101 protein-coding genes, 5 riboswitches and 1 other annotated feature (1 of these 107 only partly in view) are annotated in these 115,343 nt (G+C 55.4%); of the genes, 19 read left to right on the top strand and 82 right to left on the bottom strand.

Features of this window, described 5'->3' with window-relative positions; genetic code table 11:
• Window positions 1-43: 43 nt before the first annotated feature.
• A complete protein-coding gene (locus tag L6439_RS11075) occupies window positions 44-1,087 on the bottom strand; it encodes a glycoside hydrolase family 18 protein (RefSeq protein WP_168181263.1) in 1,044 nt (347 codons plus the stop codon).
• A gap of 150 nt (window positions 1,088-1,237) precedes the next feature.
• Window positions 1,238-2,614, bottom strand: a complete 1,377-nt coding sequence (gene fumC / locus L6439_RS11070; RefSeq protein ID WP_213469728.1) for a class II fumarate hydratase — start codon at window positions 2,612-2,614, stop codon at window positions 1,238-1,240.
• Window positions 2,615-2,776: 162 nt separating this feature from the next.
• Between fumC and L6439_RS11065 the strand changes: the two genes are divergently transcribed.
• The gene (locus L6439_RS11065; protein ID WP_213469727.1) at window positions 2,777-3,694 is read left to right on the top strand and encodes a DMT family transporter; all 918 of its coding nucleotides are present in this window, start codon (window positions 2,777-2,779) and stop codon (window positions 3,692-3,694) included.
• Between the two features lie 988 nt (window positions 3,695-4,682).
• Window positions 4,683-5,324: a peptidylprolyl isomerase gene (locus L6439_RS11060; RefSeq protein WP_213469726.1), complete on the top strand. Its 642-nt coding sequence runs from the start codon at window positions 4,683-4,685 to the stop codon at window positions 5,322-5,324.
• 67 nt (window positions 5,325-5,391) lie between these two features.
• On the opposite strand, the gene L6439_RS11055 is transcribed toward L6439_RS11060, so the two are convergent.
• From L6439_RS11055 to L6439_RS11010, 10 genes are all read right to left on the bottom strand, one after another.
• Complete coding sequence (locus L6439_RS11055) at window positions 5,392-6,471, bottom strand: lactonase family protein (RefSeq protein WP_213469725.1); 1,080 nt, start codon at window positions 6,469-6,471, stop codon at window positions 5,392-5,394.
• Window positions 6,472-6,697: 226 nt separating this feature from the next.
• Window positions 6,698-8,497 carry an oligoendopeptidase F gene (pepF, locus tag L6439_RS11050; RefSeq protein WP_213469724.1) on the bottom strand — a complete coding sequence of 600 codons (1,800 nt, stop codon included), beginning with the start codon at window positions 8,495-8,497 and terminating at the stop codon, window positions 6,698-6,700.
• Between the two features lie 172 nt (window positions 8,498-8,669).
• Complete coding sequence (locus tag L6439_RS11045) at window positions 8,670-9,380, bottom strand: PIG-L deacetylase family protein (RefSeq protein WP_172878910.1); 711 nt, start codon at window positions 9,378-9,380, stop codon at window positions 8,670-8,672.
• A gap of 31 nt (window positions 9,381-9,411) precedes the next feature.
• On the bottom strand, window positions 9,412-9,981 hold the full coding sequence (locus tag L6439_RS11040) for a hypothetical protein (RefSeq protein ID WP_213469723.1): 570 nt from the start codon (window positions 9,979-9,981) through the stop codon (window positions 9,412-9,414).
• Between the two features lie 32 nt (window positions 9,982-10,013).
• Entirely contained in the window at window positions 10,014-11,258 is a 1,245-nt protein-coding gene (locus L6439_RS11035; RefSeq protein WP_213469722.1) for a glycosyltransferase family 4 protein, read from the bottom strand.
• 374 nt (window positions 11,259-11,632) lie between these two features.
• On the bottom strand, window positions 11,633-12,865 hold the full coding sequence (locus L6439_RS11030; RefSeq protein ID WP_213469721.1) for a GTP-binding protein: 1,233 nt from the start codon (window positions 12,863-12,865) through the stop codon (window positions 11,633-11,635).
• Window positions 12,866-12,903: 38 nt separating this feature from the next.
• Entirely contained in the window at window positions 12,904-13,191 is a 288-nt protein-coding gene (locus L6439_RS11025) for a hypothetical protein (RefSeq protein WP_213469720.1), read from the bottom strand.
• Between the two features lie 48 nt (window positions 13,192-13,239).
• A complete protein-coding gene (locus L6439_RS11020; protein ID WP_168180267.1) occupies window positions 13,240-14,373 on the bottom strand; it encodes an FtsW/RodA/SpoVE family cell cycle protein in 1,134 nt (377 codons plus the stop codon).
• Between the two features lie 223 nt (window positions 14,374-14,596).
• The gene (locus L6439_RS11015) at window positions 14,597-15,316 is read right to left on the bottom strand and encodes a DsbA family protein (protein WP_213469719.1); all 720 of its coding nucleotides are present in this window, start codon (window positions 15,314-15,316) and stop codon (window positions 14,597-14,599) included.
• Between the two features lie 184 nt (window positions 15,317-15,500).
• Window positions 15,501-16,301 (bottom strand): GNAT family N-acetyltransferase, encoded by an 801-nt coding sequence (locus L6439_RS11010; RefSeq protein WP_168180265.1) that lies wholly within the window; start codon window positions 16,299-16,301, stop codon window positions 15,501-15,503.
• Window positions 16,302-16,684: 383 nt separating this feature from the next.
• Between L6439_RS11010 and L6439_RS11005 the strand changes: the two genes are divergently transcribed.
• The 3 genes from L6439_RS11005 to L6439_RS10995 are packed head-to-tail and all read left to right on the top strand — an operon-like array spanning window position 16,685 to window position 19,054.
• Window positions 16,685-16,939, top strand: coding sequence for a FeoA family protein (locus L6439_RS11005; protein ID WP_133380805.1), 255 nt, complete (start codon window positions 16,685-16,687; stop codon window positions 16,937-16,939).
• Window positions 16,936-17,667, top strand: coding sequence for a FeoB small GTPase domain-containing protein (locus L6439_RS11000; RefSeq protein WP_213469718.1), 732 nt, complete (start codon window positions 16,936-16,938; stop codon window positions 17,665-17,667). Before L6439_RS11005 ends, L6439_RS11000 begins: the two co-directional genes overlap by 4 nt.
• Window positions 17,645-19,054, top strand: a complete 1,410-nt coding sequence (locus L6439_RS10995; RefSeq protein ID WP_213469717.1) for a nucleoside recognition domain-containing protein — start codon at window positions 17,645-17,647, stop codon at window positions 19,052-19,054. The genes L6439_RS11000 and L6439_RS10995 overlap by 23 nt, the downstream gene beginning before the upstream one ends.
• 87 nt (window positions 19,055-19,141) lie before the next feature.
• Here the strand turns inward: L6439_RS10995 and L6439_RS10990 are convergent, their stop codons facing one another.
• Complete coding sequence (locus L6439_RS10990) at window positions 19,142-19,855, bottom strand: DUF1232 domain-containing protein (RefSeq protein WP_213469716.1); 714 nt, start codon at window positions 19,853-19,855, stop codon at window positions 19,142-19,144.
• A 580-nt stretch (window positions 19,856-20,435) separates the two neighbouring features.
• On the opposite strand from L6439_RS10990, the gene L6439_RS10985 reads away from it, so the two are divergent.
• On the top strand, window positions 20,436-21,407 hold the full coding sequence (locus L6439_RS10985) for an aldo/keto reductase (protein ID WP_213469715.1): 972 nt from the start codon (window positions 20,436-20,438) through the stop codon (window positions 21,405-21,407).
• A 72-nt stretch (window positions 21,408-21,479) separates the two neighbouring features.
• On the opposite strand, the gene L6439_RS10980 is transcribed toward L6439_RS10985, so the two are convergent.
• Window positions 21,480-22,298: an MBL fold metallo-hydrolase gene (locus L6439_RS10980; protein ID WP_213469714.1), complete on the bottom strand. Its 819-nt coding sequence runs from the start codon at window positions 22,296-22,298 to the stop codon at window positions 21,480-21,482.
• Between the two features lie 404 nt (window positions 22,299-22,702).
• On the opposite strand from L6439_RS10980, the gene L6439_RS29290 reads away from it, so the two are divergent.
• Window positions 22,703-27,235: a S8 family serine peptidase gene (locus L6439_RS29290; protein ID WP_213469713.1), complete on the top strand. Its 4,533-nt coding sequence runs from the start codon at window positions 22,703-22,705 to the stop codon at window positions 27,233-27,235.
• A 164-nt stretch (window positions 27,236-27,399) separates the two neighbouring features.
• Window positions 27,400-28,224, top strand: coding sequence for a DUF2935 domain-containing protein (locus tag L6439_RS10960; protein ID WP_168180258.1), 825 nt, complete (start codon window positions 27,400-27,402; stop codon window positions 28,222-28,224).
• A gap of 53 nt (window positions 28,225-28,277) precedes the next feature.
• Here the strand turns inward: L6439_RS10960 and L6439_RS10955 are convergent, their stop codons facing one another.
• Window positions 28,278-28,448 carry a hypothetical protein gene (locus L6439_RS10955; protein WP_165643534.1) on the bottom strand — a complete coding sequence of 57 codons (171 nt, stop codon included), beginning with the start codon at window positions 28,446-28,448 and terminating at the stop codon, window positions 28,278-28,280.
• 136 nt (window positions 28,449-28,584) lie between these two features.
• Window positions 28,585-28,974, bottom strand: a complete 390-nt coding sequence (gcvH, locus tag L6439_RS10950; protein WP_168180257.1) for a glycine cleavage system protein GcvH — start codon at window positions 28,972-28,974, stop codon at window positions 28,585-28,587.
• Window positions 28,975-29,055: 81 nt separating this feature from the next.
• Window positions 29,056-29,139: riboswitch (glycine riboswitch) on the bottom strand.
• A gap of 4 nt (window positions 29,140-29,143) precedes the next feature.
• Window positions 29,144-29,250: riboswitch (glycine riboswitch) on the bottom strand.
• Between the two features lie 160 nt (window positions 29,251-29,410).
• Window positions 29,411-29,506, top strand: a riboswitch (glycine riboswitch).
• A gap of 3 nt (window positions 29,507-29,509) precedes the next feature.
• Window positions 29,510-29,621, top strand: a riboswitch (glycine riboswitch).
• 87 nt (window positions 29,622-29,708) lie between these two features.
• Between gcvH and gcvT the strand changes: the two genes are divergently transcribed.
• Genes gcvT through gcvPB form a run of 3 tightly spaced genes read left to right on the top strand, consistent with a single transcriptional unit; the run spans window position 29,709 to window position 33,642 of the window.
• On the top strand, window positions 29,709-30,833 hold the full coding sequence (gene gcvT, locus L6439_RS10945; RefSeq protein WP_168180256.1) for a glycine cleavage system aminomethyltransferase GcvT: 1,125 nt from the start codon (window positions 29,709-29,711) through the stop codon (window positions 30,831-30,833).
• On the top strand, window positions 30,830-32,188 hold the full coding sequence (gene gcvPA / locus L6439_RS10940; protein ID WP_213469712.1) for an aminomethyl-transferring glycine dehydrogenase subunit GcvPA: 1,359 nt from the start codon (window positions 30,830-30,832) through the stop codon (window positions 32,186-32,188). The genes gcvT and gcvPA overlap by 4 nt, the downstream gene beginning before the upstream one ends.
• Window positions 32,185-33,642, top strand: coding sequence for an aminomethyl-transferring glycine dehydrogenase subunit GcvPB (gene gcvPB / locus L6439_RS10935; protein ID WP_213469711.1), 1,458 nt, complete (start codon window positions 32,185-32,187; stop codon window positions 33,640-33,642). Before gcvPA ends, gcvPB begins: the two co-directional genes overlap by 4 nt.
• A gap of 121 nt (window positions 33,643-33,763) precedes the next feature.
• Here gcvPB and L6439_RS10930 read toward each other — a convergent pair whose 3' ends face one another.
• From L6439_RS10930 to L6439_RS10905, 6 genes are all read right to left on the bottom strand, one after another.
• The gene (locus L6439_RS10930) at window positions 33,764-35,380 is read right to left on the bottom strand and encodes a PASTA domain-containing protein (RefSeq protein WP_213469710.1); all 1,617 of its coding nucleotides are present in this window, start codon (window positions 35,378-35,380) and stop codon (window positions 33,764-33,766) included.
• 331 nt (window positions 35,381-35,711) lie between these two features.
• A complete protein-coding gene (locus L6439_RS10925) occupies window positions 35,712-35,873 on the bottom strand; it encodes a hypothetical protein (protein ID WP_168180211.1) in 162 nt (53 codons plus the stop codon).
• A gap of 57 nt (window positions 35,874-35,930) precedes the next feature.
• Window positions 35,931-36,902, bottom strand: a complete 972-nt coding sequence (gene arcC, locus L6439_RS10920; RefSeq protein ID WP_213469709.1) for a carbamate kinase — start codon at window positions 36,900-36,902, stop codon at window positions 35,931-35,933.
• A gap of 124 nt (window positions 36,903-37,026) precedes the next feature.
• On the bottom strand, window positions 37,027-37,350 hold the full coding sequence (locus tag L6439_RS10915) for a DMT family transporter (protein ID WP_213469708.1): 324 nt from the start codon (window positions 37,348-37,350) through the stop codon (window positions 37,027-37,029).
• 32 nt (window positions 37,351-37,382) lie between these two features.
• On the bottom strand, window positions 37,383-37,997 hold the full coding sequence (locus L6439_RS10910) for a DMT family transporter (protein WP_213469707.1): 615 nt from the start codon (window positions 37,995-37,997) through the stop codon (window positions 37,383-37,385).
• Window positions 37,998-38,134: 137 nt separating this feature from the next.
• Window positions 38,135-39,910: an ABC transporter substrate-binding protein gene (locus L6439_RS10905; protein ID WP_213469706.1), complete on the bottom strand. Its 1,776-nt coding sequence runs from the start codon at window positions 39,908-39,910 to the stop codon at window positions 38,135-38,137.
• A gap of 641 nt (window positions 39,911-40,551) precedes the next feature.
• Between L6439_RS10905 and L6439_RS10900 the strand changes: the two genes are divergently transcribed.
• Entirely contained in the window at window positions 40,552-40,962 is a 411-nt protein-coding gene (locus tag L6439_RS10900; protein WP_213469705.1) for a hypothetical protein, read from the top strand.
• Between the two features lie 502 nt (window positions 40,963-41,464).
• Here the strand turns inward: L6439_RS10900 and L6439_RS10895 are convergent.
• The 8 genes from L6439_RS10895 to L6439_RS10860 form a co-directional block, all read right to left on the bottom strand.
• Window positions 41,465-43,240: an ABC transporter substrate-binding protein gene (locus tag L6439_RS10895; RefSeq protein WP_213469704.1), complete on the bottom strand. Its 1,776-nt coding sequence runs from the start codon at window positions 43,238-43,240 to the stop codon at window positions 41,465-41,467.
• Between the two features lie 327 nt (window positions 43,241-43,567).
• A complete protein-coding gene (locus L6439_RS10890) occupies window positions 43,568-44,197 on the bottom strand; it encodes a 3-hydroxyacyl-ACP dehydratase FabZ family protein (RefSeq protein ID WP_306434358.1) in 630 nt (209 codons plus the stop codon).
• A gap of 172 nt (window positions 44,198-44,369) precedes the next feature.
• On the bottom strand, window positions 44,370-45,233 hold the full coding sequence (locus tag L6439_RS10885; protein ID WP_213469703.1) for an alpha/beta fold hydrolase: 864 nt from the start codon (window positions 45,231-45,233) through the stop codon (window positions 44,370-44,372).
• Window positions 45,234-45,303: 70 nt separating this feature from the next.
• On the bottom strand, window positions 45,304-46,206 hold the full coding sequence (locus tag L6439_RS10880) for a TetR/AcrR family transcriptional regulator (protein ID WP_213469702.1): 903 nt from the start codon (window positions 46,204-46,206) through the stop codon (window positions 45,304-45,306).
• Window positions 46,207-46,294: 88 nt separating this feature from the next.
• Window positions 46,295-47,515, bottom strand: a complete 1,221-nt coding sequence (locus tag L6439_RS10875) for an MFS transporter (protein ID WP_213469701.1) — start codon at window positions 47,513-47,515, stop codon at window positions 46,295-46,297.
• A gap of 245 nt (window positions 47,516-47,760) precedes the next feature.
• Window positions 47,761-48,804, bottom strand: coding sequence for an FUSC family protein (locus L6439_RS10870; protein WP_213469700.1), 1,044 nt, complete (start codon window positions 48,802-48,804; stop codon window positions 47,761-47,763).
• Window positions 48,805-49,007: 203 nt separating this feature from the next.
• Window positions 49,008-49,886: a BsuPI-related putative proteinase inhibitor gene (locus L6439_RS10865; protein ID WP_213469699.1), complete on the bottom strand. Its 879-nt coding sequence runs from the start codon at window positions 49,884-49,886 to the stop codon at window positions 49,008-49,010.
• A 194-nt stretch (window positions 49,887-50,080) separates the two neighbouring features.
• A complete protein-coding gene (locus tag L6439_RS10860; RefSeq protein WP_168180245.1) occupies window positions 50,081-50,833 on the bottom strand; it encodes a CAP domain-containing protein in 753 nt (250 codons plus the stop codon).
• A gap of 5 nt (window positions 50,834-50,838) precedes the next feature.
• A riboswitch (cyclic di-AMP (ydaO/yuaA leader) is annotated at window positions 50,839-50,970 on the bottom strand.
• 291 nt (window positions 50,971-51,261) lie between these two features.
• Here L6439_RS10860 and L6439_RS10855 point away from each other — a divergent pair.
• Window positions 51,262-51,537 (top strand): hypothetical protein, encoded by a 276-nt coding sequence (locus tag L6439_RS10855; RefSeq protein WP_213469698.1) that lies wholly within the window; start codon window positions 51,262-51,264, stop codon window positions 51,535-51,537.
• 32 nt (window positions 51,538-51,569) lie between these two features.
• Here the strand turns inward: L6439_RS10855 and L6439_RS10850 are convergent, their stop codons facing one another.
• The 4 genes from L6439_RS10850 to L6439_RS10835 form a co-directional block, all read right to left on the bottom strand.
• Complete coding sequence (locus L6439_RS10850; protein WP_168180243.1) at window positions 51,570-52,208, bottom strand: histidine phosphatase family protein; 639 nt, start codon at window positions 52,206-52,208, stop codon at window positions 51,570-51,572.
• 123 nt (window positions 52,209-52,331) lie between these two features.
• Window positions 52,332-52,754, bottom strand: a complete 423-nt coding sequence (fosB, locus tag L6439_RS10845) for a metallothiol transferase FosB (protein ID WP_213469697.1) — start codon at window positions 52,752-52,754, stop codon at window positions 52,332-52,334.
• A gap of 86 nt (window positions 52,755-52,840) precedes the next feature.
• Window positions 52,841-53,614 (bottom strand): class I SAM-dependent methyltransferase, encoded by a 774-nt coding sequence (locus tag L6439_RS10840; RefSeq protein ID WP_213469696.1) that lies wholly within the window; start codon window positions 53,612-53,614, stop codon window positions 52,841-52,843.
• 66 nt (window positions 53,615-53,680) lie between these two features.
• Window positions 53,681-54,493 carry an inositol monophosphatase family protein gene (locus L6439_RS10835; protein WP_213469695.1) on the bottom strand — a complete coding sequence of 271 codons (813 nt, stop codon included), beginning with the start codon at window positions 54,491-54,493 and terminating at the stop codon, window positions 53,681-53,683.
• Window positions 54,494-54,627: 134 nt separating this feature from the next.
• Between L6439_RS10835 and L6439_RS10830 the strand changes: the two genes are divergently transcribed.
• Entirely contained in the window at window positions 54,628-55,308 is a 681-nt protein-coding gene (locus L6439_RS10830; protein ID WP_213469694.1) for a copper amine oxidase N-terminal domain-containing protein, read from the top strand.
• Between the two features lie 291 nt (window positions 55,309-55,599).
• Here L6439_RS10830 and L6439_RS10825 read toward each other — a convergent pair whose 3' ends face one another.
• The 16 genes from L6439_RS10825 to L6439_RS10750 all read right to left on the bottom strand — a co-directional run bounded on the left by L6439_RS10825 (window position 55,600) and on the right by L6439_RS10750 (window position 69,486).
• Entirely contained in the window at window positions 55,600-56,544 is a 945-nt protein-coding gene (locus tag L6439_RS10825; protein WP_237096815.1) for a hypothetical protein, read from the bottom strand.
• 296 nt (window positions 56,545-56,840) lie between these two features.
• Window positions 56,841-57,269 (bottom strand): GNAT family N-acetyltransferase, encoded by a 429-nt coding sequence (locus L6439_RS10820; RefSeq protein WP_213469693.1) that lies wholly within the window; start codon window positions 57,267-57,269, stop codon window positions 56,841-56,843.
• A 25-nt stretch (window positions 57,270-57,294) separates the two neighbouring features.
• Window positions 57,295-58,164, bottom strand: coding sequence for an NAD-dependent epimerase/dehydratase family protein (locus tag L6439_RS10815; protein ID WP_237096814.1), 870 nt, complete (start codon window positions 58,162-58,164; stop codon window positions 57,295-57,297).
• A 229-nt stretch (window positions 58,165-58,393) separates the two neighbouring features.
• Window positions 58,394-59,320 (bottom strand): ChbG/HpnK family deacetylase, encoded by a 927-nt coding sequence (locus tag L6439_RS10810; RefSeq protein ID WP_213469692.1) that lies wholly within the window; start codon window positions 59,318-59,320, stop codon window positions 58,394-58,396.
• Window positions 59,321-59,454: 134 nt separating this feature from the next.
• Window positions 59,455-60,252 (bottom strand): lipid II flippase Amj family protein, encoded by a 798-nt coding sequence (locus tag L6439_RS10805; RefSeq protein WP_168180236.1) that lies wholly within the window; start codon window positions 60,250-60,252, stop codon window positions 59,455-59,457.
• Between the two features lie 37 nt (window positions 60,253-60,289).
• A complete protein-coding gene (locus L6439_RS10800) occupies window positions 60,290-60,586 on the bottom strand; it encodes a hypothetical protein (protein ID WP_213469691.1) in 297 nt (98 codons plus the stop codon).
• Window positions 60,587-60,628: 42 nt separating this feature from the next.
• Complete coding sequence (gene tsaA, locus L6439_RS10795) at window positions 60,629-61,078, bottom strand: tRNA (N6-threonylcarbamoyladenosine(37)-N6)-methyltransferase TrmO (protein ID WP_213469690.1); 450 nt, start codon at window positions 61,076-61,078, stop codon at window positions 60,629-60,631.
• Window positions 61,079-61,262: 184 nt separating this feature from the next.
• The gene (locus L6439_RS10790) at window positions 61,263-62,957 is read right to left on the bottom strand and encodes a M3 family oligoendopeptidase (protein WP_168180233.1); all 1,695 of its coding nucleotides are present in this window, start codon (window positions 62,955-62,957) and stop codon (window positions 61,263-61,265) included.
• A 152-nt stretch (window positions 62,958-63,109) separates the two neighbouring features.
• Window positions 63,110-63,406, bottom strand: coding sequence for an antibiotic biosynthesis monooxygenase family protein (locus L6439_RS10785; protein ID WP_213469689.1), 297 nt, complete (start codon window positions 63,404-63,406; stop codon window positions 63,110-63,112).
• 743 nt (window positions 63,407-64,149) lie between these two features.
• Window positions 64,150-64,974, bottom strand: coding sequence for an urease accessory protein UreD (locus L6439_RS10780; RefSeq protein ID WP_168180231.1), 825 nt, complete (start codon window positions 64,972-64,974; stop codon window positions 64,150-64,152).
• A gap of 1 nt (window position 64,975) precedes the next feature.
• Window positions 64,976-65,587: an urease accessory protein UreG gene (ureG, locus tag L6439_RS10775; RefSeq protein WP_168180230.1), complete on the bottom strand. Its 612-nt coding sequence runs from the start codon at window positions 65,585-65,587 to the stop codon at window positions 64,976-64,978.
• Between the two features lie 46 nt (window positions 65,588-65,633).
• Window positions 65,634-66,332 (bottom strand): urease accessory protein UreF, encoded by a 699-nt coding sequence (locus L6439_RS10770; RefSeq protein ID WP_168180229.1) that lies wholly within the window; start codon window positions 66,330-66,332, stop codon window positions 65,634-65,636.
• Window positions 66,313-66,765, bottom strand: a complete 453-nt coding sequence (gene ureE, locus L6439_RS10765; RefSeq protein ID WP_168180228.1) for an urease accessory protein UreE — start codon at window positions 66,763-66,765, stop codon at window positions 66,313-66,315. Before ureE ends, L6439_RS10770 begins: the two co-directional genes overlap by 20 nt.
• A gap of 25 nt (window positions 66,766-66,790) precedes the next feature.
• Entirely contained in the window at window positions 66,791-68,506 is a 1,716-nt protein-coding gene (gene ureC / locus L6439_RS10760) for an urease subunit alpha (RefSeq protein WP_213469688.1), read from the bottom strand.
• On the bottom strand, window positions 68,503-68,889 hold the full coding sequence (locus L6439_RS10755; RefSeq protein WP_168180226.1) for an urease subunit beta: 387 nt from the start codon (window positions 68,887-68,889) through the stop codon (window positions 68,503-68,505). The genes ureC and L6439_RS10755 overlap by 4 nt, the downstream gene beginning before the upstream one ends.
• 294 nt (window positions 68,890-69,183) lie before the next feature.
• Entirely contained in the window at window positions 69,184-69,486 is a 303-nt protein-coding gene (locus L6439_RS10750) for an urease subunit gamma (protein ID WP_213469687.1), read from the bottom strand.
• A 1,428-nt stretch (window positions 69,487-70,914) separates the two neighbouring features.
• Between L6439_RS10750 and L6439_RS10745 the strand changes: the two genes are divergently transcribed.
• Window positions 70,915-71,832, top strand: a complete 918-nt coding sequence (locus tag L6439_RS10745) for a transposase (RefSeq protein ID WP_213469686.1) — start codon at window positions 70,915-70,917, stop codon at window positions 71,830-71,832.
• A 348-nt stretch (window positions 71,833-72,180) separates the two neighbouring features.
• On the opposite strand, the gene L6439_RS10740 is transcribed toward L6439_RS10745, so the two are convergent.
• Complete coding sequence (locus tag L6439_RS10740; RefSeq protein WP_213469685.1) at window positions 72,181-75,000, bottom strand: endo-beta-N-acetylglucosaminidase; 2,820 nt, start codon at window positions 74,998-75,000, stop codon at window positions 72,181-72,183.
• Between the two features lie 382 nt (window positions 75,001-75,382).
• On the opposite strand from L6439_RS10740, the gene L6439_RS10735 reads away from it, so the two are divergent.
• Window positions 75,383-75,547 (top strand): hypothetical protein, encoded by a 165-nt coding sequence (locus tag L6439_RS10735; RefSeq protein ID WP_237096813.1) that lies wholly within the window; start codon window positions 75,383-75,385, stop codon window positions 75,545-75,547.
• A gap of 61 nt (window positions 75,548-75,608) precedes the next feature.
• Here the strand turns inward: L6439_RS10735 and L6439_RS10730 are convergent, their stop codons facing one another.
• The 18 genes from L6439_RS10730 to L6439_RS10650 form a co-directional block, all read right to left on the bottom strand.
• A complete protein-coding gene (locus L6439_RS10730; protein ID WP_213469683.1) occupies window positions 75,609-78,716 on the bottom strand; it encodes a hybrid sensor histidine kinase/response regulator in 3,108 nt (1,035 codons plus the stop codon).
• 22 nt (window positions 78,717-78,738) lie between these two features.
• Entirely contained in the window at window positions 78,739-79,410 is a 672-nt protein-coding gene (locus L6439_RS10725; RefSeq protein ID WP_213469682.1) for a GGDEF domain-containing protein, read from the bottom strand.
• Between the two features lie 163 nt (window positions 79,411-79,573).
• Window positions 79,574-80,710: a response regulator gene (locus L6439_RS10720; protein WP_168180219.1), complete on the bottom strand. Its 1,137-nt coding sequence runs from the start codon at window positions 80,708-80,710 to the stop codon at window positions 79,574-79,576.
• A 505-nt stretch (window positions 80,711-81,215) separates the two neighbouring features.
• Complete coding sequence (locus L6439_RS10715; protein WP_213469681.1) at window positions 81,216-81,728, bottom strand: GrpB family protein; 513 nt, start codon at window positions 81,726-81,728, stop codon at window positions 81,216-81,218.
• A gap of 177 nt (window positions 81,729-81,905) precedes the next feature.
• Entirely contained in the window at window positions 81,906-82,991 is a 1,086-nt protein-coding gene (locus L6439_RS10710; RefSeq protein ID WP_168180217.1) for a mechanosensitive ion channel family protein, read from the bottom strand.
• A 90-nt stretch (window positions 82,992-83,081) separates the two neighbouring features.
• Window positions 83,082-84,227 (bottom strand): sensor histidine kinase, encoded by a 1,146-nt coding sequence (locus L6439_RS10705; protein WP_213469680.1) that lies wholly within the window; start codon window positions 84,225-84,227, stop codon window positions 83,082-83,084.
• A gap of 375 nt (window positions 84,228-84,602) precedes the next feature.
• Window positions 84,603-85,532 carry a dihydrodipicolinate synthase family protein gene (locus L6439_RS10700; protein WP_213469679.1) on the bottom strand — a complete coding sequence of 310 codons (930 nt, stop codon included), beginning with the start codon at window positions 85,530-85,532 and terminating at the stop codon, window positions 84,603-84,605.
• A gap of 364 nt (window positions 85,533-85,896) precedes the next feature.
• Window positions 85,897-86,805, bottom strand: a complete 909-nt coding sequence (locus L6439_RS10695) for an SMP-30/gluconolactonase/LRE family protein (protein ID WP_213469678.1) — start codon at window positions 86,803-86,805, stop codon at window positions 85,897-85,899.
• Window positions 86,806-86,955: 150 nt separating this feature from the next.
• On the bottom strand, window positions 86,956-88,635 hold the full coding sequence (locus tag L6439_RS10690; RefSeq protein ID WP_213469677.1) for a CoA-disulfide reductase: 1,680 nt from the start codon (window positions 88,633-88,635) through the stop codon (window positions 86,956-86,958).
• Window positions 88,636-88,690: 55 nt separating this feature from the next.
• Window positions 88,691-89,023 carry a rhodanese-like domain-containing protein gene (locus L6439_RS10685; RefSeq protein ID WP_213469676.1) on the bottom strand — a complete coding sequence of 111 codons (333 nt, stop codon included), beginning with the start codon at window positions 89,021-89,023 and terminating at the stop codon, window positions 88,691-88,693.
• Window positions 89,024-89,200: 177 nt separating this feature from the next.
• Window positions 89,201-89,947 carry a TIGR03943 family putative permease subunit gene (locus tag L6439_RS10680; protein ID WP_331253381.1) on the bottom strand — a complete coding sequence of 249 codons (747 nt, stop codon included), beginning with the start codon at window positions 89,945-89,947 and terminating at the stop codon, window positions 89,201-89,203.
• Between the two features lie 183 nt (window positions 89,948-90,130).
• Window positions 90,131-90,487, bottom strand: coding sequence for a permease (locus tag L6439_RS29465; protein WP_306434357.1), 357 nt, complete (start codon window positions 90,485-90,487; stop codon window positions 90,131-90,133).
• 97 nt (window positions 90,488-90,584) lie between these two features.
• Window positions 90,585-91,127, bottom strand: coding sequence for a permease (locus L6439_RS29460; RefSeq protein ID WP_306434356.1), 543 nt, complete (start codon window positions 91,125-91,127; stop codon window positions 90,585-90,587).
• A 291-nt stretch (window positions 91,128-91,418) separates the two neighbouring features.
• The gene (locus L6439_RS10670) at window positions 91,419-91,586 is read right to left on the bottom strand and encodes a hypothetical protein (protein ID WP_168180281.1); all 168 of its coding nucleotides are present in this window, start codon (window positions 91,584-91,586) and stop codon (window positions 91,419-91,421) included.
• Between the two features lie 267 nt (window positions 91,587-91,853).
• Complete coding sequence (locus L6439_RS10665) at window positions 91,854-92,531, bottom strand: hypothetical protein (protein WP_237096812.1); 678 nt, start codon at window positions 92,529-92,531, stop codon at window positions 91,854-91,856.
• An 854-nt stretch (window positions 92,532-93,385) separates the two neighbouring features.
• On the bottom strand, window positions 93,386-93,700 hold the full coding sequence (locus tag L6439_RS10660) for a DMT family transporter (protein WP_168180283.1): 315 nt from the start codon (window positions 93,698-93,700) through the stop codon (window positions 93,386-93,388).
• Window positions 93,700-94,041 carry a DMT family transporter gene (locus L6439_RS10655; RefSeq protein WP_210429466.1) on the bottom strand — a complete coding sequence of 114 codons (342 nt, stop codon included), beginning with the start codon at window positions 94,039-94,041 and terminating at the stop codon, window positions 93,700-93,702. Before L6439_RS10655 ends, L6439_RS10660 begins: the two co-directional genes overlap by 1 nt.
• 65 nt (window positions 94,042-94,106) lie before the next feature.
• Window positions 94,107-94,685, bottom strand: coding sequence for a TetR/AcrR family transcriptional regulator (locus L6439_RS10650; RefSeq protein WP_168180284.1), 579 nt, complete (start codon window positions 94,683-94,685; stop codon window positions 94,107-94,109).
• 169 nt (window positions 94,686-94,854) lie between these two features.
• Between L6439_RS10650 and L6439_RS10645 the strand changes: the two genes are divergently transcribed.
• Both L6439_RS10645 and L6439_RS10640 read left to right on the top strand, forming a co-directional pair.
• Complete coding sequence (locus L6439_RS10645; protein ID WP_168180285.1) at window positions 94,855-96,303, top strand: hypothetical protein; 1,449 nt, start codon at window positions 94,855-94,857, stop codon at window positions 96,301-96,303.
• A gap of 358 nt (window positions 96,304-96,661) precedes the next feature.
• On the top strand, window positions 96,662-96,994 hold the full coding sequence (locus L6439_RS10640) for a hypothetical protein (protein ID WP_168180286.1): 333 nt from the start codon (window positions 96,662-96,664) through the stop codon (window positions 96,992-96,994).
• Between the two features lie 71 nt (window positions 96,995-97,065).
• Here the strand turns inward: L6439_RS10640 and argS are convergent, their stop codons facing one another.
• The 13 genes from argS to L6439_RS10575 all read right to left on the bottom strand — a co-directional run bounded on the left by argS (window position 97,066) and on the right by L6439_RS10575 (window position 114,054).
• Entirely contained in the window at window positions 97,066-98,787 is a 1,722-nt protein-coding gene (gene argS, locus L6439_RS10635; protein ID WP_213469674.1) for an arginine--tRNA ligase, read from the bottom strand.
• Between the two features lie 51 nt (window positions 98,788-98,838).
• Window positions 98,839-99,094 (bottom strand) — a binding site (T-box leader).
• 45 nt (window positions 99,095-99,139) lie between these two features.
• Window positions 99,140-99,913 carry a glycerophosphodiester phosphodiesterase gene (locus L6439_RS10630; protein ID WP_168180288.1) on the bottom strand — a complete coding sequence of 258 codons (774 nt, stop codon included), beginning with the start codon at window positions 99,911-99,913 and terminating at the stop codon, window positions 99,140-99,142.
• Window positions 99,914-99,929: 16 nt separating this feature from the next.
• On the bottom strand, window positions 99,930-100,592 hold the full coding sequence (locus L6439_RS10625) for an HAD family hydrolase (protein WP_213469673.1): 663 nt from the start codon (window positions 100,590-100,592) through the stop codon (window positions 99,930-99,932).
• A gap of 115 nt (window positions 100,593-100,707) precedes the next feature.
• Window positions 100,708-102,099: a leucyl aminopeptidase family protein gene (locus L6439_RS10620; protein ID WP_237096811.1), complete on the bottom strand. Its 1,392-nt coding sequence runs from the start codon at window positions 102,097-102,099 to the stop codon at window positions 100,708-100,710.
• A 35-nt stretch (window positions 102,100-102,134) separates the two neighbouring features.
• On the bottom strand, window positions 102,135-103,037 hold the full coding sequence (locus tag L6439_RS10615; protein WP_168180291.1) for a metallophosphoesterase family protein: 903 nt from the start codon (window positions 103,035-103,037) through the stop codon (window positions 102,135-102,137).
• Window positions 103,038-103,041: 4 nt separating this feature from the next.
• Window positions 103,042-105,894 carry an alpha-mannosidase gene (locus tag L6439_RS10610; protein WP_213469672.1) on the bottom strand — a complete coding sequence of 951 codons (2,853 nt, stop codon included), beginning with the start codon at window positions 105,892-105,894 and terminating at the stop codon, window positions 103,042-103,044.
• The gene (locus L6439_RS10605; protein WP_168180293.1) at window positions 105,891-107,261 is read right to left on the bottom strand and encodes a family 4 glycosyl hydrolase; all 1,371 of its coding nucleotides are present in this window, start codon (window positions 107,259-107,261) and stop codon (window positions 105,891-105,893) included. The genes L6439_RS10610 and L6439_RS10605 overlap by 4 nt, the downstream gene beginning before the upstream one ends.
• A gap of 24 nt (window positions 107,262-107,285) precedes the next feature.
• A complete protein-coding gene (locus L6439_RS10600; RefSeq protein WP_213469671.1) occupies window positions 107,286-108,218 on the bottom strand; it encodes a carbohydrate kinase family protein in 933 nt (310 codons plus the stop codon).
• Between the two features lie 79 nt (window positions 108,219-108,297).
• The gene (locus tag L6439_RS10595; RefSeq protein WP_213469670.1) at window positions 108,298-109,305 is read right to left on the bottom strand and encodes a LacI family DNA-binding transcriptional regulator; all 1,008 of its coding nucleotides are present in this window, start codon (window positions 109,303-109,305) and stop codon (window positions 108,298-108,300) included.
• 43 nt (window positions 109,306-109,348) lie between these two features.
• Window positions 109,349-110,248: a CehA/McbA family metallohydrolase domain-containing protein gene (locus tag L6439_RS10590; RefSeq protein WP_168180296.1), complete on the bottom strand. Its 900-nt coding sequence runs from the start codon at window positions 110,246-110,248 to the stop codon at window positions 109,349-109,351.
• Between the two features lie 24 nt (window positions 110,249-110,272).
• Entirely contained in the window at window positions 110,273-111,181 is a 909-nt protein-coding gene (locus tag L6439_RS10585) for a carbohydrate ABC transporter permease (protein ID WP_213469669.1), read from the bottom strand.
• A gap of 102 nt (window positions 111,182-111,283) precedes the next feature.
• The gene (locus L6439_RS10580) at window positions 111,284-113,014 is read right to left on the bottom strand and encodes an extracellular solute-binding protein (RefSeq protein ID WP_213469668.1); all 1,731 of its coding nucleotides are present in this window, start codon (window positions 113,012-113,014) and stop codon (window positions 111,284-111,286) included.
• Between the two features lie 89 nt (window positions 113,015-113,103).
• A complete protein-coding gene (locus L6439_RS10575) occupies window positions 113,104-114,054 on the bottom strand; it encodes an ABC transporter permease (protein WP_213469667.1) in 951 nt (316 codons plus the stop codon).
• Window positions 114,055-114,873: 819 nt separating this feature from the next.
• Here L6439_RS10575 and L6439_RS10570 point away from each other — a divergent pair.
• Window positions 114,874-115,343, top strand: the 5' portion of a protein-coding gene (locus L6439_RS10570) for an NAD(P)-dependent oxidoreductase (protein WP_213469666.1). It continues 169 nt past the right edge of the window; the window shows 470 of its 639 coding nt (coding positions 1-470); it begins with the start codon at window positions 114,874-114,876; its stop codon lies off the right edge, out of view.

The following is a 115,343-nucleotide window of genomic DNA, read 5'->3' as shown; positions in this document are numbered from 1 at the left end:
AGACAAAAACAGCAGCGAACCTGATCGATTCGCCGCTGTCTCTCTACCTTTTCGATTTGAACCCGTTGTACATCGCGCTCAGCAGCGTGCCCGTCTTGTCGCAGCTGTACTCCCAGAACATGATGCCTCTCAGCTCCTGCTCTTGAATATAGCTGCACTTGCACGCCAGCGATTCCTCGTCATCGTACGTAATGAAGGTGCTGCCGTCGAACAGATACGGCGCCTTCGCTTCGTCATCCCAATAGCGGGTGAAGCCGTTGCGGTTGATATATTCTTCCGCGAGCCGGGAATAATCCGGCCCGTAGCCGCCGGATCCGGGGGTCATTTGCAGATAGCCGTTATTGACCGCCGGAACGTCCTTCCACATTCTCGAGTAGAAGGCGGCCCCGATGACAATTTTCTCGCGCGGCACGCCGGCGTTCGCGAAGAGACGAACCGATGCGTCCACGCTGATGCGGAACAGATCTCCCGTCGATGTATACAAATTGGTGTGATGCCCGGTCAGAGTCTGGAATCCGCCGCGCATATCATAGGTCATGAGCTGAATGAAATCGAGGCAGGCCTGCACCTTATCCATTTCGGTCCCGTCAATATAATACTGGTCCGCCCCCGCGGCAATCGTCAGCAGATAGCGGCGGCCGTCAGCTTCCCCTTGGCGGTCGATAGCTTCTCTCATCTCCTGCAGCAGCAGCGTAAAATTGCGCTTGTCCGCCGGACTGGATTGGATTCCCGCTTCCGAATAGCATGGATACTCCCAATCGAGATCGATCCCGTCGAACGGATGAGTGCGCAAAATCTCCACCGCAGACGCCGTGAACTTGCGGCGGCCTTCCGCAGTGGACGCTGCCTCGGAGAACCCCCCGGCGCTCCAGCCTCCGACCGATAGAATCACTTGCAGCTCCGGGTTATATTCTTTCAGCTGCGCAATCGAGCCCAGATTTTTCAAATGCGCCACCGTAATGCGATCTTCCTTCACATGGCCGAACGCCACGTTCAAATGCGTCAATCTTGCGGCATCCACCGGGGTAATCTCCGGCAGGACGCCATCGACCGCGTAGCCGGCCAATATGTAGTTATGAGCTGCCATTTCTCTCATTCCTTCCAGATCGTTCGTTTATCGATAAGATCATACCACAGACGGAAGGTCAATGAACGTCCAAAATGTTATGAAAAGAACCGCCTGAATGTTCTTTTTCTCCCTGGCCGGAACAAGCAGGCAGTTCCCTCCCGGTCATCGTCAGACCATCGATTGCGGCTTCACGATCTCATCGAACTGTTCCTCCGTAAGCAGGCCGCTGCGGAGTGCCGCTTCCTTCAGCGTCAACCCCTCCTGGTGCGCAAGCTTCGCGATCTCCGCCGCTTTCTCGTACCCGATATGCGGGTTAAGCGCGGTCACCAGCATTAAGGACTGCTCCAGATTGCGCCGGATCACCTTGCGGTTCGGTTCAATGCCGGCGACGCAGCGGTCATGGAACGATTGCATCGTATCCCCGAGCAGCTTCGCTGATTGCAGGAAGTTGTATATGATGACCGGTTTGAATACATTCAGCTCAAAATTGCCCTGGCTGGCCGCCATCCCGATCGCGGCATCGTTGCCCATCACCTGACAGACGACCATCGTCAGAGCCTCCGCTTGGGTCGGATTCACCTTGCCTGGCATGATCGAGCTCCCCGGTTCATTCGCCGGAATCAGAATCTCCCCAATTCCGCAGCGCGGACCGCTTGCCAGCCAGCGCACATCGTTGGCAATCTTCATCAGATCGGCCGCCAATGCCTTCAAAGCGCCGTGGAGATGAACGATCTCGTTATGGCTGGTCAGCGACTGGAACTTGTTCCGCGCCGTGACGAACTCGCGCCCGGTCGCCTGGCTTAGTTCCCTGGCCATCATCTGTCCGAACTTCGGATGCGCGTTCAGCCCGGTGCCGACCGCCGTTCCGCCAATCGCCAGCTCCAGCAGGGCGCTGGAGCTCTCAATAATGTACTCCTCGCACTTCTCGAGCATCCGGTGCCATCCGCTGATTTCCTGTCCCAGCGTTAGCGGCGTCGCGTCCTGCAGATGGGTCCGCCCAATCTTAATCACATCGCGGAATTGCTTCGAATGCTTCAACAGCGTGCTCTTCAGCCGATGCAGCGCGGGCAGCACTTGATCCTCCACCGCGATGAAAGCGGCGATATGCATCGCCGTCGGGAACGTGTCATTGGAGCTTTGCGATCGGTTCACATCATCATTCGGATGCACCCGCGCGCCGCTCCCCTGCTCGGACAGCAGTTCATTCGCCCGGTGCGCAATCACTTCATTGACATTCATATTCGTCTGGGTGCCGCTCCCCGTCTGCCAGACCACCAGCGGAAAATGATCATCATACTTGCCGTCCAGCAGTTCCTGCGCCGCCGCCGCAATCGCATCGCCCTTCTCCTTCTCAAGCTGTCCAAGCTCGCCATTCACGCGGGCGGCACACTGCTTGACCAAGGCGAGCGCGTAGATGACCTCGCGCGGCATCTTCTCCGTGCCGATTTTGAAATTCTCCAGGCTTCGCTGAGTCTGAGCCCCCCATCGTTTATCCGCAGGAACCTGCAGTTCTCCGAATGTGTCCCGTTCCATCCGAACATCCATCGGACTCACCTCCATCATAATCATTCACTGTCGTTTCACCATTTCTTACAGCAATACGACCGACTCGAAACTTCTTCCGCCCCCTCTTTATTGTTCCTTCCAAATGCGCTATACTTGCTGATCGTGACCACCAAGATAAAGAACCTACGAGGTGCATTAACTGTGTCTTCCCGAAAATCATCCCATCTCTATCTGCTACTCATTGTCGGAATCATCGCGATCTCCTTTTCCGCCATTTTCGTAAAATGGTCGGAAGCGCCCGCTTCGATTATTGCCATGTACCGGCTGCTGCTCACGAATCTCGTGCTGCTGCCCTGGGCGTTCGCCTATCGGGCGGAGTGGCGCGCGGTTCGCGGCAAAGACTGGACGCGCATGGGGATGTCCGGCCTGTTCCTGGCCATACACTTCCTGCTCTGGATGGAATCGCTTCGCCATACGACCGTCGCGAGCTCGACAATGATCCTGTCCTTAGAGCCTATTCTTGTCATGCTCGGTTCATTCTGGCTGTTCAAGCAGCGGACCACGCCGGCGGCCTTGGCCGGTGTAGCCATCGCCATCATCGGCATCATGCTGATCGGCTGGGGCGATCTCCGCTTATCGGGACAAGCGCTGTACGGCGATCTGCTGTCCGTCCTCGGAACCGTTGCAGTCGTCGTACATATGCTGCTCGGCCAAGATTTGCGCCAACGCATTTCATCCTATGTTTATAACTTTACCGTCTTTTTCGTCGCCGGAGCCGTTCTTGCCCTCTACAACATGGGAGCCGGCTACCCGATGAGCGGATACCCCGCACGCGAGTGGCTCTTGTTCCTGCTGATGGCGCTCGTTCCGACGGTGCTTGGTCATATGCTCTTCAACTGGCTGCTGAAATATGTCAGCGCGACCTCCATCTCCATGAGCGTGCTTGGCGAACCGGTCGGAGCCAGCCTGCTGGCCTGGATACTGCTCGGCGAAGTGATGACCGCGCTGCAGGCATCCGCTTGCGTCCTGCTCATTGCAGGCGTATGGATATTCCTTCAATACGACAAGCCCAGACAGGCGGACGTCTCAACGGCGGAGACGACTCTGTCCGCGAAATAGACCAGCACTCGGGGCCGGAACATGCCGTTCCGCCCCGACCTCCGGTCTTGAGCGGGATCAGAGCGGAACGGCGCTCCCTCCTTCATGAGCCGGCACAGGCCTTTCACTCGCTATCCCGTCGCTTCAGCACGCATGCGGCTCGGGGACTGGCCTTTCCGCCACTATCCCGTCGCATCAGTACGCATGCGCTCGGGGGCTGGCCTTTCCGCCACTATCCCGTCGCATCAGCACGCATGCGCTCGGGGACGGGCCTTTCCGCCACTATCCCGTCGCTTCAGCACGCATGCGCTCGGGGGCTGGCCTTTCCGCCACTATCCTGTCGCTTCAGCACGCATGCGCTCGGGGGCTGGCCTTTCCGCCACTATCCCGTCGCTTCAGCACGCATGCGCTCGGGGGCTGGCCTTTCCGCCACTATCCCGTCGCCTCAGCACGCATGCGCTCGGGGACGGGCCTTTCCGTCACTATCCCGTCGCTTCAGCACGCATGCGCTCGGGGATGGAGCCTTTGCTCGTTATCCCCTTAACTCAGCGTTAAGCGATAGGTGTCTCTGTCCTTCCAAGTTCTCCTTTCTGCAAGGGGCTAACTGAGCCGAAGGGAGAGTGGACAAAAGGGATGTAAAACCACTTCTCTCTTCTCGACATAACCGCCATTTCACGATGAGATCCTTCTTATCCGCTCCCTGGGGGTATCCCGTCTGCATCGTTTACTCAATCAGTGTGTACTTCCCGGTCTGGATCACCCCGTCTGGAGACGGCTTGCCTGTCCGCCAACGCAGCAAGACCGTCCGCGCCTCAAGCCAGCCCGCGAACATGCTGGCCATTCAAGCAGGCCGGGAACCGCCCTCGGATACGATAACCAGGATAGAAGAACAACGTTACCGCTTTAACGGCACGGACTGCCGGAACGACTGTTTGCTCTTGTCCCCATTCGATGGCATACTGTAAACGTATGAGATATTTTCTAAGTAAGAGGTAGGAGGAATGAATGCATGAGACGAAGTAACAGACAGCGCACAGGCCTGTCCCTCGTGGTCCTGCTCATGGCTGCCATGTTGGTCGTCGCGGGCTGCGGCAATGCGAGCGGCGCGGACAACGCCAAGCATCCGCTTGTCACGATCGAGATGGAGAGCGGCAAAAAGATCGAAGTGGAATTATATCCGGACACCGCTCCGAACACCGTCAACAACTTCATCTCGCTGGTCAACAAAGGATTTTATGACGGACTCATTTTCCATCGGGTCATTCCCGGCTTCATGATCCAGGGCGGCGATCCGGAAGGAACCGGATTAGGTGGCCCAGGTTATAGCATCAAGGGCGAATTTTCTTCGAACGGCGTAACCAACGAGTTGAAGCATACGGAAGGGGTTATCTCGATGGCCCGTTCCGAAGAGCCCGATTCGGCGGGCTCTCAATTCTTCATTATGGACGCGAATGCGCCCCATCTGGACGGTCAATATGCCGCTTTCGGCAAAGTGACTTCCGGAATCGAGACAGTGCATGAGATTGCCAACGCGAAGCGGGGTGCGAATGACCGCCCGGTGGAAGAGCAAAAGATCAAGAAAATCACGGTAGATACATTCGGCGTTGAGTATAAGGAGCCGGAGACGAGCAAGGAACCGGAAAGGAAATAAGCACAAGCACGCGCAAGAACCCCTGCTGGACATTCGGCGGGGGTTCTGTGTCGTGAGTTCTGTCTGATTATATCGTGAAATAGGCCGGCTTGACGCAGACCGGCTTCGCGACCTCGACGGTCTTCCCGGTAGGTGTCAGCTTGCCGCTCGCCTTGTCCACGCGGAACAGAACGAGATTGTTCGTATCCCGGTTCGCCGCGATAAGATAACGGCCGCCCGGCGTAAGCGCGAAATGACGCGGATGCTCCCCTTCCACGGAGACATGCTCCACTAGCGACAAGGTGCCGGCCGCCGCGTCGATCGCATAGACGGCGATGCTGTCGTGACCGCGGTTCGAGCCGTACAGATAATTCCCGTCTTCCGAGACCGCAATCTCCGCGCACGTGTTCTCCCCGGCAAAACCGGAAGGAAGCGTTGGAACCGTTGCAATCGCCTGCAGCGCTCCTTGCTCCGCATCATAATGATAGGACGTAATCGAAGAGTCCAGCTCATTGATGACAAAAGCGATCTTCCCGTTCGGATGAAATGTCATATGGCGCGGGCCCGCTCCCGGTCGGGAGGCTGTCTCGCCATAGAACTGCAGCTTCCCGCGCTCCTTGTCGATCGTATAGGCCCGAATCCGATCGATCCCCAAGTCCGGCACGAACAGATAGCGTTCGTCCGGGCTGAAAAAGGCGGAGTGCGGATGCGGCTTCTCCTGCCGCTCGGCATTCGGACCGTGTCCTTCATGCTGCTGAACATCCAGCTGTTCTCCGATGCGGCCGTCGGCTGTCAGCGCAACCAACGCTATCCGTCCGCCATGATAGCTCGCCACTACGATATAGCTGCTCCCGGAATCGCGCTGAATATGACAGGTCGGCGCATCGACCGTGAAGGAGCGGTTCAACAGTTCCAGCTTGCCTGCCGCCGGATCGACGGCAAAAGCGGCGGCTTCCCCTGTCTTGCCTCCGGCCTCGTTCGTACCTTCCACGATCGAATATAAACGCCGGCCTGCCGCATCCAGATTAACGAAGGTTGGATTGCGAAGGCCGGACACTTCATCCGTCAATGTCAGCGATTCATTCCGTTCGTCGAACTCGTACACATAAACCCCGCTGCCGGAGCCGTCTGCATAGGAACCGACAAAAACAAGCATACGTTCTGCCATGTTGTCTTCCTCCTTGTCTCACATCCTGATACTTGTCCATTGTTCTAATGTACACTTATACGGCGAGGCAAATCAATAGCGGGAAGCAAGTTCTGCCCACGATGCAGGATGCACGCATAAGGCCTCGATGCTGCATCATGAACCGGATCGGGCTGTATATCCGGTCAATAAGCAGCGATATCCCCCGCTTGCCGGGAGACATCGCTTCTGTTCATCTCTGATTCGATTAAGACAATCTCTCCAGCTCATCGACGAGCGAGCCGACATAAGCGACGGCATCCTCAATCGCAGCCGGGCCGGACATGTCCACGCCGGTAATCTTGATAAGGTCGAGCGGCTTCAACGTGCCGCCTGCCTTGAGCGCCTGAAGCCAGCGATCGACGGCCGGCTGGCCTTCCTCCTGAATCATCCGCGCGGCGGCCGTGGACACCGTCAAGCCTGCGGAGTACGTGTACGGATACAGGCCCATGTAGTAATGCGGTTGGCGCATCCACGTCAGATGTGCCCCCTCATCCAGTTCGACGGCGTCGCCCCAGAACTTGGCGAGAACGGCGCCTTTTTGCTCGGACAGCGTCTTCGCGGTCAGCGGCTCATTGGCGGAAGCGAGATCATATACGCGGCGCTGCATCTCGCCTTCGAGCAGATGCGTGACAAAGTTATGGTAATACGTGCTCAGCAGCTGCTGAATCACCCATCTCTTCATCCGGTTGTCGGACGATTGCTTCATGATATGCTGGGCCAGCAGCATCTCGTTCATCGTCGACGGCGCTTCGATGAAGTACATCGCCGGGCGGTAGGTTGCATACGGCTGGTAGCGGCCGGCAAGCGCGAAGTGGCCGGCATGGCCCAATTCATGCGCCAGCGTGAACGCCCCGCGCATGTTGTCCGCCCAGGAGATGAGAATGTACGGATGGGCTCCATACGGCGACGAACAGAACGCGCCGGTCGATTTACCGACATTGTCGGCGTAATCAATCCAGCGATTGTTCAGCGCATCTTGTATAATCTGGCCGTATTCCGGACCGAGCACCTCGAGCGATTCCGCAATCAGCTTCCCCGCCTCTTCGATCGAGATGTGCGGATTATATTCCGGATCGAGCGGCGCCTTCAGATCGCAGAACATCATCTTGTCAAGCCCGAGCTCGCGCTGCTTCAGCTTGGCGTAGCGGCGCATATGGGGCGCTAATTGCTCCTGGATAATGTCCAAAATATGATGGTACATCTCTAGCGTCACTTCCTGCGGCTGCAGCAGCATCTCTGTTACGGAGTTATATTTGCGCAGGCGGGACAGGACGACCTGCTTCTTCACTTCCGTCGCGTACGTCTGCGCGAACGTATGCCGGTACGCTTTGAGCGTCTCCGAGAAGGATGCGTACGCGGCATGGCGCAGCGCAGGGTCGGGAGACATTTCATATTTGCCTTCGTACAGGGCGAACGAGACCGGCCACTTCGTTCCGTCTCCTGCCTCCACGTCAGCGAATGACATGTCCGACAGCTTGCTCCGCAGATAGATGCGGTACGGGGCGCCGAACAGTTCGCCCAGCGAAGCGAAAGCGGCTTCCGTCTCCGCAGACAGGCGATGCGGCTTCGTCTCGAGCAGATCGGTCAGCCCTTTGCGGTAGATGGCGAGCTTCGTCTCTTCCTCCAGGTACCGCTCCACCGTGCCGTCCGGCAGCGCCAGAATCTCGGACGAGATAAAGGATAGCTGCGAATTGACTTGCGAGAGCACATCGCCGGCAATGCTGGAGTTCGCCTGGTTGACCGGATCCGTTCCGTCACCGGATTGCTGCAAATGCGCATATGTATTGGCCCGTGACATCCGTACAATCAGCGCGTCCCGCGCCTCGAGACAGGCGAGCAGCGTGGCTGCGCTCTCGCCCAGCTTGCCTTCATAGCGGATGACCTCCGCCACATCCTTTTGTATCTGCATCAGTTCTTCCTTCCAGGCTTCCTGACTTGAGTACAGGTCGCTCAAATTCCAGGTCGCCTCGATCGGCACTTCGGAACGCTTCGGTCTTGCTTGCATGCGATCAACTCTCCTTTTTGCCCATAAAATAGAATATCCAATCTATCCTGACTACGATGGTATCACAAAACGGTCACAAATTGAGCCAATCCCCTGAAAAAAAGAAAGACACCCCTCGGCTAAATCCAAGGAGTGCGCAATGCCGCAGTGCTCGTTCCCAAGCTAGGTTAAGCTAGGTATCTTTATGTAAGCCGTCCAGCACCGCATGCTCCCGAACGGCCGGGCGATAGACGCCCCGCTTCCACACGAGCGCGAACGCTTCCCCGCGCATCCGTTCATCGGATGGCAATGTCTGCAGGTCGCCGAATACGCGTTCAATGGACAGGATTTGGGATTCATGGGCGCGCAGCGCTGCGGCCTTCATCTCCCAAAAGGGGGCAGCCTCCAGCCTGATCACCGAATCCGTCTCCGCTGCGGGAATCGTCAGCGGCATATTGTAGTACAGCTTCTGCACATGCGGGCAGTTCCCGCTCCATACCGCCTCGTTGACGGCATGATGGATGGCGACATGATCCGGATGCCCGCTGATTCCGTCCTCGGGAAAGGTGATAACGACCGCAATGCGGCGCCGATTGAGGAACGCCGCGATCTTCGCCACCAGCTCGCTCCGCGGGACGGATGACAAATGTCCGTCCGGATAGCGCAGCAGCTCAATGTCCGCCAAGCCCATAATCGCGCCGGCCGCAGCCAGTTCCCGCTCCCGCCGCGCTGCCAGCTCTTCCCGGCTCATCGGGCCAAGGCGGCCGGTCTTCCCCGCCTCTCCGCTCGTGGCCGTCAGCAAAGCGGCGGGTACGCCCTGATTCGCCAGGGAGCGGATCAGGCAGGCGCATCCGAACGTCTCGTCGTCCGGATGCGCATAAATAAATCCGACAGTATGTGTCACGCCGTTCAGCTCCTGTTCCAGTCATATACGACTACGTAACATTATAACGGAGCGGGCCCCGGCGCCACAACTTCGGCCAGCCTTCCTTGACGGGCACGGCAGCGGCCCAATGCGCACGCTGCAGCGCTTCTACGATAACCCCGTCGGGCATCGAGTAGCTGGCCGGCACTCGGCTTAGGATCCGTCGCCACAATATGTCATCCGGCACTTGCTCCGCAGCGGCCTGGGCAGGTTCCGGCGGCGGCGGATGAGGAATCTCCTCCGGATTCGGGGCCTCGGCGGCATACGCCATGCCGGGAGCCGGCGGCGGGACTTCGTCCGCCGGCGAAGGCAGCGGCGTCGTCAAGGCTTCCTCCCGGTGCGAAGCATCCGCCTCCGCCGCGGGCGATCCGCTGTCCAATGGCTGGATTAGACGATCTCTTCGCTCCACCCGCTTCCCCAAGGCCCGACGCCAGCCGCGTTGGCCTGGCGCGCGTCGGGTCTGGCGGCGCAGCCTCCGCCTGGCGCCTGCTCGCAGCGCCAGCCTTTTCTTCCCCGCCGCCTTCCTCGGACGGGCGCCCCCGGCGGCCGGCCGCCCGATTGTACGTGTCAGCCTCGCCATAAACGGCACCTCCATCCATCATTCTGAACATCTTACCGAAGAGGTCGAACCTCTTCTTCCATTCCGGCAGCGCTGTAATAGATATCGAGGACCCGTCCGGTCATGGCCTCGAGCGACCAATGCGTCCGTCCCCAAGCCTGAGCTTGCGCGCCCGCTTGCAGCCGGAAGGACTCATTATCGAGTCCCAATTGCAGATGATGCAGAAGCTGTTCGCTGCGTCCCGCTTCGAAGACGAGGCCGGTCACACCATGCCGGACCATCTCCGGAATCCCGCCCCCATTCGATACGATGACCAGTTTGCCGGCCACCTGCGCCTCCATGACCGCGCAAGGTTGATTATCCTGAATGCCGGGAAGGACGAACAGATCCGACTTCCTTATCAGCGCGGCAACATCCTGGCGCCTGCCGAGGAAGACAACATGCTCCCCCAGGCCGAGCGACGCCGTCATGTCCCGGAGCTCCGCTTCGGCCTCTCCGTCTCCCACCAGCCAACAGACCCAGTCTTGGCGAACCTCCTTCAGCGAATGCAGAGCTTGCAGCAAAAAGACATGTCCCTTGTCGCCATTGAACCTGGCCGGACAGATGATCACCTTCTTCCCTTGAGGGGGAGTCCAGTCCGTAGGCGCTTCCATCTGGCGGACGAAGGCTTCGACGTCCATTCCGCTCGGAGAGACGATCAGCCGGTCCGGATGCACCCCGAATTTCCGAATCATCAGATCCTGCAGCCAGCGGGTAGACATGATCGTCAATCGCGAGCAGGATGCGCCCAGCCGCTCCCTCAGGACCAAGTATGTCCATAGCGCTGAACAGCGCTCGGGCGCCTCCAGCCCCATCGCCCTCAGAGTCCGTAACCGCTCCAAGGCGAGGCATTCGTGAATCGTCGCTACAAGAGGCATTGCCGGCGGCTTGATACGCGAGAGAGCATAGGCGGTGACGACATCCTGCGCATGAATGACATCGTACTCGCTTATATCCAGATGCTGGGCAGCCAGTTCAAACCCGTACCGCTCCATCTCACATTGCCGTATCCACGGATCCAATCCGGGCAAATGATGATCGAAGTATGGGGTGGACTGCGCGGCGATAAAAGGAAGAAGCTTCTCTTTTTCCAATACCCGGTTGCGGGGATAAATGCCGTATCCGTTCTCGTTCGGGGTTGGGCACAGAAAATCGACCTCATGGCCTTGGCGCTGCAATCCCGTCTTCAACTGTTCGGCATAGGCAGTTATTCCGCCTGCGCCCGGAATCCCCCAATAGCTCGCGATCAGGATTTTCATCTTTCTCCATCCCTTTGGTGTATTGTCCATTTATTCTATGACGGAGCGGCATCTGTTGAGAGGTACAGGTATCCCGCTTTTGAATTGTATTCCCGAAAAAAGTCAGGCGTCCGGCTTCCCTGTCGCCTCGTCGCGGTACATTTTCCAGCACGCCTTCCCCCAGACTTCGGCTCGGCCGCCACGGCAACGGCTCCCATGCAAGCCGGTTATCCATACAACTATGCTTCATATCGCCTTCCCGAGCCGGGCCATACTCAGCCTCGAAGCCGATACCGCGAATCTTGTGCAGGAGCCCGTTCAACCGGTTCAAGGTGACAGACACGCCTGTGCCTGCCTGAACCGCCCGAGCAGGCTGCGGCAGGCCAACGACCGCCCTACGCGTCCAATCCGGCGGTAACCCAGGCCAGCGGATTAACGAACGCCGACCAATCCTGCTTCATCTCGGCAGCGGTCAGCAGACATTCATCCAGCCCGCGCTCAATCCGGGAGCGATCCGGATTCATGCCGATCAGCACCAGCTCATTCATCCGATCCCCCCATTGCGCATGCCAGCGCTGTCGCATATCCGGCTCCTCCTCCAGAACCATCTCCCTCTCTTCCGGCGCTGCGGCAGCGAGCCAATAGCCGGCCGGCCCGATCTGGATGGAATGTCCGGCCTGACTCAGGCTCACGGCGATGTCCGATGCCGGGGCAAGCCAGAGCATGCCTTTGGCCCGGATGATTTCTTCCGGCCAGTCATTCATGAACCGGTACAGCCGATCCGGATGGAACGGTTGCTGACGCCGGTATACAAAAGAGGTGATACCGTACTCCTCGGTCTCCGGAGTATGGGCTTCGAGTTCGCGCTCCGCGATCCAGGCGGCGGTATGGCTCGCGCTCTCGAAGTCGAACATGCCCGTGTTCAGAATCTGCTTCGGATCAACCTGGCCGTTCACGGTGCGAATAATGCGCGCCTCCGGCTGCAGCTCCCGCAGCACGCCTTCGAGCTTCTTCAGTTCCTCTACCGCCACCGAGTCGCATTTGTTCAGCAGCAGCACGTTGCTGCATTCTATCTGATCGATGAGGAGATCGACAACGCTGCGGTTGTCCTCCTCCCCCGCCTGCTGCTCCCGATCGAGCAGCGATTCCCCCGAAGCGAAATCATGCCAGAACCGGCTTGCGTCGACAACCGTGACCAAGCAATCGAGCCGGACGAGCGAGGGAAGATCGATGCCCAGCGCTTCATCCGCATACGTCAGCGTCTGCGCTACGGGCAAAGGCTCGGAGATACCGGTCGATTCGATCAAAATATAATCGTACCGCCCTTCCTTCGCCAGCCGCTCAACCTCCCGCAGCAGATCTTCGCGGAGCGTGCAGCAAATGCATCCGTTCGACATCTCCACCAGTTTCTCCTCGGTCCGCGACAGGTTCGATCCCGATTTCACCAGATCGGCGTCAATATTAATCTCGCTCATATCGTTGACAATCACCGCCACCTTGAGTCCTTGGCGGTTATTCAGCACATGATTCAATACGGTCGTCTTGCCGGCGCCGAGGAAGCCGCTCAATACGGTAACGGGAATTTGTTCCCCGGGAAGCGCTCCTTGCGCCTTTGTCTGATTTGCCATAGAAATTCATGCTCTCCCTTATTCGTAATTATTACGATTTAATGATAAAGGCGTCCTCCTACGCTGTCAAGGTTGGAAACAAAGTCGATGGGCGAAAAGGCCGGGACCTTGCCAATCGGAGATCCGCTGACCGCTTTCCGCGGTTCCGCCTGCATGCCGGGCACAGTTGCGCCGGACTTTCCTGATTCATCGGGAAAAAGGACATGAGAGGCAGGCGCGGTTACTTGACTTCCGGGATGGGATTCCTTGGGTGCAAAAAGGGGGATTTGGCGCTCTTGTTCTTCCAGGATACCGTTCATTAGAAACAAGGGGCGCTTCGGATCCATCCAACAAAAAAACTGCCTTGCGGCAGCTTTTACTTCGATCGAGTACGTTCACAGCTCCAGCAGGTTCGGTTCTTCCTGGTGGATCTTGACGCTCATCACGAGCCCGATCGATATCATGTTGGTGAGCAGCGAGCTCCCGCCGTAGCTGATGAATGGAAGCGATAGACCCGTAAGCGGCATCAGTCCGATATGCATTGCGATGTTTTCGAATATTTGCAGCGTGAACATCGCGATAATGCCGATGATGAGGTAGGCGCCCTCCAAGTCTTTGCATGCGCCGGCAATGAGCACCATGCGGTAAATGAGCGCAAAATACAGCAGGATCAGGCAGGCCGAGCCCAGAAAACCGAACTCCTCGCCGATGACGACAAAGATCGAATCCGAATAGCTGTACGGAATATAACCGTTGTGCACGAAAAAACCTTTGAGAAAGCCGTCTCCCGAAAAATTTCCCGACCCGATGGCCCGGATCGAATTCATGACATGCCAGCCTCCATCCAGGTTGCTCGCCGGATCGAGAAAGGCCTCGATGCGGGAAAACTGATGCGGCTTAATGAGCTTAATCAATAAATCGCGATTGTGATAATACAGCACCAGAATCGTTCCGACGGCGGCGATAGCCGCGGATAGACCGACGATCATATGGGAGAGCCGCGCATTCGCCATCCACAGCATGGCGACAAAAATCGAGATGAATACGATCGTCGTCCCCAAATCCGGCTGCTTGTAAATCAGGTACATCGGAACCGCCACGACTAGGCCTAGCGGCACAATATCCCGGGTCAGTCTCAGCGTCTCGCCTTCCCTTCGTCCCAGCAAGCGAGCCAGCAGCATGATAATGAACAGCTTCATGAACTCGGACGGCTGGAACTGCTGGCTTCCGATCGCGATCCATCGCGTAGAGCCGTTGATGTTCACCCCTTTGAACATAACCAGAAGAAGCAATCCGATGCCGATAACGTAAAGGGTGACGGATAAATAACGAACGACGATGCGGTAATCGAACCACGCGGTAACAAGCAGCGGGATGAACAGAACAACGTACAGCTTGATGTTGTCCATGTGCATGCCTTCATATTTGGTATTCACCGTCGCGCTATATACGACGATGGTGCTAATCGCCATGAAGCACAGCACCAGCCAGAGCAGCAGCGGATCGATCCGCTTCCATTTTCGCAGCATTACGTTGTACCTCTTCAATATAGTGAGTCATCTGCCCCGAATGACAAACAAACCCTTCAGCTAGCCGAAGGGCGCGGGAACAGGAAGATCTTGTCACGTGAATACTACCCCATCCCCCTGCCATTGTCAACCGTGAGCACAGAATTCCGGCCGCGCCGGAATTCCGGTCTTTTCATATAAAAAACGGGCCGCCTCCAGGCAAACCCGCTGTTTCCCCGTGTCTCTATTTGGCTGCCTGGGCTTGTTGCCGGCTCAACTCCGACAAGATCGCTTCCCGCATCCCCTCGTACGAAATATCCTCGATCTCTTGCCCGTTCAGCAATACTGTCGGCGTGCCGCCAATCCTGAACTTGCGCGCAATCTTCATATCGGCCTTGACCGTATCGAGATGCTTCAGCTCCTTCAGCTCGGCTCGGAACTGTTCGGCATCGATCGACGGGATATCCCGCTCTACGAGACGGGTTAGGAACGATTCGTTCGCCCAAGCCTCGTCCTTCTCGCCCTGAAGCTCGTTGATCCGTGTGTGGTAGGTCCAGAACGCGGATTCATCCATATGGTACAGAATCTCTCCCGCTACGGCTGCCAGCTCCGAATCCGGAGCGAGAAAAGGATAATGGATATAGTAGAAGGCGGCTGTGCCGTCTGCGATAAATTCCTCATGCAGTTCCGACAGCACGAGTTCGGTCCAGCGCTTGCAGGCCGGGCATTTGTAATCGCCGAATTCGACGATGCGAATCGGAGCGTTCCGATCTCCCATCACGGGCTGGAGGTCATAATTCAGTTCCTCTTCCGGAACCGCCCGGGAAGCGGATGGCGCGGACGCCGGTTCTTGCTCGCGGACGGACGTCCCGGCCAGGCTGGCGGCCAGCCATAAGAGCAGCAGGGCAACCACGATGGCGCCGGCCAGCAGGATTCCCTTATTCATGGAGGATTTGTTCTGCAATGGGCCTCATCTCCTTTTCATCGGAAAAGAATCTCCGGTCACGGCCGGGGCGAGCCTAGCCGAGCCGACGCCAGTATATCCCATTGTCTGCCTGTCCTCAGTGCATTAGATCATATTGTCCACGATTGTCCGCGGTTCCGGCCTGCGTCGCCATGCCGGACGATGGTGTCTCCGATTCGTTAAATCAAAGGCGTCCCGCCAAGACAGGCAAGCGGAAGCTCGTCATATAGAGCTGGTTCACCGCTTCGAAGCCAAGGGAGCGGTAAAGGCGGATCGCGGGCTCGTTGTCATTGAACACCTCCAGCAGTACATAAGGGGTCAGCCGGGCAGCAATCCGGACCAGCTCGGACGTTATTTTTGCCCCGTATCCCCGGCCCCGCCGCGATGCAATCGTGCCGATGTTTCCCAATTCCGCCGCTTCCGCGCTGTACACATGGTAGCCGCCGACCGCCACCAGCTCACGGTCTTCGAAGATGCCGACGCACGGATATTGAAGCTCCTCCTCCGTGAAAGCAACCGATTGAAATTCCCGCATCCGCTCCACGATTTTCTCCTTGTGCTCCGGCTTCAGCGGAACGACTTGTCCGTCCGCCGGCGGAAGCGATCCCGGATTCGGATGCATCATCGTCATCAGCGGCCGGTATTGGATAACCGAATGCAATTGCGGTTCCAATCGCCCCCTCACCTCTTCGCTCAAGATGAAGCTGCCTTCCGCCCCTGACGGGAGCATTGCATCCGCCTGGATTCGCTTCACGAGCGGCTCCAGGGCGAACCGTCCATCGAGCGGCAGCACCGCAAACGCATGGAACGGCATGCCGCGCAAATAGGCCAGCGCGCCCAACAGCTCGCCTTCCTCCGAATAATGACCGTAGTGAACCGAACGGGAACGCCGCGCGGTCAAATAGGTGTAGTACAAAAAATGCTCATCCTTGCTGACATGCCCCTGCAGGGCATCCAATTCGGCCGTTGTAAGTTTTCGCAGCAAGGCAATCCCCTCCCCTTTTAATGCCGCCGATTCTGTTATTGGGCCATGGCAAGCATTCCTAGTATAATACTTGCCCCTGCGTCAATGTCAACGAGCCCCCAAGCCACGATTTCGCCGCCAAAGTCCGGCGTCGCCGAACCTCCCCCTGGAGAGCCTGCTCCGGAGGGAGAAAAATGTGTCGTTTCCCGGCGAACGAATGGGCTGCACAAGCATATACATATACCACAATTCCCCTCTCCTAAAAATGTTGCCCTAATGAAAATAATTGTTGGCAACTCAATACTTTTGTCCTATACTAATAATAACAAGAGCGGGGGAACCTCAGGAAATGCGGTTGCCGCTCTACTCGTGAGGTTCGGACATTGGGAGGAGGAACATCATAGATGTCAACGACAGAGAGAGCTTTGGCAGAAGCGGATACGGGCAGCCGGCTGCGTCTCTCCCGCATCGAAGTGGAAGGAGTGCTGCGCCGGCGGCTTCTCGATCTCGGCTTTGTGCCCGGCAATACGGTGGAGGTGCTGCAGCGCAGCCCGCTCGGGGATCCGGTCGCGTTCCGGGTGAACAATACGACCATCGCCCTTCGCCGCGAAGAGAGCACGCGCATATACGGGGAGATTATTGGAGGTGAGGATGAATGAGCGGATACCGAATTGCCCTGGCCGGCAACCCGAATACAGGCAAGAGCACTTTGTTCAATACGTTGACGGGGATGCGCCAGCATACCGGGAACTGGGCAGGCAAGACCGTCATGATGGCGGAAGGAGAATTCGAGCATCGGGGCACGCCGTTCCGCATCATTGATCTTCCGGGCACCTATTCCCTCTATTCCAATTCGGCCGATGAGGAAGTCGCTCGGGATTATATTATTTTCGATAACCCGGACGTGACGGTGGTCGTGCTGGACGCGACCTCGCTGGAGCGGAACTTGAATCTGGCGCTGCAGGTCATGGAGATGACGAACCGCGTCGTCCTCTGCATCAACCTGATTGACGAAGCGAAGCGTCTGGGCGTCCGCATCGATATCGATGCGATCTCCCGCAGGCTGGGCGTGCCTGCAGTCGCCATCTCGGCGCGCAGCCGGATTGGCGTTCCCCAGCTGCTCGACAAGATCGAGCAGGTCGCCTCGGGCCAGCTCGTGCCTGAGCCGCTTCAGATTCAATACAGCGATCATATCGAACGCAAGATTGCCGAACTGGAGCCGGCGATACGCGAGCAGCTTGGCGACCGTTACCCCGCCCGCTGGATCGCGTTGCGGCTGCTCGATAATGACGAGAAGCTGCTTCAGACGATGAAAAAGCGGATGACGGAAGACCAGACGGCGACAGTGAAGGAGACGGTACAATATGGCTACACCGCTTGCCACTAATTCCCCCGACCCGCTCGATTCGCTCTTGGCGAAGGCCAAGGGACTGACGAACGGCAGCGAGATCCGGGACGACATCGTCGGGGATATTTATAAGACCACGCATAGCATTTGCCGCGAAGCGGTCCGCTACGAAGATAAGAAGAAGCTGGAGAGCACGTACCGCCTTGACAAAATCGTCACCTCCCCGATTTGGGGGTTCCCGATTATGCTGGCGATACTTGGCGCGGTCTTTTGGATTACGATCGCGGGAGCGAATGTGCCTTCCGCCCTGCTCTTTGACTTGTTTAATACGGTTGAAGGCTATTTGACCGCCGGCTTCGAAGCGATTCATGCGCCCGCGTGGCTGCATGGCGTCCTCATTCTCGGTTTCTTCCGCGGCACGGCCTGGGTCGTCAGCGTCATGCTGCCGCCGATGGCCATCTTTTTCCCGGTCTTCGCCCTGCTGGAGAACTTCGGCTACTTGCCGCGCGTCGCCTTCAACATGGACCGCCTGTTCAAGAAATCGGGCGGGCATGGCAAGCAGGCGCTGACGATGTCGATGGGCTTCGGCTGCAACGCCGCAGCGATTTTGTCCACCCGCATAATCGAATCGCCGCGTGAGCGGATGCTTGCCATCTTGACGAACAACTTCGTGCCGTGCAACGGACGCTGGCCAACCTTGATTCTGCTGTCTTCTCTCTTCATGGTGTCGGCGGGACTCGGTTCCGGCATGCAGACGCTCGTTACGGCCTCGGTCGTCATGGGCATGGTCATGATCGGCATCGCCGTCACGTTTACCGTATCGTGGGTCTTGTCCAAGACCGCCTTGCGCGGGGTTCCGACTCATTATACGCTGGAGCTGCCTCCGTACCGGAAGCCGCAGTTCGCGAAGACGATTCTGCTCGCGTCGCGGGACAAATCGCTCAATGTGTTGACGCGTGCCATCATCGTGGCCGCGCCTGCCGGTGTCATTACCTGGATCCTGGGGAATATTTTCGTCGGCGGGGACAGCGTGCTCAATCATATGGCCGGCTTTTTCGACCCGTTCGCCCATGCGATCGGACTCGACGGCTTCATCCTGATGGCCTTCATTCTCGGCCTTCCCGCGAATGAGATTGTCCTTCCGATTCTGCTGATGGGATACTTGTCCACCGGGGCGTTGGTCGATGCGGACGGGATGGACAACATCAAGGACATTTTCCTGAACCATGGCTGGACATGGCTGACCGCGCTCAATATGATGCTGTTCTCCCTGCTCCATTATCCATGCGGCACGACGCTGTTCAACATTTACAAAGAGACGAAGAGCGTAAAGTGGACCGCACTGTCCGCGCTTATCCCTCTCGCCATCGCGATTGCCGTCACCTTTGCCACAGCTCAACTGGCAAGGGCGTTCGGCTGGGTATAACAAGAGAACATGGCTGTGGGCAGCACGAGCCGGTGCTTATGGCTCGTGCTGCCTTCGTCCGCGGAGCATATTCGTCTCCCCGCCCCCCTATTCCCCGTCATCCGGCGCCTCGGCGGCCGGATCAGATCCTGGGGCATTGCTCCGCGCTTGCGGTGTCCTGGCCATCCCGCGCAGCCGTTCGAGCGCCATATTGACCGCTATCGCATCATCAAGGTAACCGATCGGAAATACATAATCCGGGATAATGTCGACAGACAGGATGAAATAAAGCAGAGCGCTGCCGAGCACCGCTTTTTCTTCCTCCGGCACCGCCGGATCGCAAAAGCAAGCAAACATGTCGCGCAGCTGCTCAATGAACGGGCCTTCTCCGCTCACCTTGCTCACTTTTTCCTCGAAATCTTGATGAATCAGCCGCTTGCCTTCCTCGGTGCGGGCATACCGCTCGCACTTCATCAGTTCCTGCCGCACCCGTTCGGTGCTGAACTCCGGCTCAAATAGCTTCGAATGCCCGAGCACCTGCTGAATCGCATCGACGGAAGCATGCATATCCGTCCTCCCGCTCGGCTCTGACCCGACGGAATAGCCCGCGGCCCGATACAGCCGCTCGGCCGGAATGGCGAGAACCGACGCGATGCGATGAATGTATTCCGGCTTGACCGCCTGCTTCCCGCTGGCCATCCTCGAGATGGTGGCCGTATCGATTCCGGTCTGCTCGCTTAATTTACGCATGGACATGGAGCGTTCCTTGAGCCACGCTTTCAACTGACGGCCGAATTGCGGCACGTTATCCGCCTGATTCATTCTACCCCTCCTCCCGATGACGAGAGCATTGAGGCCATGAAGGCACAGCAACGCTAATTGATAATCTATCAACAATATATGTAGGGGACACGCATAATTCCTCAATATATCCGTAATCTGTGCCGAACCCGGTGCCGCGATCGATGCCGATATTGGTGACGGCGGCCCCGGGATGAAGGCTGTTGGCCGCCTCCTTCGTCCCCTGCGTTATTAATCAGTCCGTCCAGCGCCCGCCTGCCCCTCGCCTTTTTCCGGCACAGCATGATAACATGGATTCCCTGCCTGGCCAACGCCACACTGGTTGCCGGTCCCATGCCCGAGTTCGCTCCGGTTACGCTCATTACCCGTTCCTTCGTCTCGTTCCCTCCTCTTTCATGTTGATGGCTTCTTTTCGTGCGTACTGGTATATTCGGCTGCGGGTTCCCTTTTGCTTCCGGGCAGGGCTCGCCTGATTATCCGCACAGAACGGCTCCCCGCTTGGCCCCCTGCTTCGCCCGCTGGCCATCTGGATATGCTCCCGGACCTGTAGTACACTGGACGAGACAAGCTTTGCATTCTACATCCACTGGAGTGATTCAACATGAATACAATCCCGATTCAACGGCGCGGACTCGCCGCCAGCCGGCTTGTGCTCGGATGCATGGGGCTGGGAGGAGGCTGGAATGGCGATCCGATCACGAATCAACATCTCGCAGCGGCGCATGCTGCGGTGGACGCCGCCCTCGAGGCGGGCATCAATATGTTCGACCATGCCGACATTTATACGAGAGGCAAAGCGGAGCAAGTATTCGGCCAAGTGCTGAAGGAACGGCCGGAATTGAGAGAGCGCATCGTGCTGCAATCCAAGTGCGGCATTCGCTTCGCTGATAAAGGCATTCCGGGACGCTATGATTTTTCGAAGGAGCATATTTTGCGCAGCGTCGACGGAAGCTTGAAGCGGCTGGGTGTCGAATATCTCGACATTCTGCTCTTCCACCGCCCCGATCCGTTGATGGAGCCGGAAGAGGTCGCGGAAGCGGTGTCGGCATTGAAGTCTGCGGGGAAAGTGCGGGCCTTCGGCGTCTCGAACATGAGCGCCGGCCAGATTCGGCTGCTCCAGGCATACAGCAAGGAGCCGCTTATCGTCAATCAGCTGGAGATGAGTCTGGCCAAAATCGGCTGGCTCGATCAAGGCGTTCATGTGAACCAAGATGCCGCCAAGGAAGATATATTCCCGGAAGGCACGCTGGAGTACTGCCGTCTGGAAAATATTCAAATTCAAGCTTGGGGCCCGCTTGCGCAAGGCGTCTTCTCGGGCCGGGATCTATCGGATCAGCCGGCTTCGATCCGCGAGACGGCGGAGCTCGTACAGGCGATGGCCGATGAGAAGGGCACGACGCGGGAAGCGATCATTCTCGCCTGGCTGATGCGCCATCCGGCCGGAATCCAGCCGGTGATCGGCACTGCCAATCCGGAGCGAATCCGGGCATGCGGCGAAGCGGCGAACCTCACCCTGACACGGGAAGAGTGGTACACCCTGTACGTCAGCTCCAGAGGCAGAGCGCTTCCGTAATACACATAAAAAGGGCGATCCAGCAGACCGCGAACGGCTTGCAGAATCGCCCTATTTCTTTGGTCCCCGGTGCTATTCTCGAGGCGGAACATAGCGCCCTTGCGCCGGGATAGCCAGCTTGTCGAACTCCTGGGCCAGGCGCTGCAATTGAACGGTCAGTTCCTCTCCCTCCATCGGCAAGCCGTGCCCGGTCACGGCCACCTGCGGCCGCAGCTTCTCCAGCCGCTCCACCGAGCGCCATGCCTCCTCCCAATCGGGAGTGAAGTAGGCCGGCGGACCATGGATTTCTCTGGCTTGCCCTATGACATGGAGAGCCGATTCCTGCTTCACGGTGATGAAAGCATCCCCCGCAATCAACGCCCGATCCGATTCCCGATAAAAGGAAACATGCCCGGGAGTATGCCCCGGCGTAGGAATCGTCCGCCAATCCTTCAGATGCGGAACGCGGCCGTCTCCGGGGAGCGGATGGACCCGGTCTCCAAGCTGAATCGCTTCGTTCGGATAGAACGGGGACAGCAGCGACATCAAGCCCCCGCCGACCGTCGGATCAGGCGGAGGATAATCCGCTTGCCCTGTCAGGTAGGGAAGCTCTCGCGGATGCGCATATACGGGAACATCCCAGATATCCAACAGATCGCGTATCCCGCCTACATGATCGAAGTGGCCATGAGTCAGCAGTATGGCCGCAGGCGGACCGTTAAAATGCGCTTCCGCCGTCTCGCGAATACGTTCAGCAAACGTGGCCAGTCCGGCGTCGATCAATACATAATCTCGGCTTCCTGGCGCTCCGATGAACACGACGTTGACCATAACGGTGCGCAGGCATAGGATGTCTGGCCGGGCAGCGATTACGGACGTGGTCCCGGAAGACAGCATATTCGGTTTGTCCATTCGACTTCACTCCTTGCGGCCTTTTGGCGGTGGAACCGTTTTTTATATCCTGTCCTGCCAAGCCATTCCTAATCCTTTTCTCCAATGAATGCTGTGCATGATCTCCTCTCACGTTCTGCTCGCTTCCTGTAAATAGTTCTAAAGACCCACCAACTATTTTTGACACAATCTATTTATTTTACAAAATTAGTAATCTTTCAACATTATCCGTCAGGGAACAGAATTGGAATATAGTTAATCGTACCCTTACCCTTAATATGAAATATATGTAAACTTGATTTATGTGATCGACATCATAGACAATCGCCGTTTCTTGATTCCGCTTGTGAGAAAGGAGGCTGAGGCCGCAAATTTTCCTGCATCAAGGATAAACCTGACCGTAAAATAGCAAAGGAGGTTTACATTTGAGACTGCATTCATCCCGCAAACTCATGTCTTTGGTCCTTAGCGCCTTGCTGCTTGCCGGCATGCTCTTCCCTGGAGTATCGGGCGCAACCGAAAAAATGGACTGGTCCGCATCAGAGAAGAACCTTCAGAGCCAAGTCAAGGATCAGCTCGCAACCAAGCTGCAACTCCCTCGCATCTCCGAACTGAACTTATCTGGCATCACGCCGCAAAACTTTGTACCGCCTTCTGACAGCAGCGACATCATTACCGTTATCGTGGAACTGCAAAATGAACCTTTGAAAGTCGCAGAAGCTCAGGCCGCGAATACATACTCCTTGTTCGCCAACGATATCGAAAGCGATATCCGGCAAGAGCATCAGCAATTCCGCACCGCGCTTAACCAACTGCAAGCCTCAATCCGATACGAGTTCAACAATGTATTTAATGGCTTTTCGGTCAGCATCCCTGCCAACAAGGTGGATGATCTGTTGACGATTCCTGGCGTGAAGGCCGTCTTCCCCAACGTGGACATCCAGGCGATTCCGAATGAGCCGAGCGCTCATGGCGACAGCACCTATATGCACAAAAGCGCGCCCCATATCGGAGCGAAGCATTTGTGGGAGGATCTCGGCTTGGAGGGAAAAGGGATCAAAGTCGGGGTGCTTGACACCGGAGTTGATTACAACCATCCGAGTCTAAAAGAAGCCTATAAGGGCGGCTACAACTTCGTCGATAATAACGAGGATCCAATGGAGACTAGACCGGATGATTCGAAGCCAATAATCGACGGAAAAGAGTATCACACGACCCATGGGACACATGTCGCGGGAACGGTAGCCGGCAGAGGAAATTACGATAATCCCGGCGACAGCGGCAAAGTACGCGGCGTCGCTCCGCAGGCAGACCTGTATGCTTATCGCGTGCTCGGTCCATATGGCAGAGGATCGTCGGAAAACATTGTGCGCGGCATCGAGCGCGCCGTCTATGAAGATAAAGTAGATGTCATCAATCTGTCGCTCGGCGCCGATTACAACTTCCAATATACCGCGCATTCCGTAGCGCTGGACAATGCGACCAAGGCTGGTGTCGTCGTTGCCGTCGCGGCGGGCAATGCCGGACCGAAGCCGCTCACGCTGGGAAGCCCGGGAGGAGCCCATGCGGCCATTTCCGTCGCCGCCTCTTACCCTCCGGTCCTGACCCCGGTGTTTGAAGCCGAAGGCCTCGACAAAAAGTTTTTCTCGCAGCTAGCTACTTCCTCTCCGGTTCTGGATACAGATAAACCGCTTGAAGCGGTCTTTGCCGGATTCGGAAAGCCGGATGATTTTAAGAACAAAACCGTCAAAGGGAAACTCGTGGTCGTCTCCCGCGGGGAGATCAGCTTCGGCGACAAATCGAGAAATGCCAAAAAAGCCGGAGCCGCCGCGCTCATCATTTTCAACAACGAAGCTGGCGATCTGGCCGCGACTCTCGGCGAAGGGAAAGCCGATGAATTCGTTCCTACCTATACCATTTCGCAAGCCGACGGTCTTATCTTGAAAAATTATATTACGTCCGGCTCGGTGAAGAAGGTTGTCCGCAGCGATGTCGAGGAGCAAGATATGCTCGGCTCCTTCAGCTCCCGCGGCCCTGCGCTGCCGGACTATACGATTAAACCGGACATTGCCGCTCCGGGCGTAGGTATCACTTCATCCGTGCCGGCCTGGGACGGCAATTACGAGAACGCGTACGGAAGCTCGCAAGGCACGAGCATGGCCTCGCCGCATATCGCGGGAGCTGCCGCATTGCTGGTGGAGTATTCCCGCAAGAATAACCTTGATCTCACTCCAGATGAAATCAAAGCATTGATGATGAATAATGCCGTAGATTTGAAGGATCGTGCCAATAACGTATATAAACTGACCGAGCAGGGGGCAGGCCGGGTCGATCTTGTTCGAAGTGTAAAAGCTCCAGCGATCGCTCTGGTGCAAGAGACCGCTAACGTCGCGGTAAAAGATAACCCGGGGGCACCGTTCGAATATGAAACGGGCAGCCTCTCATTCGGAGCAATGTCTCCGGATCATACGGTTAAGAAAACGGTACTGCTGAAAGGCATCTCCAGCACGAGTCAGCAATATTCAATCTCCATCCAGTGGCCTGCAGACGGCGGAGTTCTAACGTCGAGCGAGGAAACAGTAAGCCCAGGGCAAACGTTCGACATCACCTTGCAAATACCGCCGAACGCCAAAGGAAATTACGAAGGCCATGTCATTCTGACAGGCGATGGCGGCCACGAAATCAGGCTTCCTGTGAGCGTGTATATCGGCAAACAATTTGAAGTACCTGCTATTGGGGAGATTGAGGTCAGCCCCAACATCTTTGCGCCGAACGGGCATCCTGCGCATAATACGACAAAGGTAAGCATCCAGGTTAACAAAAAAATCACCGATTTCAAACTAGCCGTCGTGGATTTGAATGGCCAAGCACTAGGCGATGCATACGTAAATACGGCTGAACAAATCCCTGGCATTTTGTCTGTCGATTGGGACGGAAGTCTGGGTGGAGACAATTCCGTCACTCCGAAAGACGGTTTATATTTTATGGTTCCTGTTGTTAACGGCGAACGTTTGGATAATCTGCGCGCTCTTTTCCTTATCGATAGTACGGCTCCTCAAGTCAAGATTGATGAGCCGGTGATTCGGGTTGATAACCCGCAGGAACGCAAAGGAAAAATTACAGGCACTGTCTCCGACACAATTTTGGAATATGTGAACTCTCCAATTCAGGATCTCATTCAGATGAAGGCCGTCAACAAGGATACCAATGAAGAATATAAGGTGAACTTTAATTCATACGGTATCTTCACCATCGACATCCCGCATCTGAAGGACGGACTCAATGAAGTTGACATCTATGCATGGGATTACATCAAGAACGGCTATGAGACCCCGTCCCGGACGATTTCATTCGACTTTGATCCGGATGCGGTCTATGCCAATGTGAAGGTAGAGAAAAAACAAGCGTATACGGGAGAAGAGTTCAAGGTAGATATCGGCTTCTCTGTCACTGAAGCCGTATACTCTGCATCCTATGCATTGGTTTATGATGCTTCCTTAAAAGATGTTCGGGTTGAGCCTAGCGTTACCTTTGCAACATATTTGAAGAATAATCACCCGGATGCCGACTTAAGTTTTACAAAGGAGCTTATTGTGGAAGGTAATCTGAAGGCGCTCCTGGTATCCACCAGTATGCCTCCAACGGCGGCGTACTCGGGAGATGGCACCTTTGGCACCGTGGTATTTTCCAGCAATGATCCGGGAGCCTACAAGTTCTGGCTGGTTAATTTGGAGTTAGAAAGTATTGAGCCTATAAAACTAGTATACGGTTCGCCGGACTGGATTGAGATCGTGGACGCCCCCAAACCGCCAGAACCAAAACCCGAACCAAAACCGGAGCCTGGCCCAAGCTCAGGCGGATCGTCTTCCAGCAGCTCCTACTCCTCCACTCCGTCGAAACCGGCCGGGAAGACCTTGAAAGCCGGCACCTTCACGGTAACGGAGAAGGACGGCAAGAAGCAGGGCTTGCTGCTTGTATCGTCGTCGGCGCTCAGTTCGCAGTTGAATGACAAGGAAGCGACTGAAGTGAAGCTTGATCTCACAGATATCGCTTGGAACGACATCGAACTGGCGGATATCCGCATCACCCGCGCGCTGGCGGAGCAGCTTGCCGCTTCGGGCAAAGCGCTGCTGCTGTCCGGGAAGGACTTTGAAGTGTTTATTCCTGCGGAGTCGCTTGTTGACTTTACCGGGAAAAATGGAGATCTGACCGTACGCCTGGCGCTGGCGGCGCTGGGTGAAGGCGGGCAAGCGTCCGCACTGAGACAGGTCGCTCCAGGATTGACTGTTCAAGGCGAGAAGGACACGGTCACCAAGCCGATCCGGATTGGACTGAAATGGAGCGCCTCCGCCGTGAAGGATGCCCGCAAGGTCGGCGTCTACGGCAAGGATGCGAAGGAGGCATGGACGTACTACGCTCCAGGCGTTCGCTGGGATAAGGACGGCGTCCGCTTCACGACAGCGTCGCTCGGAGCCTATACGGCGCAGGAATCGTCCAAGACATTCGACGATATTCGCACGCACTGGTCCAGAGATAAGGTCGAGGTTGCAGCCGCTCACCAGTTAATCGAAGGCAAGGGCAGCTTGAATATGTTCAAGCCGAACGATCTTGTCACCCAAGCGGAATTCGCCTCGCTGCTTGATCGTCTCACTGCTTCCGGCAAGACATGGAATGACCGCATTGCCGAGCCGGGAGCCCGTGACCCGCTGACGCGCGAGAAAATGGTCGTTATGCTGGCGCAGGCGCTGCAGCTGAAGACCGATGACGCTCCGGCTCTCGGCTTCGCCGACCAGGCGAAGATCGGAGCGGATGCCCGCTCCGCTGTCGCGGCCGCCGTGAGCCGCGGTTATATTCAAGGCATGGGCGGCAACAAGTTCTCTCCAGAGGGCACCTCGACCCGCGCCCAAGCGGCCGCGGTCCTCGCCCGCGTGCTGATCGATATGCAATCGAATTCGTAGTATCGGCCTGACCTGGCCAAGGCGCAACCGCTGTCCTTCGGGACAGCGGTTGTTGCATTCGGAACGGCTGACAGAGAGATGGCATGCGAGACAATCTGTTCCACATACGATGACAATAGAACGGATTTTGGCTCGTCATCCATCATCTGCAAAGGAGAGTGTACATGTATACTCATCATCCCCAGGCCGCTCCGCCGGGTTCGCTCTTGTTCGAGCACCGCTTCTGGCTGCAAATATTGGGAGATCATTCCCGCTTCATACTGGACGCCCTGTCGCCGCGGGAAGCGAAGGACATTCGTCAGGCGGATCAGTTGATTCGGCGGTTCGACGAACTCCTGAACCGAGCCCGCCAGGCCTCCTCGGAGTCCCAAGCCCTTGCCATCGTTGCCGATGCGCATGCCGCGACGATGGAATTGAAGAATTTCAAGCTTGATCTGCTGCGCCGCTTGCTGCTCGGCCAGGTAACCGTATTTCTCCCGCCGACCTTTTTCAATCATATGCTCAATGAGCTGCAAGAGTATGTCTATATTCTCGATGCCGTGCGGGCTGGCAAGCCAGTGCCATTGTTCGATGCGCTACATTATGATCTGGTATGGCTGTCGGACGCTTCCGGCCATGCATCGGCCATCGCGTCGAACCTGGATGCGGTGGAGAGGCGGCTGATCGAGAAGAGCCGCGAATTTGAGAAGCATTTCGATGATTATTACAAAAAAGCGGTCGAAATGGTCGGCTACTTGCGGACCCAGCTTCGCCGCTTCCCTGCGATGGAGCGGTTCCACCGCGATGTGAACCTGGAGATTAAGCTGTTCACGAAATTTTTGCTGGAGCTGGAGGAAATGGAGTTAAACGCGGAGACGCTCGATATTATCAGTCCGTTGATGCCGGATCATATGGCGCGGGAGGAATGCTACTACTTGATCAAATTGGCCCTGACCGGCGCCGTCCCTTCTCCGGAATGCGATCCGACCACGCCGCGGGTTCAAGGATAAAGCAACCCCCCAGTTCCAGGAACTGGGGGGGCTTGCGGTGCCTGAGACACGCACTATTCGGACCGTTTCGTTTCCGCATCGGGTACGATTCGGCACTGCTGAGCGCCTTCCAGATCGGCTCCGAACTCGGCGTCTTGTCCCTCGACGTCCGGCATTCTGTTCAGCTTCGTCGTCTGCACTTCCGCCTTCGTCGCTTGGTCGCGGTTATGTTCTTGGTTGTTCATTCGGCAACTCTCCATTTCGCATATACTCATGTACACAGCTAGTATGCGAGAAGGAGCGCCGCTTTATTCATGGATGCTCCGTTATTCTCATGTTCATGTGCCCGCATCGTCTTGCGGCCGGGGTTGCAGGCCTCCCCTACTCGATATGCTTCCGGTATCCCTCCGCGGTCAACAGATGCTTCAACGCTTCCTCCGGAACGCCGTCCAGCTCCACCTCGGCAATCCATCCGCCTTCGTACGGTTCGCTATTCACTCTCTCAGGACTGTCCTCCAGGTCGGTGTTGACCTTGGTCACCGTACCCGATACCGGGCAGTACAGCTCCGATACTGTCTTGACCGACTCGATCGATCCCATGCTGTCGCCCGCCGATAAAGCGGTTCCAATCTCGGGGAACTCGATAAAGACGATGTCTCCCAATTCCGCTTGCGCATGATCGGATATCCCGATGCGCACGGTCCGCCCTTCGACGACCGCGACCCATTCATGCTCCTCGCTGTACAACAGATTCTCTTTCACTTCGCTCATGTTCACGCTCATTCCTCTCTCATTATTATCGCAATTCGCCGGCACAGCAAAAAAGACAGATCAAAGACTCGTTCGCCTTTTCTCTGTCCCGGGTGCCTGAGAGTTTGCCCGGCTGCCCGCGGCAGGCCGGTATTCCCCTTGGGCGGCTGTACGCTCTCTCCAGAGGTGCGTCGGACGACGGTGCTTCTACCTGAGAGATTCCTCGCCGAACGGCGGTTCGGCGGCTTGCTCCTTCGGTGCCGGGACTGGGAGCCCGGTCTCTCCCGATCGTCTTCATTCGCGGTATGTGATCATATTCCAATTTTACATCTATAGCGTAGTTCAGCTTCCCCTCCATGTCAATATGAGAATCATTTTCGCGGAAGTTCGCAGAAATGGATTGACAATGTCAGGAAGGTTCGAGTAATAATGGAGGTATGACAATTGCACATTGCGAATGATGGTAAAGGGAGAGATTACTGCGAGACAGTAACGCCGAAGGAGTAAGCCCGCCACGGGTGAATCTCTCAGGCAAAAGGACGTTTACCGGACGCGCCTCTGGAGAGCACCCGCTTGCAAACGGGTCACCCAAGGGGAAACTTATGGGCCGGCTTCGGCAGACGGAAGCCGGATGATCATGAGGTAACTCTCAGGTACACAGGACAGAGCGTAAAAAGGCATCCGCAGAAGCGGATCGGCCTTCTTTCGCCTGTCCTTTTTTGATTTCCATCCATTATGCATATCGAGGTGATGTCATGTCCACGTTACAACGCACGCCCCTATTTTCGACGTATGCCGGCCATCCTTCCGTCCGCTGCATCGATTTCGGCGGCTGGGAGCTCCCGGTGCAATTCAGCGGCATCCAGCGGGAGCACGAGGCCGTACGCCAGCAGGCCGGCTTGTTCGATGTGTCGCACATGGGGGAGCTGTTCGTGAGCGGTCCTGCCGCCTTCTCCTTTTTGCAGAAGATGACGACGAATGATTTGTCCAAGCTGGAGGACGGCAAGGCGCAGTACTCTCTGCTCTGTTATCCGCACGGAGGCGTCGTCGACGATTTGCTCATCTACCGGCTAGCCGAAGATCGCTACATGCTGGTCGTGAACGCGTCCAATACGGACAAGGTTGTCCAATGGCTGCATGACCATGCGGCGGATGGCGTCGATATCGACAACGCGTCTTCCCGCACCGCCCTGCTGGCGCTGCAGGGACCGCAGGCGCTGTCCATTTTGACGCAGGCGACCGAAGCGCCTGTCGGCGCCTTGAAAGCGTTTCACTTCTTGTCCGATGTCCAGGTGTGCGGCATTCGGGCTCTCGTCTCGCGCACAGGCTACACGGGAGAGGATGGCTTCGAGCTCTATATCGCGGCGGACGATGCGCCCCATCTGTGGACGGAGCTGCTGCGGATCGGCGAACCGTTCGGGCTCGTTCCGGTAGGCTTGGGGGCCAGAGATACGCTTCGCTTCGAAGCGAAGCTCCCGCTGTACGGCCAGGAGCTGTCCGAGCGGATTACGCCGCTGGAGGCGGGTCTTGGCTGGTGCGTGAAGCTGAACAAAGGAGAGTTCATCGGCAGAGAAGCGCTCGCCAAGCAGAAGGAAGAAGGAGTTCCCCGCCGACTGGCGGGCATCGAAATGATCGATCGCGGCATCCCGCGGACCCATTATCCTGTCTACGCGGGCGATAAGCTTATCGGAGAAGTGACGTCGGGCACGCAATCCCCTACCTTGAAGCGCAATCTCGGCCTGGCGCTCATTGAATCGCCATACGCCGAATTGGATACGGAACTGGAAATCGAGATTCGCGGCAAGCGGCTCAAGGCCCGCGTCGTCGCCGCCCCATTCTATCAACGCCCTACTGAGACCAAGGGAGGTTCGCCTGCATGACCAAGACACATCGCTATATCCCGATGACCGAGCAAGACGAGCGGGACATGCTCGCGGCGATGGGCGCGGCATCGATCGACGAGCTGTTCCGCGACATTCCGGAAGCCGTCCGCTACAAAGGCCGGCTTCCGATATCCGAGGCGCTGGACGAAGCGGCCCTGCTGCGCCATATGCAGGAACTGGCCGCCCGCAACGCCAACCTCGATCAATATGCGAGCTTTCTTGGGGCCGGCATCTATGACCATCATATTCCGGTCGTCATCAATCACGTGATCTCCCGTTCCGAGTTCTATACCGCCTATACGCCATATCAACCGGAGATCAGCCAGGGAGAGCTGCAGGCCATATTCGAGTTCCAATCGTATATATGCGAGCTGACGGGCATGAAGGTGGCCAATGCGAGCATGTATGACGGGGCGACCGCGCTGGCGGAAGCCGGGGTGCTGGCAAGCGCCGTCACGAAGCGCAAGCGGATCGTCGTCTCGCGCACCGTGCATCCGGAAGCGCGGCAGATCCTGCATACGAGCGCGCGCGGACTCGGCCTTGACATTGTGGAGGCGCCCGATGCGAACGGCGTGACCGACCTGGAGAAGCTGGAGGCGCTAATAACGGGCGACACGGCTGCGGTCATCGTGCAATCGCCCAACTTTTTCGGCTGCATCGAGGACGTGAAGGCCATCGAACCGATGATTCACGGGCGCAAAGGATTGCTTATTATGAGCGCCAATCCGCTGTCGCTCGGCCTGCTGGAGAGTCCGGGACAGCTTGGCGCCGACGTCGTCGTCGGGGACGCCCAGCCGTTCGGCATCGCCTCGTCTCTGGGCGGTCCGACCTGCGGCTACTTCGCCGTATCCGAGCCGCTGATGCGCCGCATTCCTGGCCGGATCGTGGGACAGACCAAAGACCGCGACGGCAAACGGGGCTTCGTGCTGACGCTCCAAGCCCGCGAGCAGCATATCCGCCGGGAGAAGGCGACGTCCAATATTTGCTCGAACCAGGCGCTGCTGGCTTTAAGCGCTTCCGTCTACTTGTCCGTGATGGGCAAAGCCGGCATTCGCGAGGTCGCGAATCTGAACATTCAAAAGGCGCATTACGCCGCCGATCGGATATCGCAAGCGAAGGCCCTGTCCCTTCCATTCACCTCGCCGTTCTTCAATGAATTCCTGGTCAAGCTGCCGGAAGGCGTCTGCCCGACGGCCTTGAACGCCGGCCTGATGAAGGAAGGATTCATCGGCGGACTGGATGTGTCCCGTTACTATCCGGAGCTGGCGGGCCATATGCTGATCGCCGTGACGGAACGCCGGACGAAGGCGGAAATCGACCACTTTGCCGAACGATTGGAGGGTGCTGTATGAAACCGGAGAAAAAGCTGATCTTCGAGCTGAGCAAGCCGGGGCGGACCGCTTATTCACTGCCGGAATGCGATGTTCCGCAGCGGGCTATTGAAGAAATGATACCGGAGGCGATGCTCCGCCAGCAGCCGGCGGAATTGCCGGAAGTCTATGAAGTCGACGTCATCCGTCATTACACCGAGCTGTCGCGCCGCAACTTCGGCATCGACAATGGCTTCTACCCGCTCGGCTCCTGCACGATGAAATACAATCCGAAAATTAACGAAGATGTCGCCCGCTTGGCTGGCTTCGCCAAGATTCACCCGTATCAGCCGGCCGAGAGCATTCAAGGCGCGCTGGAACTGCTGTATACCCTCCAGCAGGATCTGGCCGCGCTGACGGGGATGGACGAGGTTACCCTCCAACCCGCGGCAGGCGCTCACGGGGAATGGACAGGCCTGATGATGATCCGGGCCTACCATGAGAGCAAAGGGGAGCACCGCACGAAGGTTATCGTCCCCGACTCTTCCCACGGCACGAACCCGGCGAGCGCGACGGCGGCCGGACTCGATACGATTACGATCCCGTCGGACGAACGGGGGCTTGTCGATCTCGAGGCGCTCCGGGCGGCGGTCGGTCCGGACACGGCGGCGCTCATGCTGACCAATCCGAGCACGCTCGGCTTGTTCGAGGAGCATATTCTCGAGATTGCCGATATTGTCCACGAAGCCGGCGGCCTGCTGTACTATGACGGCGCGAATTCCAACGCCATTATGGGCATCACCCGCCCGGGAGACATGGGCTTCGATGTCGTGCATTTGAATCTGCACAAGACGATGAGCACCCCGCATGGCGGCGGCGGTCCCGGGGCCGGCCCGGTAGGTGTCAAGCGCCTACTGGCGCCATACTTGCCGAAGCCGCTCATCGTGAAGAACGAAGATGGCACCTTCGGATTCGAAGAGGAACGGCCAACCTCGATTGGAAGGGTCAAAGCCTACCTTGGCAACTTCGGCATTCTCGTCCGCGCGTACACCTATATGCGCACATACGGGCCGGACGGACTTCGCCGCGTCTCCGAATGCGCGGTGCTGAACGCGAACTACATGATGCACCGGCTGGCACCGTATTTCGAAGTGCCTTATCCGGGCGTATGCAAGCATGAATTCGTCATCTCCGGGAGCGGCTTGAAGCAATATGGAGTCCGCACGCTGGATGTCGCCAAGCGGCTGCTCGATTTCGGATTCCATCCGCCGACCATCTACTTCCCGCTCAATGTCGAGGAATGCATGATGATCGAGCCGACGGAGACCGAGAGCAAGGAGACGCTCGACGACTTCATCGACACGATGATTCAGATTGCGAAGGAAGCGGAAGAACAGCCGGAGCTGCTGCTTAACGCGCCGCATCACACCGATGTGAGAAGGCTGGATGAGACGCTCGCCGCACGCAAGCCGGTCTTGAATTGCGCTTGCAACTAACGAATGAGAAGCCCTTGCCCCTAGGCTTGAACGACGCGCCCTGGAGCGGGGCTTCTGTGCCTGCGGCAACAAAAAAGGAGAACTGCCTCATCCATCGGCAGTTCTCCTTCTCTTTTAGAGCTTATTTCTGTTCCCGGCTAATATAAAACGTGACTCGGTCGCCCTTCTTGATCGGTGCCCCCGCTTCCGGCTCCTGCTTGAAAATCTGGCCAGCCGGCTGCTCCTCGCTGTTCTCCTTGAAATACTGCCAGCGAAGCCCCGCAGCCTTCACTTGCTCCTCCGCCTCTTCCAGCGTCAGACCGATGAGGCTCGGAACCTTCCCCTCTCCTTCGCCCGGCTCTCCCGCTTCGGCAGGAGGCGTCTCCGTCCCCGGATTCGCCGGATCGGCCGGCGTTCCCGTGTCTGGCGTCCCAGTGCCCGGCGGCGGCGTCCCTGGATCTGTCGTTCCGGGATCGCCCGGTATCGTTCCAGGCTCGGTTGTGCCCGGCTGCTGCGTATCCGGCTGCGTTGGCGTTCCCGTGTTCGTATCGGGCTGTTGCGATCCTTGGCCGGCACTGCTGCTGCTGTCGGTGTTCGAGCTGGATGAGCCCCCGTTCGAACTCGAAGAGCCGTCCGAGCTGACGGACGTATTCGGATCGGCAACGGAACCGCTATCGCCGCCATCCGGAACGACAGCGCCATTACCGGCATTGCCGCCGCTGCCGCCCGGCTGCTCCGCCGCCCCGTCGGAGCCGGCTTCCTGCCCCGGCTCGGTTACCGCGACCGGTTCATTGTCTTTGGAGAGCGAATTGGCCCAGATAACGGCTCCGCCCAGGACAGCGAAAAAGACGCACACACAGGCAACGATAAGCAGCATCTTGCTTCCGTTGAAGGAAGCGGCTTCCTTGCGTTCGTACTCATCGTCATCCTCTTCTTCGGCCAGATCCTCGTCCGCTTCCGCCTCATCCGGCTCGGGTTCGTCAAAAACACGCCGGGCCGGATCTGCCTGAACCGGAGGAGCGGCCGTGAATACGGGAGTCGCCACGTCGCGGCTGACCTGCATCGGCGCGTCCGGCTGCTCCAGAATCTCCCGCAGCCCGACCATGAAGGTGAACAGCGAGGCATCTCCCGTGTGCACCTTCCTCATCAGCTTCAGAACCAAATCTCTCTGCACATCATTCAAGTCCTTCAATGCGCCGTACAAGCGAGTCTCGACGACATCGAATTGCGAAGGGACATGCGGATGAAGCGTGCAGAGCTGATACAGCAGCCGGTACAAGGCGGTGGTGCCGTGCTCCCCTTCCTCCGCCTGGGTCCAGTAGTTCATAATAATCAGTTGATTATCCGCCGTCACCCACACATTATCAATCGTCACCGGGAAGCGGCTGACCCCTTCCTCCAGCGCTTCCTGGATGCTGGTGCCCAGCTCGTAGATCATGGACAGCACCTTCTCCGAGCCCAAGGCGTGCCGCTGCGCATATTTCACTAGCGGCATGCCGCTGTACGCCATAAACACCACGTAGAAGTCCTGTCCGGACATGCCCGCATTCAGCATATGGAAAAATCGGTTATTGGAAAAATGCGATACATTCCCGAATGCGTTGCGGTATTCCTCTGCGCGGCCCGAATCGGTATTTTCGACCACATAAATAAATACGTCCCGCTGCAAAGACATATCGACGGCTTCATAGAGCATGCCGCCGCCCAAGTGAAAAATGACGGAATTCAGCTGATAACGTTCTGCTATGTAAGTGCTCATACAGTAACTCCTTTTTCCATGGTAAGGGGCGTTGGTACCCCCTTGTGTCATTATGAGGCATCAGCCGCCGTTTTGCAAAGCTCCCCTACATTAGACGATCCAACCCGCCGTTCGGTTGCGCCCCCAAGCAAAACTAGTCAGACACAAATAGTAGTACGGTCTTCAGTATAGCATAGTTCCAAAGATATCCGTTACTGAACTGAGCTGTCATTATTTCCCTCATTCTTACTCCCATTAGCAGGCCCATTTTCGATGATGGATTTCTTCCATTATAAATAAGAGCCGTCCTGCATGCGCTTCGGCATCGCAGGGCGGCTCAAGGCTCCGGCTCTTACCCTTGGTTGTCGTCGCCGGTCCGATCCAGTATGAGATTGGTAACGGACGTCGAGTCGCCGCGTTCAATTTCTTCCGGAGTCGCCTTTTCTTTTAAATTATCCAGCTCCATGCCAGGCGCGAAGCTCGGCCCGGATTGCTTCTTCTGCTTCTTCGTCATCAATGGACATTCCTTTCACCATAGGCTCTCCCTTATTGTTCCTGCCAAGCCAGGTATCTATGTGCCCTGGCGAGGATAACCCGGCGCTTCGGCGCTCTCCGGAACGATCCGCGTGCCGGCCAGACCGGCCAGCGCGAGATCCGCCTGGTTAAGCGAACAAATAATCGCGGTTCCTCCCTGGGCGGCAAAGGACGCTGCAGCCTCCACCTTCGGGCGCATACTGCCTTGGCTGAAATGTCCCGCTTCAATGTATTCAGCCGCAGAAGATGGAGTCAGGCTCGTCAGGGGCCGCTGCTCCGGGCGGCCATAGCCGGCATAGACGCGCTCGACATCCGTCAGAATAAGCAGCACGTCGGCTTGGATCTCGCGAGCGAGCCTGAAGCTGCTGAAATCTTTGTCGATTACGGCCTCAATCCCTATATAGCTGCCGTCTTCCTGCCGGACAACCGGAATCCCTCCCCCGCCGCAAGCAATGACAATCTGGTTCAGTGCGAGAAGCTGTCTTACCGCGTCTGCTTCCACAATCGCTTGCGGCCGCGGAGACGGAACGACACGCCGCCAGCCCCGGTTCGCATCCGGCTTCAACTGCCAGCCTTTGCCGATCATGAGCCGCTTCGCTTCCTCCTCCGTATAGAAGCCGCCGATTGGCTTGCTCGGGTTGCCGAAGGCCGGATCGTCCGCCGCCACCTCTACTCTCGTAATCAAGCTGACGACCGAGTGGCCGTTCCCGCCGCTGGCCAGTTCATTGCGCAATAATTGTTGAATCATGAAGCCGATGAAGCCCTGGCTTTGGGCCGTGCATACATCGAGAGGCAGCGGCGGCACCTCCGCCTGCGCCTCTTCCTGCTGGAGCAACAGATTGCCGACCTGCGGTCCATTGCCATGCGTAATGACGAGCCGGTGTCCTTGCTCGACCAATCGGGCCAAGACGCTGCAGCTGCGCTGAACGTTCGCCAGCTGGTTCTCGTAGGTGGCCTCCTGCTTCGGCTGCAGGATGGCATTCCCGCCCAATGCGGCGAGAATGGTCATCTTCTCTGTCGGTCTATGTAGAGTCAGACGAATCCGCTCCTTCCGTGATCGATGGATGTGACGCTGTAAACGATTGCCCTAGACTATCATAGAATCATAGGACAGATGGCAAATATTATCAAGATCATTTTCCAAACTGATCGATGAGTACTGCCATAACCATTTGTCCCAGCAAAAAAAACATAGTAGTCAGCACCGATCCAAGTACGGGTAACAAAATAATGTTGCCAGTTACAATAAATACGCCAAATATCCCGCCCATATATGTCCAAACAGGAATGCGATTTTTTTGCGCGTCATACAAAGGAATGTGTATGCGGCGTCGAGTAATCAATAACAAAACAAGCAAAAGAATCGTTCCGACAAAAAAAGAAATAAAGGCAGCCCCTAAAAGGGAGCCCGTTGCAACGCGAAGTTCCCCATTAATAGCCGTTTGCAGCGGCGGCAAAATTCCTGCTAATACACCCGATGCAATCCAAATTATTTTACTCCCCTATTTTCGGCTTTGGATGCCGCCAATACGTTTTTCTTCATTTTAGGTTGAACTAATGAAATAGCGAAAATCATAATCGCAGCCCCGAACGCTCCGGTTATGCTGACGGGAGTAGCTTGTATGCCGAACCATCCGAAGTGATCGATGAGGATTCCGACAATCATTTGCCCCGTTACAGTTACCAGCGTTACAATTGAAGCGCCAAGTTTTGAGAAAAGAACTATATTCGCCACATGAAAACCAAGGCCAGCTATGGCTCCACCGATAAAAACATACCATGGATATGAAAAATCTATTCCAACGCTAATTCCTGCAGGATCAGCTATTAGATTGATAATGAGCAGGATGAATGTCCCCGCTGAAAATGCAATAAACGAAGCTGTCAAAGGCGTTTTTGAATAAGAGCTTAAACGAGCGCCTATTGATGCCTGAATAGGAAAAACATTCCGATAATTATTCCTATAATTAAGTAAAGTGTGATTTGCATAAATTTCCCTCTTTTTCGTTTTATACTTTGGAATGGCGCAATTCATACCTATTTTATAGATATTAAGGATGGATGATGTCTTTGATTGTGCAAAAAAACACTCCTTATTATTCACCAAAACTCTGGCTCCTTCCTCACATAGTAACTTTCTAACGCCATATTTGAAGATTTAATCTCGGCAACTTCAATTAAGAGCCAGAGCCGCCAAAAACCCTCCCCCGTCGTGACGGGAGAGGGTTCGGCAAGCATGGATTAATTAATCATCAATGCATCTACGCCAAAAGAGAAGTTGCGGTAAGGGCTCATATCCAGTCCCGTGAACCGAGCGTTGTTGGCCCACATGTCACGACGCTGGTACATGAAAATGTATGGCAAGTCTTCATTGATTTCTTGGTACAGTTCTTTGTAAATCGCTTTGCGTTCCTCGATATCGAGCGTTTTTCCGCCTTTATCGAACAATTCATCGACTTTTTTGTTGGAGTAGCCGATTTCGTTCCAGGATCCTCCGGTAATGAAGTTATTTTGTGCGCCTTGCGGATCCGGATCGAGACCCCAAGCCATGAACAGCATATCGAAATCGCCCTTCTTCCGCTTCTCGACGACGGCGTTGAAGTCCATTTGCTCGGCAACGAATTCGATGCCCAATTCCTTGTAATTCGCCTGCGCGACCGGAATAATCGCGTCATTCACCACATTTGGAGAAGTGGCGGCAAAGTTGATCGTGAATTTCTCGCCGTCTTTTTCGCGTATGCCGTCCGCGCCGACCTTCCAGCCCGCCTCTTCCAGCAGTTGCTTCGCTTTTTCCAGATCGAACTCGTACTTGTTCACCTCATCGGTATAGGCCCAAGACAGCTTCGATTGCGGCACATTGATTACCTCGGCATATCCCTGGTATACGGCTTCGACAATTTGCTCGCGATCCAGGCCGTATGCCAATGCCTGACGCACCTTCACGTCCTGGAACTTCGCCCGGTTATGGTTAAATGCGATATAGCCGTAACCATTGGTCGGGAACAAGGAAATATCGAGGAAGCCCATCGATTGGAGCAGTTCGAAGTTGTCGAGGTTCGCGGAGATGAAGTCCATATCCGTCTCCCCGGTCTGCAGCAGCTGGGCGTTCGTCTCGTCTGTCGTGAACTTGTAGATCAGCTTCGGAATCTTTGGCGCGCCTTTGAAGTAGTGCTCGTTGGCAACAAAGGACACGTCCTGGCCGGCCTGGAACTTATCCAGCTTGTATGGTCCGTTGCCAAGCGGTTTCGTGAACAGATCATTCATATAACTCAAATTGCCCTGCTTGTAATCTTTGCCGTAATAGGCTTTGGAGAGAATGCCTGTCGCGCCGATTGCGGACTGCGCCAGGGCGCTTGGTTCAAACGTTGTAAATTCAATGGTGAGAGGATCGATAACCTTGATGCCTTCAATAGAGGTTGCTTTGCCGTCGTAGTATTCCTTGCCGCCTTTGATTTTACCCTCTCGAATGATGTCCATAGGACCGTCGTATGACTTGTCATGCAGAACGGTAATCGTAAAGGCGACATCTTCCGCAGTAAGCAGCGAACCGTCGCTGAACTTCAGGCCTTCCTTCAGCTTGTACGTATGGGTCAGATTATCCGGGGAAACTTCGTACTTCTCAGCCAGCACCGGAGCATACGTTCCGTCCTTCTCCACTTCCAGCATCGCCTTGAACAACGTTCTCATAACGTACTGATCATAAGCCGTCTCTGCATAGAGAGGATGAAAGATTCCAGCCGGCGCGGTCATGCCGATAATGAGAGTATCGGTCCGAGATGTGGCCGTAGCCGGTGACTGGCTCGGATCGGACGCCTTAAAAAACCCTTCATTGGCAATTCCGGATTCCTCCGGTTCCGAAGCTGGCTCCCCATCCTCCTTCTTCTCCGGCTCATTGCCCTGCTGCTCTTGAGCCGGTTCCTTGGACGGCTCAGCGGCATCGCCGCCACCGGTGCATGCCGACAACACCAGTGAAAGTGACATCAGCAAGCATAAAAAAATAACCCAACTTTTCTTCACTGTACAACTCCCCCTACATTTTTGAAATAATTATGCAGGATTCTGGTTGTTTCTGCGTAAGCCAGGTAGTTAAAGATATAATACTTGCCTATGAACGTTTTGTAAATCCCTAGGATTGAAATCGATATAGAATATGGTGGAACCTGTTCTGAAAAGGCTTGATTGGCAAGTCTTTTTCCTTTTGGGTTTGGAGTTCAAGGGAGTCTCTTCTGAGTCGAGACGTTGAGTCAGTCCCATGAGGCCCCATTCTGCACAACACGCAAAAAAGCCCTGCCATAATGCCGGGGCTTATCTTTTTCCAAATGCATCATATACTGGTTTCCCGCACCTAATCAGGTATATCCTCCTCCGATCCATCTCCCTTTCATGTTGGCCTTGCAGTTGCACAGAGATTCATTCTTCGACTTTCCCGCTGCCGGCACCTCTACCCGTTGCAGTTCCTCTCGCCAGTCACTCATTCCGATCACCTCGAACACATATCCGCGATCAGTATATGCGAATGCACGTTCGTGAAGCAACAACAAATAAATTTCTAGCCCTGAAATATGTAAATGAATTCTAAATTTAATTATTTTTGGTATATTATTTTTAGATTGTCATCTTTAGGTCCAGTCACCAAAAAAATTTTTTGGAGGTTGTATATGAAAAAGGTACTTCTCACTCTAACCGCTGTGGTAACGATGCTGGCTGCGGTGCCACTTGGGGCCGGTGCTACTTCGGACCCTAAGGATGACCAGGTTAAATCACCTGTCCTACTGAAGGATCATTTACTTAAAATTGACACTGGGACTCTTACAGACAATAAACAAGTATCATATGTAAATAACGGAAACCCAATTTACACACGTGATGCTTACACTGTTAACGTTACTGTTAACTCACCGAGTGAGCGAGCAACGCTCTGGGTTTGTATAGATGGGAAAGAGAACACTGAACTTACAAAAGGTTCTAACTCAAAAACAATTTATGTATCTGGTTCTCATGTAGTATCAATTAAAAATAAGACCAACTTCCCAGCATCGGCCACTGGAGTTATTTATTATAATCCTTAATCAAAAAAAAGGAGCCGTGGGATGCATTTTCCTCAACGGCTCCTTTTCACCGCTTCCGGATTTGATTATGCTAATTCCCCAACTGCTTCAACAGCCAATGACGATGACCGCTATCTCAGCCCTAGTAATCGGCTCGTTCGGCACGAATCCGTTTCCCCGACCGTCAGCCATGTAAGGCGGAACGAGCAGCTTCTGAGTTTGACCGCTTCGCACATCATTCGCGTTCAACAGATGATATCTAGTTGGTTCGCCCCCCCATTTCGTCCCCAAAACGAAAAAGAGACGGTTACCCACTCCCCTAAAATCGTGATATATCGGTGTTTTCTCCAGTTTATATGTTTGTATATCTCCACTTCCCTAATTTGGAAAATATACAATTTTGCTTTATCTCCAAATCCGTCGTAATACTGATGATGGTGACGGACGTGCAAGAGCTCCCAGCCCCCTTCCTGGCACAAAAACCCTCTCCCGACAGGACGGGAGAGGGTTCGGCAGCGCTCGCTTAATTAATCGACAATGAATCTACGCCATAAGAGAAGTTCCGGTAAGGGCTCATATCCAATCCCGTGAAGCGGGCATTGTTCCCCCACATATCGCGCCGCTGATACATAAAGATGTATGGCAGGTCTTCATTCAATTCCTGGTACAACTCCTTGTAGATGGCTTTCCGCTCTTCGATATCGAGCGTTTTTCCGCCCTTTTCGAACAGTTCGTCGACTTTTGGGTTAGAGTAACCGATTTCGTTCTGCGAGCCGTCCGTAATGAACACGTTCTGCGCCGACTGCGGATCCGGGGTCAATCCCCAAGCCATGAACAGCATATCGAAATCGCCCTTCTTCCGCTTCTCGACGACGGCGTTGAAGTCCATTTGCTCGGCAACGAATTCAATGCCCAATTCCTTGTAGTTCGCCTGCGCGACCGGAATAATCGCGTCATTCACCACGTTCGGCGAGGTTGCCGCGAAATTGATCTTGAATTTCTCGCCGTCTTTTTCGCGTATGCCGTCCGCGCCGACCTTCCAGCCCGCCTCTTCCAGCAGTTGCTTCGCTTTTTCCAGATCGAACTCGTACTTGTTCACTTCATCGGTATAAGACCAAGACAGCTTCGATTGCGGCACGTTGATGACATCGGCATAACCCTGGTACACGGCTTCCACGATTTGCTCGCGATCCAGGCCGATCGCCAATGCCTGACGCACCTTCACATCCTGGAACTTCGCCCGGTTATGGTTAAAGGCGATATAGCCGTAACCATTGGTCGGGAACAAGGAAATATCGAGGAAGCCCATCGATTGGAGCAGTTCAAAGTTGTCGAGGTTCGCGGAGATGAAGTCCATATCCGTCTCCCCGGCCTGCAGCAGTTGGGCGTTCGTCTCTTCATTCGTGAACTTGTAGATCAGCTTCGGAATCTTCGGAGCGCCTTTGAAATAGTGCTCATTGGCAACAAAGGACACGTCCTGGCCGGCCTGGAATTTCTCCAGCTTATATGGCCCGTTGCCAAGCGGCTTTGTGAACAGATCATTCATATAACTCAAATTGCCCTGCTTGTAATCTTTTCCGTAATAGGCTTTGGAGAGAATGCCTGTCGCGCCGATTGCGGGCTGCGCCAGGGCGCTTGGTTCAATCGTTGTGAATTCAATGGTGAGAGGATCGATAACCTTGATGCCTTCAATGGAGGTTGCTTTGCCGTCAAAATATTCCTTGCCGCCTTTGATTTTGGCGTCTCTGATGATGTCGCTAGGACCGTCATACGATTTGTCATGCAGGACAGTAATCGTGAAGGCGACATCCTCTGCCGTCAGCGGCGAACCGTCGCTGAACTTCAAGCCTTCCTTCAGCTTGTACGTGTGAGTCAGATTATCCGGGGAAACTTCGTACTTCTCGGCCAGCACCGGAGCGTACGTCCCGTCTTTCTGCACCTCAAGCATCCCTTTGAACAACGTAGCTGCAACGTAATTGTCATAGGTTGTCTCGGCGTAAAGCGGATGAAAAATTCCGGCCGGAGCCTGCATGCCGATAATCAGCGTGTCTGTCCGGGACGTAGCGGCAGCCGGCGACTTGCCCGGATCGGAAGCCTTTACAATCCCTTCGTTGACGAACTCGGATTCCCCAGACTCGGAAGTCTGTTCTTCTCCACCCTTCTTCTCCGGCTCATTGGCTTGCTGCTCTTGAGCCGGCTCCTTGGACGGCTCCGCGGCATCGCCGCCACCGCCGCATGCCGATAGCACCAGCGAAAGTGACATCAGCAAGCATAGAAAAATAACCCAACTTTTCTTCACTCTACAACTCCCCCTACATTCATAAAATAATTATGTTGACACTAAGCAGTAACGAAGTTAATGGTTTGCCGGCAAGCGGCAAACGATGGAAAACTTTTCGAACTTTGGTCAAATAATTATGCAGGATTCTGGTTGTTTCTGCGTAAGCCAGGTAGTTAAAGATATAATACTTGCCTATGAACGTTTTGTAAATCCCCAGTTTAAAATTTTTGTTGCCTCCTGTTGTATAGCAAAAGAGCGATTTGGGCATGGAATGAAAAAAACCTCCCCGTTATCGGGAGAGGGACGAATAAATATTCAACTATAATATGTATATTATAGCAATAATTATAACAATCTTTCTTTCGTATCACTTTCCACATATACCATAATCTCATCCACTTTCACAATCACTTTGCCGTTGACCGAAGCCTGGCCGCTGCCAACGACAAAGCCCCGCCTTGCCTTGAGAAGCGTGTACTCGAGATCCAGGCAATCCCCCGGCGAGGCATGACCGCAGAATTCCGCACCTTTGATGGATGACAAGAAGCCAAGCTTGCCGCCATGTCCCATCGCGGCCAACGCGCCTAATTGAGCCAGAGCCTCTACGATCATCGTATGCGGCATCGTCGGCCCCGGCGTCTGGCCGGCGAAATACCACTCCGTTCCTGTGACTTTTTTGGTGCCCTTCGCCCACTGCCCCGCTTGAAGGCCGGTAATGCAATCCACCATCAGGAACGGATACCGATGCGGCAAGCGATCCGTTATTGCATTGTGGTTGTCTGTCATTTCCTGCTCCTGCTTTCTATCGTTTGATATAAAAAATACCATTGGTTGCGTTGACGGAAGCGCCAAGCGCAAATTATCAACCATGCATACCGTCAATCCCCTCGCGTCAGCGAGCGCTTGAACAGTCAGAATCGCCCGGGCATCCTTCATCCCTCGATCGGTCAATCCCCGATCGTTCTCCCTGTTCATAGGCGTCTTCTCCTGTTAACGTGATTCACGTTGACGCGCTAACATAAAACACTTCGCTGCTGCGGCGCCATTTCCCTGCTTATGCCTTGCTTTTATTTATCATGCAAAGTCCCGATCACAAAAAAAGACCTCCGTAGAGGCCCTTTTTCCGCATGTTCAATAAATATGATCGTCAATGCTGAATCTGTTCTTCCGGGATATCTCTATCGGCATCGTGCAAATGCCCTGACCAGCCCAACGCTTCCTCCCGCTCCTCAGGCAGCTTCCTGCAGCGGTTTTTCACCCACTGCTCTATCAGCCAATTCATCTCCAGTGCATTTTTGGTCGGAATTTGATGCCTCGCCTTCGGGATCCAGTACAATTGGCTGTTCGGCAGGCCATGATGCAGAATAAGCGCGTATTTGTGAAAGCTTCTATCGCTCTGTCCGTAAATGAGCAGCACCGGCGCCTTGATCTCCTGCAGCCGATCCGTGCAATTGTAGTTCAAGCTGTACTGGTAGTACTGCCTCCAGTTGTCATTATTGCCTCTCCTGGCCGCCCGCTGAAGATTTTTGTAGGTAAGGCGGGTATCGGCGTTCCCCCATGTGATCGCCCATGATATAAGCGACTTGGCCTTCCAGCGCGTCAAGGCTGCCGCCGCGCGGATTCGGCCGCGGAGCCACATATCGCTCGCTTCGGACATCGCGCTGATCAGCACGCCGCCGAGGAACCTCTCCGGGGCGGACAAGAGCGCATGCAGAGCGATCGATCCTCCGGTCGAGTAGCCGCCGACATACGCTTGCTTCACGCCCAGCTTATCCATCAGAGCAAGCATATCCTCCACGATGAGCTGATATGTGATCGGCTCTTCGGACGGGCGGCTGTATCCGTGTCCCCGAATGTCGAACGTGATGACCCGGAAACTGTCGGACAATTGGGCTGTCTGGTAATTGAAATTTTCCGATGTCAGCAATGGCGGGTGGATCCAGATGATGGGCACCCCTTTGCCTCGCACATGATAGTGCAGGCTGACACCGTTCAAGCGGGCAATCGGCACCCCGGTCACCTCTCTCATCAGATGTAGATAGGCTCAGGGTGCCCTGTGAGAGCCATGTTTATTCTTGGGCTTACAGCCGATTCAAGTGCTGCACAGCCGTCTCCAGTTGATCGCAGACAGGGCGCAGCGTCTCCACCCGGTTCAGATTGGCGAGCATCCCCAATACGATGACCCGCCGCGGCTGAATCTCCATTAGCTCCTGCTCCAGTACCGCAAGCGAATCAATGGAATCCTTGTATCGTTGGGGCGGGAGGTTCTGCCGGCTCAACTCTTCGCGCATTTTCTGGACCAGGACGAGCGGATGCATCGCTTTCTGCGGCTCCTGGCGGATCGCATGAAGAAGCGCCGGCCAATCCTCCTCCTTCATGAACGGTTCCGGCCGGGATTGCAGCAGCTTTTGTGCGTTCAGATCGACCAGGTCAAGCGCGTAATCACTGAGGCGGTCCAGCTTCACCGTAACCTCCTCCAGCAAGATCACGTTTAAGTAGGTGGTAATGATTCCGTTCAGCAGCAAGGTCAGATCGAGCTTGTAGGGCGAGATGGCGTTCCCGTACATATCCGTCAGATTATTCATGATGCTCCGGGTGTTATCAAGACTGACCTGCTGCAAAAATTGATGAATCTCTTTATTGGCGAACCCGGCATTTTCCCGCATTTGCATCGTGGTGAACTCGGGATATTCGGATAACATCACCATATGGACTTCGATCTTCTTCTTCATCCGTTCACGGGGCGTCAATAACGGATCCCGTTCAATGATCTGTACCCGATCATAGAGCAGCCGGAAATAATATTTGAATATGCTTAACAAAAGTTCTTCTTTGGAAGCGTAATGCTGATATACGCTGCCCTTGGACATTTTGCAATATTGAGCTATCTCCTGCATCGTCGTCTGCACATAGCCTTGCGTAGCAAACAGCTTCATCGCTGACTGCAAAATATGCTTCTTTTTATCTGCCGAACGATCCTCCATGACGATTGATGCCCCCTGTAATTACTGTTCCGCGCATGCGAATATGACTTATCTTAAAGAAAAAGCCCCCCGCTTGCAATCAGCCCTCTCACATGGACGCCGTCGAGGATGGAGCCTCCCCTTTTCCGGTTCGCTTCCAGTTGGCAAGAATCATTGTGCTGAGCAATAAAATCGCGGCTCCGAACACGTAAGGAATATTTGTATTCACGTCATATAAAATTCCGGCAATCGACGGCCCGATAATATTGCCCAGACTCATATACGCCGTATTCATGCCGGCGACAAAGCCTTGCTCGTTGCCAGCCATTTTGGACAGCAGCGTGTTCAACGCTGGCCGAATGATCGCGGTAGCGGCAAAAAACAGCAGCGTCACCGCAAAAATCGCTGCGAATTGCCGGACAAAGAGCGTCACTACCATCGATGCGCCGGCCAGAATGAAACAAGCATGCAGCACCTTCTTCTCGCCGAAGCGGCGCAGCAGCCGCTCGATCAGAACCGCCTGCACGATAACCCCAATCAATGCGCCGAACGTAATAATAAGCGAGATTTGCTTTGGCGTGAAGCCGAGCTTGCCGTCGAAGTACAATCCGAATATCGATTCGAAATTCTGCAGGCCGAATGACATCGTAAAAACAAGCGCAAGGAGCACAAAGTACGGCGCCTTAAAGGATGCCAGAAATTGTTGCACCATAGTCGACCGCGGCCCGTTCTTGCTCTGCTGTATCGCGATCCGCTTCTCTGGAGGCAGCGTCTCGGGCAGGAAGATCAGGGAGAGCAGCGTTCCGGCTACGGCTAACCCGGCGGCGAAGTAGAAGGGAACGCGAATGCCGTATTCCGCCAGCAGCCCCCCGATGCCCGGACCGATGACAACCCCCAGCGTCATGGAAGCGCCGAACAGTCCCATCCCCTTGGCCCGCTCATCCACAGTCGTAATATCGGCAATATACGCCATCATCGGCGAAGTTAACAATGCCGCACCCAAGCCGCCGAGAAGGCGGGACAGATACAGCATCCACATCTGATCCGCCAAGGCGAACACAATTTGCGACAAAGCGAAGATGCCAACCCCGCTTACAATCAATATTTTGCGGCCGTATTTATCCGACCATTCCCCCGCAATGGGGGAGAACAGGAACTGGGTCAGCCCGAAAGCGGCAACCAGGTAGCCCATTGCTTGCCCTCCGCCGCCGAATTCCTGCAAAAAAGAAGGCAGTATCGGGATGATCAACCCCATTCCTACCATCGTCACGAACATGTTCATCATCAAGATGACCAATGGTCCGTTGTACTTCCGCCTTGCTTCCGACATCTCTCTCGTCCTCCTCTGTTCTCTCGTCTGCCCTTCTGTTGATTGGCAGCCTGGACTGACGTTAGGCCACCGCACCCCGCAAGGGTAGTACCCAATAGTTCTTAATATGACTTCGTGGTCGGTATCATTCTACCTCAGCCGGCCAACTCAAGTCAAAAATGCTCCTTGAGAAGCTTCCCGGACGCTGACGCCATAAAAAAAGAACCGCAACCGCGGCTCTTGTTAAAGTGATTCAAACGGCAGGACTACAGCAAGCTTTGCAGCAGACCCTTATCTTCTTCTTTATCCACATGCCCGACCAAGCGGTCTAGCCGGCTGATCTGATGGCCGTATTCATATAAGGACGCAGCCACGATCGATAACCGCAACGCTCCCTCCGGTCCATCCGTGCCGTACTGCAGCGCCTGGGTCATGAAGCGTTCGTTCTCCCGCTCCAGATTGGCGGTGTCGCCGCTGTCGGGCTTGACCTTGTCTTCGAACTTGAGCAGGACATGCTCATGGCATTTAATGAGCAGCTCCAGATGGCGATCGAAGAACAGATCGGATTCCTTCGTACGGACCGACTGGAAATAATGCTCTTCGATGATATTGAGCACCTCGATGCCTTTGCGCAGCGTGTTCAGCAGCTGCTTGTAGACGACGATGCGGCGCGTATGCCGGTATTTGGCCCGCTTCAGCTTCTTCGTCTCCTCCTCGAACAGCTTGTACTTGTCCGAGCTCGACTTCAATGATTCCTCCAGTCCCTGCTTCTCGACGCGGAACGCGCTCTCCTTCATCTCGTCCGATATCGCGGTGCGAAGCAAAAGCGACATGCGGCTGAAAACATTCTGAATCTGCCCGATAAATTGCGCCTGCGGGTTCGGCGGGAAAAACAAAATATTGATTAGAAATGCCGAACCGATGCCAATCAGCGTCAGCGCGAACCGCCCAAGCGCGAAGTCCCATTGCCCTGATGCTTCCATGACGGAGATGACGGTGACCAGCGTGAGCCCTACCGTCTCCTCCATCTTCATCTTAAGACAGATAATGATAACCACGATGCACACAATCCCGACCGCAATCGGCTCGTTCGAGAACGCCATCCCGGCCAGCAGGGCAATTGCGGCCCCTAGTGTATTCGTCTGCAGCTGATCGAGAAAATAACGCCATGACCGGTAGATGGACGGCTGCATGGCGAAGATGGCCGCCACTGCGGCAATCACCGGCGTTTTGAATTGAAAATATTGACTGATGTATAAGGCGAGCGTAACGGCGATCCCCGTCTTCAACACCCGGGCGCCAAAAGCCATGGCCCTCCCTCCTTCCTCCTATCCTATCCATATGGACAGTTCTCCATCATATGCCTTGTCTGCACAAGGTTTTATTTTATCTGATCTTATTGTAAAAGCAAGTCCCGAAGGCGGCAATATGCTTCCAACCGTTCCGCTTAGACAACGCCAAAAAGCCTTCATGCCGGATGTCCGGACAGAAGGCTCAGGCCGCGTGCTCGCGGTTAGAATTGGATCTCCTGCTTCAAGTACGCCTTAGGCTCGGTGACGAGCCAGAACTCTACCGTATAGGTCTGGCCCTCCTGAAGATTCACAGCCTCGCTGTAGGTCAGCGATTTCCCGGGGAGCAGCGTCTCTTCTCCCAATACGGTTAAATAAACTTTGTCCTTGGAGGCGAGATATACCACTCTGCCCGCGGCGTCAGTCACCTTGAAGTCATACCGCTGCGAGGAGCTGAACTCAAGAAGGAGCTCTTCATGCGACGGGTTGGTGACGGTGAACGTCAGCAGCGCCTGACCCTGCTTGCTGCGTCCGACTTCCAGCTTCGACACCAGCGGCGAGATCCGGACGGCCTCCCGGAACTCATCCGCCAGCTTCTTAGCCGTTAGCCCGGAGATTGGCTTACGGAAGTCAAGATCGTCTTTGACGATCGACAAGGCTACAGCCGCGTGAATATAGCGGGACGCCCACGCCGAGCACTTGTAAGAAGATGACTTCGCCTGATCGAATGCCGGCGCGGCAATCTCGTCAAGCTGGTACCCCCGTACAAGCGCAGCGATCATCTCCTGATAGGTTACGGTTCGATCGGGCCGGAAATGTTCGGCATCCGTTCCCTTCATCAGTCCCGCTTCGATGACGGCGGGAATGGCCCCCCGGGCCGTGGCCCAGTGATCGGCCGCATCCGCGAATGCCGTGCTCGTCTTCTTCGTATCCAGTCCGAAGAGCTCGGCCAGCAGGACCGCCAGATCAGCCCGGCTCAGATCGTTCATTTCTATGGCATTGCTGCCGGGCTCTATGGCCCGCGGTTCCGCCTGGGTTCCGGCCGGAAGCGCCATCATGCCCGCAATAACCAATCCGCAGGCAAGTCTGTTAATCTGCTTCATCTCCATCTTCTCCCTTCGCGAATGTCGGAATGAATGCATGAATGCATCTTCCTATATTTTACCTGACGATCTTCAAGCGCGGGATGTTGCAGGATCAGGAATAGGATTCCCCTTCGGAGTCGGCGGCAACCGGGTACGCAGCAAAACAGCGGCACCTTCTCCAGATGCCGCTGCCATGATGTCCTATTTACTTGTTAGCCGGTAAACTCTTGAACCCATTCACCGTTGTAGTACGCGACGCCAATCGATGTGTAGTTCGGATTCATAATGTTTTGGCGATGCCCTTCGCTGTTCATCCAAGCGTTCATGACCTCTTCCGGCGTACGCTGTCCTTTGGCGATGTTCTCGCCGGCCGTGCGGTATTGGACGCCCTGCGACTTCATCAGATCGAACGGCGAACCAAGCGTCGGCGATTGATGGTCAAAATAATTGTTGTTATACATATCTTGCGCCTTGATCATCGCTACCTTGGTCAGCTTCTCATCCGATTGAAGCGGGTTCAAGCCGGCTTTGGCCCGTTCCTTGTTGACCAAATCCACCACTTGGCTCGCGAAATCCGACTTGTCCGCTGCCGTGCCATTCTCCGTGCTTGGCACAGGCTGGGCCGGCTTCGTTGGAGCAGGCGTTGGCTTGGACTCCGGCTTGTTGGCGGAATTGCCTGGATTTTGAACCGTCGGCTGCTTGACAACTGGCTGCTTGCTGCCGTTATGGCCTTGATTATTCCATTCCTTGACCAGGTTGTCCAACCAAGCTTGCCAGTCGCTGGATTTTGCCGGATCCGGGATGACGGCTTTCACATTGACGCCGTTTACTTTTACCATATAACAATTCGGGCTTTGCGCTTTCACCGCGTCGGCCTGCGGAGCCGCGAAGGCGGATCCCGCCGCCAGAACCGGCGCTAGCGCGATGGCGCTGGTCACTGCTACTTTTTTGAGCGTATTCTTCATTCGTTCATCTCTCCCTTTGCAGCCTACGAGGTTAGCTGTCGGGTTCGGGTCAAAGAGGTCACCCCTGACGCAAGTCTGCGCCTTCACCCCAAAAGTTGGTTCCCCCGCGCTCTTCCGAGCTTCGGCTTGATTCGAATTCGTACACATCGTAACACGAAATAGTAGGAGAGATCATGCTATAATATATGGCACTAAATTAAGATTTTGTTACCTATTGTAACCTTTTTGACACCTTGAACAAGGTTGGAATCCGCCGCCTTGGCTAAGCCCTTGACGTGTTACAACCCCCGCTGCTCCGCAATTATCTGTGTTCTCCCCCCTCTCATTGTTATCAAAAAATCATTCCTGCCTCATCCCCTTATTCCAAGTATCGCCAAAATATATTATAGTAGATTTCAAATCTGTCAAAATTTCGGATAGAGGTGCCTATGATTATTCGCATTGCTTTGGGACTGCTCCTCACCGCCATTGCAGGAGTGTATGCCCTCATAGAAGATGACCTGTACCAATGGTTCAACATTACCGGTTGGATTGGTCTCGGACTGTGCGGATTCGCCGGCCTGATGTCCGACGGGCTTAGCCAACCGGAGTACAACAGAGAGCGCAGCGCCAGTCAAGGCATAGGCTTCGTCGCTACGCTATGGCTGCTTGGCGCGCCGAGCCTGCTCACTTCGCTGCTGCTGTACATCCTCGTCTACCGCTAAGGTTGCCTGATCGAATGGATGCCAATCCCCGGCTACCAAGCTTTCGCTTCATGGCCATCCTGGTAATGGGACGTGTCTCCGTGCAATAAAATGCGGGGGTTCCCATCAATGAACTCCAGCTTGCACAGACATGCCGGATGAATGTAGGGGAGTTCCCACAGCAGATGCAGAGGGCGCGGCTCCGCGTGAGCCATCAGCAGCTTGACCACGACCGTATGGGTCACCATCAGGACGGATTGGCCAGGATGGTCGCGCACGATGCCTAAGAGCCGCGCCAGAGCCCGCTCTTGAACCTCATGGAAGGTCTCGCCGCCTTCAACCTGGAATCGGGCCGGGTTGTTCCAAAATAATTCGAATTGCTCCGGATCCCGCTCCTTCACCGCCGCCTGCGTCTGTCCTTCCCAGGCGCCAAGGTGAATCTCCTTCAGATCCTCGCAGGCCTGAATCGGCACATCCCGTTCCATCCGAATCAGCTCTGCGGTCCGGTACGCCCTTCCGCTGGAACTGGCATATATCGCATCAAGAGGCTCATGCCGTAGCGCCTCGCCGAGCCAGATCGCTTGTTGGACACCAAGCTCGGTCAATGGCGAGTCCTGATGCCCCTGCATTCGATGCTCCAGGTTCCACTCGGTCTGTCCGTGGCGCACTAGATAAATGGTTGTCGGTTTCATCGTATTTCTCCTCTCCGCTTCGTTCAAAGGCATGTTCTTCCAGCCCTCAATGCTGTTAAGTAACCCAGGCTGAGGGAATCATCTCAAGCAGTCCCATGCGCCTCGGGCCTCCGTTCTTCTGGATCAGTCAAAAAACTCAATGTGCGGCTTGCTGGCCCGGTAGTATTGGAGCCGATCGCCAAGCGTCCCCGTATGGAATTCGAAGCAGTGATTATCGGGATCGAGAAAATAAATCGACTGCCTGTCTTCCTGTGACCTTTCCCGGCCGGCGAGTACCGTAACCCCATAATCCAGCAGCTTCTGGCGCACTGGCTCGTAATCCTCTTCATTAATGCTGAACGCGATATGCGTATAGGTAACTTCCTGCCGAGAGCGGTCGATATCCTCCTGATTCAGCGCAATCCACAAGCCATGGCAATCGAAGTAAGCCAGCCGTCTCCCGACGCACAGCAGCTGGCCTTCCAAAATATCGCGATAGAAAGCGATTGATGCTTCCAGATCAGACACGGAAAAGCATAAATGATTCAAGCCTCTGATATATGACATAGGCATCCTCCTTTAACCGTTCGCTCCGGACAAGTACGGCACGGAACGGATCAAGACGAGCTTATCCCTTCACCTATTCTCTTCCCTTACGCTCTCCGGCACACCGCCACCATCGACAGAGAAGCAGGCTGCAGGGAGACGCCGGACCAGCCTCCGTACAGATGCAGGAGTTCAAAGCCGTTCGCTTCCAGCATACGGGCCAGTTCCTGCGGGTACGTATAACGCAGATCGATCGTTGTCTTGCGCTCTTCGCGCAGCTTCTCCCCCTCGATAAAACGACGGATCGTCGTATAATGCTGAACTTGGGCCACCGGATCATACGATGTGATCGTGTATACGTCGCAGCGATGATCCGGCGCGATCTCAATCGTACGCCAATATTCCTCCACGGGCGGCTGAAGCAGCTCCTCGGCCGCCGGGAATCTGGCATCGAACAGCAGTATGCCGTCGGTCGTCAATACGCTGCGAATCGATTGAAGCAAGCGGTCCTGCACTTCATTGGTCAGAAAATGTTGAAATCCGTTGCCGGCCATATAAGCGAGCGGCGAGAGTTCCGCAAGCCGCAGTTGAGTCAGATCCTGCTGCACCCATCGGATATCCGCCCCGGCCGGCGTTTTGCGGCAAGCCTGCTCCAGCATGCCCGCGTGGAGATCCACTCCAACGATGGAATATCCCGCCTCCGCCAGCGGAAGGGCGGTTCGCCCCGTCCCGCATGCCAGATCCAGCAGCGGCGTCTTCTTCCCTATTTCCAGTTTTTTGGCCCATGACAGAATCATCGGCAGCTCTGGATTTCCCTGATTTTCTATATCATATAAGTTCGGATCTTCATATTCAGATAAATCCCAGTCCATCATAGTCATAAGTCACCTCTTCACATGGTACCATGCCTGCGCTGGTATAATCGCCTCAGCTCTCATAGGTTCAGTTCAGGTTCCAATCTGCATTCCTTGGCGCACCAGCTCCAGCCACTGTTCACCCGCTTCGGGGGAACAGGCAATCAAGTAGGGCTCCCGGCACATCGTCCGGAATGGCCGGCCCTGGAAATCCATGACCTGCCCGCCCGCTTCCTGAACCATCAACACGCCGGAATACAGATCCTCCCCTTCCGAATTATAAAGTACGATAGCGTCGATGACTCCCCTCGCCAGCATGCACCATGCCAGCGTCGGCGCCCACAGCCTCAGCATCCGCTTGCAGGACAGGTCCAGCTTCGTCCGCAATTGGACTGCCCTCTCTTCATGCCGCACGGCGTGTCCCTGAATCCACCCGGCCGTCGCCCGCCTCAGATCCCGTTCATGCCCCCGCATCCGAACGGGCTCGCCATTGAGCGTCATCCCTTCTCCCTTGACGGCGATATACAGCCGGTCAGGCAGCGGCTCGTAGATGACTCCGAGCACCGGCTCTTCCCGGTACATCAACGTGATCGAGACGGCAAAGACGGGAAGGCCGATCACATAATTATTCGTTCCGTCGAGCGGATCGACGAGCCATAGCCAATCGCTGTCCCTTCCCAGCTGGCCGGCTTCCTCGCTGTGAATTCGGTGTTTGGGGAATGCTCGCTCGATTGCCTCCACGATGACCTGTTCGGCTTCATAATCGGCTTCTGTCACGACATCGCCGGCGTCCCCTTTTTCATCCACCTTGTGCATCGTGTCGAAGCGCCGCTTAATGATCGCCCCGGCCGCTTGCGCCGCGCTGACCGCCACCTCTCTCGCCTCATGCAATATCGTTCTGTCCATTTCCGCACCTCACTGTATATTGTTTTCTCCCGGTGTACCACTTTCGCAACTCACACGGAGACTCTATGAAATCAGGAATAATTTTACTATAATATCATAATAGGCAAAGCAAATATAGACAAGGAGGTAAGCTCATGATGTTCACTCAACGAAAAAGATGGATTATCGCCAGCATCGCCATTCTGCTCGGAACCGGCTCTATAGCGCCCGAAGCGCTCGCTCATCCGGGCAGAACGGACAAGTACGGGGGCCATACCTGCCGAACCAATTGCGAGAAATGGGGGCTTGAATACGGAGAGTATCATTACCATAACGGATCAAGCCGGTCTTCCCGGGCAAGCTCATCGAAGCCCGCGGGAAGCAATGCAGGCTCAACCAAGAGCAAGTCCTCTTCTACAGGGGGCCGGGCTACATCCAAGTCCAAGTCCAAACCCGCACCCGCCAAAAAGCAGCCGCAACCGGTAGAAGCCGGCATTACCGTCTCGTGGAACAAGGAAGCCGTCTCCCTGTCCTCGAAGCCGGTCCGGTATCAGGATCAATTGATGCTTCCTCTTCTCGATACGCTGGACGCGTTCGGCATCTCCTATTCCGTCAAGGACAAAGCCATTCATATCAAAGAGGATGAACAACAGGTTATCGTCCCGATTAAGCATAACGAGAAGAACATTCAAATCGGCGGCAAAACGGTGAAGCTCACGGTTCCCCTGATTATTGCCAATGGGAAGCTGATGGTCCCCTTGTCTTTCTTCCGCGAGGCTCTGTCCTGCACCCTGTCCTGGGACGAATCGGCCCAACATTTGCAGATTGCAAGGTAGCGCCGCGAGGCCAGTACCCGGTTTCTCCTTCAGACTCGACCATTTGAGAGAGGCCGGGGCTGCCTAAAGACCTCAGCCCGGGTCATCTCTCGAATCCTGGACTCTCGGCGACCATGCGATCATGCTATGCTCCTTTTCTGCAGAATTCCTCACCCGTCAATACCAGGTGCATCAGCGTGCGTTATGTATCACGTACCGATACCTGCCTCCATACTCCGCCAAGCCGGCATGGCAAGCGGGATCGAAAAAAATGCCGCGCTTACGCACGGCATCTGGATAAAAGCGAACGGCCTAAGCCGCTGAATTTTCTCTTGGCTTCGGCGCAGAGAATAAAGGCTCCCATTGGAGACCTTCTCCGCAGATTTCCTTGCGCAGGCCGGAGATAGCCTCAAGCGTTTCTTCGCGCTGCTTCTCCAGCAATTCAACGGTTTCGTTATGAAGATCGCCAATCTTGTTTTTCGTGCTGGCGGTTAGCTCGGCAATCGCCTTCTTGCTGGCAGCCACCCCTTTGGACACGTTGGCGGTTTGCTCTTGCTTCAGTTCGGCATATAGCTTTTTTGCCATTGTCTTCGTCAGCTTGCCCTTGCTGTATTTGTTGATCGGACTGCCCGCATAATGCTCGCTGGAGCCATGCTTCAGCTTCTGCATCGGGCTGCTCACATAATCTTCATTCACCGTTTTGTTGTATTTCCACATCGAACTGTTCAGATAGTTCGGATTGATCGCTTTGCTAAAAGTCCACATCAGGCTCTGCAAATAATTTTCATTCAGCGCTTTATTCAGCTTCCACATCGTGCTGTTCAGATAATTCGGATTGCCGGCCACCTCATATTTCCACATCGGACTGTTCAGGAAATTCGGATTGATATATTGATTATACGTTCTGAGCTTGCTTTTCATGTTTTTGTCGCTGCCATAGCGCTCTTCCAGAGACTTTAGATCGGCCTCCAGCTTCTTATGCCATTCCTTCTGGTCCGCATGCACCTGCGCCATCATTTCTTCGTATTTCCGATGGCTGTCGTCATAAAATTTTTGATACGCCCGTTCGGTTTGTTGCAAATAACTTTCGTAGGCATCGACCGTTTTTTTGTTGTAGGCTGTGTATTCCTTCCATACTTGAGCAATCCATTGCTCGTCGGCCGCATGCGCGGAAGCGGCCGGCAGCAGCGCGGCTGCAGCCAACAACAGACCGAACGCCATCCATCTCGATTTGGCAAGCCATTTCCTTGGGAACATAATCCACCTGTCCTTCGTTTTTTGTATTCTGACAGAGGATATTTTATCCACACGCTTCTCTCTTTCCAAGTACCTCAGCCGATAAACCGTACTTAAGAACTATGCAAATCCCGCCAAGGATATAGCACGAGACAGGGACATTCCGTTACCATCGCGTATTTTGCCCTATTGACGCCAGTCGGGTTTGTTCCCATCAGAAGCGGGCCTTTCGATCACGCAAGCCATAAGCAAAACAAGAATACAAAAAAAGAGAGCGCACTTCGTGTGCGTCTCTCTTCTCCGCCGGGGGCAGGGGCCTATTCCTCCTCCGGACGAGTCTCATACATGCAAGTGAACCGTTCGACTCCCGGGTAGATTTCGCCCCGGCTCTCAATCCTAAATCCGATATTCCGGTAAAAGTCAACCGCTTCCTCATCGGTCTCCGCCTTGACCACATCCGGCTGCTCCTGATGAATGAGCTCCAGGATCATGCCCCTGCCGAACCCTGCGCCCCGCATCTCCGGATGAACGGCGAGATGAAGAATCTCGATCTCCTTCCCCTGCTTCCGAAAGCCGATGATGCCTGCTGCTTCGCCGTCGTTCTCATATCCCCACACCTCGTCTTCGGCATGCTGCTCATACCGCTGTAAGACAGCCTCCACCTTGTCCGGGTCGGGAAAGACTGACAGCTCGATAAGCTCGCGAATGGCCGTCTCCCGCAGCCGCGGCTTCACATTGATAAACATGCTCTCATTCCTCCTGCTAACCTAGTCAATTCCGCGCCAGCTTGCGCGCGAGCGGAATGAACCAATCCGTCACTTCCGGGAATTCGAATCCGGCTTCCCGCGCCCGGCGGTTATCCATGAACCAATGATCCGGGACGCCGAACGGCGAGCGGTTCCCCTCCGCAGGCGGCTCTACGATCGCCTTCCTGCCGGCGGCCTCTTCCACGATGGCCAGGATGCGATCAAGGGACAGTTCTCCGTTGGAGCAAGCATTGATCGGTCCCGCATCGTTCTGGCCCAGTAGCCAGTATAAGAACGAAGCCGCCTCATCCGAGCTGATGAACGACATCTTCGCCTTCCGGTTCGGGATGCCTATCGGCTCTCCCTGCCGGATCCGGTCCACATGGTAATGAAGCCGCCGGGTATAATCGTCCTCCCCCAGCACAATCGGAAAGCGAACCGCATGCACGGGGAACCCGGCCCGCTGGAAGAAGACGGCCTCCGCCTGCCGCTTTCCTTCGCCGTAATCCAGCTCGGCTTCCGGATCCGTCTCGAACGGATACGAATACGGATCGAAATCCGATTCCGCAAGAGGATCGGAAGCGCAGCCGTATACCGACAGCGTAGAGGTGAAAATATACTTCTTCACTTTCCCTGCGAAAAGATCGCATGCCATCAGCGCTTCCTGCGGCGTGTAGCAGATGTTGTCATAGACCGCATCCCAGACCTGATCTCCGACCGCTGCCCGCAGCGACTCGGGGTCCTTCCGATCCGCCCGGACACGGACAACCCGCTCTCCGAACGGATCCGGTGTCGCGCCGCGGGTAGCGATCGTCACCTCAGCCTCGCTGTCCAGCAGCTTGTACACCAGCTTTTTACCGAAAAATCGCGTTCCGCCAAGCACTAATATTTTCACCTTATCCCCCCGTTACCTTATGATTGTTGGCCCATTCCGGCATATGCCTTCCTATCATACACGGTCAATGAAGATATGCCTAGAGCACGCAGGATCAGATAGAATTTCATCCTTATGTAACTTGCGATGTATCTTGGGCCTCCCTCAACAGCGCCCTTTCAGATGTTCCGCCTTCCGCGAATCTCCTTTATGTTACCTTCATCCGGCTGCGTTCGACTGGATCCCGTTCTCAGCCGAACCGCAGTATCTTCCCGCGGCCGGAGCGTTTGCTCGCTGCCGCCGCCTGCTCGTGCTGCCATTGCTGCAGCGGCTGCCAGGAGATCAACTTGATTCCTTCCCTGGCCAGCACGTCCCGAACGGCCGGGTCGGCCGCGATGCGGTATTCCATTTCCCGCTTCGCCTGATGCTTCCGCTGCGGGTATGAAGCCGTGTACCGTTCCGGATGCAGCGTCCATTGGGTAATCCCCGGCTTCAGCTCGGCCAGGGCTCTCACAATCCCCTCACGGTAACTCTCATAGTTCTCTGCCTCGGCCAGCCCGTAAGCATCAGGCAGCAGATCGTCGATCAGCGCGATGTTCCGTTCTCTGGCTTCGTTAATCATATATTCGAACCTTCTGCGCTGGGCCTGGGTCAGAAAGGACTGCCGCACGATGTTCCGCGGGAGCAAAAAAGGCAATTCATACGTGTCGCACAGATCGAATACGGCATCGAGGAAATCGTTGCCGGCGAACAGCCCCAACACGCTGCCTTGGTGACTGTCAAGATGGGTTGGCTTCAGCCCTTGCTTCAAGGCCCATTCGATCTGATTGGCCAGTTCATGCCGAACCTCGTACGGGTCGGCCTGCTTCTCCAGCTGCGATAGACTGTCCGGAAATCTACCCTTATCCAGCAGCGAAGGAATCCGATCCGGCGCCGAGCGCGGCCGATAGCCCCCCGTCAGCGTCAGATGAATCCCAATCGATGCGTTTTTCCCGGCGACGGCCCGCTTCGCGGCAGCAAGACTGTGCCCGGCGACCGTAATCAACGACGCGGAAGTCACCGCTCCGCTCTCCAGCAGCTCGAACGCCGCCTCGTTCGCTTCGGCGGAGTGGCCCGCATTATCTGCCTGTATAATCAGAACCCGGTCCCCGGATGAATATCCCAGAATGCTTAACATATCTATGTATCCCCTTTGTTGGCGTAGTGACGCGGCGGGTTGCCTGTCATCATGTCATACGCAGGAGACTGTCTTTCGTTTCCTGCATTACGATTCCTTTTCCTTGGAAAACTTACGCAGCCCTTGCCGCGATCTCAACTGATGAGCCGGACGATCGAGGCGATCCAATAGGCCGCCGGGACCAGCAGCAGCTGCGCCAGCAAGGTGCCGAAGAAGCGCGAAAACATCAGCACCGCGTAGATTCGGCCCAGCCGGCCGCGTTCCTGTGGATGCTGAAGCGCCTTATCCGTAATCAATCCGAGCTGCGGATCAATGAAAATAGTCAGCAGGATGGTCGCCATCCCGTTAATAAGCCCCGATGATTGCGAAGCGGTCGTGCTGAACTCCGGAACGAGATAGGCGGCATACAGCGAGGCGAGCACGCCGACCGTATAGATCCCGGTAACGGCGATATTCAACAGGATGAACCGCTTCGGAATGCCCAAATAACGGAGACTAATCAGCATGGACCAGGTCGGTCGGCGGATGTAGCTCTTCGTCCGCCTTAACTGCCCGATCGTAACGCCGGCCAGCAGCTTCGGGATGGAGCCGGCCACCTCCAGCCGGGCGATGATTCGCGTGAACAGCTGAACGAATGTCGGGAACACCGCGATCGCGAGCAGCGTACCCGCCGACGCCGCCACCAGCGTGAACCTGAGGTAGGGCAGCGGATCGAACTCCGGATGCCGATTGGCATAATCAATGAAGTTAGCGGTGAACGGCGCTTGAATCAGGTTGGCCGTGCGCGCCACGAGCACGACGATCCCGGTCAGGGACAAGGCGACCGCGAGCTTGCCGATCCGGACACCCGCGAAGCGGATCGAGTAGGACAGCGTCTCGGACGCATGAATAATCAAAGTAAGAATAAATACAATTACTAGCGTAGACGTCAACTGAATCACTCCGAACGGACGAAAAGAATTAAATACATCATGGTTGCGGCCTTCCCGGCTGCTGTCGCTCGTCTCGGGACAGCTCCGCCATATCGCGCTGGCTCGGAAGATCCCTCCAGTCCGTCTCCGGCCGGGGAGCCCGATACAGCACTCTTGGGCCGGAAGCCGGTTCCGGCTTCGCGAGCCGTGCCGCAATGCGGCTCTGTTTCTCATGAAATAGAGATAACAAAAGAATGATGATCGTCGCGTCGAAGAATAATAGCGTCTCCAGTCCCAGCCCCATGAATATCACTCCATTCAGTATGACGAACAGGAACATTGTATAGATACGCATGTCAACCCCCTCCTTCTCCGCCAACATCGCTTCTTTCGCTTATCAGAAATAATTTGACATCAGTTGGTTGACCCAGGCGGGCACCTGCGGATTCGATGGCGAGTCAAAGGCCGGGAAATGCGGCTTCACATCAAGCACTGGCGTATCGTCTATCGCGTCCAGCCCCTGCACCCGGATAATCGCTCCTTCGATATTCACCAGCTTCGCGCACGTAATGCCAATCGGATTCGGCCGATGCTTCGCCCGCTGCGCAAAAATCCCGATGTCCGGCATATCGGACCGCCCCTGCGGTCTGCGGACCAGGTCTGCCGCGGGATCGAAGGTAGAGCGATCCATATAATATACGACAAGGATATGGGAAAATTCATGCAATCCTATGAGCCCGTCCGCATACTCCGGAAGCAAATGAATCTCGGCAACCACCTTCCCCCAATTGTCATCCACCCCTTCCGTCACGGAGGAGCGAACGGTGCCTATCGGCTCGATATTCATTACAATCCCTCCTGCAATTCTCCTTATTTCCCAACATGATCCGAACACATTATATCCCGTTATTTAGAATGACGCCATTAGGGCTGGCGCTTTCCCCTTGCTTCCCTCCCATAACGGATGAAGACCACAGGCACCATGCGCGCATGTGGTCTTCCATCCCCGCGGATATTCCATTGTCCCGGGGTTACAGCTTCGTATCGTCTACCTCATTCAACCATTGTTCGATGACGCCGATGACCGAGGCCACGCATCCGTCCTCGAACGGAGAGATAAGGCCGGCTACGGTGACAAGCTCGGTGAAGGACTGGCTTCCCCCGGTCTGGCACAGCTTCAAATAATCGGCCCATGCCGCCTTATAATCTTCATTCATGCGCTTCCAGAACTGGAAGGCGCAGATTTGGGCCAGCGTGTAATCAATATAATAGAACGGCGACTGGAATATATGTCCCTGCTTATGCCAGAAGCCGCCGCGCTCCAGGTAATCGATGCCCTCGTAATTGCGGTGCGGCAAATATTTGCGCTCGATATCGCGCCAAGCGGCCTTCCGCTCCGCCGGCGTCGCATCCGGATTTTCGTAGACGAAATGCTGGAACTCATCCACCGATACGCCATACGGCAGGAAGAGAAGTCCCGATGACAAATGATCGAATTTATACTTCTCCGTCTCCTCTTCGAAAAACAGGTTCATCCACGGCCAAGTGAAGAACTCCATGCTCATGGAATGAATCTCGGCCGCTTCAAATGTTGGGAAATGGTACTCCGGTACTTTTAAATGTCTGCTCTCATAAACTTGGAACGCATGCCCGGCTTCGTGAGTCAGCACATCGATGTCGCCCGAAGTGCCATTGAAGTTGGAGAAAATGAACGGCGCCCCGTATTCGCTCAAATAGGTGCAGTAGCCCCCGCTCTGCTTCCCCTTTTTGCTGACCAGATCCATGAGCCCGTTGTCGACCATGAACGTAAAGAATTCGTTCATCTCCGGCGACAATTCCGCATACATCTTCTTGCCGTTCGCGATAATCCAGTCCGGGTCGCCCTTCGGCGTCGCATTGCCCGTCTTGAAGCTGAGGCTTTCGTCATAGAAGCGCAGCGTGTCGACGCCGATCCGGTTGCGTTGGCGTTCACGCAGCTTGGTCGCTATCGGCACGATCTCATCCAGCACCTGCTTGCGGAAGTTGGCGACCATCTCGGCGTTGTAATCGGTCCGGCACATCCGCGCATAACCAAGCTCGACGAAGTTGGAGAAACCCAGCTTTCTCGCCATCTTCGTTCGCACCTTCACCAGTTCGTCATAGATACGGTCGAACTCCGCCTCATGCTCGGCCATGAACTGATAACGCGCTTCGGACGCGCGCCGTCTCATGTCCCGATCCGGCGATTGCTCGAACGGCATCAATTGCGCCAGGGTGCGCTCCTCGCCCTCGAATGGAATTTTCGCCGAAGCGATCAGCTTGTTATATTCCGTCGCCAGCTTGTTCTCCTGCTGCAGATCTTCAATGATGTCCGGATGGAACGTCTTCACCGACAACTCCGCCAATTGGAACAGTTGGCGGCCCCATTTCTGCTCCAGCTCGGTCCGGAATCTCGAGCTGATCAATGCCTTGTAGTAATCTGTTATGTATTCCTGGAACATCGGCGTGATCTCGTCCATATAATCCTGCTCCGCCTTGTAGAACTCATCGTTCGTATCGATAGAGTGGCGAATGCCGACAAGTTGATTCTGCGTATCGAACACGCTGCGCAGCTTGTTGATGGCCTCCATGGCCCGATCCTGATCTTCAAGGCTCTCCGCGGCGTTGAATGCCTGCAGATGCTCCTTGAACTGCTTGCCGATCGCTGCGATATCGGGTCGCTCGTAACGATACTCGCTAAATGTCATCCCATTACACAACCTTTCAAAAGGTAGTCTTGCTCCTCCATTATACTGAACAACCCGTCCCGATGACTACGTCTAATGAAGGAAAACTTTTGCAGTTAACGCAGGGCGCCTCCTCCGCTTCCGCGCAAGGCCTTATGTCTCATCCGTCCGTCTTACTTCAGCCTAATGCCGACGTAATGCTCCGCCACGGGAGGGCGCTCAAAAAAAGGCTGCAGCAGAACGGTCCACTCGAGGTAGGATTCCGATGCCGTAAAACCCGGCATATGATCCTTGAACGAATTCCACTGGACGATCATAATGTACTTATCCGCGACCTCCACACATTTATGCAGCTCGTGCTTCATATATCCCGGCCGCTCTCTCAGAATCGCCGAAGCGTCGCGAAAGCTGCTCTCGAAGTCGTTCGCCGTACCCGGCTTCACATAGAACGTCGTCATATGAACAATCATCGTCTCACCCCTTCATTACTGTTCATATGCGCCGCCGCGGCGGTATACGATCGCCAATGCTATCAATCGTTCAAATTCGTTATGGCGCAAGCAACCCAATCAAAATCGGCTTCCCGCCTTGCGACCGTCTCAGATGCGGCAGCAATGCTTGAATGATGCGATGGTTTTCTTCACAGGGGGTTATCGGATGGTGAATGCTATTAGACGGTTCAATAGAGGAGCGGAACAAGTCTGCATCATATGTACGGCCTTCTGCATGCGGACCGGAGCAGAAATCCAGTTTGCAGAAGGCCAGAAGTAACAACGCCGGCGGCGGCAGAGCCAGTCACTCGACCGGCGAGCTTGAACCACCCTAGCGATCAACGGCGCTGCACAATAACGGTTCGCCCGCGGAAGACCCGGTGCCGCGGCAACTTGTGCAGTGGCTCTGCGGCCCTTCGGGGTGGGCTGCCGTAGCCCGTTTTGGCGTCGTGCCGAAACTGTCGGGATAAGGGAAAAATACGTGTTCCGTGCCGTTGCGCGTGCTGCAGCTCGGACAAGACTTATATTTTCCGTCGCTGCTCCATTGCGACGCATTCAACGGTTTCTGGCATGATGTACAAATCAATGGCTTCATGGAAGCAGTACCACCTTTCTCTATGTATCCTTTCCATGTGAAGAGAATCACCTGAGCAGACGGATGATTTCGGCACACAGAAGGCTGCTCCTCTGTACATTGTACATGGAACAGCCTGGAATAGGAATCAATATTTGCGCAAAGAAATCGGTCCCCAACCGAACCAGCGCTTCCGAACCATATTGGCAATTCGTCCGAACAGCGTCTCGATAGCCTGCGTCGAATCGCCAAGCATGCGGACGCCGAAGCCGGGAATAATGAGCTCCGACAGCCCGATGCAGCCTTCCTGCCGGTTCAGTTCGAGCGTCTCTGCCATCTCCTCGATGAACGCGCGGGTCGCGAGCGGGCCGATGACGAACAGTGATCCGACATGCGTATGACCATCCATGCGGCCAAGTCCGCGAATCGCCTGATCGCCGGGACGCAGCCTTAAATGATCGGACAGCACAGGCACCCCGCCCATCTCAATCATCGTCTTCAACGCAATCTCATCGTACGAGAAATGCTCTCCATCCGGGGACCAGCCCGGGGTTACGATTTCCCCCAGAATCAGCGCGGCGCTGCGGTCCATCCGGATGTCAGTCTGCTGCCGATATCTGGAGCCGCGGTAGCCAATAACCGAATCGGGGAGCCATTCCAGATAACTTCCTGCCTCCAGCGCAATGCGCGTCAATTGGAACACCGGAACCTCTGGCGTGCGATAAATTTTGGTGGAAGACTGGGTCGTGAGCAAGGCGGATGCGCCTTCTCCCAGCTCGAGCTCCATCCGGTACCGGTCGCCGCCGACGTATCCCCCGCCCGGATTCATGACGTAATAATGCACCTGGCCGCTTTCGTCCGGGTAGATGGGACGGGCGATTTTGTATGCCCCCTGGTGATATTGGCGGGAAGCGGCCGAACGGCCGCCCCGTTGTTCGACCTTTAGCTCCAGTTGGCCTGTCCAAGGGACCATCTTACTCCAAGCCGGACAGCAGGGCATGCTTTTCCATCCAGTCGACCACTTCATCGAGCCCCTGCTCATCCTTCAGATTCGTGAAAATATACGGCTTATTGCCGCGGAACGTCAGCGTGTCCGCCTCCATCACCTTCAGGTCCGCGCCGACATAAGGAGCCAGGTCCGTCTTATTAATAATGAACAGATCGGACTTGATCATGCCTTGTCCGCCTTTGCGCGGAATCTTCTCTCCCTGGGCCACGTCGATAATATAGATGGAGAAATCGACGAGCTCGGGGCTGAACGTCGCGGCCAGATTGTCGCCCCCGCTCTCCACAAAGATAATCTCCAAATCCGGGTGGCGCGATAACAGCTCATCGATCGCCGCGAAGTTCATCGATGCATCCTCCCGAATCGCGGTATGCGGGCAACCGCCCGTCTCCACGCCAATTATGCGATCCTCCGGCAGAACGCCGGCGCGCATCAGAATCTTCGCGTCTTCCTTCGTATAAATATCATTCGTGATGACAGCCATGCTGTATTTGCCGTGCAATCTGCGGGTAATTTTTTCGACCAGCATCGTTTTGCCTGCGCCAACAGGGCCGCCTACGCCGATTTTGATCAGACTCATCCTGCATCACTTCCTTATGGTCAATTTGTTCCGCTCTCCGGCGCTCTCAGGACATGAATAGCCGAATATGAAGCTGCTCATGCCTCATCTGGGCGCATTCCAGGCCGGGCGCGACGACGCCCAGGTCATCGATCGTCAGCGCCTGCACCCGATGCGCGGTCTGCTCAAGCAGCGGCTGCAGCTCCCGGAGCAGCTTCTGCCCGTCCGTCTGGCCCAACGGAATCGCCCGCACCCCGTTCTGGACCATGCCGGATACGGATGAGTACAGACAGGAGAGCACCGCGGTTCCCTTATCGACCCCGACGTGGAAGGCCATCAAGGCGAAGGCTATCGCCGGATGGCCGAACGACTCCTTCGCGGCCAGCCGTTTGCTGTAGTGGGCTACAGCTGGCGAGTCATATAGTTCGGTCGCCAGCTTCACCATTCTCTCGCCGATGCGTCGCATGCCTTCCCGCGTCTCCCGCGGAATGCACTGAATCGCCATCAGCCGATCCAGGCGCCAGATCTCTTCCGGCGCATTCGCCTCCAGCGCTTCATAGGCAAGGCGGCAAGCCAGCAGATCATTGCATACTAACTGTTCCAGCACATACGCCTCCAGCCAGAGCTTGAAGGACGACTTGTCTGTCACCTGGCCGCTCTGCATATACGTCTCGAGTCCGAACGAATGATTGAACGCGCCCGACGGGAAGTTCGAGTCGCACCACTGCAGCAGCGAGAGCAGCGCACTAGTGCTTATGACCGACATGGCGAAACGCTTGCTTCATTTTCTTGTTCTCGCGGGCAAAGGGAATTCCGTCCTGCGTCAGCTGCTCCTCCACTAGATAGTCGTACTGGACGACCATCGCTTCCCCCTCGAACTGCGCCGGCAAATGGCGGTTGCCGAGCTTGTGAGCGATCTCGCCCATCTCCCGAATCGAGCGGGGCTGAATCACAAGCACATCATCCGGCAGAACTTCGATGACGATCATGTTTTTGTCATCCATATACAAAATATCCCCGTCCTTGAGTTCGGTCCGCTGCGCAAGCCGGATGCCGATCTCGTTGCCGTGATCCGTCGTCACCCGCTGAATCGACTTCAACATATCTTCGCTCGCCATAAATACTTTTTCCAAATGCCGGCTTGCCCGCTCCTCGGGGCTCAAATCGGCCAAACGGCCAGCGATTTGTTCGATTATCATAGCTTCACCTCATCCTCGTTATGTGTCAGAACAGGAAATACCGCTGCGCCATCGGCACCACATCCACCGGCTCGCAAGTCAAAAGCTCTCCGTTCACCCGCACCTCATAGGTCTGCGGATCGACGAAAATATCCGGTGTCTCTCCATTCAAGGCCATATCCCGCTTCGTGATGCGGCGAATGCCCCGCACCGGCAGGACGATCTTGTTCAGTCCCAGCTTCCCGGGTACATCCTCGTCAAGGGCCGCCTGGGACATAAATGTCACCGAGGTGCGGCCAAGCGCCTTGCCTGCCGCCGCATACATCGGGCGATAATTGTATGGCTGGGGAGTCGGAATCGAAGCGTTGCCATCCCCCATCAAGCTCATGACTACAAAGCCGCTCTTCAATACAACATCCGGCTTTACCCCGAAAAATGCCGGGTTCCACAGCACCAAGTCAGCCATTTTCCCGACTTCAATCGATCCGGCATAATCGGCGATGCCATGCGTCAAGGCCGGGTTTATCGTATATTTGGCCACATACCGTCTCACGCGGTAGTTATCCCCCGCCTTGCCGGCATCCTCTGCCAGCTTCCCGCGCTGCTTCTTCATCTTGTCCGCCGTCTGCCACGTCCGCGTAACGACTTCCCCGACGCGGCCCATCGCCTGTGAATCGGAACTGACCATGCTGAATACCCCAATATCATGCAAAATATCTTCCGCCGCAATCGTCTCGGCGCGAATCCGGGAGTCGGCAAAGGCGACATCCTCCGGCACGCTCGGATCGAGATGATGACAGACCATCAGCATATCCAGATGCTCGTCCACCGTATTGACCGTGAACGGACGGGTCGGATTGGTGGAACTCGGCAGCACATTGGCGAGTCCGGCCATTTTGATCATGTCCGGCGCATGGCCACCGCCGGCGCCCTCGGTATGATACGTATGAATGATTCGGCCGCGGATGGCGGCAATCGTATCTTCCACGAACCCGCCCTCATTGAGCGTATCGGAATGGAGCGCGACCTGAACATCGTACTTGTCAGCGACCCGCAGTGCATAATCGATGGCTGACGCCGTCGCTCCCCAATCCTCGTGCACCTTCAAACCGATGGCACCGGCACGGATCTGCTCGGCCATCGGCTCCTCCGTTGCGCCGCTTCCCTTGCCCAGGAAGCCGACATTGATAGGCAGGCCTTCAGCGGCCTCCAGCATCCGGTGCATGTTCCATTGCCCCGGGGTGCAGGTTGTCGCCTTCGAGCCCTCAGCCGGGCCGGTGCCCCCTCCGATCAAAGTCGTCAACCCGGAGGCCAGCGCATGCTCGACCTGGGCAGGGTTAATAAAATGAACATGCGTATCGATGCCCCCCGCCGTAACAATCATACCCTCCGCGGCGAGAATTTCCGTGCACGCTCCGATAACCAGATCGACCCCGTCCATGACGAGCGGATTTCCGCTCTTCCCGATACCCGCGATTTTCCCGTCACGAATCCCGATATCCGCTTTATAGATACCGGTATAATCGACGATGATCGCATTGGTGATTACGAGATCCATCGCACCCTCATCGCGGGTAATCAGCGGATGCTGGCCCATTCCGTCGCGGATTGATTTGCCTCCGCCGAACTTCGCTTCATCCCCGTATCGTGTGAAGTCCTTCTCGATCTCGATGAACAAATCCGTATCCGCCAAGCGGACCGCATCGCCGACCGTTGGGCCGTACATATCGGCATACTGGCGTCTGCTCATGCGAAAACTCATGATAATGTCTCCTTCTTCTTTGTCTCGGACTCCCGCTGTTCGAAATCCTTGCCTATCGTATTCAACACGACCCGCTCATCCAGCGATCCCTCCGTCTTGTTGTTCAATCCGTAGACATGCCGCGTTCCCGTAAAAGGCACGAGTTCGACATCCTTCCGATCCCCTGGCTCGAAACGGACAGCCGCGCCCGACGGAATATTAAGATGCATGCCATAGGCAAGCTCCCGTTCGAATTGAAGCGCGCTGTTCGCTTCATAGAAATGAAAATGCGATCCGACTTGAATCGGCCGGTCCCCAAGATTCAACACGGAGACGGTAATCGTGCTTCGCCCCTCGTTGCAAACGATTTCATCGTCCCGTAAAATAAACTCACCCGGTTTCAAGCAATACTCCTCCTTCGACGTGAATAGGATACAAGCGGCTTTTCACTCCCCATACGGGACATACCGTGTCGGGCCTGGGCCTGTCAAGCGGGCCTATCGTATAGGACCTGCCGTAACGGTTCTGACTTTCGGGCCTACCGTACCGGTTCCAACTATCAGGCTTACCGTAGAGTTAGTACCAATCCGGATTTACCGTAGCGGTTCAACTAGCCCGCTTTGTCGTACCGGTTCTACCTACCAGGCTTACCGAAGAGGTTCTGTTATCCGGTTTTACCGCAGCGGCCCATGCCGGACTTAACGTATCGGCTCATGCACTGTGACCAGCTTCGTACCGTCAGGGAACGTCGCCTCGACCTGAATATCAGGAATCATTTCCGCTACCCCGTCCATCACATCTTCCCGCGTAAGGATAGTGGCGCCCTCGCTCATGAGCTGAGCGACAGTTTTTCCATCCCTCGCGCCTTCGATAAGTTCATATGTAATCAAAGCGATGGCCTCCGGGTAATTCAACTTCAAGCCGCGGTCCTTGCGTCTGCGGGCCAGATCCGCCGCAACGACGATCATCAGCTTTTCCTGTTCCCGAGGTGTCAATCTCATAAATGCGCCTCCCGTTCCGTCGTTTCATCCACATGAAAAAGTGCCAAAAAAAAGAAAGGGACTTCATTTTTTCATGAAACCTGACCATAAAGTTTCATCTTTTTGCATTGAACTACCGCTGCAGAACAGCCGCTATCATCTCCTTACATGTCTGAACGGCAAAGTAAGGCAGTCGAAGCTGCCGTTGGTGGAAATAATCCAATGATTTTCATAAAAAGGGTTGGCTGCAATGAGGTTGTCAGGTTGCAGGCCATTGACAAAATGAATACGGCTTCAAGCCGGCGAAGAGAAGAACTGAAAAATCATGAATGAGCATAAAGTAAAGGAGGGACAACTCATTCATCGAAAAGAGCGAGGACCAAGCGATCTGTGTCGATCATTATCTTCATTCTATTAAAAAGCGAGTTTAAGTTAAAGCGTTGCAAATCGACAAAACAAACAAAATATGCTGTCCTCAAGCGTAAAAATAAAACTTTTCCTCCGCTTTCATGCCGGATTGCGTTTTTTCAGCGATTTAAGCAAACTTTTCAAGTAATCCAATTCCTATCTTAAAAAAATTTCCCACGGTCCGTCCCCGTACTCTGGGACCTAGCACTCTCTTATCCGGTATCCCGTCGGTTCAGCTCAAACCGTCGTTAACACCCTTCACCTACATGCACCTTATTTTCACTATCCCACCGACTCAGCAGCTGTGTTTCTCTTCTCTACTTGTTATCCTATCCACTCAGGGCCTGCTCCCCCCGAACCAACCATCTCTACTCACTGTCCTAGTTGATTTTCACTTACTGTTCTATCCCATTAAATCAGTAAACACACCATCGCATTAACTCCCTTCAACGGAGTTAGGTGATTGTACAACTTGCGCTTATAAGGTCGTTATCCCGTCGTCTCAGTTCGCTCTCTTCATCTTACGCTCTTATGCTCGCTATCCCAGCGTCTCAGTTCGCTCTCTTCATTTTACGCTCTTAGGCTCGCTATCCCGGCGTCTCAGTTCGCGCTCTCCATCTTACACTCTTAGGCTCGCTATCCCGGCGTCTCAGTTTGCTTTCTTCATCTTACACTCTTAGGCTCGCTATCCCGGCGTCTCAGTCCTGACTTACTCAACATCTCGGAGCCTGTGCGTTGCGGCCATTATCTTCGCTCGCCTTTCCTCACTCCAAACATTGGTGAGACCTCATCCTTTCTCCAGGAAAATTTTATGTCATAAATTTTGCCTGCTTTCTTGTTTTACTTTCTTATTCTTTCACTGTCTTAAGGGGGTAGTTAAGGTAGATGATCATTCAGGCAACCGCACGATGGGAAGAAATTATATTTTTCTCAAAATTACCTATTAAACACTAGACACAAGAACATATGTTTGTTATACTAAAACTACCAGGAACATTTGTTCCCCGATCTTGAATACTGTAATATGCGGAGGTTATCTTGATGTTGAACTGGGAGGATATCGATAGTGTGGAACAATTGGAGCGCCAGTTTCCTACGGAATCGGCCTGTGCTGCATTTCTCACGCATCTGAAATGGCCGCAGGGCTTCGTCTGCCCGCGCTGCAACCATAGCCGCGCTTCTCTCATCAATACTCGCCGCCTCCCTCTTCATCAATGCAGCGCCTGCGGATATCAAGCCTCCTTAACAGCGGGAACGGTCATGGAGGGAAGCCGTACTTCCCTTCGGAAGTGGCTGACCGCTCTGTGGCTAGTCTCCCGTACGGATAGAGGGATTAATGCCGTCCAACTGCAATCGATTATTCAAGTCACCTACAAGACGGCATGGTTAATCCTGCATAAGATTAGAACTGCAATCAGTCATAGTGATGCCACCCGCCCTCTACCCGGCATTGTTCAGGGCTTCGTAGCGTTCTATGGGCGTTCCGTTCTGTCCCCCATCCAACTTCATCCAAAAGAATGTCCATTAATAATTGCCGAATCGGTGACAGGTGCATCCACCCATAGAGGCATATTAAAAATGAAGAAAGTTGACCCCCAACATTGCAGCAAAAAACTTTTGCTGCCAAGCGGCTGCGACGAATTTGCAGCACGGCATACGGAAAACCCAGACGAAACCTGCATCAACCGCTTCCACATCCAAGTACGCCGAAATGGCCGCTTATATCAGACCTTCCGGCAAGCCTGGCGCTGGATGAACAATACATTTCACGGGATTGGGTCAAAATATTTGCAGGCTTATTTGGATGAATTTTGCTTTCGCTATAATGCACAGGTTGAGCACGCCTGTAGTATGCAGCGGCTTCTTCAGCTGTGCACGTCGATATCGATCCAGCCACTCCTTCCCGGCGGTTTCAATCGTTCTCTTCGCAGTCGTTCTTATAACCGATTTGCCGCTTAATTTTCCAATCCTGTAAGCTCCCATACTCATCCGAACAGGCCAGAGCGGGAATATGAACTTGCTCTATAATTTTCGGTATATGAGCGTGCTCTCAGCACCCCTATTTTGCGGCTGTAGGTTGTAAATTCCTATGTACGAGCCGTGCCCGGCCATTGGCTGAGTCGATGGGATAGTGGAGAAAAGGTCTTGAAACAAGGATAAATGGGATACTCCGAAGGAGAAACGGAGCCGATATAAATGGTAAACGGCTTGAGAAGTGAAGGAGAAACAAAAGAGTTCACTCCTCTACATAAAAAACGCCAGCCCCGGATCCATGTCCAGGGCCGGCAGTCTATAGCCTGTATTATATTATGAAAAGTGGATCCAATCGATGTCCGCGATCCCCGTATCCCGGATTTGCCAACGGCGGATATTCGGGTTTTGGAAGGTGATATACAGCGTCTGTGGTCCGGTAAGCCGCTGGGCCAATTCCATCGAGTAGTTATGATAGAAAGGCGCCAGCTTCCCGTCCTTCAACGGCAGATCCATATCCGCTACCAGCGGGCCCTCCGCATCGCCGATATGAATGAGCATCCGTGTCTCTTCCGTCAAGACGGCAGCGCGAACGGTAATGTGGGTCACGCCTTCCGCGCCGAAATCGACATCATCGAACGCCATCCAGTTAGCGAAATGCAAATCGCGGACATGCACATACGTGCCTGGCACAAATAGTCCGTTCGAACGGTCGTAATGCTCCGCTTCCAGCGTGATGCCTCCTTCCGGGGCCGCCTCTGGCGCTACGACACTCACTTTTATCTCCAGCGATGGGCCCTCCTGGCCTGCCAGCTTGCCTGTAGCCGCCGTGACGATCGCCTCGCCCGGTCCCACGGCCGTAATCTGGCCGCGCTCATTGACGGTCACGACGCTTTCATTGCTGGAGGTCCATGTCAGTGACAGATTATCGGCCCACGCCGGCTCAACGCGGATATTCAAATACCGGCTCCAGCCTGGCTCGAGCACGATATCCTCTTCCGTGTTGAATTGAGGCTGCAGGCTTTCGGCCGGGTACGGACCAGCCTGGACATCGACTGCTTCGCCGTCTCCCCACGACCATACGGCGACGGCCGGCTGTCCCGCAACTCCTTCCTTGTTCACGGCCACCGCTTCGAAGGTAAGCTTGGTCTCTCCGAGCCGCTCTACGGATTTGACGTAAAACACGTCATCGAAGATTCGGCCTATCGCTTCCCGCTTCCCATCCTTCACTCGATACAAGTCGTAATACCATAAGTTATCGATAACACTATCATCGGCAAATTGCCAGGACAATATTATAGAGGCTTGCTCCTCGCTGATGTAGGCATGCTCCACCTGGAATCCGGCTGGAGCAGCCAGCACAGGCATCCGTGCCGCTTCCTCGATCAGCTTCAGCTCACCCAAGTTGAGCTTGACCGCGACACTCTTCTCCGTATGGGATGAGATGCGGATGCCGATGGCGGCGATCCGGCGCTTCGTCCCGCCCGCAAGCTGCAGCGCAAGCGTCGTCCAGTCTGTGCCGGGTACCGCAGCGAATGGCCGCACTTCCGGCGACTCCGGCTGGTCCTGATAGAATAGCAGCAATTGCAGTTGCAGCAAAGCGGAGTCCCTCTCGCCATCTTGCGTATGCTTCCCGGCAAAAGACCAGTCAAGCTTGCAGGTTAGCGATAACAGCACGTCCGTGTCAGTCGGCAAATCCGTCTTGTATAAACGAATGTCTGTGCTGCTTCCCGGATCCAGCAGTCCTTCCGCTTTGATGGACGAGCCGCCGTTCCAAGCTGTGCTGTAATCATAATCCACGGCAAGCGGAGTCCCTTCGGAATCAACCCACCATTGCCAGGTCGGAAGCAATTCTTGCGCGCTTACGTTGTTCCAGCCTTTGCGGCTTGCCGCCTCTCCGTTCAAGAAAAAAGCGAGCCCGTGCCCGTTGTTGAAACGCGTAACAAACGGATACGAACCGATGACCGAGCGCTCCGGTATGAAATGCGCCAGTCCGTCCCAGCTTTCTCCTTCCGAGCCGATGCCGCGTCCGCTTTGCGCTGGGTTGCCTGTGGCGCCGGACCAGTAAATGCGCTCGCGATGCTCGATATACTGCTGCATCTTCGGATCCGACGGATTCGGCCCGCGGTGCCATACCATATCGGTGCCGAACAATGCCACGCTCGTGCGCGGAGTGCGGGCCTCGTCATCACGGAAAATCGATTTCAGCTCATTGCCGCGCTCGAAGCGGAACTTGTCGTTTTCCACGCCGGCATAGAGCGCTTCGTACGGATCCAGTCCAATCTCTCTCGCGTAAGCATTGCTGTTCTCCAGCCGCTCGGGAGTATACGCGTAGTTAATGAATATGCTGTCGTTCGGCTGGCGGCCGTCCCGCTGGTCCAGAACCCATGGCGCATTCATCTCATTGAAGAAATTGATATACTGCAATTCGCCATTCGGCGCCAGACTGTCGTACCAGCTGAAGTACAGCCCGCTCTCGCGCATATATTTCAGCATCTTCATCAGTTGAGCGGCATGCTCTTCACTGATGCTCGCCTCCTGGTTGACGAAGTAGCCGTCGAACCCGAAATACTCCGCCATCTCGATCATTTTGTCGGCGACCGGGAAGCGTCCGTCTTCCGTCTCCTCGACCAACTCGCCAAAATCGGTGTCGCGCGGCCAGAACCAGCCGCCCAGGCTGATGACGCCGTTGCGGTGCGCGGCGTCGGTATACGCCGGATTCGGAAGATTCACGACGCCGTATTGCCGGTCCTCCTCCGGTGAACCATATACCGGCAGTCCGTGCCATGCCGCATAAATATCTTGGTACTGCCAGAACTTCAGGACGTTCCTGCTGAAGCTGTCATTATAGCGGTAGGCCCCGAACCATTCCTCTTTGTCGTAATCGGCTGACAAGTTCATCACCTTCGCCTGATAGGTCAGCGCAGGGTGCGCCTGAGTCGGGGCAAACGGTGCTATCCGCTTCGCGAGCGGAACCCGCGAACGGAAAAAGCGTGCATACGGATCCGTGTCTGGTGACCACGCTTTCAATTCCTTGGCATTGTACCCGTGGAGGTAAGGCTGCCCAGGTCCTCTCGGAGTCTCCCGGGCCGCTGACCAATCTTCTCGTACATGCTGCTTGTCATTGCTGCTGCGTGAGGAATTATCTGCACTCATCGCATTGCACCTCTCTTTCATCCATCGCCTTAAATATTAATAATGGAAAGGCTTCCACCGACTATCCTATCAGAAATTGCGCCCAGGGGAAACCTCGAATCGAACCTCCCAGTCCAAACTCACAGGTATATATTGGGAACACCCGTTTCCCAAGACCTTGGAACCACAACTTTTTATTTACTCCTTGTAAAGTGACAACACAAAATCTTATTATAATAGTTAACGATATCAAAAAAAGTTTATATTTTTATTCAATTAAATCCTTTTTTTATGTTTTCCAGTATCTTTTGGCTTATTTGGTTCAGAAATTGTTCATTCTTAACATCTACAATTAGGTATAAATACATAGTCAAAAGGGGAGGTACTCATGGGCAGACCTAGAATGGCAACACAACGACTGTGCAGCGAGGAAGGCTGCAAAGAGCGTCACTATGCGAAAAATCTCTGCAAGCGCCATTATCATCAAAAGAGACGGGCGGCACAAAAAAAGAAAAATGATGATATCTCTGTAACTGCTGACCTTGAGCGTATTGCTCAATTGCGTTAATAAAACAGCCCGGGGGCTGCCTTAAGGTCACCTAGACCTCTTCGTCAGCCCCCTGCTTCGTTCATTCCGACTCGCACGGAATGCAAAATTTGACGCAGGTCCCTTCCATCGGGGCGCTGCGAACCGAGATGCCCGTGCCGAACAGCTGCCGCAACCGGTAATCAATGTTTTTGAGGCCGATTCCGCCAGTCGCGCTCTTCGCCAGCAGCTGCTCCTGCCGCTCGGGCGAGATGCCGACCCCATCATCGCACACCTCGATGCAATACTGTTCATCCTCGGCATAGACGCGAATATGGATTGTGCCTCCGCCCATCCGTTTCATAATCCCATGATGCACGGCGTTCTCCACGATCGGCTGGATAGAGAGCGGCGGAATACGCAGCCTATGCGACTCAGGCAGATCGATCGTAAACTGCAGCCGGTCCCCGAACCTGATCTTTTCTATGTATAAATAAGAACGTACCAGTTGAAGCTCGCGTTCGAGCGGGACCAAAGGCTCCACATTATCGAATCGGAAGCTCTGCCGCAAATAATTGCTGAATTCGACCAGCAGCTCGCGCATCTGCTCCGGATCGTCCTCACTGAGCGAGACGAGCGAATTCAACGTGTTGAAAATAAAATGGGGTTTGATTTGCGCCTGCAAAAAAGCCATTTCCATACGGAAGCGCTCATTCGCCGAATGCTTCATCAGCAGCAGTGTCCGCACGCGGGCCCGCAGCTCGGCAGAGTCGATCGGCTTCGCCACAAAATCATTCGCCCCCGCCGAATAAGCGGCGAGCGCATCATCGGTCCGCCCCCTTCCCGTCAACATCAGAACCGGCAGCTCGAACAGGGAATGCATTTCCCGTATGCGCCGGCATACTTCCAAGCCCGACATGCCGGAGATCATCAGATTGAGCAATACGAGGTCCCAGTTCCGGAAGTGCCGAATCTGCAATAACGCTTCTTCCCCGCTGGCAACCGAGGTAAGCCGGAACCGATCAGGGGAGAGCAGATTTTCCAATACCTTCTGATGAATCGGATCATCGTCGACGATAAGAATGCAGGCCTCCCCAATCTCATCGACCGTAAAAGAAGGAGAAGGCGCGTCGAACACGATCTCTTCCGCAATCTCCCAGCCGAACTGCTCCTGATATTCCAGCGGCATCCGCACGGGAGCCGCCGCTTTGCCGTCCTCCTTCCTCATAAGTTCCCCCTCATCCCCCTGCTGTTGTTCAGCGATTGGCAGACGGAAATAGAACGTTGAGCCGCGGCCTATGGCTGACGTCACGCCAATGGTTCCGCCATGAAGCTCCACCAGCCGCTTCGTGACATTCAGACCGAGCCTTCTGTCAAAAAAAGAAGAACGATGCGGCACATCCTGCTCATACGCATTGAAGATGCCCTCCATCTCCGCTTGCGTCATTCCGCCTCCCGAATCCGAGATACGAACCTCCACTGCCTCCTCCAATGCCAGGGCCGACACCGTCACTGTGCCCTTCTTCGTATTCTTCACCGCATTATGCAGCAGCTGAGACATAATCTGCATCAAGCGCTGCTCATCAGCCAGTACCCGCGGCAGATCGTCATCCAGCTGGTTGCGTATTTCAATGTCGCGAGGCATTGTAATATAGCGGGTAATCTCGATCACAGCGGTGACGGTTCTCCTCAGATCAAGTTCTTTCACATGGATGAGCATCCTTCCTTCCTTCAATTCTGACCAATCGTGAAGATCGCTGACCAATCTGGTCATATGCTTGGCGACGAAGACAACGATATGCAAATCTTCCTCTTGCTTGACCGACAGGTTGCCGCGGTTGCCTTCCAGCAGAGATTGCGCCAAATTCGTAATCGCTAGCAGCGGCGTCTTCAATTCCTTGGCAGTCGCTGCCATAAATTCTTCATTCGAGCGCCTATGGTTCGACAAAGCTCTGGCCAATTCCTTCTCTCTGCGATAGGCAATATAATGCTGTCTTGCCTGGACGAAGACAAGCACGCAAATAAAAATGATAAAGTTCATGTACCAAAGCCGAAGCGACTCATGTGCGCCAAACACTCCGCCATATACCGCAAAACCTCCCGCCGCGAAAGCGAGCGTCAGCAGAAAGGGATACGACTTTCCGGCAACCATCGAACGGCGCACCAGCCTATAGAAAAGATAGAGATATAAGGCTAGAAATATTCCATGCGTTACCGCAGATACGGCAATGATGCCGCGGTTCTTTACGAGCAATACAGCGACGGTCCCCAGCATCGAGACGTAAGCCGCGAATCGGGCTATCTGCGGATGGACATAGCATTGCCGCCTTCGCGATGCATAGAGCAGCAGGAACAGATTCATGCCGATCGACGCCAATGTAATCAGCTTGTAACGCCAATAGAAGGACAGCATCGGCAACAGCATCGCTCCCCATTTTTCTCCGAAAATGAGAACGAACAGTATCGCGGACAAGCAAAAAAGAACAAAATATTGCCACCCGGGCTGCGGCAATCGGAACAGATAGATAAGTATCGTATGAAAAGCGCCCAGCAATAAGGTCAGTAGAATGCCCATTTCCAGCATGAGCTCAAGGTTCCGTTCCAGGTTCACTTGCTGCGGCAGTCCAAACGATATCGGCCGGGTAATGGCCCCTTGCCAGACGGAATCTGGCCGGTCGATCTGGATCATCAGATCGATAACATTGCTATTCGTATGCGCATAGGCAACATAGGAGGTGTTGTATGGCGTTTTTGAATGGAAATCGTCCGGGGAGGGCCCGCCGCTGCCAATGCGCAGGCCATTGACGATCATGCTGTGGGTACTCATAATGGATTTCACATAAAAAGAAAATATCTGTTCCGCGCTGTTGTCAAGCATAATTCGCAATCGGTACGTGCCGTATGTAGAGAAAGGCCGGGATCCCGTCCATGCGCTGTCGATTGTCCAGGGGCACGGCACTTGGATGAAGACGGGCTTGGCGCCAAGGGCCTCGATCTGGGAAGCGTTCGAAAATATCCGATCCGGATAAAATTCCCATTCCCCCTTCAATTTGACGAGGCCCACTTGTTCCCACCCGCTGCCGCGCAAATCGAGCACCCCCTGCACCGGCTTCGGTAATGCCCCGCATTCCCGGAAAAAACCGCCGGCCAGCACGACATACAGAATGGTCACGAGTGCAAAGACGAGTCGAACAACATATCGTTTTGCCATTTGCCCAATCTCCCTACTGTAGTTAAAGCTGCATTTTGGCGGTATCTTGAGAGCCGCAGCGGAGCTTGCTTCGTTTGATTCGCATCATATGTCTGTCCGCCATCTCCACAATATCGCTTAATAATGTTCCCTCCTCCGGATATACCGCATAGCCGTATGATACCGCAAAAGGAACCGCGGCCTGCTGTGCGGCCAAGGCCAGCTTGCTCATGATGCGGCTGCGGATCCCGCGCAGGTCGCGCCGGTCGGAGCAAGGCACCAAGAACACAAATTCATCGCCTCCCCACCGGACGAGCGCGGTCTCGCTGCCGCAACTATTCAGCAGCACGGTCGAGATGAGCCGCAGCACCCGATCTCCCGCATTGTGGCCATACTTGTCATTAATTTCCTTGAATCGATCGACGTCGAAGAAAAAGACTGCGGTTTTCTGTCCATTCTTGCGGTGCTTGCCAGCCAGCCTCTGAAATATTACATCGGCACTTCTGCGGTTATACGCCAATGTCAAGGGGTCGATCTCCGATTCATACTTCACGACATCATACCGTTTGCCGCATCGCCAGGCTACGCCAAGCATCAACATGGTGAGCACGGCCAACATCGGATTCATCATTTTTGCCGACATGAGGTATGCGATGAGTACAACCCATCCGCACAGCGTCATGGCAGTCACCATTATTCTGCCCGTATATTTCATGTTGATTGGTTTTCACTCCCACATGATTTGGATTTTTTACCTAAAATTTCGACTTTTTCTCATAAACATCGACTATTCTATGATGGCCTACTGAACAAATACTGAATCATCTTCCCAAGAAAAATAACCGCCGCGGAAGCAGAATCCACGACGGTCGGCGCGATTAAATGCTGTTTTTCCATTCCATGTACCAAGCAAATACTTCCCTGCTGGGTTCAATGCCTAATTCTCCTTTTAAATTGTGGCTTAGCAGTTGAAATTGCTTGATGACTTCCCCGTAGTTGCCCAACTGCGCATGAATTTTCATCAGTCCGAAATAACTGTCCTCGGTATATGGATATTTCTCCTGGATTTGTTTGTAAAGGGGCATCGCTTCCGTGTATGCATTCATCCGCATCAAACATTCGGCCACCTGCTTCGCATGATTGAACCAGATTAACCGAAGCCTCTCTTGTTCGCCTTCCGCCCACAAATATTGATGCTCAGCCAAATAATCGCCCCGGTAGGCGTTCAGCAGCTTCTGATGCTCCTGGATCGTCTCGGGAGACACCTGCGGGGCCAGGCGCATCGCCTTCTCCCATTCCTCCTTGTCCAGCTTCATGCCGCCCAATTCGAGCCGGTACCCCTCATCCATATATTTGATGTGGATTCGCAGCGCCCTCTGCTTAATGACCTGCCTGATCTGGTAAATCGTCGTATGTAAATGGGCTGATGACTTCTCAATGCGGTAATTCGGCCACAGCAAATCCAGAATCGTATCTTTGCGCAGCGTCTGCTCCCGATGGTGGAGCAAATAGGCGAATAGTTCCTGTGCTTTGACCGTCCGCCAATGAAAAGTCTTCAGTTCCTGTTGGGGAGTAATATAATGCAGATAGGACAAAGTGCACAGCATCCCCTCAAGCTGGCTGTGCTTCCCCGCATCGATGACTTGCGCCGGCTTGGCGAGCCGCTTCAGCGTCTTCTCGATCCGGGTCCGCTGCACCGGCTTCAATAAATAGTCTAACGCATTCAGCTCGAATGCCTCAACCGCATATTCGTTATATGCCGTCACAAATACGATATGAAGGTGGGGTTGAATGCGCAACAGACGTTCTGCCAGTTCCATTCCATCCATTTCCGGCATCTCGATATCCAGAAACACAAGATGAATCGTCTCCCGCTCCGCCGCTTCCAGTGCCAGATGCGGATTTTGAAATGAACCGACAATTTCAATAGACACTTCCTTTCCATCCTGTTCCTTCAACAGCTTTTCCATACGTCGCAGCGCTAGCATTTCATCATCGACAAGGATCGCTTTCATATTCCTTCCCCCTTGCAATCTTGACCGCAGCGGCCTCCCCCTCATCGGACACGCCTCGATGTGCCCCCTTGGCGGAACGGCCGGGCTCGTCCCTTCCCGCCTCCCGCATCGACGGCGCCGAAGCGGATCACGCAGCCTGCTGCTCCTCCATGGATCTCGCCGCACGACCATACGGTCATCTTCACTATAAAGGGACGGGGGAGAAAAAGAAACAGCCTGCGCCTTTTGCTTCAGACCTGAGACCTAATCCGAAAGGCACGAACGCTTTCATCTTAGTCAAATATACTAAACAATAACTGAACAAAAGCGATAATCCTAAAAAACGCCTCGGAGAGCTGCCTCCAACGCGCAATCGAGGGGGGATGATAGTTCAGCTTCTCTATGCGTTTGTCGATAACAACAGCGAAGCGGAAGCGAGCGAGCCTTCCTGGAGCAGTTATCCCGCCCGGGCCCTGCCGGGCGGGAACGCCGCTTATGACGAAGCCCGTCCGGGTCAGGACGGGCTTCAGTCTTCTTCGCGCGCCAGGCGCAGCACGTGCTCGATAAATGGCGCCTTCCGCCGCGTATACTCGACGCGATCATCCGGATACTGGCTGGCCAGTGCAAGCTTCAACTGTCTATATTGCTCCCGGACATCCGGGCGGGACCTTAAATAATCGCGGAACAGCAACTGCTCTTCCCAATGGGTATCCCCATGCCTGTAAATATGCAAATGATGCGTCCCCGCCCGCCAGCGGCCGCGCCGGAAAAATCGGCGCTCCGGCCAATCCGGCTTCGGCACATACTCGTAGCCAATCGCGGCCAGGCGCTCGATATGCGCCTCGGTCAAGTCCTCCAGCCGATGCACGCCAACCATAATATCAATGATCGGCTTCGCGCCCAATCCGGGAACCGAAGTGCTGCCGATATGCTCTACCGCTACGGCAATATCCGAGAGCGCCTCCTTGATAGCCCGCTTCTCCTGTTCGTAGTCGTGCACCCAGTCCGGGTTATAGTCACTGATGACGACCGTTTCCATCGTTATCCCCCTTTTCTTCCATTTGTTCACGCGATTCGCCCGTTCCCTGCAATCCCCTCGCGCTTCCCGGAACCGCAGCTTTCTCTAATAACGTACTCCGGCACTTCCATGCTAAGCAACTGGCCAACCCGCGGAAGCATCCCGGCCTCCAGGCGCGCGCGCTCCCAAGCGCCTGCCTTACAGCGGAAAACGCTCGGGCGAAGGAGCCGCTTCCACATAGACCCGCTGGCTCGGCAGCGCAAGCGAGACTCCCTCTTCCTCGAGAACCTCCATAATCATCAGATTGATCTGTTCCTTATGCTTCAAATATTCTGCCCATACCGTCGTCTTGGTGAAGTAATAGAAGAAGATGCCCAGACTGCTCTCATTGAACTCGCTGAATCGGACCATGATGACGGCCGGGTCTACGGCCTCGTTCTCACGCAGGCGGGCGTCCATTTTGGCGATGGCCGCCTGCAGCCGCTCGCGATCCGAATCGAGCGCGACGTTCAGGGTGAACGTGACCCGCCGCTTCCCCATCCGGCTCCAATTCGTAATCGCCTGGCCCGCCAGCGTCGCATTCGGCACCGTGACGAGCGAATGGGCGAAGGTTCGGATTTTCGAACTGCGGAACGTAATATCTTCGACCGTCCCTTCCACGCTCGGGGTCATAATCCAATCGCCCTTGGAGAAAGGCTTTTCCGTAATAATGACAATCCCGCCCAGAAAATTGCTGAGCGTGTCCTGAGCGGCCAGCGCGATCGCCAGACTGCCCAGGCCAAGCCCCGCGACCACGCCGTTAATGCTGTAGCCCCACTCCGAGGCGATCATCGTAATGGCTATGATGACGACGAGGAAGCGCAGCACCTTGGACAAAAAAGGAATCAGCATGCTCGACTCGTCGATCCCAAGCCGCGCAGACAGCCCGCTGAACAAGCTCGATGAGCGGGCCGCCATATGATAGAGTCCCCAAGCAATGAGGACGATGATGGCGTTGCGGTAAATTTTTCCGATCGCAAGCAGCAAGGCTCCGCCTGGAGGAAAGACCATTTTGCAGGCCAGATAAATGCCGACAAGGACAAAAAAACATTGCATCGGCTTCTCAAACGCCGTCAAAAAATGCGTGGCCCCCTTCGAGCGCGACAACCCGCGCACCAGCAGGGCGAACAGGTAGTTCGTGAACAGCTTGCGGAACAGCAAAAACAGCAGCAATACTCCGGCGGCGCCGATCCACCGGCTCCACTCCGTTGACTCTAACAGGCCAGGAATCCATTCATTAAGCAATTGGGTGATTCACCTCATTATCTTAAAGTTGGGTTCCATTATAACATTGACCTCTTGGATGGGAAAAGGCAGGCCGCCGGCACGGCCCGGTCAAGCCTCGGCGGCGGCATCCCAGGCGCGCAACAAAGGAAGGCGGACCTCATAGGCGTTGCGCGGATATGGGCCGAATACGGCAACCGTTCCGCCATGCGAAGCCACGATTTCCCGGGCTTCCGCCCAGCCGCCGCCTAGCCGTTCATCCCGCCCAGGCAGCCGCTCGGCCGGCCGGAGCATGCCTTCCTCGCGGCTCGGCACAACCGCTCCGCGAACGCCGTCGTTCCGAATCTGGACGACGGCCTCCTCCTCTGCCTCGAACAATCCGATTCGGATCGGTCCATAAGGCCGGCCCGCCCGCGCCGTTTCAGCTATCAGCATCTCGAACGCTTCCATGAGCCGGGTCCCGTCCCCGTATATCATCATCGGCTGCCCGCCGTCGTCCGCACAGTCCAGCGCGATCGCAAGCCTCGGCCGCTCCGGACGGGATTGGTGCTCTTCCGCGAGCTGCATCAGCAGCCGACGCACATCGACGGGATGCCACGCTTCCCGTTCGGGAACCTGAGGCAGTCTTGCCAGTTCGAACCGCCGGTTGACCGCCCGGCTCAAGTGCAGCGCCTTGTCGCGCGCAATCTGAACATAATGGCGCAGCTCCACTTCATCCCTATACCCGTCTTCCGCGATCAACTGCAAGTACCCCAGGATCGATGTCAGCGGCGTACGCACCTCATGCGACAGTTCGGTCATGAGCCTATTCATCCGCTCGGCCGCCGCATGCTGGGTCTCCCGGGCCGCAGACATCTCCCGCGACAGCCGGTTGACGGCATCCGCCGCTTCGCCTAACTCCGCCGCCGATCGTCTGACGGGAAGCGGGCTCGCAGCTTCCCCATCTGCGAGGCGGACGAGACTGTCCTTGATCTGCCCGTAATAGACCGCTTCGGCGCCGAGAAGCAACAGCAGGCCCGCGATGAACAGCACCCCGGTCCCCACCAGCGCCATGCCTTCGACATCCATGATGGAAGACAGAAGGCGGTAAAGCTTCCACAACGGTGGAATATCGACCGCATGCATTATGAAGCGCAAAGCGGCCAACCCGCACATCGTGATCGCAAAAGCGCCGCCTAACCAAATGCCAACGAGAAACAGCAGCTTCCATAGGAAGCGGGCCGCGTCTGGATGGCCTCCCCCTCGCCTCTCTATCATTCGGCCTGCTATCCGTGCTTCCCGAGGCTGGGGATTCCGTATCCGGTTTCGTACACTTCGATTCATAAGCTTCTCCCTTTCTCCATCGCATTCCGAACAAGTCAAATCCCTTTTTTCAGCAGCTTGAATATGAGTATCAGTATAGGAGCCGCTGATGAAGAGCCTGCTAACATTTCATGAAGAAAAGATGAAGAAGTGCTTAACAATTGTGATACGCGAACGAACGTCTTCCTTCCCTGACACGCCATAAAAGCCCCTGTCCTGCTCCATCGGGAGAGGACAAGGGCTTGCCGCGCTTCGGTAGATTCAAGAGCGCAGAACGGAACCCGGCTCGCTGTCAGGCCAGGCCCGCTCTGCCGGGAAGCCGCTTGCCGTTCAGCTTCCTTGGAGCATGCGCAGCAGCTCGTGGCGCTCCAGCAGCTTCCCCAGCTCCTCCCGCAGTTCCGGGGTTAGCGGCCGGGCCGGCGCCAGGACATGGGTCGGTATAGGAATGCCGGAGGCCCGGACCGCTTCCTTAATCGTATGGAAGAACGGGGCTTCTAACGGATACACCTCAGACACGATCCGGAACAGCTTCCGCTGAGTATCGGCGATGGCCGCCAGATCGCTGCGCCGGTAGGCCTCGTACAGCCCGCATGTCAGATGCGGCGCGAAGTTCGCGCTCGCCGGAACCGCGCCGTCGCCTCCCGCGATCAGCGTCTCCAGCAGAAGATGATCGTAGCCGGCGAACACCGCGAACTCCGGCCGCTGCCCCTTCACATCGCGGATCACCTCCAAAATCGGCTCGATCTGCTGCACCGTCTGCTTGACTCCGGCAATGTTGGGATACGCCGCGGCCAATGCAGCCACGATGGACGGCTTCACCTCTTGCCCGGTCAGGCCCGGATAATTGTAAATGTATACCGGCAGCGACACCGATTCGGCGATGTCGGCATAATGACGGTACAGCTGCTCGCCGCTTAGCTTCGCGGCGTACGGATTGAGGACGACGACCGCATCCGCGCCGGCCGACTCGGCGTGGCGGCTGAGCTCGATTGCTTCGTCTGTGCGGCTCGAGCCGGTTCCGATGAGAACCGGAAGGCGACCGTTCGTATACCGGATCGCGAATTCAGCGACCTGCTTACGCTGCTCAGCCGACATGTGAAAGAATTCACCCGCTGAGCCGAGAAAAAACAAGCCATGAACGCCGGCTTCCGTCAAATAATCAATCATCCGCCCCATGCCCGCGGTATCGAGCTGACCGTGCTCGTCGAATACCGTAATGACCGGCGGAATAATCCCCTGCAATGCACTGCGTTGCTTCATGCTTAATCGCTCCTTCATCTGCTGTAGATCTGCGTAGTTGGCCGGGACGAGTCGGCGGATTATGGAATGAACGTACGTCTAAGCCTCGTTCGTGTTATCGATAACATTAATGGTCGAAAAAATTTTCTCCGTCCCGCTTCCGTATCGCGCCGCCAACATGAGTTCACTCGATCAGGGAGCCCTTCGCGGCGGTGCCCGACAATATCCCTTCTACTGTAACTTTAGCATAGCGTCTGATCCGATGCCAGGCCACATTATGGACATCTGATGACATTCGCCGCGCCGCTGCGGTCCAGAGGAGCTTCTAGCCGACCGGGCGAGCGAGCCCCGACTCCTTGGCCGGCACCGGGGCTCGCTCCGCGAGTCACGGCAGCAGCCGATCATCGAAGCGGCTCGGGGGCAGACCAGCCACTTGGGGCTCGACGCGGAATACGCCGCCCGCATAAGGCTGCTGCTCGAGCTGCTCCTCCTTCATCCCGGTACGCGCTGTCGTGACATACAGCTCGCGGTACGAAGGGCCGCCGAAGCAGAGCGAGGTCGTATGCGCCGCAGGAATCGGCACGGCTGCGAGCTGCTCTCCCGTCTCCGGATTCCAGCGCGTAATACGGGCGCCGCCCCAATGAGCCACCCATACCATCCCCTCGGCGTCGACGGTCATCCCGTCGGGAATCCCTTCTCCATCGGAGATGCGGATGACGGGACGGCGGTTGCCGAGTTCGCCCCGCGCCACATCATAGTCGAACGCATCGACCCGTATCGTCGGGGTATCGATATAATACATCGTTCCGCCGTCCGGACTCCAGCCCATCCCGTTCGACAGCGTGATGCCTTCCAACAGGGTGACGACCTTGCCATCCGGATCCAATCGGTAGAGGGAAGCCTCCCCTTCTCCCTTGGACAGGCTCAGCTTTCCTTCGATTAGGCTGAGCGTTCCCGCCAGCAGACGGCCTGCCGGATCACATTTCGCGTCATTGAACCTCATCTGTCCCGAATGAAGAACCGGGTCGCCGATACGGCCGAGTTCCTTCGTATCCGGGTGAACGAAATAGAAGCCGTCCTGCAGCACGCACAGCAGGCGACGCCCCGATTCCGTCAAGGCGACGGCGCCGGCATAGCTGGGCACGGCCATCGTCTCCCGCTTCCCGGATGCAGGCTCAGCATAATGGATCGCCCTTCCCGTAATATCAACCCAGTAGAGGCGCTGCGTGCGCTCATCCCATACCGGCCCTTCGCCGAGCGCCGCTCTGTCATCATATAACATCTCCGCTTTCATCGTATGCGTTCCTCCATCTCCCCTTTCCCACATCCTACCATAGATTGCCGTGTTCGTCCCTGTTTTTTCCCCCAATGCCGGCAGGGACGCGATCAGCCATCACGTCCCTGTCCCATAACTGCGATTGTATGAAAGATAGAGCCTCCCCTTTTACTTCGCGCAGGCGGTTGCCGGATTGCGGCTGCCGTAGTAAGCCGCATAGGTCTTGTACCCGCCGCTCAGGTTCATGCTCTCGAAGCCGTGCTGATCAAGAATGCGGGTGGCCAGATAGCCGCGCAGCCCGACCTGGCAGCTGACGACAATCGGCCGATCCTGCGGCAGCTCGTCCAGCCGGCTGCGGAGATCGCCCAGCGGAATATGGATCGAGCCTTCGATATAGCCCGCTTCGCGCTCGGCGGACTCCCTTACGTCAATGAGGCAGGCGCCATCGCGCACCATCCGGTCGATCTGGTCGTAGTGGACGACTTTCACTTCGCCGTCAACCACATGGGAGGCGACATAGCCGAGCATATTGACCGGATCCTTCGCCGACGAATAGGGAGGCGCATAGGCCAATTCAAGATCGGGCAGGTCGTGCACGGCCAGATTGCCCTTGATGGCGGTGGCCACCACGTCGATCCGCTTGTCCACGCCCTGCTTGCCGACGCCCTGAACTCCGTAAATAGCGCCCGTCTCCGGATGGAAGGTCAGCTTGAGCGAGATAGGCGACCCGCCAGGGTAGTACCCGGCATGAGAAGCCGGATGAATATGGACGGATTCATACGGTACGCCCAGCTTCCGGAGCGTCTTCGCATTGCTGCCCGCCGCCGCAACCGTCAGATCGAATACCTTTGCCACCGCGGTCCCTAGGGTGCCCCGGTATGGCTGGCCCTTCCCGCAAATGTTGTCCGCGACCAGTCTGCCCTGACGGTTCGCCGGCCAGGCGAGCGGCACCATGGCCGGCGTGCCGTGAATGTAATCCTTCACTTCAATGGCGTCGCCGATCGCCCAAATATCGGGATCCTCCGTGCGCAAATATTCATCGACGAGAATGCCCCCTCTCTCGCCGAGCGCCAGCCCCGCCGATCGGGCAAGCTCATTCTCTGGCCGGACACCGATAGACAGGATCGTCATATCCGTCGGCAGCACGCGCCCGCTGGCGAGAACGACGGACCGCCCCTCGTCCCGGAACGCGTTGACCACGTCCCCCAATATCAGTTCAATTCCTTTGTCCCGAAGATGATGATGCACGATGGCCGCCATTTCCGGATCGAGCGGCGCCATGACTTGATCGGCCATTTCAACGACAGTTACCGCGATGCCGCGATGGGCCAGATTATCCGCCATCTCCAGGCCGATGAAGCCGCCGCCGACTATGACGGCCCGCTCTGGCGATGTCTCGTCCACATGCCGCTTAATCCGGTCCGTGTCCGGAATGCTTCGCAGCGTGAACGTCCGCTTCGCCTCCTTCAACCCTTCGATCGGCGGCACGATAGGCTTCGCCCCCGGAGACAAAATCAACGTGTCATACGCTTCCTCGTACTGCTCTCCCGTCTTGACGTTCCGAACGGAGACGATATGGCGATCCCGATCGATGGCCGTCACTTCCTGCTCTGTACGAATATCGAGCCGGAACCGCGTCGACATGCCTTGGGCGGTCTGCACGAGCAGAGACTGCCGCTTCGGAATGACGCCGCCAATATAATACGGAAGCCCGCAGTTCGCGTACGAAATATGCTCCCCTCGCTCGAACATAATGATCTCCGCATGCTCATCCAGACGTCGCAGCCGGGCAGCCGCCGTCGCGCCGCCCGCCACCCCGCCGACAATCACAATTTTGCGCTGTTTCATCTTCCATCCACTCCTCATATACCCCTTCGGGTATGCAATAATATAAAAAAAGAGATTATTTCCGCGGTCCCGTCCATCGGTTCATGCCCCCGCGCACATTGACGACATCCGCATAACCATGCCGCCGCAGCAGTCCGGCCGCCCGGACGCTTCGCATCCCGCTCTGGCAGATGACATACAGCTTCTTCCCCTGCGGGATGCCGCTCACCTTGGCCGCAAGCCCGGACAGAGGCCGGTTCAGCGCGGAGGGAATATGGCCTTGGGCATACTCCGAAGGCTCACGCACATCCACGATGACCGCATCCTGCAGCGGCAGCAGCGCTTGGAGCTGCTGCGCCGTAATCGAAGAAGATTTATTCGCCCGGAACTTGAAGAGCCATCCGAACATATCAGCTCCTCCTTTATCATTTTATATACCCCTATGGGTATATTACCATCATTCCCTCCCCCCGTCAATGCGGAAGACCGGCCTATCCCCCATGGGCCTCCATCAGAGAGACTGCCTCAGGCGGGCCATCAGCGGACGCACGGCTTCAGGCAGGCCTTCATCCGGCCCGCCTCCGCTTTATGCTTTGTCGAAATAAAAATCGGTGTTCATGTAGACATAAGGATCCTGCGGCGCATCGATCAGTCGAATGCCGCCGTCCTTTACTTCCAGCTTCATCACTTCCGTGCCCTCATCCAGCTTCAGCTTCGACAACGTGCCGGTCACTTCAATCCAGCTGTCATCGGTGAACCGTGCCGCATCAGGCACTTCGATCATGATGCCGTACGGGAACGCATCGGCCGCGCAGCATTCCAGGGCGAAACGCACGACGGCGAACCGGTTCCGCCCCATCCCCTCGCCCCGGTGCACGAAGCCCCGCAGCGTAAGCGTCTTGCCTTGGAACTGTTCCTTATACAGATCGAGCGTCGTAATCGTCTCGATGAACAGCTTCTCCGGGATCCCGATCTCCTTCTCTTGGACAAGCTTGGCCGCATGCTTCGCATAGATCAGCGTGTAACGGTCATAAGGGAATCGGCCATCCCACAGCTTCTCTTCCTCCTGCTCGGCTGCTTGTTCCACAACGTCCGGCTCACCCGCTTCATTCCGCATCGCGCCAGGCGAATCCACCATCACGAGCAGAAGCTCTGATGCTGACGTTCCGTCCGCCCGCGTCCCAGAGGACCGCCCCTCCGTGCCCGGCATCCGATCCCGCTCCGGGCCCCTCGTCCGCTCCTGGGCGATGGAATATTGCACGCCTTTTTTCTCCGCCATCGCGCTGCCAAGCGAGGAGACCGGGAGCAGCAGAGCCGCCGCCAAGGGGAGCACAAATACGAGGGACCATCCTGCCTGTCTTCCGATGCGGAAGCCGCCCGGGTGATGAGCACAGCCGCAGTCCGCATGTCCGCCTCCGTCCCTGCCGCCATGGGCGCTTCCGTATGGACATGCGAAATCACTCCTTATCGGGATGAAAGTAAAGGAACCGGCTGGGCATGATGAAGCCGGCGGATATTACATGAACAGAGCCTGCCATAGAAGCGAACAGGCCAACACCGTGACCGCGATCAGGAGACTGAGTCCGGCGACGAACCGGATGCGGAATACACCGGCCAGCATCAGCGATGTCTTCAGATCCAGCATCGGTCCGAAGACAAGGAAAGTCAGCAGCGGCCCCGCCGCTAACATGGAACTGAATGAAGCGGCGATGAATGCATCCGATGTCGAGCAGAGCGAGATAAGATACGCGAAGCCCATCATGAACAGATGGGAGCCGGCTCCCTCCGGCACGGCAGATGCCAGCCAATCCCGCCCGATTCCGCTCTGAATGAATGCCGTAATGAACGCGCCCATCAACAAATATTTCCCCATATTAAGGAACTCGTCCCCCGCATGGTAGACACTCGCTTGCAGCTTGGTTCACAGCGAGGCCTTCGCCGGATACTGATGTCCGGCACGCTCCGGTACATCATCCCCGTGCCGGCACCCTCCCCCATGGTCTCCCGGTGCTTCCTTGAGCGGATTGCGCAAACGCCAGCCCCATCCGGTAATAAGCCATCTCAGGCTGGCTGCGGAAAGCCATCGACGTCGAGGCGAACACGATCGGGTTGATGATCGGCGAAGCCAGAATGTACGGTACCCCGACGTAGACGGGCATTCCTTTCTGAATGAGCCCCCGTACGACGGGCACCATCCCGCATTCGCATAGAGGCAGGAGCACCCCAATCAGTGAGGCGGTCACCACTCCGGCCAACGGATGGCGCGGAATCCAGCGCGCAATGTACCCTTCCGGCACAAATTCATGCAAAACGGCCGAAACCGCCACGCCGAGCATAAGAAAGGGCAACGCCTCGATGACCAGACTGATGCCGATTGTCGTTGCGCTGCCCAGAAAAGCCGGATCGACCGGAACAGATACTTCAGCCAGGCGCTGATTGGTGAACACAAGATACAGCACGGCAGCGCAGACAACCGTTACGGCGTATGTGCCATAACGGAACAGGACATTCATAAAAAGTTACCTCCCCTATTGCGGCTGCTCTCCGGAACGGCAAGGCCGAATGGAGAACTTGTCCCATACCATTCCGAATTATTAGTAATTATTACGATTAACAAAAACAAAGCCAGCGTACCACGCCCCGCCCGCTCCATCAAGCCCGTATTCGCTTTTTTGCAAAACCTGAACATGATAAACCGGCATCCCGAACAAAAAAAGAACTATCTCCGGCGCCTCATCGTGAGACAGGGGACAGTTCTTCTTCCCGATATGCTTTTCCAGATGCTTCTTCCTATAGTCCGTCTGCTAGTCAACTTGGCGAAGAATCAGATATAAAATGATGCCCAGCGGGCCAAGCAAAAAGACGACGATCGCCCACAAGCAGCCGACCTGCTTCCCCTTGCGCTGCGTCGCTTCCCCCCATATCCAGAACAGGCATACCCAACTCAGCACCCAGATCAAAAAACCAATCACTAAGCATTCCTCCCGTCGCTGCATCTTGCTGGAGGCGTCGAATCCTGCAGCCTGCCTGCGCCGAAATCCGCTTCTCGAATACTCCTCTCTATTATTTATGTACGCGTATACGCAAATAGTGACCGAAATAGGCAGATGCAACGAAAAGCCGGCCTGCAAGCAGCGTGCTTACAGGCCGGCCAATCCAACCTTTTTCTGTTTTTACGATATCGTTCCGCTGTTCCGTTTCATATCGAAGCGATAAAACTCGAAGTGTATACGATAACGTTATGAAAAGCTGGCGTTGATCGAGATAAGAACACGTTTTTTGGTGCGGTTATTTCTTGCCTCGAGCCTCCACTCCAGCTTATTCTGGGCGGAGTACATCACCGCTTTTTCGACGCAAAAAGTCTGGTTGCCCAATACCCTGAGCAGGCGCTGGGTTCCCGCTTTTACCGCTTGAGGCATATTCGCATAAGAATACGTCAAATTAATACTCGAGACATCGCCGCCATCAAAAGTTACTGAAAACGCATTTCCGCCCAAAGAAGTAACCACCTTGCGTCCGGTGCGGCAGGTACGCTGCGCATGATTGAATGTAACGTTCTGTGCCGGATCCAGTTCCTTCACCGCCTGGGCAGCCGCCGACCTGAATGCCTCTCCGACTTGCTCTGCCTTCATATGCAGGATCGCCATGGATACTTCCCCCGCCTGACCCGTCACCTGCGCCTGATTCCCTTCCGCGTCCGACAGAAAGTACAGCCCGTCAGGTCCTAAGCTTACACTTGTCCACGACATTTTCGTCTCTGTCGAACCGGACAATTCCTGGAATAATCTATCTAACTTTTTCAAAATTCCCTTATCCAATTGCTCCGGCTTTATCTCTACATCCGCGCCCCTCTGATCCGCCGCTGCAGGCGCAACCAGGGCGGCATAGCCGCCCGCTGGCGATGTCGCGATCAGCATGCACAATATTGCCAACATGGGACTCATTTTGCGATAGGATGCCATCGTATGATTTCCTCCTTAATTTATGTACCTACTTAATAGATTCATAAGCCAAGGAAAAAGTTTGCCAGTAACCAAATTTTTCTTCGCATCCTTCTTACGTTCTTATCATGTTCACACTGCGTTCTCATCTGTTCTCGTTTTCGAGCCTTTATACTGATATCCCCTGTTCCGTTAGTAGCCCTTTGCGTCGCTATCCCGTTCCATCAGTATGCCTTTGCCCCGCTATCCCATTCCGTCAGCAGCCCTTTGCGTCGATATCCCATTCCGTCAGCATGCCTTTGCCCCGCTATCCCGTTCCATCAGTATGCCTTTGCCCCGCTATCCCATTCCGTCAGCAGCCCTTTGCTTCACTATCCCGTTCCGTCAGCAGCCCTTTGCTTCACTATCCCGTTCCGTCAGCGTGCCTTTGGGTCGCTATCCCATTCCGTTAGCAAATAATCAAATTCTTCAAAATCAGGAGGAGGTTCCTCTATGAGAAAAAAACAAGTCTGATCGTCTATGGATAGAGTCGCGCACAACCGCCTAATTGAGTCCTGATCTCCGCTTTTTCCATGCTTCTGACGCAACGGGATAATGAGCACAAGAGAGCTGGCAGAGTACCCCACCTGATCGACAAACGGAAAGGATACGATGCTCCCTATTGGCTTTTTCCCTGTAACGTGATAAATTCTGGCTGCTGAGTGAAGGGGATAGCGGAATAAAGAGCCGCACAACGACCGAACCGGGCGCAAAACAACAAATAATCCCGGCCACCCGGCCGGGATTAGCTGCAGCGCACGCTGGCGCTGCATTGATATTATTACAATCGATCACGATACAAGCTTCAAGCCGATGGCTGCTCCCAACACCATGCAAATAAAGACAATCCTCTTCCAATCCTTCGATTCCCCGTAGGCCAGCATGCCGACAATGGCGCCGCCCGATGCGCCGATACCGGTCCAAATCGCATAGGCTGTCCCCATCGGCAGCGTCTCCATGGCAAAAGCCAAGAAGGCAAAGCTCGCTCCGAACCCAATCATCATGTATATTACGGATTGCCATGTTTTTTCCGCATGGAATTTGTTAATCATCGTTACGCCAACCATTTCACATATCCCTGCCAACAGCAGCGAGATCCATGCCATTAAGCCTCAGCTCCTTCCTTATCCTTCTCCTTCGTAACCATTTTCAGGCCGATTACCCCGCCGAGGAGCAAGAGAATAAGAAGAACCTTCGGCACGCTGAACGGTTCGCCGAAGAAGACAATATCGGAGAAGACCGTTCCAGCGGTCCCCAGACCGACGAACACCGCGTATACGGTGCCGACCGGCAGCCTCTTCCCCGCCATGATCATGACATAGAAGCTGATGAGGATGGCAATTATGGTGCCTATCCATTCCCATACATTGCTGGCATGCTTCAAGCCAATCACCCAAAATACTTCAAAAAAAGCAGCGATAAATACTTTGATCCAATGAATATTCATACTCTCACCTCTCCTGTTGCCCGTCTCTCTACGTAGCATGGCTTATCCACTTCACCGCCGCCCGATTACGGAGCGATGCTGCGCCGGAACATCGTCCACGACGCTTCCAGTCTCTTTTTGAAACGCACCGGCCCCCCAAGCAGCATTTCCACCAGCACCCCGTCCAGCAAGCACATGAAGGCGGACGTGACGGTGTGCACCTCGAGCTTGGCCAGCTGCCCTCTCGCCATTCCTTGTTCACAGACTTCGGCCAGCAGGCGTTCCATCTCGTCCAGATAACCATTAACCCGCTCCATAACCGGGTCCAGCAGCGGCGGCGGGGGAAAGAACATCATGCGAAGCAGGAACTTCACGCGGCTGTCGTTCTGATATCGTTCCTCGTAATCGATAATCAGGCCATACAGTTGATCCCCAATTGGTTTCCGCTCCCCCTGCTGAGCGAAATAATCCCTCAACCGCTCCAATTGATCGGCGACCGCCTTGTCGATGACACTTAAGAATAGATCATCCTTGTTCTTGAAATGCGCGTAAATCGAAGGCGTTCGAATACCGACTTGACGGGCAATATCGGACAGAGCGGCTCCTTCGTATCCGCTCTCGGCGAAATGCTCCAACGCAGCTTCCAAAATACGACTGGCCGTCATAAGTAATACCTCCAATTCATTTACCTAACTAACGTTAGTTAGATTTTTTCACATTCGAGTTTGATTGTCAAGGCTTTGCGCCCGCGTGTTCAATGGCGTCATTCCGGTGTAAATAATGCTGGAAGGTTATTATCGCTCAATCTATGTGAACAGGTGGTGCGTACGGCCTATGCAGAGCATTCCGTTAGATGAGAAAACATTGAATACCGCATTGCATCAATTTATTTTTCCCTTTTCAATGAAAAAGACGGCCTTCGCAAGTGTGGAGACGCAGCTGCTGCATGAAGGGTTTGTCCCGTTTTGCTTGTCTGATTCCTCGCAGGAGACCGCTTTTTACGGGCCTCATCATGCAGTGTCCCATCATTTGATGGAAAGCATGTTTTTGCCCTACACGAACTATATTTTGTTTCCGGATTCTCTGCCGGACCGGGAAGGCTTCCAGCGCTATTCCAAAACCTTCGGGACACTCTGCTTGTTCCAAATGGCATATGCCAAGCTGCAGGCCGTCATCCGGTCGGTCGACGTTATTCTGTGTCCGTTTGACGTAGCGCTGGTTACGATTCGCACCGAGGTGCAGGATACCTGCTATCTGAGCCATGCCCTTGAATTCGCCAAGCGCTTCCGTTCGCTTCAGAACCGGGAGTTGAATGATCGGCGCTCCTTCATCCATTCCTTGGATACAGGCAGCACTTATCGGGAGACGCGCGAATTCATGAGCAAGGAACTGACACCGGGTCTGTTCGATTGGATCGAACGGGAGGATCAGCCGTCCGGAGCCTTCGAGAAACTTCCTTTTCTCATTAACGAGCGCATGTTCACTATCGGCTTCTACGCGCTTGAGTCGGGAGACCGACAATCGATTCATGCGTCCGATTTGTTCCGCTCCGCGAAGCTGAACGGAATCGATGAGGCCGGCAACCCGTTCATCCGGGCAAGCGATCTTGGCTATGTGAAGGCCTATACCGCCGCGCGCACCTATACTCGTTGGGCGCCTCACACCTATTACATCGTCGATGAGCATGTGCTGAGCTGCATGACAAATGCTTCCGAGGAGGTAGCCGCCGAATTGGCCAACGAGATGTATGGCCGGTATTATTATGCTTTTATATTGAACTTATTTCATAAAATCGTATTGCTGAAGCTATCCAACCAGCATGTCCATCTTCAGGTGGGCAAGAACGAGGATACGGTCAAGGAACTGATCCGCGACATTACGCTCTTCTCCTCTAAATATTACTTCCGCGAGATGGCAGCGGAATCGCAATTGCGCGATATTTTCTGCCTCATCCGCGAACAATACGGGAATGATGCGCTGCTGAATGATGTCAAGCGAACTCTGTCGGATCTGTATGAATTCCAGGCGAATACAACGGGCCGCCGCTCCGGCTATATGCTGCAGATACTGACTATTTACACGGTCATTAGCGGGATATACGGGATGAATCAGATCATCGACGACTTGGAGTACCCGATGAAATGGAAGCGGTTATCCGAATATTCTTTTTTCGAATATTTAGCGATGGGCGTTATTTTTTCGGGAATCGCCGTCAGCATCACGCTGGCCGTCTCCGCGCTCTGGCATCTGTTCAAGGAACTGCAGCGGCGCCGGGACTCGTAAACGGATAATCTTCTTCCGCCTAGAAAGGCAATCACCCGCCTTCCCTTACGGGACAGCGGGTGATTCATGGGGGTCTGATCTTAGGCGGGCTGTAAATCAAGCCAAGCGGTTCCTGTTCAGTTAGCCGGGGCTTCTCGCACAGCGGAAGCTCGCCCGCCTCCGCTACGCGGATCGTCGATTCCATGCCATTCCTTCATCCATATTCGTCATGAACGAACTCATGATGACTGTTAGCTTGAGGTTATTATAGAGGACGGGGATTGGAAACGGTAAAAAATTCGATTTATGCATAATTTCTCATGCTTGCGCAACACTAACCAAGTATGCAACTATCAACAACACTTAGGAGGAACACACGATGTACAATACATCTATCTCATCCCAAATCAATCAGTGCGAGCAAATCATTGCTCAAATGATGCGCCAAACGCAGCAAGCATCGCAAATGTACCAGCAATTGATGCAGCAGGAGCAGCAAAACGCTTCCCGCCTGGAAGAGCTGGCTCAGCGCGAGCGCCAAGCGGTGCAAATTATCCAGACGGCGCTGCAAGGCCATCAGACGGCGATGCAGCAAATGCAGCAAGTGACCCAGCTCTGCCAGCAAATGGAGCAATCGATGCAAAGCGCCGCCAACCTTAGCTATGTTCAGCCGTCCTACGGGGCGAGCTCCTACACGAATCGCGCCTACTAAGGCGGATTCCCCGCATGTATCGGGCCGCTCCTCATTGAGGAAGCGGCCCGTAACCTGCATCGCCCCAAACGCTATATTCGTGCGGGCGTCTGAATTCCGATCATGTGCAGCCCTTGGCGGAGCACGTTCGAGACGGCGGCGGTCAGCGCCAGCTTCGTTCTTCTCGCTTCCGAATCGTCGACCAGAATCGGCTCATGATGATAGAAGCGGTTGAACTGCTTCGCCACCTCCAGCAGCATGCGCACGAACAGCGAAGGCTCGTTGTGCAGGACCGCGGCGGCGAGCGTCTCCTCGAATTGGGACAGGGTCTTCACGCAGGCCCATGCTTCCGGGCCGGACAGATGCAGGCCTTGAAGCGGCGCAGCGGCTGCTGCGGCTTCATCCTGTGCACCCGCAACATCCGTCTCCTGCCCCTTCTCTAACAGGCGCAGCGTGCGCGCGTAAGTGTACTGCATATAAGGGGCCGTCTCCCCTTCGAAGCGCAGCGCCTCGTCCAGTTGGAAGTCCACGCTCAGCATCCGGTTGTTCTTCACGTCGCCGAACACGATCGCTCCGACCCCGATCGCCTCCGCGATGCCCTTTTTGTCCGGGGACTGCGGATTTTTTTCCTCGACAATCGCCATCGCTTTGGCGACCGCCTCATTCAACACCTCATCCAGAAAGACGACCTTGCCTCTTCGCGTCGACATTTTCTTGCCGTTGAAGGTCATCAAGCCAAAGGCGACATGCTCGCAATCCTCCGCCCAAGCATACCCCATCTTGCGAAGCACCGCGTACACTTGGCGGAAATGAAGCTGTTGCTCCGCGCCGACCACATACAGCAGCTTGTCGGCGCCCATCACTTCCTTCCGGTAGATCGCCGTAGCCAGATCGCGCGTCGGATAGATTGTCGTGCCGTTCGATTTCAGGATGAGACAAGGCGGCATGCCTTCCTCATCGAGACGGACGACCATGGCGCCGTCGCTCTCTTCCAGCAGGCCAAGTTCGGTCAGCCGCTCCACGACCGCCCCCATCTTGTCGTTGTAAAAGCTCTCGCCGAGCACATGATCGAACTGAACGCCCAGCCGCTCGTACACCCGGTTGAATTCCTCCATGCTCACATCGACGAAATACGACCATAACGCCAGCGTCTCCGCATCCCCCTGCTCCAGCTTGCGGAACCATTCGCGCGCCTCGTCCTCCAGCTCCGGCTGCCGCTCCGCTTCCTCGTGGAATCTCACATACAGCTTCAGGCTCTCCTCGATCGGCTGGCGGCGCAGCGCCTCTTCATCGCCCCAATGCCGGTAAGCCGCGATCAGCTTGCCGAATTGAGTGCCCCAATCGCCGAGATGGTTCACCTTCTCCACCTCGTACCCGGCCTGCTTATACAGATTGGCCAGTGCATTGCCGATGACGGTGGAGCGCAAATGCCCGATGCCGAACGGCTTCGCGATATTCGGAGACGACATGTCAATAACGACCCGCTTGCCGGCTCCGATCTGCAAGCGTCCGTAGCCGGGCTGGAGCATGCGTCCGAGCAGCTTCGGCGCCTGGACGGCCGGATCGAAGAACAGATTGAGGTATCCGCCGGCCGCTTCGGCGCGGACTCCGTCACGGCCCCGCTCATTCACCTGCGCGGCGATCTCGGCCGCAATCTGATGCGGGGCCTGTCTGCGCCGCTTCGCCAGCGGGAAGCAAGGATAAGCATAATCGCCCAGCTCCGGCTTCGGCGGCAGCTCCAGACTGCGCAGCAGTTCCTCCATCGGCAATTGGACGAATGGTTGCAGCAGCTCGGCTGCAGTGTGTTTTAACATGACGACAACCTCCATTACCTATTCATGAAAATAGTAAAAAGCCCCCGTCTGCAAAGAGACGGAGGCATTGGATCCGTGGTACCACTCTCATTGAACCGGGCATGCGAATGCCAGGTTCCCCTTATTCCCGAATAACGGCAGCGCCGGAATGCCCTACTTCACGACACTCCGCCATGGTACGCGGCGGATTCGGTTCAGGCATTCAACTCCCGGGTCCGCTTCCCTGACGCTGCCGTGCCGGCTTCCACCTGTTCCGGCTCTCTGCTGACGGCTCCACGTTCGGTACTCTCCCGATCATCGTCTTCTGATATGCGGTTAATGTCGTTCATTATATCGTGCGCGAGCCGAGAAATCAACATTTCCGTTCCATTCGGGCGGAAAAGCCTGCCAATCCGTCCCCTTGGCGCCGGGCGGACGGCTTCAGCTCCAGCAACGCAAGAGGCGTTCGCGTCGTGATCGCATCAACGCCCATGCCGATATACCGCTTGAACTCATCTGGCGCGTTGACCGTGTACACCCAGACCGCCAATTGGCGCTCATGCGCCGCTTCCACCAGTTCCATGCGGCATGTCCGGTAATCCATGTTCAAGCCGTAAGCGGAGCAGCGCAGCGCTTCTTCGCATACCCGCCGCGCGAACGCTGCGTAATCGGCGACATCCGCTTCGCATAACTTATCCGGAGTATTATATACAACGCGAATGCCGTCATAATTTCCTGCAATCCCGGCGCTGCACCCCGTGACGAACACCTGCTTCTCCATACCGTGCCTGTGAACGCATTCCATCGCCGGAGCCACCGTATGCTCATTTTTGATATCCAGATTGAGCTTGATGCTCCGCTGCTTCGCGATATCAAGAATGCGGTCGAGCTTCACGATATCCCGATGCGCATAGACAGGACTTAATAGAATCCGGTTCTCCGCCCGGTTCAATTGCTCATACGTGTACCTGTCCAGCAAGGGAGACGCGTCGTGCAGCAGAACGACGGTCCCGTCGGCGGCCGCCCGCAGATCGATCTCGACGATATCGGCGCCCGATTGCACTCCTTCCCAGAACGACTCCAGCGTATTGTCCGGAGCCGCTCCTCCCCCGGTATGCGCGCCAACCATAGGAAAATTCCGTGTCACGGAAATCCCTCCTCTTTTATTGCCGTGTCACGCGGGCAATGATCTGCTCCAGATCGATCTCAAGGAGCGACTGCAGCCGCAAATCGGCCTGCTCGAACGCAAATCCTTGTGTGAGCGCATTCGGCACCACAACGCAATAGACGCCCGCGGCTTTGGCGGCCTGAAGCCCGAACAGCGAATCCTCGAACGCGATCGCTTCCTGCGGCCCGATGCTCAACCCGGCCAAGGCTTCGCGATAGATTTGGGGATCCGGCTTCGAGCGGATCACGTCCTCCTTCGTTCGGATGCAATCGAAATAATCCAGCAGACCGTATTTTTTCACATAGCCGACAGCCCAATCGTAATGAGCGCTGGTCGCTAGTCCGATGCGGAGTCCGCGCCGCTTGCCCTCCTCCAGCTTCTCGATGACGCCCGGCAACAAGTCTGCCGTGGCGATCATGCCGCGGAAGACTTCTCCGTGGCGGGACCGAATCTCGTCGTGATCAAGCGGAGCACCAATCGCCTGCTCCAGATGGCGGCAAGCGCGCTGCACCGAGTCGGCCGATCCCGTCCATTGGCTCCATACGTCCAAGGGCATCTCATAATGATACTGCCTGCAAATTTCTTGAAAAGCGATAAATTCGGTCGTTTCCGTATCCAAGATGAGTCCGTCAAAATCGAACAAGATCGCTTTAATCACCGCTTCTCCCCACCTGTCTCTCCCTCTGTGAACGTGCTTTACTATAACGAGCTTTGCTGTGATCGTGTTATGCTGTGAGCTGCTTTGCTGTGACGTGCTTTATTGTGAACGAATTTTATGACAAACGCGAACGCTCCGCCACAAATTCGGCCAGCAAGCGGGCTCCGTAGCCTGTGGCGCCAGCCGCGACGTACCCGGCCGTGGACGCGGCCTCCTTCATGGCCGCCATATCAATATGAGCCCAGCTCATGGACGGATGCACGAACCGGCGCAGGAACAATGCCGCGGTAATCGCTCCGGCCTCGCCGACCCGGCTGATATTGCACAGATCCGCATAATCGCTTGCCAAGTAGCCCGCATATTCCTCGGCGAGCGGAAGCTCCCATACCTTCTCCCCCGTGAGCCGGCCCAGGCTCCGAAGCGTCGTGACGGTAGGCTCGTCGCCCCAGATCCCGGCATACTTCGAGCCGAGCGCGCCTTGGCAGGAATACGTCAGCGTCGCCATATCGACCACTTCCTTCGCGCCGATCGCATGCGCATGAAGCAACGCGTCCGCCAGAACGAGCCGGCCTTCCGAATCGGTATTGCCGACCTGAACCGAGACGCCGTTCGGATACGTCAAGACATCTCCCGGCAACAGCGCCCCGCCGTCCGGCATATTCTCGGCGGCGGGGATGATCGCGGCTACATTGGCCCGCACTTCACGTCGGCGGATAATCTCCATCGCCCCGATGACGGCGGCCGCCCCGCCCATATCGATTCGCATATCGCTAATATCATGATCCCGCTTCAGGCTGATTCCGCCCGTATCGAACGTAATTCCTTTCCCGACGAGCGCGATAAGCTCCTTGGACGGATCGGTGCAATAGCGCAATTCGATCAGGACAGGCGGATGGGCGCTTCCTTGACCGACGCCGATCAACCCGCACATCTGCCGCGCAGCCAGCTCCTCTCCTTCGTAGCATGCCACCTGCACGCCGCTGGCGGCGAACCGCTCCGCCACGCGCTCCGCGAGCGTCTTCGGCCGCAGATGATTGGCCGGCTCGTTGCCGATATCGCGCGCGAAGGCGATACCCGCGGCGCGCGCTTCTCCAAGCGCAATCGCCTCCTCCAGACCGGGCTCAGGCCCGGGCTGGAAATGGACGCTCTCCATGCAGCGGACCGCTTTGCGCGATGTATACTTGTCGAAGGCATACGTTCCCAGCAGCCAGCCTTCGACCCAGGCGGCCGCCGCCTCCCGCGTGTCGCCGATCCCCTGGCATCCGTCCATGGCTACCGCGGCGGTGCGCAGCTTGTGCTGCTCTGCGGCGCGCGCCGCGTTGCCGGCAGCCTCGCGCAAGCGTTCCGGTTCGAACGACTGCCGGCTTCCGAGCCCGGCGAGCAGCAGATGCTGCTCATCCTGCCTGTCGTAATACCAGGTGACAGCCCCGCGCTCGCCCATATGAGGATGGAGCGGAAGCGACAGACACGGGGCCTCCGCCGTTTCCAGGAAGATAGGATAAATCATGACCTGCGCGGCTTCTGAATTGCCTATGGCGAACTTCATAACCGCACCGTGCCGTCGTCAAGCCGAAGCCATGTGCGGAATTCGCGCTTGCCTTCCGCCAATTCAATGACCCGCGCGCCCCGCTGCAGGCGGCCGTAGCAGTTATAGCCGGTCGTGCGGCCATAGCAGAGCGAGATGCCATGCAGCGCTCCGACATAGTCGTTGTCGTGATCGTGGCCCGCGAAGACAGCCATGACATCGCCCATCTCCACCATTTTCGCGAACAGGCCGGAGTTTAACTTGGGCGCGCACACCCGTTCATATTTATTGCCGCTGATGATCCCGGCGCGCCACACCTCCTCATATTCCGGAAGCGGAATATGGAAGAAGGCCAGAGAAGGCAGCGGCGCCCCGCTGCGCTTCGCCGCCTCTCGCGACACCTGCGCGTACCATTCCACCTGGTCACCGTGAATCCATTCATAGCCGCCGATATGCTCCGGCGCTTCGCAGCCCGAATCGAGAAAGTAGAGCATCGCCGCCTCCTTCTCCCCGTCCGATCCGCGAACAGGCAGCGCGTAGTTCCCGACCCCGCTTAGATCGGCCGGTCCCGGCTCGGCCAGGCATCCCGCGCTCTCCCGCATCACGTCCATCAATTGCTCGCGGGTGACGCTTCCCTCCGCGTCATGATTGCCGAACACGGCCGCCCAGGGAAGGCCCGATCGCACGGCCGGCGAGATGGCGAGGCGCAAGCCTCTCCTGGGATCCTCTATGCCGTGGCTCCAGCACAGATCTCCCGTGTACACGATAAGATCGGGCCGCTCCTGCTCGATCAGCCGCTCCATCAAGGCGACGGCCTGCCGATCTTGCTCCTCCCCGTCCGTGCCGTCGCCGATATGGACGTCGGTGAACTGCAATATTTTGAACGTGCCGTCTTCCCGAAACGTTAAAGGGTTCGCCATGAGATCATCTCCCCTCGAATTCCACGCATACGGTGGCTACCGCGGATGCGCCGACATCGAATGTAATTTTGCTTCCTTGGACGGAAATATCCGGTCCGCCGGCCGGCTGCTCGACGAACGAGACAAAATAAGCTCTTCTCACCGGCTGCCCGAACGCCAGCGTTACGCTCGTCCGCTCGCCCTCCGTCTCATACAGGCGCACGATCCAGCGGTTCGCCGCGGAGCCTTCCGCCATTTTAATCGCAGACAGCGCCACCTGTCCCCGCTTCAGCGTGACGAAGCTGCCCGTCTGCGGCAGCGTCCCCTTGCGGGCGCGCACAGATATGGCTTCGATCGGATTCTGAAAATGATAGGACTGCTCCAGCATCTGCCGGGTATCGCGGTAATCGGTCAGCCCAACGGCGAACCGGAACGGATGCTTCCCGATCTCCGGGTACGGATCCGGGCTGTAGGAGCCGCGCAGCAGAGTGAGCGCCAGCGAACGGCTGCCGCTCCGGAAGCCATGCTTCGCATCGGCGAGCAGCATCACCGCGCGATCTATCCCGCTGTCCGCCGGAATCGCTGCGGCGAAGCTGTTGGCAGGCACATCCAGATCGATAGCTTTCCTCTCCAGCGTGCCGAAGGGAACGTCATAGCGGTAAGACCTGCAATCGTAAGGCACCGGCAGATAGAAATTCAACTGCGGCGTAAAGCTGTCCTCGCTCCCGCTCTCATGCCAGTCGCATTCGACGTGATAGACCAACGCGCTGCTATTCCGATCCAGCGACACGGTCGCCTTCAGCGTCGAATTCCGGAAGCTCGTCCGGAACGTAATCGACTGGCGCAGCAAATGATCGCCAAGCTCGCAGCTATCCAGCGTCCACTTCGCCAGCGGCTCCACATGGCGGTACCGGCCGACGAGCCAGGCGTTCCCGCCCCCGTTGAACGTATCCTCCTCCACGAAGCGGAACAAGCCCGCGGGCTGCGCCGGATCGGCATATTCGCGGTTCGTGCGCTTGTCGATCAGCGAAGCGATCGTGAATTGCCGCGGATCGAACCGGACGGCAATATGCTCGTTCTCCAGCACGAATTCGTACTTCTCATTCGGCGGCAGATTCTGTCCGGCCAAATAAAAATCATCGGCGGACAACCGCTTCATGTCTCCTTCCTTCTCGGTCATCACATACGTGCTGTAGCCGATGGCCGGCACCTTCACCTTCAGCAGCACCCGCAAAAAGTAATGGCCCCAATGCTCGATGAACCCTCTGTCGATATATTGAAACGGAACGCTCCGCCCTTCGCTGTCATGGAATTGAATGCTGTCCACATGGCCGTTCCAATCCCAGATCACAATGTCCGCCAGCTCTTCGCGATCGCGGACGGAGGAATTGAACAGATGGAAGATGCGCGTCTTCCCGCGGCCGCGCTCGCTCTCCCCCATCCGGAACAAATGGACGCCGACCCCGGGACCGGCTCCTTCGGACATGCTCTCGCGCACATCCTCATCGGCGGCGATATAAGCCGACGTATCGATAAGTTCGGCCAGCTTGCGGATGGCATAGCTTTTCTTGCTCCCGGCCGTCGCCATAATCTCCTGGAACGAAGCCATCGCATGCTCTCTTGTCTCCGCCACGCATGAGCCGGGCAAAATATCATGAAATTGATTGAAGCAGGCTTGCTTCCAGGCCTCCCCCAGTTCCTCTCCGAAATACCGGGCCCGCGCAACTAAAGAAGCCATGCTGCCGAATAGCTCCGCTTCGCCGAGCAACCGTTCCGACACCCGGTTCGCCAGCTTGATTCTCGATTCCGAGCTGTAGCAGCCGGTAAATATAAAATTCAGCTCATCGCGAATGACCGGCAAGCTGTCCGCCACTGATTCCGTCAACGCAAAAAAGTCGCGGTACGTTCCGAATCGAATGCGCGGGAAAATCGGCCAGGTCTGCATATCCAATATCCGTTCGATGTCGCGGCGCGTCGGCCCGCCGCCATGATCGCCGACGCCGTACACCTTCAGCATCGTCGTCATCTTCGTCCGCGCGCAGAATTCCGGCACCGTAAGCGCCATCGCCGGCTCGATGCGGGAATCATACCAGTGCGGCTCCTTGTAGGCGATGACGGAACGGCCCGACGGAGACTCCCACCGGAACAGCGAGTGGCCGTTATCGTTGTGACCCCGGCAATAATAGTAGTACTTCACGCCGGCATGATGGAGCGCTTCCGGAACGTTGATGCTGTGCCCGAACGTATCCGGCTCGAAATCGATTTGCAGGCTGTCCGGATCGAGGCCGAACAGGCCGGACAGATACGTTTTGGCATACAGCAATTGTCTGGCCATGCTCTCGCCGCTAGGCATGTTCTTGTCCGCTTCGACCCAGGTGGAAGCGGTGACCTCCCACCGCCCCTCCTTGACCCGGGCCTTAATCTCCTCCAGCATCTCGGGATCGTATTGCTCCACGATCCGATAAGCGGCCGCCTGCGAATGAGAGAATATGTAGTCCGGATACTCTTCCAGCAGATCGAGCATCGTACGGAACGTGTTCAGCGTGGCGGATACCGTCTCGGCCCAGCCCCACAGGAAGTTCATGTCGAGATGCGCATGGGCCGCGCAATGCAGCGCATAGCTCTTGGCGGCCGGCCCGCATGCGGCCAGCATGCTCTCCGCCTCGCGCGCGGTCCGCTCCGCGATGACGCCCTCGTCATCGAGGCGGGCATGGAGCCATTCAACGACAGGGAGCAGGGCCGAGTCCCACTGGCGATCCTGAACGAGGGAGACGCGGTTCATATACTCCAATTGCGAGACGATTCGTTCTCCCCAGTAACCCGAGGGTGTTCTCTCCTTCAACGCCGTCAGCTTGCCATGAAGTTCGTTCGTATTCATCGGTTCCATTCTCCTAACGTATCGCGATAAGCTTCCAAGTAATCGTCTACAAGCTCCTTCGCCAGAGAATACGAATTCACCAGCGGGTGAACCGAGAGCGCTTTCACGGCCAGACTTCGCGATTTCTTCGCGACCGCCTCCACCGTCAGCCGTTCGAACAGCTTCACCGATTTCATCAACAGATGCATATCCTCGGGAACGGCGCCGATCCGGATCGGATGAGCTCCGTCCCTGTCGATCGTGCACGACACCTCGACGACATCGTCATCCGCGAAGCCGTCGATGCTTCCCGCGTTCGGCACCGACAGCACGATATTGTTCTCGCGTCCGGTCTGCAGCGATTCCACGAAGTCAAGCATGACGCCCGCATAGCCGAGCGTCTCGGGAAGCGTCAACTCCTCCATCGGCAGAATCTCCTTCGCCTCGGAATTCGTTTCCGCCGCCATATAGGACGCCTCCCGCTTTTGCGTGTAGTACAGATACGTTCGAAGCGCCAGTTGCGGGTTGGCGTCGATATCCATCCGCTTCAGCTCGTCCAGCATCGCCTGATTGTTCAGCGCGATCATTTGTCCGCGCGTCATCGCCGCCTGTTGAATGTTCGCGAGCGATTTTTCGCGATGGTAGTAATAATATAAATACTCGTTCGGCAAGTAAGGCAGCTGCCGCAGCAAATCCGGATCGAACATTTTCAATTCCTCGACCGCGTTCACGAAAGCCGGATCGTGCTTCAACTCGGGGAGCAGATCTTTGCCTTCCGCCATCAGCTTGCGGATCCAGGACAGATGATTCAGGCCGAACACTTCGGTGCGCAGCTTCCGTTCATCGATGCCCAGCGCCTCCGCAATGCGCAGCTTCGTATGGCTCGGCGTATCGCATATCCCGATAACGCGGTCGTAGCCATAGCTTCTCAACGCCTGCGTCACCAGACCGGAAGGATTCGAGAAGTTGAAGATCCACGCGTTCGGCGCGACCTCTTTCGCTAATTCGCAATAATTCCGCAATACCGGAATCGTTCGCAGCGCCATGGAGAAGCCGGCCGGTCCGGTCGTCTCCTGCCCGAGCAAGCCGCGATCGAGCGCAATCTTCTCATCGATGTACCGTGATTGCTCCTTCCCGACGCGGATCGTCGTGACAATATAATCCGCGCCTTGCAGCGCCGCGCGGGCGTCCATCGTCGTGTCGAGCCGAAGATCGATCCCGCTCTGCTCGATGACAATCCGGCACAGCTTGCCGATGATCGCGAGCTGCTCCTCGTCAGTGTCCTGGAGCACCAGCTGCGTAATCCCGGTCTGCTCCGCTTTTAACGTCAGACTTTTCGTGAACAAGACAGCTCGCACGCCGCCGCCGCCGATTAATGCTAGTTTCATAGATAGCTCCTCCCGCTCTATGGATTACCCGGCCGATGCGGCCGCGATGAATTGCTCCAGCGTATCGATAGTCATAATGCCTGTGCTTCCTCCATAATTCATGACCGAGCTAGCGCCGCACGCATTGCCGTACAGCAGACAATCCTCCACCGGCTTGCCCGCCAAATAACCGAACATATATCCGGCATTGAAGGCATCGCCGGCACCGGTCGTGTCCACGGAATTCACCTGAAACCCCGCGCGGCGCGTCACCTGTCCGTCAATGCAGGCGATCGCACCCTTGGAGCTCATCTTGATGACAAAATGCGAGGAATGCTTGCTTAGCTTCGCAATGCTGTCCGCTTCGCGAGCACAGCGGGTATAGTGCTTCGCTTCCGCTTCGTTCATGAAAAAGATGTCAATCGTCTTCATCAATTCATAGATGCCTTCATGCCACTCGCCCGTATCGTCCCAGCCGACATCGCAGGACAAGGTTGCGCCCATCGCTTTCAGCTTGGCTGCCATCTGCATATAATCGTCATGATTGCTGCGACCGCGGTATCCGGTCAAATGCACATGCCTTGCCAGCTCGACGCTTCTCAGATCAAGCTGCCGCAGATCAAGCTCTTGGTTCGTCCCCCTATACGTGATGAACGAGCGGTCTTTGTCCGAATTCAACGCAATCGATATGCCGGTGCGGTTCCGCTCGCTAAGCCGGATATATTGCGTATCCACGCCATGCTTGTGGAACTCGTCCAAAATGTAACGCCCGTCGCCGTCTTTTCCCAATACGCCATTGAAGGCCAGCTTCAAGCCCAGCTTCGCCAGGGACAAGGTGAACAGCGCCGCTCCTCCGCCTACATGGACCTGCATCTGATCGGCGAATACTTCTTCCCCTGGAGCCGGCAGCTCGTGACAGCCGACCACGACCAGATCGATATTCGCGTCTCCAATGACGACCGCGTCATATTTTTTCAATAGACTTCCCCTCATCTCTGCCTCTCTTCGAATGTTGTCAAATTGGATATGGTATCGTTACCAGATCGGAATAAAAAAATTACCTTATCTTTCGGGTGCTGTCCCGGATAACAAGCTCATGCGGTAAAATGATATCCTGCTTCAGACTGGACGGTTCCGCGATCAGGCGGAGCAAAGCCTTGACCGACTCCGTGCCCATCCGCTGAATCGGCTGCTCCATCGAAGTGAGCCGCGGACGAATGATCTCCGTGAACGGGCTTCCGTCGAAGCCGATAATCGAGATATGTTCCGGCACCTTCAGCTGGTGGTCGCTGATGCAGTTCATCGCGCCCAGCGCCATGTCGTCGCTGACGGCGAACACCGCCGTCGGCAGCGGATCGCATTGCAGCAGTTCCTCCATCAAGGCGTATCCGCTCTGTAGCTTGTAGTCGCCGAATTTGATATATTCATAGACAATCGGAATCTCATTGGTGGCTAACGCATTGCGGTACGCCGCGTATCGATTTTGACCGGACGTAATATCTCTCATGTCACCCCCGAGGAACCCAATCCGGGTGTGGCCGAGCGAGATTAAATATTCCGTCGCATCATAAGCAGCCTGGTAATCGTCGATAATTACGGAATGGAACTTCCGGTTCACCGGCTTCACGCTTGAGAAGATGACAGGAATATTCGATTTATCCAAAAATTGCTTGATTTCGGTATTGATCTTCTCATGCATAATAATGATGCCTTCGACGCGCATCTCCTGGAACACGTTCAAATATTTCAATTCCTTGTCGATATCTTCAATAATATTACAGACAAGCAGATTGTAGCCGTTCTCGCTCGCCTCTTCCTCCACGCTGCTCAAAATGGTCGAGTAGAAGCTGGACGCGAGATCGGGCACGATCACCCCGATTAAGTTCGTCTTCTGGCGCACCAGACTTCTGGCGATATGATTCGGACTGTAATCGAGCTCCTCAATGGCTGCCAGCACTTTTTGCTTCAATTCATCCGTTACATACTTCTCATTATTCAACACTCGCGATACGGTCGTAACCGATACGCCCGCTTTCCGGGCCACGTCTTTAATTCGTACTGCCATAGTCCACCGATTCCTTTACCCCATACGAAATATATTGTTCCTGCTAGGCATGTTGTTCCACGAATAAAGGCTGGGAGAACGCTCCATAGCCTCCTTCGAGATATGCCGCGATGCGAACATAGCCTTCATCCCCGCTGCATTGGTACTGCACCCGGTTCAGGCGGCCTGTTTCTTCATGTAATACTTGGCCTTCTTTTCCAATCAGCGTAACATATTTATATATTCGATTCAATCTCTCGTTCGCAGGGAGATCAACGGTAATCAGCCCGCCCTCGGCACGTATCCCGGCGAAATCGAACCCGGTAGATACATAGAAGCTGCCCGCCTTGACGGCTTCCAAAATGCTGTCGTTCGTATTCCGCTCTGCAAGCACCATATTCCAGGCACGCTTCTCCTGACCATACACATGGAAGTCGTCGTTGCCGAAGCCCCAGACGGCGCGGCCCGCCGTCAGCAGCTGATCCCACTTGTCGAAGGCCACGTCATATTCCGGGTTGCCGTCGCCGTTCACAATCTCAATGCCTGTATAACCGGTGAGGCTCAGCATATCTTCCAACCGCCAAAATTGCGAGAAATACCGGTTCGGGTGCGCCAAAATGCTGATTCCGCCATTGGCGAGGCAGGCATCGGACAAACGCTGATAATTGCCGATCGTAAACGTGTTATGATAGCCTTCCATAATCGAACGGGGCGGCTGGACAAGCACCATATGCGCTTCGGGGCTGCTCACCTCCATCGCTTCGAATACCGTCGGAATGCGCCGTTCTCCTGCATGAGCCGTAATAACATCATGATCCGAGATGCCCAAATAATCATACTGCCCGTACATCTGATAGACGACTTCAAGCGGCTGCGTCCCGCATTGGCTGTTGGTCGTATGATTGTGGAAGCTGCCTTTCAGCCATACCCCTTGTTTGTCATATGGATTTTTGATCGTAATCATGGCGAACACTCGCCTCGCTTTCCCTTATTCTTTGACCGAACCGATCATGACGCCTTCGGCAAAAAACTTCTGCACAAACGGATACACGCAAATGATCGGCGTGACGACAACGATTATGGTGGCCATCTTCAATGAATTGCCCGTGACCTGCATCTTCTCCAAAATCTCGTATGAGGTCGTGCCCGCGTTCTGCATCAACGCGGCGCGAATGGCGTCCTGCCGGGTCAGCATCTCTTGCAGAAGCGTCGATACCGGCCTCAGATCCGTCTTCTGGACATAGAACGCTCCGGTGAACCAATCATTCCAGTGGCCAACCGCGTTGAACAGGCTGATGACCGCGATGACCGGCTTGCTGAGCGGCATAATAATACGGAGGAAGGTCGTAAAATCGTTACAGCCGTCCAGCTTGGCCGACTCTTCCAGACTGACGCTGATCTGCGAGAAAAACGTCCTCATAATGATAATATTCCACGCGCTGTACAGCCCGGGGATGACATACACCCAGAGCGTATTGACGAGGTGAAGCTGCTTCAACAGCATATAATACGGAATGACCCCGCCGCTGAACAGCATCGTGAAGAAGATCATCAGCGTAAAAAACTTGACCCCCGGGAGCGTCTTGCTCTTCAAGGTATAGGCGGCCATCGCCGTCAGGAAGACGCTGAAGAAGGTGCCCACGACCGTTCTGAAAAGCGTGATCGCGTACGCCCCCAAAATATTGGACGAGTTGAACACCTCTTGATAATTCTCCAATGTCCATACCCGCGGCCAGAAAAAAATGCCTCCCCGTTCCGCATCTTTCCCCGCATTGAACGACAGCGCGAATATATTGAGAAATGGAAGGATAATCGACAGGCAGAGCAAGATGATGACGACATAGATGACGAGGCGGTATATTTTTTCGCCTGTGGAAATTTTATAGAAGTCGTTCACAGTCGTTCCCCTTTCCTGGTGAATTCGGGCGGGATAAATTCCCGCAGAGGCTCCCGTCCGCCAGGGATTAGAGCCTCTGGGAAGCTTGTGTCTGCGCGCCTCTTACTGCGAAGGGTTAAGCACGATCGGCGTGGCCGGATCCTTGCTCTTTTTTTCCAGCAGTTGAATATAACCTTGAAGATCGGCCGCCTCCAGCTGCTTGTTCACGGATTCCATGATCTTGGCCGCTTCGGTCCTCGACTTCGCGTAGTACGCCCGGATAAGGCTCTCGTTGTAGTAGTCCAATGCCGTTTTCAGCTCCGTGCCCTTTTCATATTCGCCCAGGAAGGAGAGCGGACCGTAGCCGTCTTGAATTTTGGCGTTTTTATATTTCTCGTCCCAGCCGAAATAATCGGCAATATTGTTCGGACCTTCATTTTCAGCCGGGAATGCGGCATTTCCATATTCCGCTTCGCCGAAGTCGGCTGCCGGATCGAGATCCGTATTGCCGAGGTATTCGCCCCATGTATCGCCGACGCCCTGGAAGGCAAGCTGCTGCGCGGCCTTCGGATCCTGCTTCTTCAGATCGATGACTTCCTGCTTCACGATCGGATTGCCTTTCTCGTCCAGCGTATAATCGCGTCCCTCGATCCCGTACTGCCACAGCAGCTTGCCTTCGCGGCTGGCCAGGAAGTCCGCGAATTTCACGATCTCCTCCGGCCGTTCCGTCGTCGCCGGGATCGCCCAGATGTTGTAGCCGGATTTGTAGGTCAATCTCATCTGATAAGGCCCTTCCACGCTGTCCAACGGACCGAGCGGCAAGTAATGCATATCTTTATTGAACTCCAAATAGTTGTGCATATCGGAAATAATGGCGAACGATCCGTTCAGCGCCCCTTCCGTCGCGCGCGTCTCGTCCATCGTATAATACTCGGGATGAATCAAGCCTTCATTAAGCAGCTTCTGGACGAATTCGATCCGCTTCATCGGGTATTCCGTCTGGCTCTCATGCTTGATCGCGCCGTCGCTGTCCCGGAAAAATCCTTCATCTCCCCACCGCAGATCGGAATAGATGTAGCTGTTGTCATTGCCGCCCCAGTAGCGAGGCCCAACCGGATACACCTCTTTGCCGTTCGCGTCCTTGAAGTTGCCTGCTTTAATTTTTTTCGCCAATTCATGCAATTGCTCGGAGGTCGTAATCGATTTCGGGTCCACATTGAGCGCTTCCGCGATATCTTTGCGGATATGCGGGCCCCCTACCCATTTCCGGTTCTCCTGTCCGCCCTCGCGGTTGATCCGCATATGGACGAAGTATGTCGAGCCGTTGAATTCCGGGCGGAACATGACGCCGTTTTTCGTATCGACCGGCAAATAGCCGTCTTCGAAATATTTGCTGTAAATTTTCGTCTCCTTCAAATAAGGCGTCAAGTCCGTGAACATCCCTTCGCGCGCGGCCTTGAGCAGCACCGGCATCTCCGGCCGGCCGCTATGATTCAAATAGCTGACGATGACATCCGGCAGATCTCCGGTGGCCAGCCCGGCCGTTAATCCTTCCAGCGAGCTGTTCGCCGGCGTGTTCTCCCATTCGAGCGTAATGCCGGTCAGCTCTTTTATCTTTTGGGCGACCTCGTTATCAATTTGATTGTCGGAAATATCATTCATGACCCCGTTCATGAATATTCGCCCTTTAATGGTGCGGTCGGCGATCCAGGTGGCCGGCTTCTCTCCCTGGTCCCCATCGGCCGCGCCGCTGTCTTTTCCCGGCTTGCTGCCGCTTCCTCCTCCGCTGCAAGCGCTGACCAACATCATGATCGCAAGCAATAATGCCGCCCACTTTCCCCACTTTCTCTTCATGCCTACACCCCTTTTTCAGTATCGGTTTATGAAAAACGCCTTTCGGCGCCGTTCATATGATGCATAGCAAGCCGTGGATTCTGGTAACGTTACCATAAAGACGTGTCGGAAACTTTGCGGGATATTTTATTGGCCACAATGACGAGAATCAGGCCAATCACCCCTTGAACCATCCCGACGGCGGTCGCATAGCCGAACTGGCCGTTCTGCAAGCCGGCCCGGATAATGTATGTATCCAATATTTCCGCCAAATGCATATTCCCCGGCGTTCGCAGCAGATAGATCTGATCGAAGCCCGCCGATAAGATGTTGCCAAGCGACAAAATGAACAAGATAACGATCGTCGGCAATATCGAAGGAAGGGTAATGCTCCAAATTTCATTCCATTTGTTCGTACCGTCAATCCTGCCGGCTTCATACAGCTCGGGATTGATGCCCGATATGGCCGCCAAATAAATGATGGAATCCCAGCCGATCCCTTTCCATATGTAGCTCCAAAACATGATCGAGTAAAAATAATCGCCTTCCATTAGGTAAAAGGTGGAGCCATCTCCGCCCATCGCGCTGATGGCCTGATTGAGCAGCCCGGTGTCCGGCGCCAAGATGCGCTGCAGCATCCCGACCACGACCACCCAGGAGATAAAATGAGGCAAATAAGAAATGCTTTGCGCAATGCCTTTGAACCGCTTATGTCTCACTTCGTTGAACATGAGCGCTAATACAATCGGAAAAGGCATGCCGACAAACAGCTTCAGCGAACTGATAATGAGCGTGTTTTTGATCAGGGTCCAGAATTGATAGTCATTGAAAAAGGTTTCAAAGTAATGAAAGCCAATCCAGGGACTGCCCAGGATGCCCATATTGAACTTGTACTCTTTGAAGGCCAGGATAAGGCCGCCCATCGGAATGTAGTTGAAAATGATAAAATACACAATGCAGGGCAGCAGCATAAAATATAAATATTTGTGCAGCAAAATTTTTTTCCACAGCTTCCGCCATCTTCCCGAATGGATTCCGGACGCGTGAGCATTCGTGTGCATTCCATCAGTCCTTTCCCTTATCATCTTGGATGTCGTTGGATAGGTACGGCTCACCTCCATATGTCTTCTTGATCGAAAATCGTATGGTATCGATTCCATAAAAATGATAAAAAAAACGAGTGAGTCTGCTATTCAATTCTGTTTACAAGCACCTTTTTACTACTTTTTACCTCGTAAGCGCTTTCCTTTGCCTCATTTTATCTGAAATCCTTTCCATAGTCAATAAAAAAAACGAGTGTCTCCTCCGCTTCAGCAGCATCTCCGGCTCCTTGCCGCTCATACGAACCACACGGGTCGGCCGCACAGGCAAATCGGTTCGCTCAGCTTTGGATTCAGCGCCTCTCCTCCGTAATCCGACCTCCATCCGGTCACTATCCCATTCAGTCAGCTGTACGTTCGCTATCCCGGTTGGTCAGACATACGTTCACTATCCCACTCGGTCAGACATATGTTCACTATCCCGCTCGGTCAGACATATGTTCACTATCCCGCTCGGTCAGACATATCTTCACTATCCCGCTCGGTCAGCTATATGTTCACTATCCCACTCGGTCAGAAGCCTTTCACAAAGATACCATGGTATGCGCGAACACTTTGGGACTGTAATGGATGAACGAAGCAGCCGGATCCCGGCATCGCCCCCCGGAGAACTTATCGGAACCTTTCTCCCTGCAGATCGTACCTAACTGGTATAGACGTAAGATATTCATTGCTTACTATCCAGCATTATGAAAATCCAGCATTATGAAATCTGGCATTGACGTAATTATCACAATCGGCAGGACTAACGCTTCATATAGCGCATCAGGAGGAGGAATTATGGAACAGATTCGAAGCATCGCATTGATCGGCGGCAACGGAAAGGTCGGGCGCCATATTGCGCGCACCGCAGCGGAAAAAGGGTATCATGTACGGATGCTGACTAGACGGCCTGCCAACATGCCTTCAGCGGTTAAGCTTATCGAAATCAGAGAGGGAGACGCGCAGGACATCCAGACGATTCGCGAGCTGCTGCAAGATTGTGATGCCGTCATCAATACATTGGGGCAGCCCGTGAGGGCCGTTCCGATTTACAGCATCGTTACTTTGCAGCTTCTTGAAGTGATGCAGGAATACGGGATGCGGCGCTACATCGGAGTCAGCGGGGGCTCGCTGGACGTTCCGGGAGACAAGAAGCGCCTCGTCAACCGGATCGGAGCCCGGGCCTTCGATCTGTTTTTTCCCCAGTTGATGGCGGATAAGCGCAAAGAGCTGGACATCCTCCTGCAAAACCAGCATATCGATTGGTC

The sequence above is a fragment of the Paenibacillus dendritiformis genome, assembly GCF_021654795.1.
Classification (GTDB): domain Bacteria; phylum Bacillota; class Bacilli; order Paenibacillales; family Paenibacillaceae; genus Paenibacillus_B.
The sequence above is the reverse complement of the archived record's forward strand: the minus strand, read 5'-3'. Positions and strand labels throughout refer to the sequence as shown.

Bases quoted from the DNA above. Each gene is read 5' to 3' on its own strand.
- L6439_RS11075 (WP_168181263.1), bottom strand. From the start codon at position 1,087: ATGGCAGCTCATAACTACATATTGGCCGGCTACGCGGTCGATGGCGTC.
- fumC (WP_213469728.1), bottom strand. From the start codon at position 2,614: ATGGATGTTCGGATGGAACGGGACACATTCGGAGAACTGCAGGTTCCT.
- L6439_RS11060 (WP_213469726.1), top strand. From the start codon at position 4,683: ATGAGACGAAGTAACAGACAGCGCACAGGCCTGTCCCTCGTGGTCCTG.
- L6439_RS11055 (WP_213469725.1), bottom strand. From the start codon at position 6,471: ATGGCAGAACGTATGCTTGTTTTTGTCGGTTCCTATGCAGACGGCTCC.
- pepF (WP_213469724.1), bottom strand. From the start codon at position 8,497: ATGCAAGCAAGACCGAAGCGTTCCGAAGTGCCGATCGAGGCGACCTGG.
- L6439_RS11040 (WP_213469723.1), bottom strand. From the start codon at position 9,981: ATGGCGAGGCTGACACGTACAATCGGGCGGCCGGCCGCCGGGGGCGCC.
- L6439_RS11035 (WP_213469722.1), bottom strand. From the start codon at position 11,258: ATGAAAATCCTGATCGCGAGCTATTGGGGGATTCCGGGCGCAGGCGGA.
- L6439_RS11030 (WP_213469721.1), bottom strand. From the start codon at position 12,865: ATGGCAAATCAGACAAAGGCGCAAGGAGCGCTTCCCGGGGAACAAATT.
- L6439_RS11025 (WP_213469720.1), bottom strand. From the start codon at position 13,191: ATGGATCCGAAGCGCCCCTTGTTTCTAATGAACGGTATCCTGGAAGAA.
- L6439_RS11020 (WP_168180267.1), bottom strand. From the start codon at position 14,373: ATGCTGCGAAAATGGAAGCGGATCGATCCGCTGCTGCTCTGGCTGGTG.
- L6439_RS11005 (WP_133380805.1), top strand. From the start codon at position 16,685: ATGTCAACGACAGAGAGAGCTTTGGCAGAAGCGGATACGGGCAGCCGG.
- L6439_RS11000 (WP_213469718.1), top strand. From the start codon at position 16,936: ATGAGCGGATACCGAATTGCCCTGGCCGGCAACCCGAATACAGGCAAG.
- L6439_RS10995 (WP_213469717.1), top strand. From the start codon at position 17,645: ATGGCTACACCGCTTGCCACTAATTCCCCCGACCCGCTCGATTCGCTC.
- L6439_RS10990 (WP_213469716.1), bottom strand. From the start codon at position 19,855: ATGAATCAGGCGGATAACGTGCCGCAATTCGGCCGTCAGTTGAAAGCG.
- L6439_RS10985 (WP_213469715.1), top strand. From the start codon at position 20,436: ATGAATACAATCCCGATTCAACGGCGCGGACTCGCCGCCAGCCGGCTT.
- L6439_RS10980 (WP_213469714.1), bottom strand. From the start codon at position 22,298: ATGGACAAACCGAATATGCTGTCTTCCGGGACCACGTCCGTAATCGCT.
- L6439_RS10960 (WP_168180258.1), top strand. From the start codon at position 27,400: ATGTATACTCATCATCCCCAGGCCGCTCCGCCGGGTTCGCTCTTGTTC.
- L6439_RS10955 (WP_165643534.1), bottom strand. From the start codon at position 28,448: ATGAACAACCAAGAACATAACCGCGACCAAGCGACGAAGGCGGAAGTG.
- gcvH (WP_168180257.1), bottom strand. From the start codon at position 28,974: ATGAGCGAAGTGAAAGAGAATCTGTTGTACAGCGAGGAGCATGAATGG.
- gcvT (WP_168180256.1), top strand. From the start codon at position 29,709: ATGTCCACGTTACAACGCACGCCCCTATTTTCGACGTATGCCGGCCAT.
- gcvPA (WP_213469712.1), top strand. From the start codon at position 30,830: ATGACCAAGACACATCGCTATATCCCGATGACCGAGCAAGACGAGCGG.
- gcvPB (WP_213469711.1), top strand. From the start codon at position 32,185: ATGAAACCGGAGAAAAAGCTGATCTTCGAGCTGAGCAAGCCGGGGCGG.
- L6439_RS10930 (WP_213469710.1), bottom strand. From the start codon at position 35,380: ATGAGCACTTACATAGCAGAACGTTATCAGCTGAATTCCGTCATTTTT.
- L6439_RS10925 (WP_168180211.1), bottom strand. From the start codon at position 35,873: ATGACGAAGAAGCAGAAGAAGCAATCCGGGCCGAGCTTCGCGCCTGGC.
- arcC (WP_213469709.1), bottom strand. From the start codon at position 36,902: ATGACCATTCTCGCCGCATTGGGCGGGAATGCCATCCTGCAGCCGAAG.
- L6439_RS10900 (WP_213469705.1), top strand. From the start codon at position 40,552: ATGAAAAAGGTACTTCTCACTCTAACCGCTGTGGTAACGATGCTGGCT.
- L6439_RS10890 (WP_306434358.1), bottom strand. From the start codon at position 44,197: ATGAACAGGGAGAACGATCGGGGATTGACCGATCGAGGGATGAAGGAT.
- L6439_RS10880 (WP_213469702.1), bottom strand. From the start codon at position 46,206: ATGGAGGATCGTTCGGCAGATAAAAAGAAGCATATTTTGCAGTCAGCG.
- L6439_RS10875 (WP_213469701.1), bottom strand. From the start codon at position 47,515: ATGTCGGAAGCAAGGCGGAAGTACAACGGACCATTGGTCATCTTGATG.
- L6439_RS10870 (WP_213469700.1), bottom strand. From the start codon at position 48,804: ATGGCTTTTGGCGCCCGGGTGTTGAAGACGGGGATCGCCGTTACGCTC.
- L6439_RS10865 (WP_213469699.1), bottom strand. From the start codon at position 49,886: ATGAAGCAGATTAACAGACTTGCCTGCGGATTGGTTATTGCGGGCATG.
- L6439_RS10860 (WP_168180245.1), bottom strand. From the start codon at position 50,833: ATGAAGAATACGCTCAAAAAAGTAGCAGTGACCAGCGCCATCGCGCTA.
- L6439_RS10855 (WP_213469698.1), top strand. From the start codon at position 51,262: ATGATTATTCGCATTGCTTTGGGACTGCTCCTCACCGCCATTGCAGGA.
- L6439_RS10850 (WP_168180243.1), bottom strand. From the start codon at position 52,208: ATGAAACCGACAACCATTTATCTAGTGCGCCACGGACAGACCGAGTGG.
- fosB (WP_213469697.1), bottom strand. From the start codon at position 52,754: ATGTCATATATCAGAGGCTTGAATCATTTATGCTTTTCCGTGTCTGAT.
- L6439_RS10840 (WP_213469696.1), bottom strand. From the start codon at position 53,614: ATGACTATGATGGACTGGGATTTATCTGAATATGAAGATCCGAACTTA.
- L6439_RS10835 (WP_213469695.1), bottom strand. From the start codon at position 54,493: ATGGACAGAACGATATTGCATGAGGCGAGAGAGGTGGCGGTCAGCGCG.
- L6439_RS10830 (WP_213469694.1), top strand. From the start codon at position 54,628: ATGATGTTCACTCAACGAAAAAGATGGATTATCGCCAGCATCGCCATT.
- L6439_RS10825 (WP_237096815.1), bottom strand. From the start codon at position 56,544: ATGTTCCCAAGGAAATGGCTTGCCAAATCGAGATGGATGGCGTTCGGT.
- L6439_RS10820 (WP_213469693.1), bottom strand. From the start codon at position 57,269: ATGTTTATCAATGTGAAGCCGCGGCTGCGGGAGACGGCCATTCGCGAG.
- L6439_RS10810 (WP_213469692.1), bottom strand. From the start codon at position 59,320: ATGTTAAGCATTCTGGGATATTCATCCGGGGACCGGGTTCTGATTATA.
- L6439_RS10800 (WP_213469691.1), bottom strand. From the start codon at position 60,586: ATGCGTATCTATACAATGTTCCTGTTCGTCATACTGAATGGAGTGATA.
- tsaA (WP_213469690.1), bottom strand. From the start codon at position 61,078: ATGAATATCGAGCCGATAGGCACCGTTCGCTCCTCCGTGACGGAAGGG.
- L6439_RS10790 (WP_168180233.1), bottom strand. From the start codon at position 62,957: ATGACATTTAGCGAGTATCGTTACGAGCGACCCGATATCGCAGCGATC.
- L6439_RS10785 (WP_213469689.1), bottom strand. From the start codon at position 63,406: ATGATTGTTCATATGACGACGTTCTATGTGAAGCCGGGTACGGCGAAC.
- L6439_RS10780 (WP_168180231.1), bottom strand. From the start codon at position 64,974: ATGGTCCCTTGGACAGGCCAACTGGAGCTAAAGGTCGAACAACGGGGC.
- ureG (WP_168180230.1), bottom strand. From the start codon at position 65,587: ATGAGTCTGATCAAAATCGGCGTAGGCGGCCCTGTTGGCGCAGGCAAA.
- L6439_RS10770 (WP_168180229.1), bottom strand. From the start codon at position 66,332: ATGTCGGTCATAAGCACTAGTGCGCTGCTCTCGCTGCTGCAGTGGTGC.
- ureE (WP_168180228.1), bottom strand. From the start codon at position 66,765: ATGATAATCGAACAAATCGCTGGCCGTTTGGCCGATTTGAGCCCCGAG.
- ureC (WP_213469688.1), bottom strand. From the start codon at position 68,506: ATGAGTTTTCGCATGAGCAGACGCCAGTATGCCGATATGTACGGCCCA.
- L6439_RS10750 (WP_213469687.1), bottom strand. From the start codon at position 69,486: ATGAGATTGACACCTCGGGAACAGGAAAAGCTGATGATCGTCGTTGCG.
- L6439_RS10745 (WP_213469686.1), top strand. From the start codon at position 70,915: ATGTTGAACTGGGAGGATATCGATAGTGTGGAACAATTGGAGCGCCAG.
- L6439_RS10740 (WP_213469685.1), bottom strand. From the start codon at position 75,000: ATGAGTGCAGATAATTCCTCACGCAGCAGCAATGACAAGCAGCATGTA.
- L6439_RS10735 (WP_237096813.1), top strand. From the start codon at position 75,383: ATGGCAACACAACGACTGTGCAGCGAGGAAGGCTGCAAAGAGCGTCAC.
- L6439_RS10730 (WP_213469683.1), bottom strand. From the start codon at position 78,716: ATGGCAAAACGATATGTTGTTCGACTCGTCTTTGCACTCGTGACCATT.
- L6439_RS10725 (WP_213469682.1), bottom strand. From the start codon at position 79,410: ATGAAATATACGGGCAGAATAATGGTGACTGCCATGACGCTGTGCGGA.
- L6439_RS10720 (WP_168180219.1), bottom strand. From the start codon at position 80,710: ATGAAAGCGATCCTTGTCGATGATGAAATGCTAGCGCTGCGACGTATG.
- L6439_RS10715 (WP_213469681.1), bottom strand. From the start codon at position 81,728: ATGGAAACGGTCGTCATCAGTGACTATAACCCGGACTGGGTGCACGAC.
- L6439_RS10705 (WP_213469680.1), bottom strand. From the start codon at position 84,227: ATGATAGAGAGGCGAGGGGGAGGCCATCCAGACGCGGCCCGCTTCCTA.
- L6439_RS10700 (WP_213469679.1), bottom strand. From the start codon at position 85,532: ATGAAGCAACGCAGTGCATTGCAGGGGATTATTCCGCCGGTCATTACG.
- L6439_RS10695 (WP_213469678.1), bottom strand. From the start codon at position 86,805: ATGAAAGCGGAGATGTTATATGATGACAGAGCGGCGCTCGGCGAAGGG.
- L6439_RS10690 (WP_213469677.1), bottom strand. From the start codon at position 88,635: ATGAAACAGCGCAAAATTGTGATTGTCGGCGGGGTGGCGGGCGGCGCG.
- L6439_RS10685 (WP_213469676.1), bottom strand. From the start codon at position 89,023: ATGTTCGGATGGCTCTTCAAGTTCCGGGCGAATAAATCTTCTTCGATT.
- L6439_RS29465 (WP_306434357.1), bottom strand. From the start codon at position 90,487: ATGGGGAAATATTTGTTGATGGGCGCGTTCATTACGGCATTCATTCAG.
- L6439_RS29460 (WP_306434356.1), bottom strand. From the start codon at position 91,127: ATGAATGTCCTGTTCCGTTATGGCACATACGCCGTAACGGTTGTCTGC.
- L6439_RS10665 (WP_237096812.1), bottom strand. From the start codon at position 92,531: ATGCTGATCGCGACATCGCCAGCGGGCGGCTATGCCGCCCTGGTTGCG.
- L6439_RS10660 (WP_168180283.1), bottom strand. From the start codon at position 93,700: ATGGCATGGATCTCGCTGCTGTTGGCAGGGATATGTGAAATGGTTGGC.
- L6439_RS10655 (WP_210429466.1), bottom strand. From the start codon at position 94,041: ATGAATATTCATTGGATCAAAGTATTTATCGCTGCTTTTTTTGAAGTA.
- L6439_RS10650 (WP_168180284.1), bottom strand. From the start codon at position 94,685: ATGACGGCCAGTCGTATTTTGGAAGCTGCGTTGGAGCATTTCGCCGAG.
- L6439_RS10645 (WP_168180285.1), top strand. From the start codon at position 94,855: ATGCAGAGCATTCCGTTAGATGAGAAAACATTGAATACCGCATTGCAT.
- L6439_RS10640 (WP_168180286.1), top strand. From the start codon at position 96,662: ATGTACAATACATCTATCTCATCCCAAATCAATCAGTGCGAGCAAATC.
- argS (WP_213469674.1), bottom strand. From the start codon at position 98,787: ATGTTAAAACACACTGCAGCCGAGCTGCTGCAACCATTCGTCCAATTG.
- L6439_RS10620 (WP_237096811.1), bottom strand. From the start codon at position 102,099: ATGATTTATCCTATCTTCCTGGAAACGGCGGAGGCCCCGTGTCTGTCG.
- L6439_RS10615 (WP_168180291.1), bottom strand. From the start codon at position 103,037: ATGGCGAACCCTTTAACGTTTCGGGAAGACGGCACGTTCAAAATATTG.
- L6439_RS10610 (WP_213469672.1), bottom strand. From the start codon at position 105,894: ATGAATACGAACGAACTTCATGGCAAGCTGACGGCGTTGAAGGAGAGA.
- L6439_RS10605 (WP_168180293.1), bottom strand. From the start codon at position 107,261: ATGAAACTAGCATTAATCGGCGGCGGCGGCGTGCGAGCTGTCTTGTTC.
- L6439_RS10595 (WP_213469670.1), bottom strand. From the start codon at position 109,305: ATGGCAGTACGAATTAAAGACGTGGCCCGGAAAGCGGGCGTATCGGTT.
- L6439_RS10590 (WP_168180296.1), bottom strand. From the start codon at position 110,248: ATGATTACGATCAAAAATCCATATGACAAACAAGGGGTATGGCTGAAA.
- L6439_RS10580 (WP_213469668.1), bottom strand. From the start codon at position 113,014: ATGAAGAGAAAGTGGGGAAAGTGGGCGGCATTATTGCTTGCGATCATG.
- L6439_RS10575 (WP_213469667.1), bottom strand. From the start codon at position 114,054: ATGCACACGAATGCTCACGCGTCCGGAATCCATTCGGGAAGATGGCGG.